The following is a 110977-nucleotide window of genomic DNA, read 5'->3' as shown; positions in this document are numbered from 1 at the left end:
AGACGGACGGCCCGGCAGACGAGGCGCCAAGGTCACTCCTTGCGGCCGAAGACGGCTCCGTCGCCCCCAGCACGCGCACCTCACGCTGCGGGAAGGGAATCTCGATTCCCGCCGCCTTGAAGCGACGATAGATTGCCCGGTTCAAATCGGACTGCACGCCGAGCTTGCCGTTGTGCGGATCGTTGATCCACACGCCGAGTTCGTACTCGATGCCGCTATCGGCAAAGAGCACCAGGAAGGCGGCAGGCGCAGGGTCTGTAAGTACGCGCGGGATGCCCTCGGCGCATGCCACCAGCAGGGCCAGTACCGTTTCCGGTTCGGCCGCGTATGAAGCCTGCACGCGCACCGCGACTCGCACGGTGCCGCGTTCGTTGTGGTTCTGCACCGCTTGGGCGACCATCAACTCGTTCGGCACCAGCGTGTCGCCATCACCGTTGCGCACGACGGTGTAGCGCGTGCGGATCTGCGTCACGATGCCAGTGAAGCTGCTCACCGTGATCTGGTCGCCAAGCTTGAGTGAGCGCTCCAGCAGGATGATGAAGCCCGAGACGTAGTTACTCGCGATCTTCTGCAAGCCGAAACCCAGGCCGACCCCAAGCGCACCTCCGAATACCGACAGGACCGTCAGGTCGATGCCCACCAGCGACAAGCTCAGCAGCAAGGACACCAGCAGCAGCGCCGCCTTGGCGACACGCGAAAGCACCACCTTCAGGTTGGCGTCCAATGCCGAAGCGCGCGTGATGCGGCTGTCCAGCCATGAGCCAAACCACATCGCGACGAGCACCGTGAGGAGAATCCACACCGCGCCCATCAGCATGGCTGCCAGGCTGACTTTCTGTTTACCACCCACGGCAAACCGGATGCTATCGAGGTAATCGATCACATCCCCGAGCACGCCGAGCACGTAGAGCACCATGCCGATCCACATCAGCGTGGTGAGGACGCGCTCCACCAGCACCAGCATCCCGTGCAACTCGCCGTTCGCAGAGAGCACGCGACGCAGCACGTAGAAGGCGAGGTACAGCATCGCCAGGCTGAACAGCGGCACCGCGGCCAACCGGAACACGCTGATCGGCATGGTGCCCACCAGCGCATAACGCGCGCCCAGCACCAGCAGCCAGCCGAACAGCGGGAACATCGCCCGCTCCAGGCTCGACCACGCGAAGCGCAGCGCAAAGGTGTCGTCGACATGGCGGGTACGCAAGCGCCGTACGATGGGCCGTGCAATCAGCCAGGCAGCCGCCAGCAAAGCCGCCAGTACACCGAGTTGCCAGATGAAGCGTGGGCCGCCGAGGTCGGAGACGATGTCGCCGATCATATGGCCCAATGCAATGTGGTTCAGGGGAAAGCCATTCATCGGAAACCGCGCCTATTGCGCGCGATAGGGCAGCGCATCGCCCGCGTGCTTTTGCCAGTTGGCGGCATAGCGCTGCGCAAGGTCGGGATCGCCTCGCACGATCAGCACGTTTTCAGCGTTGCCGCGCTGCGCGGTCTGCGTGAAGTTGAAGCTGCCGGTCACCAGCACCGGATGCGCGCCGCGCGGGTCGATCACGATGACCTTGTTGTGGGCGTTCTTGTACCGGACCTCCAGCAAGACCGGAATGCCCGCGTTGGCAATGTCGGGCACGCGACTGCCATTCGCGCGCATCATCTGCTCGCGGTCAGCCAGTACCCGCACGTCCACGCCGCGCTGGTGCGCCGACAACAACGCCCGCACGATCGCCTTGTTGGACAGCAGATACGCCTGCACCAGCACTTGCTCGCGCGCCTGATCGATGGCATCGGCCAGGAGGCCTTCGATATCGTCGTCGGGCGTAAAGGCAGCCTGGACCGTGCCCTTGGCGGGGAGCACCGGCGGCGTACCACGCGCCTGCGCGACGCCACCTGCGCCGCACGCCAGGACGACAGCCAGCAGCCAACCCCATTGGCGCGCCTTCATGCGCGGCGCTCCAGCACCGCCGCGAAGAAGCCATCGGTCTGATGCACGTGCGGGTAGAGCTCCAGATAGGCACCCATTTCCAACGGAATCTTCTGCGCGGCGAGCACCTCGCCGGCAGGCACGAGCACGAAGTCATCATGCGCGGCCAGGAACTGTTCGACCACCTGCTGGTTCTCGCGCGCGAGCACGCTGCAGGTTGCATAGACCAGACGGCCGCCCGGCTTCAGCAGGCGCGCAGCCGACGCCAGGATCGATTGCTGCTTGGCCGACATTTCTTCGATGGCCTGGGCGGATTGGCGCCACTTCAGGTCTGGATTGCGGCGCAGTGTGCCGAGCCCGCTGCAAGGCGCATCGACCAGCACGCGATCGATCTTGCCGGCCAGACGCTTGACCTTGGCATCGTGCTCGCTGTCGATCCGGCTCGGATGGACGTTGGACAAACCGCTGCGCGCCAGCCGGGGGCCAAGATTCGACAACCGCTTTTCCGACACGTCGAAGGCGTACAGACGCCCAGTCGAGCGCATTGCAGCGCCAATGGCCAGCGTTTTACCGCCAGCGCCCGCGCAGAAGTCGACCACCATCTCGCCACGCTTGGGCGCCAACAGCTGGCACAGCAACTGGCTGCCCTCATCCTGCACTTCGACCGTGCCATTGGTGAAGATGTCGAGCTTGTTCAGCGCCGGCTTGCCTGCCAGGCGGATGCCCACCGGCGACAGCGGTGCCGCAGCGCTCTCGATACCGGCTTCGGCCAGCGTGGCGAGCACCCCGTCGCGATCGCCCTTGAGGGTATTCACCCGCAGGTCCAGCGGTGCGGGAGCCAACCACGCCTGGGCCAGCGCTTCGGTGAAATCCGCGCCATGCTGCGCGACCAATGCGTCAAACAGCCAATCCGGCAGATTGGCGCGCACGCGCGGCGCCAGGGCTTCGCGGTCGCGCATTGCCCAACGATCCAGCCATTCCGCTTCAGCCGGACTCAGGAACGGGGCGATGGCGTCACGGCCAGCGGTCTGCAGCAGGCCGAGCAACACCAGGCGGCGGCGCGCCGGGCCGGTGCCGCTTTCGGCAAACTGGCCGAATTCCACCTTGCGACGCAATACCGCAAAGGCCGCTTCGGCAATGATGCCGCGCTCGCGATGGCCAAGCTCGTGATGCTCACGGAAGTACTGGCTGACGACCATGTCGGCCGGTGCAGCAAAGTGCAGCAGCCGCGCGAGCACCTTGTCCAAATGCTCCAGATGACTACCGTGCACACCGGTGCGTGGGCGAGGCGCACTGCCCTGCGGCCGCTTGCCCTGCGGCGCCCGATACCATCCTCCGCCGGAGGTGGGACGCTGTTTGCCTGTCGCGTTGCCACGCGGGCGCTGACGTTCCTGGCTCATGCTACCTCCGCGGCGTCCGCGCCAATCACGAGTTGCGAGACATCCGGCGACACCCGGACCACCCCCTGGTCAAGGCTCAAGCGCCCCTCCACAAACCAGCGCACGGCGCGCGGATAGATCACATGTTCCTGCGTCAGCAGCCGTGCGGCGAGCGTATCCGGTGTGTCGCTCTGACGGACCTCGATGGCTGCCTGCAGCACGATCGGGCCGTGGTCTAGCTCGGCGGTCACGAAATGGACCGTCGCACCGTGAACCTTCACGCCCACGGCAAGCGCCTGCTCGTGCGTGTGCAGGCCCGGAAAACAGGGCAACAGCGACGGATGGATGTTCAGCATGCGTCGCTCGTAGTGCTTCACGAAACCGGCAGTCAGGATGCGCATGAAGCCGGCAAGCACAACCAGATCGGGCGAGAAGCCGTCGATTGCTTGCGCCAGGGCCGCATCAAAGCTCTCGCGGTCCGGATAACCCTTGTGGTCCACGACCGCGGTGGCAATGCCATGCGAGGCCGCAAACCCGAGCCCCGCAGCATCCGGGCGATTGGAGATGACGGCAGCAATCCGGCCCGGCCAGCCTTCGGATTGGCATGCGCGAACGATGGCTTCCATATTGGAGCCCCGCCCGGAAATCAGAATGACGATGTTTTTCATCGCGGCATTTTATCAAGTGTGCCGCATTCCCCCCATGAAAATGCGGTGTGACGCCTGCATGGCCACGTGGCAGGGAGTTTTGGCATGAGCGTGGTATTTAGCCGACGCGTGATGGAAAAACCCTGCCGCGCCAGCAAAAACGGCGGGCCTAACGTTGGCGCGCCATGCCGCGCTCTGATAATCTCAACACCATAAATGTCCGCGCGCCCGGGGGTCGGGTGTGCTGCCAGCGATGGTTCGGCGCATACCCGCTTCGAATCGTCTCGCGCTGCAACATCGCGTGGACCATGACCGTGACGGCTGACCGGAGCCACAAGCCCGGAAGCCACCGCCCGCGCCGGGCCGGCACGCGTACAACAACAAGAGGGCAGTGCCCTCACCGGGGAATAAGAATGACGAGCTCGCTGCGTAGCCTGCTGGTGGTTGACGACCACCCTCTCGCCTTGTCTGGCACCACCACCTTTCTTGCACAAGCCCTGCCTGAAGTTCAGGTGCACGCAGCCATCGGTCGCCGCCAGGCGCTGGCACTGGTCGACGACGGCGTGCGCCCGGACGTCGTCCTGCTCGACGTCTGGCTGTCGGATTGCACGGGCTTCGACGCCATGCGCGAACTGCGCGGCAAGCTGCCTGAAGCGCGCTTTGCCTTCATGTCTGCCGAGAACACGCCGGAGATCGTCGCCAAGGCGCAGGCCCTGGGCGCCATCGGATTCATCGGCAAGCATGCCGACGCGCACGCGTTCTCCAAAGCCGTGGCGGGCATCTTCGGCGGCGACACGTCGTTTCCGACGGAAGACGATCTGGGCGGCGTCAACGGCAAGGGCGGCGCGTCGCACGGCATCCCCATCACGCCGGCTGAACTGGGCCTGACCCCGCGTCAGGGTTCGGTGCTGGCGTTACTGCTTGAAGGACTGCCGAACAAATCCATTGCGCGCCAATTGGGCCTGACGGAGAACACCGTCAAGGAACATGTCTCGGCGATCCTGCAGCGGCTGGGCGTGCGCACGCGCATCCAGATCATCTCGCGCATGGAGCGGTTCCGCCTGACGGGCGCCGCCTGATCCTTCCGGCGCCATCCGGCGCCGTCCCCTCACGTTCCTTTCAGTAGGCGATCTGCGGCTCGGCGGCGCGCCCGCGCAGCCAGCGCTTGAGCAGTACGCGCAGCATGTTCGGGTCCATCGGCTTGGCCAGCAGCAGGTAGCCCGCTTCTTCGGCGCGGGCCAGCGCCTCGGAATTGCGATCGCCGGTGAGCAGCACGGCATGCGCGTCCGGATGACTGACCTGCCAGCGCTCCAGCAACTGGAGGCCATCCTCCTTGCCAGGCAGACGCAGGTCGCAGAAGATGATCTGCGGCCGCAGCCCCCTTGCCAGCAGCTGTTCGGCGCCGGTGCCATCGGCAGCGCTGTGCACTTCGACGCCCCAGGCTTCGAGCAGGGCGTGCCATGCCTTGCGAATCTGCGGATCGTCATCGACCACCAGAACCACCCCCGAGAACCGAGGCTGGTCCAGCACCGCGCGCTTCTGCTCGGCGCGCGGCTGGGCGGCCAGGGGCGCCCTCACCTCTGCCGGCACCGGACGTAGTGCCATCCAGAACATCGAACCGCGTCCTGGGACCGAACGCACACCAAACGTGCCGCGCAGCAGCCGCACGCATTCCTTGTAGATCGATAGGCCCAGGCCGAGGCCCTGGCTGGGGTCTCGCTCGGGGTTCTCGACCTGGTAGTACGTCGAAAAGATGTCTTTCTGGTGCTCGGGCGCGATGCCGATACCGGTATCCCAGACCTCGATGCGCAGGTATTTCTGGCGTACGCGCAGCGCTACCATCACGCCGCCCCGCTCGGTGTAGCGCAGCGCGTTCTGCAGCAGGTTGAACAGCGCCCGGCGCAGCAGCACCGGCTCGGCCATCCCGAACACCGGCAGCGGAGGAATGCGCTGGGTGAGCGTCAGCCCCTTGGCACGGGCATCGGGCATGAACTGTTGGACCACCTCGGTGATGACCTCGCCGAGATCGACCGGCTCAAGCGTGGGCGAGGTCTTGCGGCTCTCCAGCTTGGACAGATCCAGCAGCGAGCGGAACAGCAGGTCGATGGTGGCTGCGCCCGAGGCAAGCTGCTCCACCAGGGGTGCCAGCGATTCGGACTGGTTGCGCGCTCGCAGCGCCTCCACCAGCAGCACCAGCGCGTGCACCGGCTGGCGCAGGTCATGACTGGCCGCAGCCAGAAAGCGCGATTTTTCCTCCGACGCCGACAGCGCCCGCTGCTTTTCGTCCTGATACCGGCGCGCGAGCTGGCGGCTTTCATTCTCCAACTGGATTTCACGCACCAGCGTGTTGTGGATGTTCACGGCATACCGTATCAAGAGGGCCGCGAAGAACAACAACACGCCACGCAGGTACAGCCCGTGCCCGGGGAAGGCCTGTTCGGCCAGCACGAAGTGGGGCACCAGGATGCCCGCCCCCAGAATCAGCAAGCTCGACGGCACCGGCGCCTGCGACAACACCGCTGCTGCCGCCACGCCCATGATGACGATCATCAACAAGCTGCTGAACTCGAGCGACGGCGACATGAAGTACAGCCCGGCCGAACAACCCCACGCCACCCCACCCACCGCCGACATGACATGCATGCCCGTCCACCACTTGCGGGTGTGCACGGCCAGCGTCATGCGGGTCAAGTCATAGCGATAGCCGAAATAGAAACGCAGGCCCGAAGCCGTCAGGCACAGCATGATCAACGACCAGCCCAGCAGCTCCGGCCGGTTTGGCGCACTCCAGAACGCGGCGACCGTCAGGGCGGGAAGCACGATCGAGGCAGCGATCCCCATGGGCGCACCGCGGTGGACGGCGGCAAGGAGCTTGGCGCGAGCGTCGAGCTCAAGGGGCGTGCGGCTGGCCAGCCCGAACTTGGCAAAGAAAAGGCGCAACGAGGCGTTCAAGGGCGTGCGAGGAAGAAAGCGGATGACGGATTGTGCCGTAAGCACGCCCCCAACGGGCACACCGACGGACGATTGTGCAACACCCGGACCATCCCGCCCCCCCGGCGCCGGAGATGGGGCAATCCCTTATATAATGTGCAATTTGCTGGTTTTGGGGGGGAGCACCTTGCCAATCCGGCACGAAAAGGCATTTCTCTTTTCCTCGACAACCGACATCTCTCGTGAAAGTCTTTCGCGGCCTGCCCAATGCCGATAGCCGCACGCCCTGTGCGCTGACCATCGGCAACTTCGACGGCGTGCACCGCGGCCACCAGTCTTTGCTGGCCCGCGCACGCGCGGCGGCCGACGCACGCGGGCTGCCGCTCACGGTGATGACCTTCGAGCCGCATCCGCGCGAATTCTTCCTGCCGGACCGCGCGCCCACCCGCATTGCACTGCTGCGCGACAAGCTGGAAAGCCTGCGCCGCCAGGGCGTCGACCGCGTGGTCGTGGAGCATTTCAACGCGCATTTCGCCGGGCAGACGCCCGACGAATTCGTGCGCAATGTTCTGGTCGATGGCCTGCACACGCGCTGGCTGCTGGTGGGCGATGATTTCCGCTTCGGCGCCAAGCGCGCTGGCGATTTCGCTTATCTGCAGGCCGCAGGTGCCCAGTTCGGCTTCGAAGTCGAGCAGATGGGTTCGGTGTCGGAGTCCGGCGTGCGCATCTCCAGCTCGGCGGTGCGAGAGGCACTGGGTGCCGGTGACCTCGAACACGCCCGCCGGCTGCTTGGACACGGCTACGCCATCAGCGGCCACGTCGTGCACGGGCAGAAGCTTGGCCGCTCGCTGGGCTTCCCGACGCTGAATTTGCGCATCTCGCATCGCAAGCCGGCAGTGGCCGGCATCTTTGTCGTGCAGGTGCACGGGCTGGCCGAAAAACCGCTGCCTGCCGTCGCCAGCATCGGCGTACGCCCGACGGTGGATGACTCCGGCCGCGTGCTGCTGGAAGTCCACATCTTCGATTACCACGCGAGCGTCTACGGCAAGCTGGTGCGTGTGGAATTCATGAAGAAGCTGCGCGACGAGGCTCGCTACGATTCGCTCGATGCCCTCAAGGACGCCATCGCGCAGGACTGCGTTCATGCACGACAGTTCTTCGGCCTGCCTGTTCCGCCGGCCGGCGAGTCGCCAACGCTTCGGCGCGACTTCGCCACCTCCGCCACCGACCGAATTCAGTAGGCGGCCGACCCGTTCGCCGCCCAGAAGCCACATGCTGCGCACGCGCGCCCTGTACTGTCAGCCGCGCCTGCACCGATCCGATTTGCCCGAATCTGCCTCACATCACACCATGTCCGATTCCAAGAAGCCCACGCCGGAGAAGAGCAAGTACCCGGTCAACCTGCTGGACACGCCCTTCCCCATGCGCGGCGATCTGCCCAAGCGCGAGCCGCTGTGGGTCAAGCAATGGCAGGACAAGCAGCTCTACAAGAAGATCCGCGCCGCACGCAAGGGCGCGAAGAAGTTCATCCTCCACGACGGCCCGCCGTATGCCAACGGCGATCTTCACATCGGCCACGCGGTCAACAAGATCCTCAAGGACATGGTGATCAAGGCGCGCGGCCTGACTGGCCTGGACGCCGTCTACGTGCCGGGCTGGGATTGCCACGGCATGCCGATCGAGATCCAGATCGAGAAGCAGTTCGGCAAGGGCCTGCCCGTCCAGGAAGTGCAAGAAAAGGCGCGTGCGTACGCCACGGGCCAGATCGCACGCCAGAAGGCGGATTTCGAGCGCCTGGGGGTGCTGGGCGACTGGGCCGATCCGTACCTCACCATGAACTTCCGCAATGAAGCGGATGAGGTGCGTGCGCTCGGCAAGATCCTGGAGAAGGGCTACGTCTTCCGCGGCCTGAAACCGGTCAACTGGTGCTTCGACTGCGGCTCGGCGCTGGCCGAAGCGGAAGTCGAATACGCGGATCGCACCGACCTGTCGATCGACGTCGGCTTCCCGTTTGCCGATATCGACGCACTGGCGAGCGCCTTCCACGTGGGCGCCGACGTGCTCAAGGCCAAGCCAGGCTGGATCGTGATCTGGACCACCACGCCGTGGACGATCCCCTCCAACCAGGCGCTGAACCTGCACCCGGAAATCGAATACGCGCTGGTCGACACGCCGCGCGGCCTGCTGATCGTCGCCAAGGAGCGCGTCGAGGCCTGCCTGCAAAGCTGGAAGCTCGAAGGCACGGTGCTGGCCACGTGCGAAGGCGCGGCGCTCTCGGGCGTGCGCTTCCACCATCCGCTCGCCAAGATGGACGCGGGCTACGATCGCACCTCGCCCGTCTACCTGGGCGACTACGTGACCATCGACACCGGTACCGGCATCGTCCACTCCGCACCGGCGTATGGCGTGGAAGACTTCCAGTCCTGCAAGTCGCACGGCATGCCCGACTCGGAAATCATCAACCCGGTGATGGGCAACGGCGTGTACGCATCGACGCTGCCGCTGTTCGGCGGCCAGATGATCTGGGACGCCAACCCGAAGATCGTCGAGGTGCTGCGCGAATCCGGCAACCTGTTCGACGCCCACAAGCACCCGCACAGCTACATGCACTGCTGGCGCCACAAGACGCCGATCATCTATCGCGCCACCTCGCAGTGGTTCGCGGGGATGGACGTGCAGCCCAACGACGGCAACGCCACGCTGCGCGAAACGGCACTCGCCGGCATCGACGCCACCGCGTTCTACCCGTCGTGGGGCAAGCAGCGCCTGCACAACATGATCGCCAACCGCCCGGACTGGACGCTGTCGCGCCAGCGCCAATGGGGCGTGCCGATGGCCTTCTTCGTGCACAAGGAAACCGGCGCGCTGCACCCGCGCACGCCTGAGCTGCTGGAGCAGGTCGCCCAGCGCATCGAAAAGAGCGGCATCGAAGCCTGGCAGACGCTGGACCCGCGCGAACTGCTCGGCGATGAGGCCGACATGTATGAGAAGAACCGCGACACGCTCGACGTGTGGTTCGACTCGGGCACCACGCACTGGCACGTCATCCGCGGCTCGCACGCGGCGGATCTGTACGACGCTTCGGCCGACCTGCCGGACGGCCGCCTGGCTGATCTGTATCTGGAAGGCTCTGACCAACACCGCGGCTGGTTCCACTCGTCGCTGCTGACGGCTTCGATGCTGTACGGCAAGCCGCCGTACAAGGGCCTGCTGACGCACGGCTTCACGGTGGACGGCGAAGGCCGCAAGATGTCCAAGTCGATCGGTAACACGATCGCGCCGCAGGAAATCGCCAACAAGATGGGCGCCGAGATCATCCGCCTGTGGGTGGCCTCGACCGATTACTCGGGCGAACTGGCCATCTCGGATGAGATCCTGAAGCGCGTGGTGGAAGGCTATCGCCGCATCCGCAACACGCTGCGCTTCCTGCTCGCCAACCTGACGGATTACGACCACGCCAAGCACGCGCTGCCGACCGAGCAATGGCTCGAAATCGACCGCTATGCCGTGGCGATGACGGATGCGCTGCAGAAGGAAGTCCTGTCGCACTACGACGTGTACGAATTCCACCCGGTAGTCGCCAAGCTGCAGACGTTCTGCTCGGAAGACCTGGGCGGCTTCTACCTCGACGTGCTGAAGGACCGCCTGTACACGACGGCGCCCGATTCAGTGGCGCGCCGCTCGGCGCAGAACGCGCTGTATCACGTCACCCAGGCCATGCTGCACTGGATGGCGCCGTTCCTGTCGTTCACGGCAGAAGAAGCGTGGCAAGTGTTTGCGCACGGCACGGAGCACACCGACACCATCTTCACCAGCACGTACTACAACGCTCCGGTACCGCAAGGCGCCAGCGCGCTGCTCGAGAAGTGGGCCGCCATCCGCAACGTGCGCGGCGAAGTGACCAGGCAACTGGAGGCGCTGCGCATCGACGGCAAGATCGGCTCGTCGCTGCAGGCGGAGGTGACGGTGTCGGCGGGTGAATCGGTGCATGACGCACTGGCCAGCCTCGGCGACGACCTGCGTTTTGTGCTGATCACGTCCGCAGCCAAGCTGGAGCGCGCGCCGGAAGGCGGCGATCTGCTCATCACCGTGGTGCCGTCCACGCACGCCAAGTGCGAGCGCTGCTGGCATTACCGTGCCGACGTCGGCCACGACGCGGCCCACCCGACCCTCTGCAAGCGCTGCACCGACAACCTGTTCGGCGCCGGTGAACAACGGAGCGCTGCCTGATGGCCACTCGCAACAACGGCAAGAGCAAGTCGATCGGATTGAAGAAGAACGGCGGCGGTCATGGCGTGGGCCCGTGGCTCGGCCTGGCCGTCATCTGGATCCTGCTGGACCAGTTGACCAAGGTCGCTATCCTCAAGGCCTTCACCTACGGCGAGTCGCGCCCGATCACCGGGTTCTTCAACCTGGTGCTCGCCTATAACAAGGGGGCGGCGTTTTCGTTCCTGGCGGCGGCGGGGGGCTGGCAGCGGTGGTTCTTCACGGGCCTGGGCGTAGCAGCTGCGCTGTTCATCGTGTGGCTGCTCAAACGGCACAGCGGGCAGAAGCTGTTCTGCTTTGCGCTGGCGCTCATTCTGGGCGGCGCGCTTGGCAACGTGATCGACCGCGTCATCTACGGTCACGTGGTGGACTTCCTCGACTTCTACCTGCACAACTACCACTGGCCTGCCTTCAACGTGGCGGACTGCGGCATCAGCATCGGCGCGGTACTGCTGATCGTCGACGAACTGCGGCGCGTGCGGCGGTGACACTGCAGTGCCGGAACTCCGGCAGTGGAATGGTGAAGCGGTGCTGTGCCTTGACGAGGCCGGCCCGCCCATCGCCAGCGAACAGAATGCGCTGGACCACCTGATCGGCGAGGCGCTAGGGCATGGGGCAGCGATGGTTGCGGTGCCCGTCAGCCGCCTTGATGCCGCGTTCTTCGCGCGGCGCACCGGCCTGGCCGGCCGCATCGCGCAGAAGATCACGAGCTACCGATTGAAACTCGCCGTGATCGGAGACATCTCGGTGCATCTCCACACCAGCAGCGCGCTACGCGACTGGGTGCGGGAATCCAACAAGCACGACACGATCCGCTTCGTGCCGTCACTGAACGACTTGGCCGCCGATGCGCGGCCCATGCCTGCTGAATGAGGCTCAGGCCCAGTAGCGCACGGCATACCACGCCCGTTTGACGTACTCGGCAAGAATCGACCCGGCTTCATAGATCGGCACCGACTTGGCCAGCGTGTCTCCCGGGAATACGCCGTGCGCACCCCAAGTGACTTCCGGCCACACCTTGCGGAACACCGCCAGTGCCCGGCCGGTGTGATACCAGCTCGTGACCAGTATTGCGCTGTTGACGTGCTGGACCGCCAGCGTCTCGCGCGTCATCCGCGCATTTTCCATCGTGCTGCCGGACACACATTCGTGGCCGATGCGCTCTGCCGGCACACCGGCCATCACAAGGCGGCGCTCGATCAGAAGGCAATCGCCCTGCCCGCTGACGAACACGCGAGGCGCTACGCCTGCGTGGTACAGCTCGGCGGCGCCGATCACGCGCTGGCCCGACTCACCGCCCAGCACAACAATCACGTCTGCGTGCGCGAGCTTCGGCTCGTCGCGCAGCCATGCCTTGGCCCCGCACACGAGCACAGCACCGACCACCGCCGCCGCGATGGCGCCACCACCCATCCAGGCGAGGAAATTACGGGCTGCCGAACGATCGAAAACCATATCGGGAATACGCTTTTGAGGAAAAAACCGGCGGCCGGACGCGCCGCGGGGCAAGCCGGTATCATCGCCACTGTTCAGCAGGAAGCCCGGGCACCGGGTTGTATCCTGCCCGCGCATATCGCGTCAATCGGATTCCCAAGCGGGTTGTTATGGAACTGCAAGGCAAACATTTCGTGCTCGGCCTGACGGGCGGCATCGCGTGCTACAAGTCCGCCGAGCTGGTGCGGCTGTTGACCAAGGCCGGGGCGACGGTGCAGGTGGTGATGACCGAGGCCGCCGCGCACTTCATCACCCCGGTGACGATGCAGGCGCTTTCCGGTCGTCCGGTCTTCACGTCGCAGTGGGACGGCCGCATCGGTAACAACATGCCGCACATCGACCTCTCGCGCGAGGCGGATGCCATCATCATCGCGCCAGCGTCCACCGACTTTCTTGCCAAGCTGGCACACGGCATGGCGGACGACCTGCTCTCCACGCTGTGCATCGCACGCGATTGCCCGCTGCTCGTGGCGCCCGCCATGAACCGCCAGATGTGGGCCGCGCCGGCCACGCAACGCAATGCCGCCCAGTTGCGCGCGGATGACGTCACCCTGCTCGGCCCCGATGCCGGCGACCAAGCCTGCGGCGAAGTCGGCGACGGCCGCATGCTGGAGCCGGCGGACATCGTCGAGCAGCTCATCGGCTTCTTCCAGCCCAAGCTGCTGCGCGGCCACCGCGTGCTGCTGACAGCCGGCCCGACCTTCGAGCCGATCGACCCGGTGCGCGGCATCACGAATCTCTCCAGCGGCAAGATGGGCTTTGCGCTGGCACGCGCCGCGTCGCAAGCCGGCGCAGAGGTCACGCTGGTCGCGGGGCCTTGCCACCAGGACACGCCTGCCGGCGTGCTGCGCATCGATGTGCAGACCGCGCAGCAAATGCACGACGCGGTCATGCGCGAACTGGACACCAGCAAGAACGACATCTTCATCGCCGTGGCCGCCGTGGCCGACTGGCGTGTCGCACAGGCCGCCGATCAGAAGCTGAAGAAGCAGAACGACACCGACGTGCCGACGCTCACGTTTACGCAGAACCCGGACATCCTCGCCGGTGTGGCGCGCCGGGCGAATGCGCCTTTCTGCGTCGGCTTTGCGGCCGAAACCGAACGGCTGGAAGAGTTCGGCGAGGCCAAGCGCCAGAAGAAGGGCATTCCGCTGCTGGTCGGCAATCTTGGTCAGCAGACCTTCGGCCGCGACGACAACGAAGTCGCGCTCTTCGATGCCAAGGGCATCACGCGGCTGCCGCGCGCCGACAAGCTGACGCTCGCACGCCAGATCGTCGCCGCCATCGCCGACCGCGTGCACGGAGCACGATCATGAGCGCCGCGCCGATCCGCCTGTCAGTCCTCGACCAGAGCCCCGTCATCTACGGCCACAGCGCACGCGATGCCATCGCCGCCACGGTCGACCTGGCGCAACTCGCGGATTCGCTCGGCTACACGCGCTACTGGTGCGCCGAGCACCACGGCCTGCGCGGCGTGAGCAACCCCGCACCGGAAGTGATGATTGCCCGTGTGGCGAGCGCCACGAAGCACCTGCGGGTGGGCTCCGGCGGCGTGATGCTGCCGTACTACAGCCCCTTCAAGCTGGCCGAGCAATTCCGCCTGCTGGAGGCCCTGTTCCCCAACCGCATCGACCTGGGTGTCGGCCGGGCACCCGGCGGCGACATGCGCACCGCGCAGGCCGTTGCCATGGGCGACTACAACCGCGGCGACATCTTCCCGCAGCAGGTGCAGGAACTGATCTGGCACCTGACAGGCACCCTGCCGCCGGACCACCCGGCAGCCGGCGTTCTGCTGCAACCCGAGATCGATACCAAACCCGAGCTGTGGATGCTCGGCTCCAGCGATTTTGGTGGGGCACTGGCCGCGCGCCTGGGCATCCGTTTCGCGTTCGCGCACTTCATCAACCCCCACGTCGGGCACATCGTCGCGCAGCAGTACCGCACGGACTTCGAGCCCGGCTACGATGCGCGCCCATATAGCGCCGCCGCCGTCTTCGTGATCGCGGCTGATACCGAAGCCGAAGCGCGCCGCTATGAAGCCGCCGTCGACCTGCGCCGCGTGCAGATGGCGCTTGGCGTAAACGGCCCGATCCCGACCGTCGAGCAAGGCGAAGCGCATGTCTACACCGAGCGCGACCAGGCCATCGTCATGCGCGAGCGGCCACGCAGCATCATCGGCACACCGGAATCCGTGGCCGAGCAGATGCATGCGCTCAAGGAACGCTTCGTCGCCGATGAACTGATCGTGCTGACCGTCGCACCCAGCTACAAGGCGCGCCTGCGCTCGTATGAGCTGCTGGCAGAGGCGTTTGCGCTACCATCTCCGGCTTCTGCAACCTCTTCGGCCTGCCCCGCATGAAACTCGACGTCAAGATCCTCGACGCCCGCCTGCACGAACAGCTCCCGCAGTACGCCACCACCGGCAGCGCCGGGCTGGACCTGCGCGCCTGCATCGACGCCCCGCTCACCATCGAGCCCGGCACCACGCATCTGGTCCCGACCGGCATGGCCATCCACCTGGCCGACTCGGGCTATGCCGCGCTGATCCTGCCGCGCTCTGGCATGGGCCACAAGCACGGTATCGTGCTCGGCAACCTGGTCGGCCTGATCGATTCGGACTACCAGGGCCAGCTCATGGTCAGCACATGGAACCGTGGCAGCACGGCGTTCGTGCTCAATCCGATGGAGCGCCTTGCGCAATTGGTGATCGTGCCGGTGGTGCAAGCCGAGCTGAACATCGTCGATGACTTTGCCGAAAGCGAGCGCGGCGCCGGTGGATTCGGCAGCACGGGGCGTCACTGACAACATCGCCCGCGCATAAGAAAAAGGCCCGGAATTTCCGGGCCTTTTTCTTTGCAGCAACAGACAGCCGTGTCAGGCTTCGGCTTCTTCCTGAGCGGGTGCCGGCGGCGCCTCGTTCTCGGAGAACTCCAGCTTTACCGCGTCGGCATCGTCCAGATCCACGATCACCTTGCCGCCGTTCACCAGCTTGCCGAACAGCAGCTCGTCGGCCAGCGCCTTGCGGATCAGATCCTGAATCAGGCGCTGCATCGGGCGCGCGCCCATCAGCGGGTCGAAGCCCTTCTTCGCCAGGAAGCGACGCAGCTTCTCGGTAAAGACGGCATCCACCTTCTTCTCGTGCAGTTGCTCTTCCAGCTGCATGAGGAACTTGTCAACCACGCGCATGATGATTTCCTCATCGAGCGAGCGGAAGCTGATGGTTGCATCCAGACGGTTGCGGAACTCCGGCGTGAACATGCGCTTGATGTCGGCCATCTCGTCGCCCTGTTCGCGCGCCGTGGTGAAACCGATCGTTGCCTTGTTCATCGTCTCGGCGCCCGCATTGGTCGTCATGATGATGATCACGTTGCGGAAATCCGCCTTGCGGCCGTTGTTGTCCGTCAGCGCGCCGTGGTCCATCACCTGCAGCAGGATATTGAAGATGTCCGGGTGCGCCTTTTCGATCTCGTCCAGCAGCAGCACGCAGTGCGGCTTCTTGGTCACCGCTTCCGTCAGCAGACCGCCCTGATCGAAGCCCACGTAGCCCGGGGGCGCGCCGATCAGCCGGCTCACCGCATGGCGCTCCATGTACTCCGACATGTCGAAGCGGATCAGCTCGATGCCCAGGATGAACGCGAGCTGCTTGGCAACTTCCGTCTTGCCCACGCCCGTCGGGCCGCTGAACAGGAACGAGCCGATCGGCTTGTCCGTCTTGCCCAGACCTGCACGCGACATCTTGATCGCCGAAGCCAGCGCATCGATGGCCGGATCTTGCCCGAACACGACCGACTTCAGGTCGCGCTCCAGCGTCTGCAGCTTGCTGCGATCATCCTGCGACACGCTTTGCGGCGGGACGCGGGCGATGCGCGAGACGATGTCCTCGATTTCGCCCTTGCCGATCGTCTTCTTCTGCTTCGACTTCGGCAGGATGCGTTGCGCCGCACCCGCTTCATCGATCACGTCGATCGCCTTGTCCGGCAAATGACGGTCGGTGATGAAGCGTGCCGACAATTCAGCCGCAGCCGTGAGCGCCGACGACGCGTACTTCACGCCGTGGTGCTCTTCGAAGCGCGACTTCAGGCCACGCAAAATCTGCACGGTCTGATCGACCGTCGGTTCGACCACGTCGATCTTCTGGAAGCGGCGGGACAGCGCTGCGTCCTTCTCGAAGATGCCTCGGTATTCCGTGAACGTCGTCGCGCCGATGCACTTGAGCGCGCCCGACGACAGCGCCGGCTTGAGCAGGTTGCTGGCGTCCAGCGTGCCGCCCGAAGCGGCGCCGGCGCCGATCAGCGTGTGGATTTCGTCGATGAACAGGATCGCGTTCGGATTGTCCTTGAGCGACTTCAGCACGCCCTTCAGGCGTTGCTCAAAGTCGCCGCGGTACTTGGTGCCGGCCAGCAGCGCGCCCATGTCGAGCGAATAGACGACGGACTTCGCGAGGATGTCCGGCACTTCGCCCTTGGTGATGCGCCATGCCAAACCTTCGGCAATGGCCGTCTTGCCGACACCGGCCTCGCCGACCAGCAGCGGATTGTTCTTGCGGCGGCGGCACAGCACCTGCACCACGCGCTCGACTTCCTGCTCGCGGCCGATCAGCGGATCGATCTTGCCGGCCTTGGCCAGCGCGTTCAGGTTCTGGGTGAACTGCTCCAGCGGGCTTTCCTTGCCGTCACCGGCTTCACCCTCGGGGTTGACGTCGCCGTGCTTGGCAGGTTCCGCCTGGTCCTTGCGGATACCGTGGCTGATGAAGTTGACGACGTCCAGCCGGGTCACGCCCTGTTGCTGGAGGTAGTACACCGCGTGCGAATCCTTCTCGCCGAAGATAGCGACCAGCACGTTCGCGCCCGTGACTTCCTTCTTGCCGTTGGATGTGGACTGCACGTGCATGATGGCGCGCTGGATCACGCGCTGGAAACCCAGCGTGGGCTGCGTGTCCACCTCGTCGGTGCCGGGCACCACCGGAGTGTTGTCGGCGATGAAGTTCTTCAGATGCGTGCGGAGGTCTTCGATGTTGGCGGCGCAGGCGCGCAGCACCTCCGCAGCCGTCGGGTTGTCCAGCAGCGCAAGCAGCAGATGCTCCACCGTAATGAATTCGTGGCGAGCCTGCCGGGCTTCGACAAACGCCATGTGCAGGCTGACTTCCAGTTCTTGCGCGATCATGCTTCCTCCATCACGCACTGCAGGGGGTGCCCCGCCTGCCGTGCATGGGTTGATACCAATTCGACTTTCGTCGCGGCGATATCCCGGGTGTAGATACCGCACACGCCCTTACCTTCCCGATGCACAGTCAGCATGATCTGTGTGGCTGTCTCCCGGTCTTTGCTGAAATATTGCTGAAGAATCATCACGACGAATTCCATCGGGGTGTAGTCGTCGTTGAGCAGCAGCACCTTGTACATCGCTGGCGGTTTGAGCGCTTGCTCTTTCCGCTCGAGGACGGTGCCTGCATCGTGTTGTGGAGTGGTCGCTTGCCGGATTGCCATGGTCTTATTCTAACCACTCCTTTCGAGTTCGCAATTTGGGGAAATAACCCCGAGTTCAAGGTCTGCAAACGGTTTGACCCAAGCAGCGCGTGTCCATCGAACGCGCCGTGATTTCTCGTTTCACCGCCTGGCCGCTGGTGGCGGAACGTGCGAGGGACGGGCCTGCGCTGCCAATCGTTTTCCTCACGTGGGGGCAATCTGCCGGTTTTCGAGCAAAACCTCTTCAAAAACTGACCGTTTTTCGCCACAAACCCACCTTCTGCAGCCTTGACAGTCTGTTACTTTCCTCGAACAATCGAATTCAACATGTGCGCCTTACTGCCCCGCAAACCGTTGGCAGCGAGCGTCATGAATGGTGAGCCGGGGAGGCCTCACACCAGTCGACAACAGATCGACAACCGCTTCAGGCTGTGGCGCCTGCCACAAGAAGACCGATCGCTTGCGGCGCGGTTCCACCCGCGCCATTCGTTGTGCCTCCGGGCCGGCGGCCGGGCGATGACGGCGCGGTACCGCTCTGCACTGGCCCGACAGGCATGCCCTCCCCGCTCAGATTTGTGTTTTCACGGAGGGGTTTTCATGGCAATCGGTACGGTCAAATGGTTTAACGACGCCAAGGGCTTCGGTTTCATCTCGCCGGATGAAGGCGGCGAAGAGCTGTTCGCGCATTTCTCGGCCATCCAGATGAGCGGCTTCAAGACGCTCAAGGAAGGGCAGCGCGTGCAGTTTGAGGTGACGCAAGGCCCGAAGGGCAAGCAAGCCACCAACATCCAGGCTGCCTGATCTGCGTCGAGCGGCATACTGCCTGCGGCAGCGGTGCCGATACGCAAAGAACCCGGCGATATGCCGGGTTTTTTGTTGCCTTGGCGGACAAGGGTGCGACATCACGCCGCGCGCAAGGGGTCATTTCGGCGGGTTGCGCACGACGATGTGGATGCTGTCCCGCTTCCGTCCCGCACAGGCGATCGAGACGGCCCTCCTCCTGCAGGGGAAAACCGCAGTCGTCGGCCGCTGGACCGGCGCACGCGCACTACACTGCAGCATTGGCAAGCGGTGTACGTGCTGGCCTGCAAGGATCCTAATGCTTGAAACCGCCGCGTTGGCCGCGGGCCTGTCCTGGACCAGCGGATTCCGCCTTTACCTCGCTGTGTTTGCCGCAGGCGCATTGGGCCGCGCAGGCTGGCTGCATCTGCCGCCCGGCCTCCAGATGCTGGAATCGTGGTGGGTGATCGGGCTGGCCGGCGTACTTGCCGTGGCCGAATTCCTGGCCGACAAGATTCCCGGCTTTGATTCCGTCTGGGACGGCGTCCAGACATTCATCCGCATCCCGGCTGGGGCAATCCTCGCGGCCGCCGCATTCGGACAACTCGACCCGCAATGGATGGTGGTGGCCGGCCTCCTAGGCGGCACCCTGGCTGGCACAGCGCATGCCACCAAGGCGGGCACGCGGGCGTTGCTCAACGCGTCTCCGGAGCCCTTCTCGAATTGGGCGGCATCGTTCAGCGAGGATGTTGCGGCGAGTGGGGGGCTGCTGCTGGCGTTCTTCGCGCCGGTTGCATTCCTGCTGGTGCTGGCACTGCTGCTGGCGATTGCCGCGTGGTTGCTGCCCAAGCTGTGGCGTGCCGTGCAACGCCTGCGCGATGCGTTGCGCGGACGCCCATCCGGTTCGTCCGCTTCCGGCACCCCCCGCCTCCCGCGCTGAAGCCTTACCGGAAGACGCGCAACAGGCCGAACACCACCAGGGCCAGCGCGCACGACCACCCTGAAAACAGCACCCGCCACATCCGATGGCGCGGAATGAACCCGACGCCACGCACCAACCCCGCGCTCATCGCCCAGAACAGCAGCGTGGCGAGGGTGTGATCGGCGTCGCCCGCGCGATTGGTCATGATGAACGGATAGACCGTGCCGACCGCCATGACGATCAACCCCGCAGCCAGGCTTGCCGCATGCATGCGCGGCTTGCCAGCTTCGCTCACGCGTGCGGTGTTCACTCGCGGTCCTCGGCGGCGCGTGCGTCGCTCACCTCACCCCACATCGCATTGAGCACGGCGAGCAGCACGGCAAAGCCAACGCCCAGGACCCAGCTGAAGTACCACATGGTCATTTCCTCCTGTCGTGGCTAGTACGCCGAATGCTCGTTGGCGCGAATGTGCTCGACCGTCACCTTGCCGCGCATCACGCGGTAACACCAGCTCGTGTAGACGACGATGATGGGCGTAAAGATGATCGCGGCCCAGAACATCAAGCCAAGCGTGAAATGGCTGGAGACACTGTCCCACGCCGTCAGGCTGGCGGCCGGTGTGCTCGATGATGGCAGCACGAACGGGAACATCGACGCGCCCGCCGTGGTGATGATGCCCGCCAGGCCCAACGCCGACAGCACGAATGCCAGCAGCGTCCGCCCGGCACGTGCCAGCGTGACCGCCAGCAACGGCCCCGCCACGCCCAGCAGCGGCAGCAACCACAGCAGCGGCTGCGTTTGGTAGTTGCGCCACCAGGCGTCGGCGGCGCGCGCCACCGTCTTGGCCATCGGATTGGAAACCCCCGCGTGGTCGATGGCCGAGGTGATGACGTACCCTTCGATGCCGCCCCATCGCAGCCACACCCCGGCGGCAATGAAAGCCAGCGCCGCAACCAGGGCAGCACCCGTGGCCGCGTTCGTGGCGCGCCGCTGAATGACGCCCTCGGTGCGATGGGCGAGGTAGATGCCGCCGTGCATGGTGATCATCGCGCTCGACACCACACCAGTCAGCAATGCAAACGGGTTCAGCAACTGCCAGAAGGTGCCGGTGTAGGTGACGACCATGAAGTTGTCGAACTGAAACGGCACGCCTTGGAGCAGGTTGCCGAACGCCACACCGAAAATCAGCGGCGGCACCGCGCCCCCGACGAAAAGCCCCACGTCCCAGGCGCGACGCCATGTTGGATTGTGAATCTTGCTGCGGTAATCAAACCCGACCGGCCGGAAAAACAGCGCCCACAGCACCGCAAGCATGGCCCAGTAAAACCCGCTGAACGCCGTCGCATACACCAGCGGCCACGCCGCGAAGATCGCGCCGCCACCCGTGATGAACCAGACCTGGTTTCCATCCCAGTGCGGGCCGATTGTATTGATGATCACGCGCCGCTCGTCGTCGGTCTTGCCGACAAAGGGCAGCAGCGTACCGACACCCATGTCATGCCCGTCCATGATGGCAAAACCGATCAGCAGCGTGCCGATGAGCAGCCACCAGATGACCTTGAGGGTGGGATAATCGAACATGGCGTGCTCCTCAAGCGTGGGCGGCTTCGAAGTCGTAGCGACCGGTACCGAGGCTGCCCGGGCCCTGGCGCGCGAACTTGATCATCAGGTACATCTCGACGATCAGCAGCAGCGTGTAGAAACCGATGAAGCCCGCGAGCGACCCGTACAGGCTCGTCACGCTCAATGTCGATACGCTCAGGTGCGTGGGCAGCACCCCGTAGATCGTCCACGGCTGGCGGCCGTATTCGGCCACGACCCAGCCCAGCTCGACAGCAATCCACGGGGCAGGCAGCATCCACAACGCCGAGCGCAGCAACCAGGCCGGCGCCTTGCGCTGCGGGCGCAGGGTGCTCCAGAACGACAGCCCGAACAGCGCCAGCATCAGAAAACCCAGACCGACCATGATGCGGAAGCCCCAGAACATCGGCCACACGCGAGGCACGGTATCGTCGACCGCCTTGTCGATGATCTCTGGCGTTGCCTGGCGCACGTCAGACACGTACTTCTTGAGTAGCAGCCCGAAACCCAAATCCTGCTGGTGTGCCTGGAGCGTCTGGCGCGCCACCGCGTCGTTCGGGTTTTGCCGCAGCGCCTCCAGCGCGGCAACGCCCTCGATGCCGCTCATGATGCGGCCGCGATTGCGCGTCTTGATTTCGTGGATACCCGGTATCTGCTTGGTGACCGAGCGTGTGCCGATCAGCCCCATCACCCAGGGGATCTCCACCGCCCAGTTGTTCTTCTGCTCGCGCTGATTGATCGACGCGATCACGTTGAAACTGGCTGGCGCGGGTTCGGTCTCCCACATGGCCTCGATGGCCGCCATCTTGGTTTGCTGCGCTTCGCCGACGGTGTAGCCGGATTCATCGCCCAGCACGATCACCGAGCAGACGCTGGCCAGCCCGAATGCGGCCGCCACGCGAAAGCTGCGCCGCGCAAACTCCACGTCGCGGCCACGCAATAGGTACCAGCTCGAGACCGACAGGACGAACATCGCGCCCGTCACGTAGCCCGCTGACACGGTGTGCACGAACTTCGCCTGCGCCACGGGATTGAAGACCACGGCCCAGAAGTCCGACATTTCCATGCGCATGGTCTGCCAGTTGAACTCGGCGCCCACCGGGTTCTGCATCCAGCCGTTGGCGATGAGAATCCACAGCGCCGACAGGTTGGTGCCGATCGCCATGAGCGTCGACACCAGCAGGTGCTGCGTTTTGGATAGGCGGTCCCACCCAAAGAAGAACAGGCCGATGAAGGTGGATTCCAGGAAGAAAGCCATCAGCCCTTCAATGGCCAGCGGCGCACCGAAGATGTCGCCGACGTAGTGCGAGTAATACGCCCAGTTGGTGCCGAACTGAAACTCAAGCGTGATGCCGGTCGTCACGCCCAGCGCAAAGTTGATGCCGAAGAGCTTGCCCCAGAAACGGGTCATGTCTTTCCAGATGACCTTGTTGGTCATCACGTAGACGCTCTCCATGATCACCAGCAGCCAGACCATCCCCAGCGTGAGGGGCACGAAGAGGAAGTGATACAGCGCCGTGGCTGCAAACTGCAGCCGGGAAAGATCGACGAGATGCTCGGAAATCACGGTTGTCCTCCCTGCGCTGCTGGCGGTGTCAAGATCAAACGATCAGCGGCCCGCTCGGCATCGACCGCCACCCGGGCGTCCCGTACGAACACCCACCACAGCGCGCCCAGCACTGCCACCTTGATGGTGACAATGACGAGCAGATGGCGGACGAGTCGGCGGTCGTTGGTGCTCACAGGGGTCGGGCGATCCAGAGTGCGGCCGGTGCCGTCGGCGTAGCTTCCTGCCGATGGCACAGAAAGTCACATTTCAAACAGTCTAGTCATGGTTGGGGTAACTGACAAACCCTTCCTGATCGGATGGGCAGCGACATAGGCGCGCAGTAACGACATTGCGTCGGGAAGCTTGCGGTGCGCCAAACGACCAATCTTCGTGGCACCGGGCCCGCCCAGGACACCCCGTTTCACCGATGGCCGGTGTCGGCGCAGAAAAAAACCCCGGCCAGCCGAAGCTGCCGGGGTTTTCCTTTGCATCACGGCCGAAGCCGCCAAGCACGTGCTTACATATTGTCGATCATCACCTGACCAAAGCCCGAGCACGACACTTGGGTCGCGCCCTCCAGCAGGCGGGCGAAGTCATACGTGACCTTCTTCGACAGAATCGACTTCTCGATCGACGAGATGATCAGGTCAGCGGCTTCCGTCCAGCCCATGTGACGCAGCATCATTTCGGCCGACAGGATTTCCGAACCCGGGTTCACGTAGTCCTTGCCCGCGTACTTCGGAGCCGTGCCGTGGGTGGCTTCGAACATGGCAACGGAGTCGCTCAGGTTCGCACCCGGGGCGATACCGATACCGCCGACTTGTGCAGCCAGGGCGTCGGAGATGTAGTCGCCGTTCAGGTTCAGCGTGGCCACCACCGAGTACTCGGCCGGACGCAGCAGGATCTGCTGCAGGAAGGCATCGGCAATTGCGTCCTTGACGATGATTTCCTTGCCCGTCTTCGGGTTCTTGAACTTGCACCACGGGCCGCCGTCGATCAGCTCGGCGCCGAATTCCTTCTGTGCCAGCGCGTAGGCCCAGTCACGGAAACCACCTTCCGTGAACTTCATGATGTTGCCCTTGTGCACGATCGTGACCGACGGCTTGTCGTTGTCGATCGCGTACTGGATGGCCTTGCGCACCAGGCGCTCCGTGCCTTCCTTCGAGACCGGCTTCACACCGATACCCGAGGTTTCCGGGAAGCGGATCTTCTTGACGCCGAACTCGTCCTGCAGAATCTTGATCAGCTTCTTGGCCTTGTCGCTCTGGGCTTCGAATTCGATACCGGCGTAGATGTCTTCCGAGTTCTCGCGGAAGATGACCATGTCGGTCTTCTCCGGCTCTTTGACCGGCGAGGGCACGCCCTTGAAGTAGCGCACCGGGCGCAGGCAGACGTACAGGTCCAGCTCCTGGCGCAGCGCCACGTTCAGCGAACGGATGCCGCCGCCCACCGGCGTCGTCAGCGGGCCCTTGATCGACACCACGTAGTCCTTCAGGACTTGCAGGGTTTCTTCCGGCAGCCACACGTCCGGGCCGTACACCTTGGTCGACTTCTCGCCCGCGTAGATTTCCATCCACGAGATCTTGCGCTTGCCGGCGTAGGCCTTGGCCACGGCTGCGTCCACCACCTTGATCATCACCGGGGTGATGTCGAAGCCGGTGCCGTCGCCCTCGATGTAAGGAATGATCGGGTTATCGGGGACGTTCAGGGAGAAGTCTTGGTTGACGGTGATCTTCTCTCCGGCCGGGACCTTGATGTGTTGGTACATGGACGACTCCAGTGCAGACCGCGGGTGAGCGGATGGACGATGGGGGTTGACAGCACAGCGCCCCGCCCCGGGATGGCCGGTGCGGCGCGCTGCAATGAATTGGCGATTCTAACGGCCCGCGATGACGCTCTCACGATGCACCGCACAAACCGTAACTCTTATATAAGACACAAGAGTGAATTCCGCATTATGCCGGAAAATTTCACCATCCGCCATAGTCCGAGCATGGCGAAAACGGCCGATTCGACCGCTGGCAGGCCCCTTGGCCAACCAGCATTCGACGTCAGCGTGAGCATTCGTCTGCGGCCCCTACCCCACCTTGCGGGCATCTTTCTTGCGCGGAGACCCGTCGAACACATCCCGCCTTCTGCCCGGCACGCGGCGCTTGCACCCGTTCAAAAATTTCCCCGTAACGTGTCAACGCGCCTGTAACCGCCTGCGTTATTGCAGATGACTCATTTAGCGGGTCGTTGGTTAACTCACTGATCTACAAAAGGATTCACCATGAAGAAGCTGATCGCTGCTCTGATCGCCGGCCTGTTCGCCACCGGTGTGTTCGCTCAAGCCTCCGCTCCGGCTGCCGACGCAGCTGCTGCTGCTCCGGCCGCTGAAAAGGCTGCCCCGAAGAAGGCCAAGAAGCACGCCAAGAAGCACAAGAAGGCTGCCAAGAAGGCAGAAGCTGCTGCTGACGCTTCGGCACCGGCTGCCAAGCAGTAAGCTGGTGACTGTCCGGGCCCACGCGGCTCGGCTGACGCAGAAAAAAGCAGATGCGCAGGCATCTGCTTTTTTTTTTCGTCCATACCTCGGTCAGCTCACGGATACCGGCGTCAACCGGCGGGACTGTCAAAATAGCGCCATCTGTCTTGAGTACCTTGCGCGTTCCCCACAATAACAAACAGGGATGGCGCAATGGAATTTCGATCGATGTTCGCTCCGGTGCGACGCACACGCACCGTGATCACGATGCTCTCTCTTGCCGCACTGGCTGCCGCTGCCGCGATTGCGGGCTGCGGTGGCTCATCGTCCGACCCAACCACGTGGACGGCCCAGCCAGCTGACGCAGCCACGGCGGATGCGAACATCCAGGCCGCCTGGGTAGAGATTGGCGACAGTAACCAGGCCATCGTGCGCGCCGTCACCAGCTATACGAACAGCGCGTCGCCCGTCGACAGCTCGGTTTGCCCGCTGCTGACGGTCGACGGCACCTCCACGCGCATGACGCTGCGTGTGGCTGCCGGCACTCCACCACAGCGCACCACGGCCAGCGCCGCCAGCGATTCGAAAGCCTCGTCCTTTCCTGTGAACGCCTGCGAAGCTACCGTGGCATCCACGGCCAAGGCCGCGTCGATCGGCTCGCGTGTGCTGCCGCTGCCCAAGGCCAACCCGCAGCGCGTGGTGATCCTGGCGGACACCGGCTGCCGCATGAAGAAGTCGAGCAACACGTTCCAGTCGTGCAATGACCCGCTGTCGTGGCCGTTTGCCAGCGCTGCCGCAACGGCCGCCAAGATGAACCCCGACCTCGTGCTGCATGTTGGCGACTATCACTACCGCGAAAACGCCTGCCCGCCCGACGTGGCCGGCTGCCAAGGCAGCCCGTGGGGCTACGGCTGGGATACGTGGCAGGCCGACCTGTTCCAGCCCGCCGCCCCGCTGATGGCCGCGGCCCCGTGGGTGCTGGTGCGCGGCAATCACGAGGAATGCGCGCGCGCCGGCCAGGGCTGGTATCGCTTCCTGGATCCGCGCCCGTATTCGGCCGACCGCTCGTGCGACAACCCGGCCAACGACACGGCTGCCAACGCGTCGGACCCGTACGCCGTCGCCCTGGGCAGCGATACGCAGGTCATCGTGTTCGATTCGGCCAAGGCTGGCACGACGGCATTGGCGACGACCGACCCGTGGTTCCAGACCTACCAGAAGCAGTTCAGCACGGTGGGCACGCTGGCCGCCAAGCCGGGCGTGATGTCGATCTTTACCAATCACCACCCAATCCTGGGCTTCGTGCCCATCGCAGGCAGCACGCCGCTGGGCGGCAATGCCGCGCTGCTGTCGGTCATGAACAGCCTGAACGCCACGGCGTATTACCCGCCGGGCGTGCAGGTCGCGCTCCACGGTCACGTGCATGACTTCCAGGCCATCAACTTCACCAGCAACCACCCGGCGACCATCGTTGCAGGCAACGCCGGCGATTCGCTGGACGTGGCCCTGCCCGATCCGTTCCCGGCCGTCAGCCCGGCTTCCGGCGTGACGGTTGGCAGCATCTCGCACAACAACTCGTTCGGCTTCATGGTGATGGACCGCCAGCCCGCGCCCGCCAAGGGCTGGCTGTTCAAGGCCTACACCGTGGCCGGCAAGCTACTGACGACCTGCACGCAGAACGGCACGAGCCTGGTGTGCGACAAGACAGGATTCGTCGCACCTTGAAGCGCCTGAGCACCGCGCTGTGGGTTGCCGCCGCACTCTTCTCGGGGGCGGCGGCGGCTGAATCGATCGGCATGACGCCCAGGCTGGACGCCGTGCCCCCGCCGGCCGAGTCGACCGCGTTCAAGCCGGACCCGAACCTCGTCGCGCTCGGTAAGCGGGTGTTTTTCGACCCGCGCCTGTCTGAGCCGCAAGGCACGTCGTGCGCGGCATGCCATGACCCGGGCCGCGCCTTCGCGCCCACGCTGAAGGGCGAGGCGCTGCGCATCGGTGTGCCGGCCGGCAGCCGCCACGGGCACGTGGCGGCACGCAACGCGCCGTCGCTGCTGTATCTGCGCTACATCCCGCATCGCTACTTCTTCCAGGACGACGACGCGAGCTTTCCGTCACCGTTTGGCGGCTTCTTTGCCGATGGCCGGGCAGATTCCATCCCCGAGCAGATCCGCGGCCCGTTGTTCAATCCGGATGAAATGGGCAACCATTCAGCGCGCGACCTGCAGCGCAAGGTGGCCGGCACCGACCTGGGCCAAGCGTTGGCGAAGCAGTTCGGCGCCGATGCGGTGCATGAGCCCGAACGCCTCGTCGGCACGTTGGGCAAGGCGCTGGAGGCGTATTTCCAGAGCGACGAGTTGGCGCCGTTCACCTCCCGCTTCGACGATTTCCTGCGCAAGCGCACGCCGCTTTCCGCCGCCGAGATGCGCGGCCTCGCCCTGTTCCGCAATCCGGACAAAGGCAACTGCGCGTCGTGCCATCTGATGGTGGAATCGTCGTCACGGCCGGAGCGATCGCTGTTTACGGATTTCGGCTACGACGCCATCGCCGTGCCGCGCAACCCGCTGCTGCCGGCCAACAAGGACCCGCGCCACTTTGACGTGGGGCTCTGCCAGACCGCCCGCACGCTGAAGTGGCCGGAGCCCGACCAATGGTGCGGCTACTTCCGCACGGCGGGCCTGCGCAACGTGGCGGTGCGCCAGACGTTCATGCACAACGGTGTTTTCCGTACCCTGCGCGACACGGTGGCGTTTTATGCCACGCGCTCGACCGACCCCGCGCAGTGGTACCCCGGCGGCAAGCGTTTCAACGACGTGCCCGCCAGATACCAGGGCCACATCAACGTGAATGCCGTGCCGATGAACCGCCGCGCCGGCACCACGCCTGCGCTGACGGAAGACGAGATCGACGACATCGTGGCGTTCCTGCGCACGCTCACCGATGCGCGTTATGTGGCGCTGATGCCCGATCCTGCGGCGGACAAGGCGCGCTCTGTGCATGCGCCCAAGGTCGCGGCCAAGACCGTCGCCGTGAAAGACGACGCGGCAAACACACGGTAACAACTTCCTACCGCGTCTGGCCGCTGTCTGATTGACGGCGGCTGGCCGAGTGCCGATCATGGAGCGTTCTGTTCTTCACCCGTTCGCACCATGACCACCCTGCCCCGCTTTCTTGCCGCCCTGAGCCTGTCCCTCGCCGCTGGTGCCTCGTTCGCCCAGACGCCGACCGGCCCGAATGTGGGCCTTCCCGTGGCTGACCTGACGATCGGCATGTACAAGGTCCACGCTGAAGTGGCGGCCACCGAGCAAACCCGCGAAACCGGCCTCATGTTCCGCAAATCGATGCCCGACACGGCGGGCATGCTGTTCGTGTTCGATGAAATCGCGGGGCACTGCTTCTGGATGAAGAACACCGATCTGCCACTGTCGATCGCGTTCATCACGCAGGACGGCACCATCTCGGACATTGCGGAGATGAAACCGCAGACCGAAGACAACCACTGCCCCACGCGCGCCGGTCGGTACGCGCTCGAAATGAACAAGGGCTGGTTTGCTCGCAAGGGCATCAAGCCCGGCATGAGGGTCGGCGGGCTGCCGCAGTAAACGCGCACGCCAGCCGCGCGCGGACGGCTGCGCGGTGTGCAGCGCGTCCGCGCGCTTCGACGGCTTCCGGCACCTGCTGCAAACCGGACTCAGGGCCGGCCGCTGCTGGCCTCGTTGCAATCGCGATACACCGTGTTGCGGTTGGCAGGCAGGGTCGCATCGGTGAGGAAGCCTGCCGGGCCCTTTGTCCACCACACATACGGACCTGAGGCATAGCGCGCCCCCGACGCCGCTATCACGTTGGCGAACACAAGCGTCTTGCCGTCGAGCACCATGGACGCCAACGGCGTATCCCCCACCGTCATGTATTTCACCGAGAGGCTTTTTCCGCCCTCGCAGGTGTAGCGCACGTCGTGCGGGTCGCGGATCGGCAGCGCCGTATAGGCGCGCGCCTGATCGATGGCCTTGTTCAGGCCCGCCTTGGCGAAGTCGAGCGCGGTGTTCAGATCGTCAGACGACATCCCCGGTACGGGGGATTGCTGCGCCACCGCCACGCCACTGAAGACGCCCGAGACCAGGGCGGTTCCCATCATCACGGCCATTGCAGAACGACGCATCGGTCAGTCTCCCAGAACGATAAGCAGAGGCCGGTTAGACGCACGCACGGCCGAAAAGTTAGTCCGCTTCCTCCTCCGCTGCGGCGGCGCCGAGGGCAAATGCCGCGGGCTCCAGGCGCTGCGGCAATGCATCGGACAACGCACGCGCGGCCTCGGCAAAACACGCCACGAGGCTGTCGGCCAACGAGGACGGCGCGTGATGCTCCGCACGCATGGCCCGCACGTCAAAGGTCTGCGCAGGCTCCAGCGCAAACAGCGCAATGCGGTCCATGCTGCCGGTGGCCGCCGTGAACTGGTCGAGCATGGTCACGCCCAGCGACTCTTCGACCAGCGAGCGCGCCAGTGAATACGTCTGCACCTCCAGCGTCGATTGCGGCGCCAGCCCGCCGCGTGCCAGCGTCTGCCCGACGAGCGAGCCGAGCGAAATCTGGTCTTCGAGACCGATGAAAGGCTTTTCCGCAACCAGCCTGTGCAGCGCACGGCCATCCGTCTGATCGTTCACCCACGCGCGCGGCGCAGCCAGCAGGATGCGCCCCTGCGCGACGGGCGTGGTCCTGATGGCGGGGCGTACCGGCGGCGCAAAGGCGAAGCCGACGTCAATATCCTGGGAGAGCAGCCCCTGGACGATCTCGGCGGTATGGTGGGTGAAGACCCGCACCAGCGTATCGGGATGGCGTTCCGAGAACCGCCGCACGGCGGGCGCCAGAATGCTCGGCGCCAGGCTGGGCGTCGCCGCCACACGCAAGCGCCCCGCGCCCTTGTGCCGCAAATTGGCCGATACGCGCCGCACGCGCTCGACCTCCTGGTAGAGGCGCTCCACTTCCGCGAACAGCTCGAATGCCTCGGCGGTCGGCTGCAGACGCCCCTTGGTGCGATCGAACAGCCGGAAGCCAAGCTGCAGCTCGGTGTGCTGCACCACGCGCGTCACCACGGGCTGCGAGACGTTCAGCATGCGCGCCGCCTCGCTGACGGTCCCGACCAGCATCACGGCGCGGAAGACTTCGATCTGGCGCAGACGCATGGTCGCCGGCCCTCACAATCCGAATAGGAAAGCGCCGATTGTGACATCCGGCGCGGCGCTTCGGCAAAGGCCTCAGGACTTGGCCGGCGCAGGTGCCGACGTCACGCCCTCGGCCTCCAGCGCGTCCAGGAAGACGCGCACCTTGCGTGGCACCAGCTTGCGTGCCGGCATCAGCGCGTAGACGCGCAACGCAGTCAGTTCGAAATCTGGCAGCACGCGTACGAGCCGGCCCGTGGCGACTTCCGCATCGCCCACCGAGCGCGCCATGCGCGCCACGCCCAGGCCGCGCACGGCGGCCCGTGCGCGCATCTCCGCATTGAGCGTCTGCAGGCGCGGCTGGATGGGGATTTCAATGGGCTCCGCTGTGGGCTCGCCGACCGGCCGAAAGGCCCAGCTCGCATCGTCCGGGCCAGAGAGGCAAGGCCAGCCGGCCAGGTCCGCCGGGGTCTTCAGCGGCGCGCGCGCTGCGAGCAACGATGGCGCGGCATACAAACCGCGCGGGATCAGCACGACGCGGCGCGCCACCAGCGACGAATCGGGCAGGACCTGATCAACCATGACAAAGACGATGTCGTAACCGCTGGCGAGCAGGTCAGGCTGCTCCCATGAGATATGCACCTGGATCTGCAGGTGCGGATAGCGCTCGAGCGTACGGCACACGGGCTCGGTCAGGTGCTGGGCGCCGACTTCGTATGGCGCGGCAATCCGCAGCGTGCCGGCCACGGCTTCGCTGGCGGCGGTGGTATCCGCGTGGACTTCGCGCAGGCGCTCGAACAGTGGGGCGATGTCGTCGTAAAAATGCGAGCCCGCCTCGGTCAGCCGCAACTGGCGCGTGGTGCGGGTCATGAGCCGCACGCCCAGCGATGCCTCCAGCCGCGACACGGCGGCACTGGCCGTCGATTTCGGGATACCCAGCGCGTCTGCGGCGGCGGTGAAGCTGCCGGCTTCCACCACGCGGCAGAAGGTTTCCCAGTCGTTCCACTCCATTGTTCGCATGACTGGACAGTGTTCCTAGAGTTGGCCGTTTATCCGGCTGGCGGGCAAGTTTATGCTCCGGCCCATGTCGCTGCAAATCCTCCGGCCCGCTTCCCTGCGGGCGTTCCCGCATTTCTCGTCCGCCCGTGTCCATGCCTTCGGACTGGCAATGGGCCTGTCCACCGGACTCGATTTTGTCTCGTCCCAGATGATGGCGGTAGCTGGCCAGCATATCCAGGGTGGGGTGCACGCGAGCCCCGAGGCGTATCTGTATGCCGTGACCGCCTATGCCGTCGCGGCAGTGGTGGCCAACCTGGCCATCGGCCGCATTGCTGCCCACGTCGGCTACCGGACGTTTTCGCTGGTCGGCATTGTGCTGTTTGCGATCGGCTGCGTGGTGTGTGCGCAATCGAACAGCATCGGTGAACTGGTCATCGGGCGGACTATCCAGGGCCTGGGCGCGGGCGGGCTGTTCTCGGCCTCGCGCATCCTGGTCCAGCTCACCGCTGAACCCGATGAGCGCATTCCACCGATGCTGATGTTCAGCGTCGGCCTGTTCGGCTTGACGACCATCGCCCCCTGGATCTGCGCAGAAGTGCTCGAATACAGCGAGTGGCGCGTGATCTTCTGGCTCGAGCTGTTGCTCGCAGCGGTGGCGTGGACGGCGATGTTCTTCCTGCCGCCCGAGCATCATCAGCCCCGCACACGTGCCGCGCGCCGTCCGCACGAGGCCCCGCCCGAAGACAGCGCATGGGATTGGATCGGGGTGGGCGCCATGGCCATCGGCGCGCTGTCGTTCCTGATGGGCTTGTCAGAGCTGCGCTACAACCGGCTGACGGCATCGCCGGCGATTCCGCTGCTGCTGCTCGGTGGCGCGGCGTCGCTGCTGCTGGCCGTGCATCGTCTGCGCACGCACCCCGACCCCTGGCTCGACCTCTCGCGCCTGAACGGTCGCCGCTACCTGTGGGGTATCGGCTTCTATGCGGTCTATTACCTGATGAGCGGCTATTGGTCGTACCTGTTTCCGGCCGTGTCACAAGGCGGGCTGGGCTTCACGTTCCGCACGACCACGCTGTTCCTGATGATCAGCGGCGCAGTGTCGACGGTGGTGGCGGTGGTCATGACGACCTGGCTGCCGCTCTTCTTCCGCAAACGCCGCTTCATCGCCATCGGCTTTGCCGTGTATGCCGCCGCCGCGCTCATTCTGGCGACAAGCCTGATGCCCGGCGCACCGGACTACGCCTTCTTTCCCGTCTCGATCCTGGAGGGCATCACGCCCGGAGCGGTGATGATCCAGGTGGCGATGATGACCTACCTGGACCTCGACCGAGAGGACTTCGCCCACGGCTACCAGATGAAGAACATCGCCCGACAGTTCGCCACGGCGGTGGGCACCGGGCTGGCAGCCGTGTCACTCCAGACACAGCAGGTGGAATCGCGCTCGCTGATCGTCGCGCATGTGACGCGCTTCACGGCGGATCTGCAGGCGGTGAATCCGCTGACGCCACAGCGGCTGGCAATCCTGTCGGCGGAAATCGACCGGCAGGCGACGCTGCTCGCCGGCATGCAGCTCTTCAGCTGGTTTGCGGTGGCATGCGGGATATTTGCCGTGCTGGTGCTGGTGCAGCGGTCGTTGCGTTGATCACGCGACCTACGACTTCTGCAATGCATACCGCCCCGGCCCCGTCACGGCCAGCAGAAGCAACCCGCCCATGATGCTCAGGTTCTTGTAGAACTGGACCATGTTGGCCGTCTGCATGGCGCCTTCCACGTTCCAGAACGTGTGGGCGATGAGCGCGGTGCCCAGCACGAACAGCGCCATCAGCAGCGCCAGCGGACGCGTCCAGAAGCCAATCAGCAGCGCGATCCCCACCCCAAACTCCATGACGACCGCGATGGCGGCGGCGACCATCGGCATCGGCGCGCCGACCGTCCCCATGTAGCCGACGGTGCCCTGGAAGCCCGTCAGCTTTCCCCAGCCGGAAATCAGGAACAACAGCATCATCAGCACGCGCCCGAGCAGGATCAGCTCGTCGCGCCAGCGTTCAATGAATCCGTCCATTACAGCCTCCGGAAGCGAGCCTTGGTGCTTCAAGTCTAGGCGCTGGGCTTGCGGAATGTGGTTTCGAGCGCATCGAGTACGGCTTGGATCACTCCGTGCCGCACGTGCTCTTTCCGCTCGATCATGCCGACGGTGCGCTCCGGCGTCTGCGGTGGCATGGGCAGCACGCGCAAGGCCGGATCGCTTTCCCAACTGGCGCGGCGCAGGCGCGGCACGAGCGTCACGCCCACCTGCTGACGCACCAGTTCGACAATCGCCTCGATCGAATTCACCTCGATGAACTCGTTGACGGCCATGTGTGTCTTGCGCAAGGCGCGGTCGATCAGGGCGCCGGTGCGGACGGCGCGATCGAAGCGCAGGAACGGGTGGGTGCGCAAGACTTCTTCGGCACGACCGCGTGTGTGGCGGCCGGCGACGACAACCAGCGGCTCGGCATAGAGCGGATGCCACGCCAGATTGGCGGGCAGGCGTTCCAGATGCTCCACCACCAGTGCACCGTCCAGCTCGCCCGCCTCCACCTGATCGGCCAGTTCGCCCGATTTCCCGGTGACGAGCTTCACATCGAGCCCCTTGTGCACCTGTTTGAGCCCCGCCACCGCATGCGCCAGGGAGCCCATGACCGACACCACCGCCCCGATTGCTACCGCACCGGCCAGCTCGGTCTGCGGCTCGTCGCCGATGCGCATGGCGTCGTACAGGGCCAGCAGGTGCTCTGCCTGCGGCAACAGGGCGCGGCCATGGGCGTTGAGGGTGACGGTGCGGCCCGACCGATCAAACAGGTCGCGGCGCAACTCCGCCTCGAGGGCGCGCATCTGCAGGCTCACTGCGGCCTGCGTCAGTGCCACGCGCTCTGCGGCGGCCGCAAATGACCCATGACGCGCGACGGCGACGAAGGTCCGGAGGAAACGAACTGTGCTCATGGCCAGTGCCGATGCAATCTCAAGTTTTTCTTAAGCAGAATCCAATGAATTTTAACTTTATTAAATTCTGTGCACCGCAAATAATCGATCGTCAATCTCACTTCACCTGAGCACCATGTCCCACCGTTTCGACTGGCACAACCCGTATCCCACGGTTCGCATTCCCCTGTTTGCGCGCAACGTTGTCTCCACCTCGCACCCGCTGGCCGCGCAGGCCGGATTGCGCATGCTGCTGGCAGGCGGCAGCGCCGTGGATGCGGCCATCGCGGCGGCAGCCATGCTGACCGTGGTCGAGCCCGTCTCGTGCGGTCTGGGCAGCGATGCCTTCGCTATCTTGTGGGACGGCGAGGAACTGCACGGGTTGAACGCTTCCGGCACCGCGCCACAGGCTTGGAGCCTCGACTACTTCCGCAAGAAATATGGCGAAGACGCCAACGGCAACCCGAAGCGCCCCACGCGCGGCTGGGATGCGGTGACGGTACCCGGCGCCGTCTCCGCCTGGGCCGCGCTGCACGCGCGCTTCGGCAAGCTGCCGTTTGCCGATGTGCTGGAACCCGCCGCCGAGATTGCCGAGCGTGGCCACACCGTCGCGCCCATCGTCGCGCACAAGTGGGCCGCAGCAATCCCCGAGCTGCACAATCAGCCCGGCTACGCGCGAGCCTTCATGCCGCACGGGCGCGCACCGGAGGTCGGCGAGAAATTCGTCTTTGGAGAGGCTGCGGCCACGCTGCGCCGCCTCGGCCAGACCAACGGCCGCGATTTCTACGAAGGTGAACTCGCTGAACGCATCGCCGCGTACTCGCGCGAGTGCGGTGGCAGCATGAGCGCACAAGACCTGCGCGACTACCGGCCCGAGTGGGTCAAGCCCATCACCAAGCGCTACCGCGGCTACGACGTGCACGAGATCCCGCCGAACGGCCAGGGCATCGCTGCGCTCATCGCCCTGGGCATTCTCGACCGCTTCGACCTCGGCGCCCTGCCCGTCGACTCGGCCGATTCGCAGCATCTGCAGATTGAAGCGATGAAGCTGGCGTTTGCCGATCTCTACAAATACGTGGCCGACCCGCGCTCGATGGAGGTCACGCCCGAGCAGATGCTCGACGACGCGTACCTCGATGCACGCGCCAAGCTCATCGACATGGGCCGCGCGCAGGTGCCCACCTTCGGCATGCCGCGCGCCGGCGGCACGGTGTACCTGACCGCCGCGGACGAGAACGGCATGATGGTGTCGTTCATCCAGTCGAACTACATGGGCTTCGGCTCAGGCGTGGTCGTGCCGGGCACGGGCATCAGCCTGCAGAACCGCGGCTTCGGTTTTTCGATGGACGCGCGGTCGGCCAACGTGGTGGAAGGCGGCAAGCGGCCGTTCCACACGATCATCCCGGCGTTCCTGACCAAGGACGGCAAGCCGCAGATGAGCTTCGGCGTGATGGGCGGCGACATGCAACCGCAAGGCCATCTGCAGACGCTGGTGCGCATGCTCGATTACAAGCAACAGCCGCAGGCCGCGTGCGACGCACCACGCTGGAAGGTCAACCGCGATTTCACCCTCGACGTGGAAGCGACCATGAACGCCGCCACCGTTGCCGCGCTGGAAGCGCGCGGACACAAGCTGGAATCGGTGGCCGACCCGTACATGGATTTCGGCTCCGGTCAGTTCATCTGGCGTCTGTCGGATGACGCAGACCACGGCTATGTCGCCGCCAGCGACAGCCGCCGCGACGGCCACGCGGTGGGCTTCTAAGCCCTCCCCTCAGGCGCGTTGCCCCGTCAGCCGGACCAGCAACGCGCAACAGTCCCCATCAAAGCGAATCCGGCCAGCACCAAAGGAACCCCACCATGACCGCTCCGCTCGCGGCAAGTGCTGACGCGCCCGCACGTTCCACACTTGCACCTGCCCACGCACGCCGCATCGTCATCTCGTCGTCGATCGGCAATGCGCTGGAGTGGTACGACTTTCTGGTCTACGGCTTCTTCGCGTCCATCATCGGAAAACTGTTCTTTCCTGCCGACGACGAATGGGTGTCGCTGCTGTTTGCGGTGGGCAGCTTTGGCGTGTCGTTCATCACGCGGCCGGTGGGCGCGATCGTGCTGGGCATCTATGCGGACCGCAAGGGGCGCAAGGCGGCGCTGACGCTGTCCATCTTGTTGATGATCGTCGGCACGTTGGCAATTGCCGTGATGCCGAGCTACCGTCAGATCGGCCTTGTCGCGCCTGTGGCCATCCTGCTTGCGCGCCTGGTGCAGGGCTTTGCAGTGGGCGGCGAGTTCGGCAGCGCGACAGCGTTCATGGTCGAACACAGCACGCGCGGGCGCGGCTATTACGCCAGTTGGCAGTTCGCCAGCCAGGGCCTGGCGGCGATCCTTGCCTCGGGCTTCGGAGCACTGCTGACGGCGTCGCTCACGACGGCCGATCTGGAAAGCTGGGGCTGGCGCCTGCCGTTCGTCTTCGGGCTGCTGGTCGGGCCCGTCGGCTTCTACATCCGCCGACACCTGGATGAGACGCCCGAATTTGTCGCCGAACAGAAGAAAACGACGGCCGGTCCTCAGGCAACGTTCGCATCTCAGTGGACCAACCTGTTGCTGGCGGTGGGCGTGGTGGCGCAGTCGACCGTATCGGTCTACGTGCTGCAGCTCTACATGCCGACATATGCCGTGAAGCAGCTGCATCTGCCGGCAGCCCAATCGTTCGCGGTCGTGGTCCTGAACGGCGGGCTGCAGTTTCTGCTCTCCCCGGTGATGGGCGCGCTGTCGGATCGCATCGGCCGCATTCGCATCATGCTGACCACCTCCGTGCTGATGATGCTATTGATCTACCCGATGTTTGCCGTGCTGCGCACCCATCCGACCATCGGCGCGCTGCTGGTGCTGCAGGCCGTGTCGGGCATCTTCAAGGCGGCGTATTCGGGCCCGATGCCCGCGCTGATGTCGGAGATCTTTCCGACGCGCGTGCGCTCGACGGGGCTGTCTCTCGGCTACAGCCTGGGCGTGACGCTGTTCGGCGGGTTCGCGCCGCTCATCGTCACGTGGCTGATCCACGCGACGGGCGATACGCTGGCCCCGAGCTATTACGTGCTGACCGCAGCCGCGGTAAGCGGACTCTCGCTGGGCCTGATTGCGCTGCGCCGGCGCAAGCCTGCGCGCGCCGCCTGAGCGTGCAGAAGACCACGCTCGTCGCAGCGGTTCAGGCACCCTTGTACCAGGCCGCATTCCACGGTGCGCCCTGACCCTTCAGATGACGTGCGCCCCGATGATGGCGGCGCGTACCGCGGGACGTCCGGCCATGGCTCTCGAAGCCAGGCGCTGACTCGTCGATCGTCTCGGTCTCCGCCACCGTGCGAGCGCGGGCGGGCATCTGTGAATAGATGCGCTGCTCCATGCGATCTCGCGCCGCCGCGACGCGTTCGGGCGAGGCCGCCTGCGCGGACGGCTCGAGCTGCGCCATGGGTGCCGCAGGCCGCGACGGGACGGCACTGGCTGGTACCGCCGCCACCGCGACGCTCACGGCCTCGCCCGCCTGCGCAGTCGCCGGGGCACGGCCAGCCAGGCTTTTCACCCATGGCGCGTGATACATCCCGACGTAGGCGGCGCCCATCACCGCGATAAGGGCCGCCGCCACGTTAGTGAACGCCCCACCGACCATGGCCCCCCACGCGCGCGCCCACCAGGGCCTGCACTCGGCTGCGCGCGGCTCCGCCTCCACGTCGGACACCCGGGTCGGATCGACGTGCATGGCAGCGAGGGGAGGAGGCGCCTCCGCGGCGTTCGGCGGTGGGGCCGTCATCGAAGCAGGCAAACGCATGGTGAACACTCGGGATCGTTATTCGGAAATCGCCGCATGACACGCGCGTGACAGCGGGGCATCGGGATCGGCAGCTTTGGCTAGCAACTTTCCTGCCGGGCATTGTGCGACGCCACAAACTTCCGCAATCCGTTGCCAGCGGGGTTTTCGGATCGCGCCGCAGACGATTCCGACGGCGCCGTGGGTGCCGGCTTGCCTTCCGGACAGGTAGACTTTGCAAAGTTTACCGGGTGTGACGCCGGTGCCAGTGCATCAAGGGAGAAACACGTGCGTTGGGATGACATGCGCGAGAGCAGTAACGTGGAGGACGAACGCGAGTCCTCGGGTGGCGGTGGCTTCGGTGGCGGAGGCATGCGGCTTGGCATCGGCGGGATTGCCATCGTGGCAGTCGTCGGCCTGCTGATGGGCAAGAATCCCCTGGAAATCCTCGGCATGGTGATGCAGGCGTCGCAGAACGCGCCGGTGCAGTCCGCGCCACACAGCCCGGCCCGACCGACCGGCGAGACTGACAATGAGCGTAGCAAATCGCTCGTCACGCACGTGCTGGGCGACACGGAAGACACGTGGTCGCAGCTCTTCAAACAGGCCGGGCGCGCGTATCAGCCACCCAAGCTGGTGCTGTTCCGCCGGGGCATCCGCTCAGGCTGCGGTGACGCCACGTCCGCTGTCGGGCCGTTCTACTGTCCGGCCGATACCAACGTGTATCTGGATCTCAGCTTCTTCGATGAGCTGCGACGCCGCTTCGGCGCGCCGGGCGACTTTGCCGCGGCGTATGTGGTCGCGCATGAGGTCGGGCACCACGTGCAGAACCTGCTGGGGGTCTCGGAGAAGGTCAGCCGCGCTCAGGCCGGCAAGCCCGAACGCGTGGTCAATGCGCTGTCCGTCAAACTGGAGCTGCAGGCCGATTGCCTGGCGGGCGTGTGGGGCCACTTTGCGCAGCAACGCGGCCTGCTCGAGCGCGGCGATCTTGAACAGGCGCTCACTGCCGCCCACGCCATCGGGGACGACACGCTGCAGCGCAATGCCGGCCGCAGCGTCACGCCGGACGCCTTCACGCACGGCACGTCGGAGCAGCGTATGCACTGGTTCCGCCAGGGTTTTGATGGCGGAGACCTCCGCCAGTGCGACACGTTCCGCGCCGGAGCAGACGCCTAGCCCCGCCCTTCTCCTCAGCGACCGCCGCTGCAGTCCAGCAAGGCGCCGGTCACATAAGACGCCGCATCGGAAAGCAGCCACACGATGGATTCGGCCACTTCCTCGGGCGTGCCCGGCCGGCCCATGGGCGTGCCGGCGCCCAGACGCTGAGCGCGGTCGGGTTGGCCGCCCGACGCGTGGATGTCGGTCTCGATCAGGCCCGGGCGCACGGCATTCACGCGCACGCCATCGCGGGCCAGTTCGCGAGCCAGGCCAATCGTCATGGTGTCCATCGCGCCCTTGGAGGCCGCGTAGTCCACATACTCGTGCGGCGAGCCCAGCCGCGATGCTGCCGATGACACGTTGACCAGCGAACCACCGACTCCACCGCGCGAGGTGCACAGGCGTCGCGCCGCTTCGCGCGCCACCAGAAAGGCACCCAGCACATTGGTCTCGAACATCGTGCGCAGGCGGTGTGTGGTCATGTCGGCCACGTCCTGTGCCTCGGCCACGATGCCGGCGTTGTTGACCACGCCGTGCAGGGTCCCAAAACGCCCCGCGGCCGCGTCGAACAGCGCAATCACATCTTCATCGCTCGACACGTTGCCCTGCACCGCCAGCGCGCGGCCGCCAGCCCGTTCGACAAGTTCCATGGTCTCTTCTGCCGCTTGCCGGTTACCGCGATATTGCAGCGCGACGGACCAGCCGCGTTGCGCGCACAGCACCGCCGTGGCGCGGCCGATACCCCGGCTGCCGCCGGTGATGACGATGGTCTTGGACATGCCGGTCTCCCGATGTGTTGTTGTGCCTGCATTGTGCCGATACGCCCCGGTTCTGACACCGAGGGAGATGTCCGAATGCGGCGAACGCGCGCCGCCCGACGAGACTAGACTAGCCGTCAAATCTCCGGCTCACCACCATGCAACTCGATCACGACGCCTGCTATCACGCCGTACGATCGCGCGACCGGCGCTTTGATGGCTGGTTCTTCGTCGGCGTGACGTCCACCGGCGTCTATTGCCGGCCGATCTGCGCAGTGCGCACACCGCGACAGCAGAACTGCCGCTTCTTCTCGACAGCCGCGTCGGCGGAACGCGCCGGCTTTCGCCCCTGCCTGCGTTGCCGGCCGGAACTGGCGCCGGGGCACAGTCTGGCCGAGATGTCGTCGAACCTGGCGCGCGCGGCTGCCCGCATGATTGACGAAGGCTTTCTGCAAGAGCATGACCTGGCCGAACTGGCCACTGCCGTCGGCGTGACAGACCGCCATCTGCGCCGCATCTTCCGCGCCGAGTTCGACGTCTCTCCGGTCGAATATGCCCAGACGCAGCGGCTTCTGCTGGCCAAGCACCTGTTGACGGACACGGCAATGCCGGTCAGCGACATTGCGTTTGCAGCCGGCTTCGGCAGCGTGCGCCGCCTGAACAGCGGGTTTGCCGAGCACTACGGCTTTGCGCCGACACGCCTGCGTGCCCGCAGTGGCGGTGCGCGCACCGGCGATGGTCCCACACTCATGCTCGGCTATCGGCCGCCCTTCGCGTGGCATGCGCTGCTGGATTTCTTGCGTGCCCGTGCTGTCGACGGCGTGGAAGTGGTCGACGCAGACAGCTACGCACGCACGATCAGCGTCGACTATGCCGGCGCGCGCCACACCGGCTGGCTGCATGCGCGCAACGTGCCGCGACGCCACGCGGTGGCCCTCACGCTGTCCCCCAGCCTGCTGCATGCGATGCCTCCCGTGCTGGCCCGCGCGCGACGCCTGTTCGATCTGGACTGCCGGCCTGATCTGGTGGATGCCCACCTCGGTGCGCTCGCCGCTGACATGCCGGGGCTGCGCGTACCGGGCGCCGTGGACGGCTTTGAGATCGCGGTGCGCGCCATCGCCGGGCAGGTGATCTCGCTCGCGCATGCACGGCGCATCCTGGCTCGCCTGACGGCCGCATTTGGCACGCCGGTGCCGCAATCGCGCGATGGGTTGTCGATGACGTTCCCTTCCGCTGCCACGCTGGCGGTGGTCGATCCGCAGATGCTGTGCGCGCAGACGGGGCTGCAGGCCAGCCGCGCCGTCACCGTCGTGGAGCTTGCACGTACCCTGGATGGCGGCAACCTGCGCCTGGAGCCCCTGGAGCCGATTGCGCCAACGCTTGAGGCACTGCAAGCGTTGCCCGGTATCGGCGAATGGACCGCTCAATATGTCGCCATGCGCGCGCTGGCCTGGCCCAATGCATTTCCGCTGGGCGATTACGTGTTGCGCAAGCGCTTGGCCGCAGGCGATGGCGCGCTGCCCACGAGACGCGCAATGGTCGAGCGCGCTGAACGCTGGGCGCCGTGGCGCGCCTATGCCGCCATGCACCTCTGGCACCGCGACGGCCCCCTCTCCGCCACCGTTCCGTGCTAACCGCCATGTATCGCCACACGTTCGTCTGCCCCCTGGGCAAGCTGCTGCTGATCGCCACCGATACCCACCTGACCGGCGCGTTCTTCAGCGGCCAAAAGACCACGCCCCTGCATGCCGCGACCATGCCACCGGGCCCGAGCGAACCGATCATCCGCGAAGCACAAGCGCAGTTCGAGGCGTACTTCGCCGGCAGGCTGCATGAGTTCAGTCTGCCGATGGCGCCCGCCGGCACGCCCTTCCAGCGGGATGTCTGGCGCCTGTTGTGCAGCATTGCCTTCGGTGAATGCACCACCTATGGCCAGATCACCGCACGCCTGGGCCTCACGCGTGAGCATGCGCGCGCGGTGGGCACAGCCATCGGCCGTAACCCGATCTCGATTGCCATCCCGTGTCACCGCGTGGTCGGCGCCGATGGCACGCTCACCGGCTACGCCGGCGGCTTGTCGCGCAAAGCCGCGCTGCTGCGGCTCGAAGGCCATCCCGCGCAGGTGGGCATACGCCTGCCGGTGGTCGGTGATGCCCGCCAGCATCCGCTCGACCTGGCCCCGGCATGAAAGCCGTGGAGCGCGGACAATGACGCCCGCATCCCGCCTGCGGCGGGCCAGACCTCACACCACCCTATAGAGACCGCTCCATGCGCCGCTCCGATGTCTTGGAACTCCTGACGCTCGCCGCCTTGTGGGGCGGCTCCTTCCTGTTCATGCGTGTGGCCGCTCCGCAGTTTGGGCCGGTGGCGCTGATCGCGCTGCGCGTAGCCATCGCATCGTGCTTCCTGGTGCCCGTGCTGACCTGGCGCCGGGGACTGAGCGGGCTGCGTGCGCATTGGCCCCACCTGCTGGCGGTCGGTGTGCTGAACTCGGCCATTCCGTTCTGCCTGTTCGCCTATGCAGAGCTCACACTCACCGCGGGCTTTACGTCGGTGCTCAATGCGGCAGCACCCCTGTTTGCGGCGATCGTGGCGTTTGCGTGGCTCGGCGAGCGGATGTCGTCGCTGCGCGTGCTGGGGCTGGCGATCGGCTTCGTCGGCGTGATCGTGCTGGTGGGCGGTTCATCGGCCATCGATGCCAGGCAAGGGGGAATGGCGGTGGCCGCGGCGCTGTCGGCTACCGTGCTATACGGCCTGGCCAGCAGCTATACCAAGCGCTTCCTGACCGGCGTGCCGCCGCTTGCCGTGGCGGCCGGCAGCCAGCTGGCGGCCGCCGCTGTGCTGGCGCCGCTGGCGTTCTGGCTGTGGCCCGCCCAAACGCCTACCGGCGGTGTGTGGCTGCACGTGATCGGTCTGGGCATCGCATGCACGGGCGTCGCATACATCCTGTTCTTCCGTCTGGTTGCACACGTGGGACCGACGCGCGCGGTGTCGGTGACGTTTCTGATCCCGGTGTTCGGCGTGCTGTGGGGCATCCTGTTCCTGGGTGAACAGTTGACGCTCAACATGGTGTTCGGCTGCGCGGTGATCCTGCTCGGCACGTCGCTGTCCACCGGTGTGCTGGCGCCGGGCAAGAAAGCGCGTACAAAGCCGGACGGTACGATCGACGAGAAGGATTCGATGCTGCGCTCCGGCCGCTGAAGCGTCGCGCCAAACCACCGGGTTGAATGGCGCGCTTCGATGCGGTCACGAACTTGTCGAAAAGGCGGTGTATTTTTTTTTCGCTTTTCATTATCGATGCACTGTGTTCTGCCATTCGTGCAATGCATCAAGTTTCTAAAAGAAAGCCATCTGGCCTAGCGTTGTAATAAATACGTCGTCGTGCGCGGCCATGGCAATTTCTTCCATAGCCCTGGCCGCACCCTGCCACCAGCTTTAAAGTTGGTGAAAGCCTGAAAGAAACATCGAGGACATCGCCCTTCAAGCAGGCGATCTTAACGATCCGATAATCCGATTTCAGAAACTTGCAGCATTGAAATCGGCGCTTTTCAATGGTTCATCAAATTTTCTTTGTTATGCTCGGACCTCGGTCGATGAGGGGCGTGCAAGGGAATCTCCGCAGGGTATCTGCGTATCGTTGATTTCCGATTGCTGGCGGATCCTCCGCAGCGCGGCCGACCAAGCACGCTCCATCAAATACGCTGGAATTGCGCATGCTGGACGTCTATCTGAACAAGCATCTGATCGGTCGAATCTCGGGCGGCCGCCACGGTTGGGCGTTCAGTTACGACGCTCGGTGGCAGACGGCCTCCCAGGGCTTTGACCTGAGTCCGCACTTGCCCCGCGCTGACGGCACCGTCGCCGACACGGCGCAGACGCACCCGGTGCGGCATTTCTTCGAGTATCTGCTGCCCGAACCGGCACGTGATGCACCCAAGACCGCGGCGGCGGCGCTCGAGCATCTCGCCCAGGCGGCCCCCGATCTGGATGGTCCGCTGACGCTGGTTCCCGCCGGCGTCAAACCCAGCAACGGTCGCGCGGACGGCCTCTCTGAACGCGATGTCGTGCTGCAATTCCGGCAAAGCGTCGGACGGCCGAACCCGCCCACACCGCTGCAGGTGGCCGAACCCCGCGCTCGCTACGGCACAACCCATGCAGCGTCCAAACCCGAAGCGATCCACCTGCCCTTCCTCGCATCCAACGGTCTGCCGGTGTCGATGTGGCTGGGCCGTTTTGCCGCGCCGGCCAACGCTGCACAATCCAGTCATTTCGTGCGGTTGGACCTGGGTGAAGGCGCCCACCTTCCCTATGCCACCATCAACCATTGCTGGGCCACCCTGCTTGGTCGGAGCATTGGGCTGGAAACACCATTCCTCGGTCTGCGGCAGTTTCCGGAGACCGCTGCCGTCGTCCAGCGGCTGGATCGCACGCTGCGCTGCAAGAGTGATGACACGGCACTCGTGCAGGCACGCTATGTGGTCTCTGCCGTCCAGCTGCTCGGGCTCTCGCCGGGGCACCGTTTCCTGCCCATCACGGTTGAGCAGGTCGCTCAATGCGCACGCCTGTGCGCCGACCCGACGGCTGCCACGGCATCGCTCTTTCGCTGGATGGTCTTCTGCCTGCTGATCGGCGGGCGCAATGCATCGGCGGGCACCCTGCATTTCCACATCGGGCCAGACGGTATCCGTCTGGCCGCACACGATCACCTGTTCTGCGCCGCGGTCTACGCGAAGGAGTGGGACACCGATGCCCTTTCGACCGACGCCCAAGCCCGGTACGACGCCATTGACCAGGAGGCCTTGCTCGCGCTGGCCGACCATCTCGGCTACGACGCAGCGCAGGCCCGCCGCGAACTGCTGCGCCTGATCAGCATGCTGGCGCCGCAATCGTCCTTCGTGGCGACGCATCTGTCACAGGCGTTGGGACATTCGCCTACGCGCGCGGCAGAAATCGACTTTCTCGCGCGCATCCACCGTCATGTGTCGGAGACGGCGCGGCGGTTGGGTGGCAAAGCCGCGGAGATCTGAAACCGATCGCGATCGCCTAGCGCACGCCAAGGCTGACGGTGCCATAGCGGGCGTAGCCGTACGCCGCGAGCGTGTCCATGGCTTCGGCTTCCGCCCGGGCGAACGCCAAAGCCAAGGGGTCGGGGCTTCCTCCACCGAAGGCGAATGCCTGGTAGGCCGCAAACGCCTCGCGTGGCGATACCGCGCTGCGCTCAAGCACCCGCTGCGCGGCTTCCAGAGCCGCGCGAACCGTCGCATCCGCAGGCGGGGCATCGCGAAACGAGAGCTGAAGACACATCGCCGGCGTCATTCGAGTTGCGATTCCAGGGAGCGGCAGACCCATCCCAGTCTAGGCAAGCCCCCAGCCGGTGCCAACTCCTGCGAAGGCCTGTCGGGCCCTTGGCATGACATCCGGATACGGTCGGCGCCGGGGCATGACTGGCGACGGGTCTATCCGGGCTGCCCCGGGGTGTATGGCAGCGCACGCCACTGCATAATCAAAACGCTTGATCAAGCAACAATATGGCCAAAAAAGCCCGCAACGCAAGGAGACCCCATGCCCGCTCGCCCCACCCGCTTCCAGCACGCCGCGCTCGCCTGGCTGCTCGCAGGCATCGCCGTTCCGGCACTCGCACAGACATCGCTCCCTGGCGACGCGTCGGCAGGCGCCTCCGCGACTGCCGCCAGCAGCATTGACGTGGCCCAGGTCAAGCCAGCTGTGGATGCAGCGGTCAATGCCGAATACGGCCAGCTCGATGCACTCTACAAGGACATCCACGCCCACCCGGAGCTCGCCTTTCAGGAAACGCGTACCGCCGCCAAGCTGGCCGCTGAAATGCGCAAGATCGGCTTTGAGGTGACGGAACATGTGGGCAAGACCGGCGTGGTGGCCGTGTATCGCAATGGCGCCGGCCCGACGATCCTGGTGCGCACCGAACTCGACGCGCTGCCGATGGAAGAAAAGACCGGCCTGCCCTACGCAAGCCACGTCCGCACGAAATGGAGAGGCGAAGACGTCGGCGTGGCGCACAGCTGCGGACATGACGTGCACATGGCGTCCTGGGTGGGCACCGCAAAAACGCTCGTCGCGCTCAAGGACCGTTGGCACGGCACGCTGTTGTTCGTAGCGCAGCCCGCCGAGGAAACCGTGTCTGGCGCGCAAAGCATGATCGACGACGAGTTCTTCAAACGCTTTCCCAAACCCGACTATGCGTTCGCCCTGCACACCGGCCCAGGGCCGTATGGCGCGATCGTCTTCAACAGCGGCCCGATCACGTCCAACTCCGACGGGCTGGAAATCACCTTCAAGGGCCGCGGCGGCCACGGCTCCGCGCCAGACAAGACGATCGACCCGGTGATGATGGCGGCGCGCTTCGTGGTCGATCTGCAGAGCGTGATCAGCCGCGAGAAGGATCCGCAGGAATTCGGCGTGGTCAGCATTGGAGCCATCCAGGGCGGTAGCGCAGAAAACATCATTCCCGACAGCGTGCTGCTGCGCGGCACGATCCGCTCGTACAAGCCGGCAGTGCGCCAGAAGATGCTCAACGGCATTCGCCGCACGGCCAAAGCGGTGACGGACATGTCGGGCGCACCGGAGGCCGACATCAAGATCACCGAGGGCGGCAAAGCCGTCAACAACGATCCCACCGTCGTGGCACGCACCGAGGCGGTGTTCAAGACCGCCTTCGGCAATGACCGCGTACTGCGGGTGCCGCCCATTACCGCCAGCGAAGATTTCTCCGCGTTTGTTGACGCGGGCATCCCTTCGATGTTCTTCTTCATCGGCGCGAATGATCCGCAGGCGTACTTTGCTTCGCTCAAGCCGGGTGCCAAGCCGCTGCCGATCAATCACTCGCCGCTGTTTGCGCCGGTGCCCGAGCCGACCATCAAGACGGGCGTCACAGCGATGTCGCTGGCAGTGCTCAACGCGCTCCAGTGGAATACGGCTTCGGGCCAGTAAGCTCACCGACGGGGGCGCGGTACCACGGCAGCCGCGCCCGATTGCTTCTTCTTTCAGATGGGGAGTCGTTTCATGTTCAATCGCATCGTCCGCGCGAGTGTCTTCGCGCTATGCGCCTGCCTTGCCGCGCCCGCGCTGGCGCAGGCCACCAACCGCCTCGACGAAATCATCGCCCGAGGCACCTTGCGTGTCGGCACCACCGGCGACTACAAGCCCTTCAGCTACAAGAACCCCGGCGACGGTCGCTTCATCGGCCTCGATGTGGAAATGGGCGAACGCCTGGCCAAGGCGCTGGGCGTGAAACTCGAAGTGGTGCCGACCACCTGGTCCACACTGATGCAGGACTTTGCAGCGGATCGATATGACATCGCCATGAGCGGCATATCCGTGACGCTCGAGCGCCAGAAGAAGGCGTTTTATTCGATCCCGTATCAGCGCGATGGCAAGACGCCGATCACGCGCTGCGAGAACCAGGCCAAATTCCAGACCTTGGCGCAGATCGATCAGCCCAACGTGCGCGCGGTCGTCAACCCTGGCGGCACCAACGAGAAGTTCGCACGAGCACATCTGAAGCAGGCACAGATCCGCGTGTACCCGGACAACGTGACCATCTTCAATGAAATCGTTGCCGGCCGCGCCGACCTGATGATGACCGACGCGGTTGAAACGCGGCTCCAGCAGAAGCTGCACCCGGAACTGTGCGCCGTGCACCCGGACGCTCCGTTCGACTTCTCGGAGAAAGCCTATCTGCTGCCGCGCGACGTGGTGTTCAAGAACTTCGTCGACCAGTGGCTGCGGCAGACCATCGAGAGCGGCGAATTTGGCAAGCGCTTCGACGCCTGGCTGGCGTATCCGTGGAATACACCCGCCAAATAAGCGAAAGCTTCAATGGAGGTCGGCGCGCTGTCCGTGCTGCAAGGCCAGGGCGTCACGCAGCAGCGCGTCCGTCATGTCCCGACCCAGCAGTTCTGGGTCGAAGCGCGCCGAAAAGCGCGTCGAGCACGATTCCACCTGCAACACCACTTGGCCAGGCGGCAGCAGTTCGATGTCGACATGGACGTCCTCGTCGTCTTCGGTGAAGGCGTGCAGAAGCGTCAGCGCACGGTAGCCGTCCGCACGCTCCACGGCGGCTTCGGTCCATGCCGGCGCCAGCAAGGCGCAGTTGACCAGCGTCTCCGGCTCGTCCGGACGATACAGATGCAGGCCCATCATGGTCGACGCGGCATCGGCCACGCTTGACCACTCTTCGGCCTGGATCAAATCGCCCAGAAGTCGGATGTCGTCGACGGCGGCATCCGTCTGCACATACGCGGCACCCAGGAAGAACGCGGTCTCATCACGAAACCCGCCGGCAGCCGTGTTGCGCCACAGCCGATGGCCACCCTTGCTGCCCAGGGCCACCTGCGACAGCACCTTCGCGGCGCGTGCGCCGTCGGCGCCCGACCACTGGTCCACCGCACCATGCGAGAACAGGCGATCGGCCATCACCAGCCCCACGCCGTCCGGCAATACACGCGACTCAAGCCATTTCGCCAGCACGTGCACGCCGCCAAAGGGCATCTCTGGCCGGCCTACCGCATGTGCGCGCACGCGGCCGTTTTCCGGTACGTGGAATGGCATGGCGAACAGCCTCGCCTGGTAGGCAACGCCGTCGACGTCGAAACGGGCGATGGAAGCGGTGGTGATGGGCATGATGGCCTTCCTTCTTGCTGCACGGCCGGGCAGAAAACAGCGCCCGTTCCTGCATCAACGACCATCTGCGCTGAAGGTTTAGGGGCAAAACGCCCCATCCTGGGGAGCGGAATCGCCTCGCCTGTAACGCAATGCAACAATTCGGCGCGTGCCGGAGCGGAATCTTTTGCCAGGCACAACGTCAGACTTCCGCATTAAGGGTTATCCCGTATCTCACATTAATGTTTCAAATCAATGACTTATGTGCAGATTCGGGGGCTTGAGGGGTCACAATTGTTCTTATTTTTTGAACAAACAGTTTAACGGAACCACTTTTTTACCCTCCAAGCAACGACTAAGCTTATGCCATCGCGTTACCGCACTGCAGCGAATACGCCCCGGCAGTAACGTTCACCCCCCGACTGTGGAGTCCATGATGAAAACCAAGAACCTGATTCTCGCCTCGCTGATCGCTGTTGCCGCCGTTCCCGCTTTTGCCGCCGGCGTGCAGGGCAAGGACCCGTACACCAACGGCCAGGCCGTGACCAAGGCTGACCCGTACACCGACGGCGCCCGCAAGGCAGACATCTACACGGACGGCGCACTGCGCAAGACCGATGCGTACACCGATGGCCAACTGCGCAAGGCCGATCCGTACACGGACGGCGCCCTGGTGGGCAAGGCCGATCCGTTCACCGACGGCCAATAAGCATCGTCGGGCGCGCGCTGCGCGTCCACCGAACACCAATCTCTCCCTCCCCGTTTGCCGGGCGCTCCAGTCGCCACCGGCATCGGTTTCCCGAGGCGGTCCTTCAAGGCCGCCTGTTTTTTTGCCTATCGCGGGCGGAGCCTCCACGCCTCCTCGCCCCCCATGTGTCCGGGCTTTCCCTGCTCAAGGCCCCGTGCAGCCGTCCGATATGTTGGAAGGCAACCATCGGCACAGCGGCGCTATTTTGCGCAAACACTCCGCTGCGGCCGCCATCTGGACTGGGGGATGTAGATATCAACATGCGCAAGCGCATTGCCATTGAACACCTGCGGGTAGGCATGTATCTGGACGAATTTGTCGGCTCGTGGCTGGACCACCCGTTCTGGCGGGCCCGCTTTCGTGTCGAAGATACCGGCCAGTTGCAGCGCCTGCGTGCCAGCGGCATCCGCGAGGTGTGGATCGATACCGCGCGAGGAACAGATGTGCCCTGCACACCGGCGGTACCATCGCCCCCCGGGCCCTTGGCGGCGCCGCCAGGCACGGCGGAAACCGCCATCACGCCGCGCCCGATCAGCTACGCAGACGAGATGCGCCGCGCCGCGCGCCTCATCAGCAAGGCGGAGGTCGCCGTGCAAGCCCTATTTGCCGATGCACGCATGGGCCGCACCATCGAAGCGCGCGACGCGCTACCGCTGGTCGAGGCGATTTCCGGCTCGGTGGACCGCCACCCGAGCGCGCTGGTGAGCCTGGCGCGCCTGAAAACGAAAGACCGCTATACCTTCCTGCACTCGGTGGCTGTATGTGCGCTGATGGTGGCGCTGGGCCGCCAGCTCGGCCTGTCCGATGACGAAGTGCGGGATGCCGCCCTGGCGGGCCTCCTGCACGACATTGGCAAGATTGCCATTCCGCCCCAGGTGCTCAACAAACCCGGCGCACTCACGGCCGACGAGTTCCGCAGCGTGATCGCCCACCCGCAAGCGGGGCACGACATCCTGGCCGGCGACAGCAGCATGCGCGACATTGCCCTCGACGTGTGCCTGCACCACCACGAGCGCATGGACGGAACAGGTTATCCGCACAAACTCGCTGGCGAGGGCATCTCGCTCTTCGCACGCATGGGCGCGATCTGCGATGTGTATGACGCCATTACCTCCGACCGTCCTTACAAGAAAGCCTGGGAAGCCTCCTACGCCATCCAGCGCATGGTCGAATGGCGCGGCCACCATTTCGACCCGATGGTCTTCAACGCGTTTGTCAGGAGCGTAGGCATCTATCCGGTCGGCACGCTCGTGCGATTGCGCTCTGGCCGGCTGGCCGTGGTCATGCAGCACGTGCCAGGGGCATTGCTCACGCCCACGGTCAAGGTATTCTTCTCGATAACGTCGGGTACGCGGATTGCACCCGAACTGATCGACCTGGCGCAGACCGGCGACCAGATCGTCTCGCGCGAAGAGCCCCGGGACTGGGGCCTGACCGACCTCAACGAACTTTGGATACACGGCGACTGATCGGCAGTCTTTTCTTGCGGCGCATGCTGAAATGGCTTGCGCTGGGCTGGCTGACGTGCTGTGCATGGGCATGCGCCGACCAACCGCTGCGCATCGGCTCCAAGCGTTTCACGGAATCCTACGTGCTGGCCGAAATCCTCACGCAGACCGCCGCCACGCGGGGCGCCGCAGAGCACGTTCCCGGCCTGGGCAACACTGCCATCGTCTTCGCAGCGCTCCAGAGCGGCAGCATCGACGCCTACCCCGATTACCTCGGCACCATCGCCGCTGACATCCTGCATCTGCCCGTCCGGCAAGCCGCCAACCCCGACCAGGCGACCCTGTTGGCCGACGTCAACCGCGCGCTCGCGCCGCTTGGCCTGGCCGCCGGCGTACCGCTGGGGTTTGAAGACACGTACGCGCTCGCCATGCGCGAAGCCGACGCCAGGCGCGAACAGATCCGCACGCTCGCCGATCTTGCCTCGCACCCAGCCCTGCGCCTTGGCCTGTCCCATGAATTCGTCGGCCGCGCCGACGGCTGGCCTGCGATTGCAGGCCGCTACGGGTTGCCACAGCATCCGACTGGCCTGGACCATGGTGTCGCCTATGACGCGCTGCGCGCCAGGCAGGTCGACGTGATCGACATCTACTCCACCGATGCCAGAATCCGCCGCGAACACCTGCGTGTGCTGGACGACCCTGCACATGTCTTTCCGCGCTACGACGCCGTGGTGCTTTACCGCGCCGACGTGATGCGGCGGCACCCGGCGCAGTGGCAAGCGATCATCGCGCTCGCAGGGCGCATTCATCCCGATGACATGGTGGCGATGAACGCGGCCGTGGAACTGGAAGGCCGTTCGTTTGGGCAGGTTGCGGGCGCGTTTCTGGCAGCGCGGGGCAACACGCCGGTTGCCACACCGACCCGCGCGTTCCTCACGCAATTGACCGACGGCCTGTGGCGCCTGACGCAACGGCATCTCACCCTGGTTGCCATTTCGACCGGCGTTGCCGTGCTGCTTGGTGTGCCGCTTGGGCTGGTGGCAGCGCGGCGGCCGATCAAGCAGCCGATCCTCGCGCTGGTGGGCGTGCTTCAGACGATTCCGTCGCTGGCGCTGCTGGCAATGCTCATCCCGATCGTCGGATCGATCGGCGTGGTGCCTGCATTGATCGCGCTGTCCCTGTATGCGCTGTTGCCCATCGTGCGCAACACCATCGTCGGCTTGGAGCAAGTGCCCGATGGCTTGCGCGACGCCGCGTTGGCGCTCGGTTTCACGCCCTCGCAACGTACGCGCGTGGTGGATCTGCCCCTGGCGCTGCCGATGATTCTGGCGGGCATCAAAACGGCCGCCGTCATCAGCGTGGGCACGGCCACGATCGCCGCGTTCATTGGCGCGGGCGGCTACGGTGAGCGCATCGCGACCGGACTCGCACTCAACGACAGCACGACGCTGCTGGCAGGCGCCCTGCCTGCGGCTGTGCTGGCGCTGCTGGTGCAAGGTGGATTCGAAGTCGTCGAGTGGCGGCTGCGCCGGCGCACCGGCACCTCGCTCCGCTAGCAAGCGCCAAGGCGCTGCATCCATTACCATGCGCGGTGATCGCAGCTGCGCAACGTCCTCCCCTATGACCACACTCTCCACTTCCACCGCCCTGCTGATTGCGGCGGCCGGCGTCTATGCCGGCGCGCAGAACGCCCTCGCGGGCGGCGGCTCGTTCATTACGTTTCCGGCGCTGTTGCTGGCGGGGCTCAACCCGCTGGCGGCCAACATGACCTCGACGATCGCGCTGTTCCCGAGCCAGATCACCTCGTCGATCGCGGGGCGCAAGCTGGCCGGCGGCGTAGATGCGGGCGAGCGTCATCTCTCGCTGAAGCACCTCATCGTCATCAGTCTCGTGGGGGGGGTGCTTGGGGCACTGTTGCTGCTGGCAACACCGCCTTCGTTCTTTGCCAAGCTGGTGCCGTACCTGGTGCTGTTTGCAACGAGCGTGTTTGCGTGGGGCAGCTTCCGACGCAAGCCGCTGCATGCCGCCGCAGGCATGTCGACCACGACACTGGCGACGATCCAGTTTGCGATTGCGATCTATGGTGGCTACTTCGGCGGGGGCATCGGGTTCTTGATGCTCGCGGCCCTCACGGTGGCAGGCCAGCAGGTGCGCATGGCAGGCGCGACCAAGAACGTACTCGCCATGACGATGAATGCGTCGGCCGTGGCGGTATTTGCGTTCTCGCCGCAAGTGAACTGGGCCGCCGTGGTGGCATTGGGCATCGGCGGCATCGCGGGCGGTGTTGCGGGGGCCTGGCTGCTGCACAGGCTGCCGGAGAAGGTGTTGCGCGGCTTCGTCGTGCTCGTCGGCATCATCCTGACGGTCTGGCTCTTCGTGCGTGCCTGAGGGCGGCGGATTGACGGCGTTTGTCCGACAGCCGGTTCAGTCAAACCCGGCTGCCTGCAGGCTTGCGGCTTCCCTATTGTGACGTTCTGGACTCACCCCCGATGGCACGCCACATGCGTGTCGTGAGGTCCGCCCCCGTTCACAACAAGGAGAACGAGCATGCAAGCACGCAACGTGACGAGTCTGGCTGCAGCCATTGCCGTAGCCATGTGCGCGTGGCTCAGCGCGGCGCCCGCGCTGGCCCAGCAGAAGGATCACAGCGCCGTCACTGGCGTCGACAGCACGATGGAGGGCCCGCGCACCCAGATGCAGCGTGAGGCCGATGCCGCCGCCAACCCCGGCTATCACAACGATGCCATGTCGGGCGCGCAGCCCAAGGCAAAGCCGGGCACCCTCAAGCAGAAAGTCCACCGGGCCCACGTGAAGACCGACAGGTGGGTTGACCAGCACGTCACGCACCGCAAGGGCAAGGTCAGCGCGGAATCTTCATCGGACCGCGCATTCTGGGCACGACGCGCGAACCAGTGCGACGCGCTGGTTGGCGAAGCCCAGCGCGTCTGCCGTGAGCGCCGCTCCGAGGCCGCCGGCAGCCTGCAATAACGACGCGCGAGTCCACGAAAAAAAGCCGACGCAACTGCGTCGGCTTTTTGTTGACCTGCTGGCAATTCAGACGAGGCCGGTGCCGTAAAACACGGCAATCACAAAGAACACAGCGAGGGTCTTGATGATCGTCACGCAGAACACATCGCGATAGGCTTCGCGGTGCGTGAGGCCCGTCACCGCCAGCAGCGTGATAACCGCGCCATTGTGCGGCAGCGTATCCATGCCGCCCGAGGCCATGGCAGCCACGCGGTGCAGCACCTCCATCGGGATCCCCGTGGCCTGGGCAGCTTGCACGAACTGCTCAGCCATCGCAGCCAGCGCGATGCTCATGCCGCCCGACGCGGACCCGGTGATGCCCGCGAGCGTGCTCACCGTCACCGCTTCATTGACGAGCGGGTTCGGGATGGCGCGCAGGCCCTCGGCCAGCACCAGGAAGCCCGGCAACGCGGCGATCACGCCGCCAAAACCGTATTCCGATGCGGTGTTCATGGCGGCGAGAAGCGCGCCCGACACAGCTGATTTGCTGCCTTCAGCAAACCGATCCTTGACAGCACGGAACCCGAACACGATCACCACGATGATGCCGATCAGCAGTGCCGCCTCGACCGCCCAGATCGCCGTCAGCTTGTCGGCTTCCACCGTCAGCGGCTTGGGCAGCCCGGGCAGCGCAACGGTGACAACCTTGCCGTACCACGTCGGAATCCAGCGCGTGAACAGCAGGTTCATGACGCCCACCAGCACCAGCGGCAGCAACGCGACCAATGGGTGCGCGAGCTTGCCACCAACGGCAGTGTCCGGCTCGTTCAGCAGCCGGGTGAGGCCGTGGTCATAGCCATGACCGTTGCGCGCAGCTGCGCGGCGGCGCCATTCCAGATACGACATGCCGACCACGATGATGAACAGCGCGCCAATCGTGCCCAGCTTTGGCGCGGCCCACGATGTGGTGTGGAAGAACGTGGTCGGGATGATGTTCTGGATCTGCGGCGTGCCGGGCAGCGAATCCATCGTGAACGAAAACGCGCCCAGCGCGATGGTGCCCGGGATCAGGCGCTTGGGGATATTGCCCTGGCGGAACATCTCCGCGGCAAACGGATACACCGCAAACACCACCACGAACAGCGACACGCCTCCATACGTCAGCAGCGCGCACACCAGCACGATGGAGAGCATCGCCCGCTTGGCCCCCACCACCCGGATGACCGAAGCGACGATCGAGCGGGAAAAGCCCGACAGCTCGATCACCTTGCCGAACACGGCACCAAGCAGGAACACAGGGAAATACAGTTTGACGAAGCCGACCATCTTCTCCATGAAGATGCCGGCAAACACCGGCGCCACGGCGGACGGATCGGTCAGGAGCACCGCGCCCAGGGCGGCCAGAGGTGCAAACAGGATGACGCTGTAACCGCGGTACGCGGCAAACATCAGGAACGCCAGCGCAGCCAGCACGATGATGACGGACATCGACAATCTCCTCGCATGCTCTTCTTTTAAGAGCGACGGATTGTATGTCGCGCTGCAACAGATTCCCGTTACGCAATCACGCGTATTGAACTGGCGGCGGAATTCGCGTTCGGCCGGGCTGTACGGGCCTCTTCGTCACGTAGACGATGACGATCAATGACGGCGACCCCCACCACCGTGGGCCCAGCCGCCATGCCCCCAACCCCGGCCTCCCCAGCCTCGGCCTCCCCAGCCGCGATGGCACCCCCAGCATCCGCCACCGCCGATCCAGACACTGCCGAAGATTGGCGTGGGATACACGGCGGGCCCGTAGTAGTAATACGGATCGTACGGATAGGCCGGGTACGTCGCCACCGGTGCCACGGCCACAGGGGCAATGGGGTTCCCGTAGGCATCATAGTACGGTGCCACTACACAGCCGCTGAGCATGGCGGCAGCGCATGCGGCCACTGCCCTGGGCAGGATTGCGGCGATGCGGCCGCCGCGCCGCGGTGTCGGGTTCATGGTGCGCTCCATTCGGTGCATGTACCTTCAGCTTGGACAGCGCGAGGCCCATTCGATTCCAGGACGGTGCCTGCCGGCTCACATGCGGGTGCCCTGTCAATTGTTGCCGCATCACTTACCATGACCGCTTCGCCGGATGCGCAGGGGGAGAAATCGCGGCCGGCGATACCCACCAAACATTGGAGGACTCATCCATGCAAGCCACGGCAGCGCCCGCCCAGGGCGATCGTGCAGCGTCTGCGGCCATCTCCGCCGTCACCCGACGCAAGGCCATCATTGCCGCCACCATCGGCAACGGCCTTGAGTGGTTCGACTTCACGGTCTACAGCTTCTTTGCGGTCATCATCGCGAAGCTGTTCTTTCCCACCGGCAACGACCTCACTTCGTTCTTGCTCACGGTGGCGACCTTTGGCGTGGGGTTCTTCATGCGGCCGGTCGGGGCTGTCGTGCTCGGCGTCTACGCAGACCGCGCGGGACGCAAGGCGTCGCTCACGCTCACGATCATGATGATGGCGCTGGGCACAGCACTCATCGGGCTGGCGCCGACGTACGCCCAGATCGGCATCGGCGCGCCGATCCTGATCGTGATCGCCCGGCTGATCCAGGGCTTCTCGGCGGGCGGCGAAGTGGGCGGCGCCACGGCGTTCCTGATCGAATACGCGCCGGATGAGAAGCGCGGCTATTTTGCAAGCTGGCAACAGGCGAGCCAGGGCATCTCGTTCATCCTCGGGGCGGCGATGGGCGCCATCGTGACGAACGGGCTGTCGCCGGAACAGATCGACGCCTGGGGCTGGCGCATTCCGTTCCTGTTCGGCCTGCTGATCGGGCCGGTCGGCATGTACATCCGCTCTCACCTGCACGAGCCGCCCGCATTCGAAGCGCAGAAGGCGAAGGCAGCGCAGGAACCGCGTCTTGCGCCGCTGTCGCAGGTGCTGCGCGATCACCCGCGCGAGGTGCTGGGCGGCCTGGGCGTGACGATCCTGTGGACAGTCTGCACCTACACGCTGGTGTTCTACATGCCGACATACGCCAAGCAGCAGCTCGGCCTGCCGCTGGGCGCGACGTTCCAATCGACGGCACTGTGCGGCGCGATCATCTTCGTACTGTGCCCGGTCATGGGCACCCTGTCGGATCGCATTGGCCGCAAGCGCATGCTGGGCACGGTGGCGCTCATCATCGCGGCGTCGGCCTATCCGCTCTTCCACTGGCTGAACGCGAGCCCGACCGTGCAGACGTTGCTGCAGGTACAGGTCATCCTTGGCGTGCTGCTGGCGGCGTTCACGGGCCCCGCGCCGGCGGTGCTGGCCGAGCAGTTTCCGACGGCGGTGCGCTCCACGGGGCTGTCGATTTCGTACAACCTGGCGGTGACGATCTTCGGCGGCTTCGCCCCGCTGATCGTGACGTGGCTGATCGCCAGCACGGGCAGCAAGCTGGCGCCGTCGTACTACGTGATGGTGGCCGGCGTCATCAGCGTATTTGCGCTTGCGTTGATGCACGATCGCACCGGCAAGCCGATCGAGACGTAATCGGCTGAAACCCGCCCGATCCGCTGCGGCCGGTGGCTCAACCCACCGGCCGCTTGTCATTGGCCGCCGGCCACGCAGCGCTTTCCAACTCGCGCATGCCACGCACATCCGCTCGCGCGGTCATGACCCGTGCAGCCGTCACCGATTCCGCCAGGTCCCGGCGTCACGCGTACGGCACCAGCCAGCCGATGGCGCAACCGGTTCTACGCGACCTGTTTGCCGGGCCGGAATGCCCTGCGGCCGCCCGACAGCCACGGCGGCTGTGCGATCGCGACTGACGAAAGGCGATCGAAATCGACCACGCACGCGCACAATCGACGCGGCAGCGCGTGCCTGGCTGTCAAGGCCTCAGGGCGCCGCACCCGGGCGGCCACGCCGCCTGCCGAGCCCCGCACCACGACGCAGCGCCCCTGCGCGCGCCCTACCCATCCGCTCGCGCGCCGAAACCACCACGGTGAGCCCGCGCGATCCGCCGTCGGCAGGGCCTCCGACCTCAAAGCCTTGTGCGACCGCCGTTTGCGCACTCGACATGATGTTCTGCCTGAAGTTTGCGTTGCCTCAACACACCGTGCGCGGAAGGCAGGCGAACCGGTTGACCGGGATGCCGCCTGCGCGTTTTCGGTGCGCCGGCGGCTCGCCGAAATGCAAACAAACCCTGTCGATATCAGGTTTTTCCCGGATGCCTGCCCGCAAACGTAGACAGGACAAGTGTCGGCTGCAAGCAACGGCCCGCAAAGCCTTGCAGTTAGGGGATGTGCAACCCATCACAACGGTGATATAAAACGGGTCGCAGTACAACGCTGTCCAACAAACCTGAAGTGGGGAACTGACATGACGACCAAATCCGAACTCGTAGCCGCCATTGCGAAAGACGCTGAACTGAGCAACGCCGCCGCCGAGCGCGCGCTGAACTCCGCGCTGGAAAACATCAAGAAGACCGTCGCCAAGGGCGGCACCATCACGCTGGTTGGCTTCGGTTCGTTCTCGTCGGGCAAGCGTGCTGCACGCACCGGCCGCAACCCGCGCACCGGCGAAGCCATCAAGATCCCGGCAACCAAGACCGTGAAGTTCACGGCTGGCAAGGGCTTCAAGGACGCCGTGAACAAGAAGAAGTAAGCGTCTTCTGCCGCGTCCGGCCTGCGTGCCGGGCCGGTAGCGTTGCAAGGGACCCTAAGGGGTCCCTTTTCTTTTGGCAGACCGCAACCTCAGCCGAGCGGCCACAGGCCAACGAGGTAGCCCATCGAGCCGACACGCGCGACAAGCGTGTGAGGATCGTCGGTTGCGTCGAGCAACACGGCTGCGCCTCGCGGCACATCAAGGGCGTCAATCGACAGCGCACCGTCTGCGCAATACACCCGCCATCGCATGCCCGGCTGCGCACGTGGCAACGGCCAGCTCTCGCCCGCGGCCAGCGCGACCGCTTCAGCGCGATGCGTCCACGCGTCGCGCCGCGTCATCACGTTGAAATCGGAGAGCGGCGCGTCGAGCGTGGCATGCATCTCCACCTCCCCCGCAAAGCGCGCGGCCGGCTCGCCCGGGGCGAGGGTCACGGCATCGCGTCGGCACGATGCATCGTCAACCGGCCGCCCGCGATCACGGCCAGCGCACGGTCGATGCCGTCAAAGCGTGAGAAAGGCCGGCGGCATCCACCTGTGCCGTGCTCACGCGCCAGTCGAAATCTTCGAGCGTGGCACCGGTGGGGGCGATGGCGATTTCGGTCGTCACGCCGCCGCCGTTCTTCCACGGCATGCGGCGCATTGCGTCAGCGGGGATCAGCTTCATGAGCGGCGCAGCAGGTGATACGCCAGACGCGCAGCCACCCGCGCTGTGCGGTTGTCCTGGCCGTATTCGGGATGGGTTTCGGCGAGGTCCGCCACACACACCTTGCCTGTCACGCCGACGTGCTGCACGAGCACCTCGAGGACGAGCAACGTGATGCCGTAGGCCGCAGGCGCCGACACGCCGGCGCCACGGCAGCGACGAGCATGTCCATATCGCAACGCAGGCACCCCCGACAGGTGCATCGACTGCGCGGGCCGCACGATCTGAAACAGGCGCGTGACATCGCCACGCTCGCCGGTGCCGTGGCGGCCTTGCCTTGCCAGACGGCGGCATCGAACGTGATTGCCATGCACTTGCCCGAGCCGCTGGGGCCGATCACAACCACCATCTGCGAGGCGTCGACCTCGAAGTCGATACCGTTGGGGACGGTGTGATCGCCATACGGTTTGGTCAGGCCGCGAATCTCGATCATCGGTACGTCCGCGCCGGCGGCGGATTGCTGTGCTGGGGTGGGCTCGGTCATCGCGATCTCAGTCAGGTGATGTCGCGACGGAGCATGCGACGATTTTCTCGGGGCATCAACGATGCATGCCCATGGCACGAGAAAATCGCGCAAATTCGGTATTCCCTCCTAGGACACCTCCTTCACATCGCGGCGCTCGACACCGAGGCGGGTTTCCAGCAACGCGACCACCGCGTGCGCCGAGGCCTCGCTGCGGCAAGTCGTCAGTGCCGTATACAGGGGGGCTGCCAGGCCGTTGAGGAAGTCGTCCGGCGCCTCGGGCCCCTCGGCGAGATAACGCTGCAGCGCCGAGAACGCGCCCGCCTGGCTCAGCCGCCAATCCGCAATCGACGTCTGCCGGACATGACCCACGGCAACGTGCGCGGCGGGCGCCGGTGCAGGCCCGGCCAGCACCTTCGGCTGCGCCTTGACCGGGGCGCGTGTCCGGACGTAGCCGTCGGCAAGCAGCCGACCGAGATCGCTTTCGTCCGGACCGGCGTTGCTCAACTGCGCGAGGATCTCCGCGGCTGATCGTTCACCGTTGATCAGCAGCAGGATTGCGCGCTGCCGGTGCGTGACCTGCCCGCTGCGCCTCTGCAGTTCCTGCGCGCCGCGCTCGGTGCGCGACAGGATGTGGCTCATGTCCATCGTCTCCCTCTCCCGTGTTCCTGTATGACCGTCGGATGCAGGGGCAGTCTAGAAAATCCGGGCGCGGTGGAGGCTGTTCCGGCTGCAGGAAGGGATCGATATCGACTATCACGTGCGTGGCATTGCGTTTGCGGACATCTCCGACATCGGCGCGCATCATCAAATGTGGATTGATACCGGATCGATTCGTTGGATCTTTATCGCCTCCGGCTGGAAATCTACAGTGGAGCGCATCGCAACCCACGGAGCTCTCATGTCGATCCGAACCACCGCTGTCCGCCCTGCCCTGCTTGCCGCTGTCGCGCTGACCCTGCTCGCCGCACTGCCCGCCTTTGCAGCTTCCGCCGATGCGGACCTCATCCGTGCCGACCACGTTGCGGCGCCAGATACGCCACAGGCCGCCGCTGCCGTGCTCGCTGCCCGCCGCTACGCCACCTTCTGGCATACCGGCGATGCGCGATACGCCAGCGCCGCGCTCTCGCCAGCGTTTGCCGATCGCACGCTGCCGGCCGGCCGCGCGCAGGGTACGCAAGGCCCCCTCGATGCCTCGAAGGCGTTTCGTGCGGCCGTGCCCGACATGCGCGTGCAGATCGAAGACATGGTTGTCGCGGGAGATCGCGTGGCCGTCCACCTGCGCTTTCGCGGACACTTCACCGGACAATTCGGCGCTACGCACGGGCAGAACCAGCCGATCGATTTTCAGGCGTTTGATCTGTACCGCGTTGCCGACGGCAAGATCGCCGAGAACTGGCACCTGGAAGACAACCAGACGCTGCTCCGGCAGATGGGCATGCTGCCTTGATCGAAGCGGGCCGCTGACCTGCGCCGCGCACCCCATTGGCCTGGTGGGCTTCCCCGCAACGACGAAGTACCGATGGCACAACATGCTGGACAGCATGCGCGCATAAAAAAACCTCCGCAGCGCGGAGGTTTCTTCTGGGTGCGAAGGCTTCGCTCAGGCGAAATTCTTGGCAACGAAATCCCAGTTGACCAGGTTCCAGAACGCCTCGACGTACTTCGGACGGGCGTTGCGGTAGTCGATGTAGTAGGCGTGTTCCCACACGTCGCAGGTCAGCAGCGGCTTGGCGTCGGTGGTCAGCGGCGTGGCGGCGTTCGAGGTCGACACCAGATCCAGCGAGCCGTCGGCCTTCTTCACCAGCCAGGCCCAGCCCGAACCGAAGGTGCCGATGGCCGTCTTGGTGAACTCTTCCTTGAACTTGTCGAAGCTGCCCCACTTGGCGTTGATGGCGTCAGCCAGCGCGCCGGTCGGTGCGCCGCCGCCTTGCGGCTTCAGGCCGTTCCAGTAGAAGGTGTGGTTCCACACCTGTGCGGCGTTGTTGAACACACCGCCCGACGACTTCTTGACGATGTCTTCGAGGCTCAGGTTCTCGAACTCGGTGCCCTTGATCAGGTTGTTCAGGTTCGTGACGTAGGTCTGGTGGTGCTTGCCGTAGTGGAACTCCAGCGTTTCCTTGGAGATGTGCGGCGCCAGGGCGTCTTGGGCGTACGGCAGCGGGGGGAGCGTGTGTTCCATTGTTCTTGCCTTCTGTGGGTTACAGGTTGGGAGCGACGATTGTAGGAGACTTGTAAAACCGGCGCAAACCACCCGCTAAATAGTCGGAATACCCGCGAAACAGATGCGGAAACGCACGTATCTCGGTCATGTCCACATGCGCCGGTCACATGTCGAGCTTGGGTTGCGCCTGGGCGATTTCGATGTCGACCGCGCCTTGCGCCAACCTGGCCTCGATGCGCGCGCGGGCATGCAGCGCATGCGGGTCGCGAATGGCGTGGCCGTCCGCGTCGAGCAGCACCGCATAGCCGCGCTCGAGGGTACGCTGCGGGGCCAGCAGTTCCAGCCCGTTGTGCTGGCGCGCAAGGCGCTCCTGGGCACGCGCCAGTCTGTCACGCATCGCGCGTGCCAGCGCGGCCTCCGCTCGCTGCACGGCAGCGCGCTCGCGGGCTGGATCAGGGCGCGCCGCGCTCAGCCGCATTGCAAGCAAGCGCTGCACGTGCTCGGCGCGTTGCACGCGGCCGGCCAGGGCAAACCGCAGACGGCCTTCCAGATTGGAGAGTTGCGAGCGGCGCTCGCGCATTTGCGCCTGCGGGCTGCGGAGGCGGCGCGCAAGCCAGTCCACCGTTTGCGCGCGCCGATCGAGCTGCCGGCGAAATTGCGCCGACAGTGCATCCCAGTCGCGCGCCACATCGCGCAGCATGCGGGCGCGGTCGGGACTGACCAGCTCGGCAGCCCCGGTCGGCGTGGGCGCGCGCACGTCGGCCACGAAGTCAACGATGGTCACATCCGTCTCGTGCCCGACACCGGCCACGATGGGGATCGACAAGGCTGCCACCGCACGCGCCACCGGCTCTTCATTGAAGGCCCACAGGTCTTCGATGCTGCCGCCACCCCGGCATAGAATCACGACATCGACCTCTGCCCGGGCATTGACCGTCCCCAGCATCGCGGCGATGCGCTCGGCGGCCCCGGCGCCCTGCACTGGTACCGGATAGACCACTACCGGCACATGCGGTGCGCGCCGGCGCAGCGTGGTCAGCACGTCGCGCAGCGCAGCAGCCTGCAGCGAGGTCACCACGCCGATGGCACGCGGGTGCCGTGGCAGGGGCCGCTTGCGATCGGCCTCGAACAAGCCTTCCGCCTCCAGCGCGGCCTTCAGCCGGAGGAACGCCTCATACAGGTTGCCCAAGCCGGCGCGGCGGATGGCCTCGACACTCAGTTGCAGCTCGCCGCGCGCCTCGTACAACGTGACCAGCGCACGCACCTCGACAGCTTCGCCCTCCCGCGGGGTGAAATCGGCGTACTGGTTGCGACCCTTGAACATCACGCAGCGGATCTGCGCGCCCGCATCCTTGAGCGAGAAATACCAGTGGCCGCTGGCCGCACGCGTGAAGTTGGAAATCTCGCCGCGCACCCATCCGAGCGGAAAGTTCCGCTCCAGCAGCCCGGCAATCCTCCGGTTGACCTCGGTGACGGTCAACACATCCTGTCCGCCCCGAAGGGAACCAGAAGGGGCAGGCGCGGGCATGCCCGACGGCGCCGGGGCGGCGGCTGGAGCATCCATCCAGAACGGTTTGCGGGACGTAGGGGGCGAGGTCATAAGTGGTGAATGGGGCGTAAATCCATGAGGCCCCTGGGCAACTTCTACCTTGATTGAGGGAGACAAGCAGAACCGGAATGGCGACCTGTCCACAGCATAACGCCCTTGTCAAGCTTGACAGGGTAGGCGTGACGCGCTCTCGGCGTGTTGATGCAACCCTTTGATTCCTTTAAAGAAACAGCCTTTGTCAAAATTTCAGCAGCGCAAGTAATTTCGTTCTGCGTCAAGCATTTAGCGCAGGCACCCCAAGGATGTTCACAAAGTTATCCACAGCAGCGCTGGAAAACCGCGAAGTGACGCCTGGGCAGTGGATAAATCAGCCCGGGAGCAAGCCTGTCGGCAGGGCTCCTGTCCGCATGCGGACCGAGAACGTAGTCTGCTTATTTTTTCAGCAGCAGACGGAACATCCTTTGAAATCAAACAGTTAAGGTGCTTGTCCGGGCAATGTCCACAATCCGTCCACAAGACTGTCCCGATCGGATGTGGATTATGGCCCCGGGCGCCGGCTCCTTCCTCCTTTTTCGCAGGATCGGGGCGCGCAAGGCCGGCTGCCCATTTTTTAAGCTAACCAGCAGACCTCTTTTCAAATCATGGACTTAGCTTCGTTGTTAGGGCAATGTCCACACGCCGTCCACAAGACTGTCCCGTCAGCGTGTGGATTACGGCCCCAAAGCGGCCATCCATCTCGGGAACTGCGCGCAACGTACTGCCCGAGCCCGGGTTGCCTCATTTTTAAGCACGGGTGAGAACCTCCTGTTGAATCAGAGGCTTAGCTTGCTTGTCCGGGCAATGTCCACAACCCGTCCACAAGACTGTCCCGCCCCCCTGTGGATTGCGTGGGCGGCATCTTCCATGACACTGCGCCGAGCATCGCGCCTGCACGTTGCCACGGCGCGCCATCGTGTTGCCGTGGCAGGTCCGACGCGCTAGAGTGCTGCCTGTTTTTGCCGCAACTGACCGCGTTCGGGGACGCGGACGGCGACAACGGCGACCGGGCGTGCGCCCATCGCGCCTCCTTCCACAACGACAAAACGGGTTGTCCAGTGTTCTCCATCATTCAAGCCGCCGGCTGGCCGATCTGGCCGCTGTTGATTGCCTCGGTGCTCGCGCTCGCGCTCATCATCGAACGCTTCGTCGCGCTGCAGCGCAACAAGATCATTCCGCCCAAGGTGTATGACGAGGCGCTGGCCGTCGCGCATCAGCGCCGTGCCACGCCAGAAGTGGTGAACACGCTGGAACAGGGCTCGCCGCTGGGCCGGCTGCTGGCTGCCGCGCTGCGCCACGTGGTGCTGCATCCGAACACCACGCGCGATGCCGCCAAGGAAGTGGTGGAAGAAGCCGGCCAGAATGTTGCCCACCGCCTGGAGCGTTATCTGAACGCGCTCGGCACAATCGCCTCGGTGGCGCCTCTGATGGGCCTGTTCGGCACGGTGGTCGGCATGATCGAGATCTTCGGCAGCCAGACCGCCGCGGGCACGAACCCGCAGGCGCTGGCGCACGGCATCTCTGTCGCGCTGTACAACACCGCGCTGGGCCTGGTGGTGGCCATCCCGACGCTGATCTTCTGGCGCTACTTCCGTGGCGTGGTGGATAACTACGTGGTCGAGCTGGAGCATCTGTCCACCACGTACCTTGACGCGATCCTGCCGCCGCGGCGCGGCTGATCCGGGCAACGCCCTACTGGAAACAGCCATGCGCTTCCGCCCGCGCCGTGCCCGCGAAGAGCCGGAGATCAACCTGATCCCGCTGATCGACGTGCTGCTCGTGATCCTCATTTTTCTGATGATCACGACCACGTATTCCCGCTACACCGAACTCAAGGTCAACCTGCCTACCGCCGAGGCTGAAAAAGCCACCGAGCGCCCGGGCCAGATCGTTGTGTCCGTCACTGCCAACGGCGTCTACTCGGTCGACAAGCAAGTGCTCGACACCCGCGATGTCACCAGCCTCGCCGACGCGCTGCGCAGTGCCGCAGGCAAGGGCGGAGGCCCCGAGCCGATCGTCGTCATCAACGCCGATGCGCAAGCCGCGCACCAGGCCGTGGTCAACGTGATGGAAGCCGCGCGCGTGGCCGGCCTGTCGCACCTGACGTTCGCCACGCAAACCGGCAACGCCCGCTAACTGCCCTCTCGCTGACACCTGATCGCATGCCCGTCGCCCAACACCGCCTCGCCAGCTTCGTCACCCGCCAATGGCAGCAACGCGGCTGGTTTGCGTGGGTGATGTGGCCGCTGTCGTGGCTGTTTGGCGGGGTGAGCGCACTGCGCCGGCTGCTGTTCCGCTGGGGATGGCTGCGCTCGGTCCGCCTGCCGATGCCGGTGGTGGTCATCGGCAACGTCACGGTGGGCGGGGCAGGCAAGACGCCCGCCGTGATCGCGCTGGCTTCGGCGCTGGCTGATGCAGGTCTGCGCCCCGGCATCGTCTCGCGCGGTTACGGCGTTGAACTCAAGCACCCGCGCCCGGTGCGCGAACACTCCCGCGCGGAAGACGTCGGCGACGAACCGCTGCTCATCGCTCGCGCCACCGATCTCCCTGTCTGGGTGTTCCCCGATCGCGTGCTGTGCGCGCAGACGCTGCTGGCCTCGCACCCGGGCTGCAACGTGATCGTCTGCGATGACGGCCTGCAGCATTACCGCCTGCGCCGCGACATCGAGATCGTCGTGTTCGACGCGCGCATGGGCGGCAACGGCTTCCTGCTGCCCGCAGGCCCGCTGCGCGAGCCGATGACGCGCAGGCGCGATGCCACGCTCATCAACGACCCGAACTTCCGCGCCACGCCCGACCGCCCGAACGTCTTCGGCATGCGCCTCGAACTGCAGGACGCGTACAACCTGGCCGACCCCGCGCTGCGCCGCCCGCTCGCCCAGTTCGCCCGCATCGAGGGCGAACACCTGCTGGCCGCCGCCGGCATCGGCAACCCCGAGCGCTTTTTCGGCTCGCTGCGCGCGGCGGGCCTCAAGCCGAGCACACTGCCGCTGCCCGATCACTACGATTTCGCCGACAGCCCCTTCACCGACAGCCACGCCGAGGTCATCCTGATCACCGAAAAGGATGCCGTAAAATGCGGCCATATCGACGACCCGCGCATCTGGGTGGTGCCGACCACACCGGTGGTCGACCCGGCGCTGGTCGAACAGGTCTGCCAGCGCGTACGCACCCTGGCCGATCGCGCAACGCTCAAGGCAAGCGCACAATAACGCCACCCCATCCGCTGTACCGGCGCGCCGCCCTACCGTTTGGGCGGCCGCCACGGAGCCTCTACCGCCATGGACAATCGCCTGCTGGAAATCCTCGTCTGCCCGTTGTGCAAGGGCACGCTGCAACACGACCGCGCCAACAACGAACTGATCTGCCACGTCGACAAGCTGGCCTACCCGATCCGCGATGGCATCCCGGTCATGCTGGCCGATGAAGCGCGCCAGACTGTGGAAGGCACGCCGGTCGATCCGGCCTGATACGAAGGTCGCCGCCATGTCGCACGCGCCGTTCATCGCTGTCATTCCCGCGCGGCTGGCCTCCACGCGCCTGCCGAACAAGCCGCTGGCCGACATCGACGGCAAGCCGATGGTGGTGCGCGTGGCCGAGCGCGCGCACCAGTCGTCCGCCGCGCGCGTGGTGGTCGCCACCGATGCCGCCTCGGTGGCCGACGCATGCATGCAGCATCACGTGGAAGCCGTGCTCACGCGCGCCGACCACGCCTCTGGCACCGACCGTCTCGCCGAAGTGGCAGCCGTGTTCGGATTGCCGGATGACGCCATCGTCGTCAACGTGCAAGGCGATGAGCCGCTGATTGCCCCGACGTTGATCGACAACGTGGCTGCGCACCTGCGCGACCACCCCGACTGCGCCATCGCCACCGCGGCCCACGCGATCCACGATCCGGCTGACGTGTTCAACCCGAACGTCGTCAAGGTCGTTCTGGATGCGATGGACCGCGCCCTGCTGTTTTCCCGCGCGCCGCTGCCCTGGGCGCGCGACACCTGGACGCCTGCCGTACTGGCGCAACCCGCCGCCGATCGTCCGCTGCCGGCCATGCCGGTGCTGCGTCACATTGGCATCTACGCCTACCGCGCCGGCTTCCTGCGCCGCTTCCCGCAACTGGCTGCCGCACCGCTGGAGCAGACCGAGCAGCTCGAGCAGTTGCGTGCCATGTGGCACGGCGAACGCATCGCGGTGTTGACCACCAATGATGCCCCCGCCGCTGGCGTCGACACCCCCGAAGACCTCGCTCGCGTGCGTGCCGCGTGGAGCGAATTGCTGGCCCAGGACGGACCCTGAGCGGCGGATTTCTCTGAAGTTTGCGCCCCGTCCCGCCTAAACCCCCGCGCTGGCATGGCATAATCGCAAGGACGACAAGCCGCATGATGGCGCCCACGCAGGCGCGGCAGCGGCGACAGGGAGACAGATCGAGCCATGGGTGCCGCCGTCCGGCGGATGCCTGATTCCCAGAGTCCGGTAAGGCTGGCGTCAATTTCGCCCGCTAGGCTGCCTGTTTGCGTCGATTGCGTCGCCAGACGTGTTGGGAATCGGCCCACCCGAAGTGATGGTGCAGGGTTCGGACGGATTCCCAACGCGCTACAAGCTCTTCTGGCGCGACAAGATTCGAAAACTTGAGGAACTCGTCACCATGCGGTTGATTCTGTTGGGCGCGCCCGGCGCCGGCAAAGGTACGCAAGCCAAATTCATCTGCGAAAAGTTCGGCATTCCGCAGATCTCCACCGGCGACATGCTGCGCGCGGCCGTCAAGGCAGGTACCCCGCTGGGTATCGAAGCGAAGAAGGTGATGGATGCCGGCGGCCTGGTGTCGGATGACATCATCATCGGCCTCGTGAAAGACCGCCTGCAGCAACCTGACTGCAAGAACGGCTACCTGTTCGACGGCTTCCCGCGCACCATTCCGCAAGCGGAAGCCATGAAAGATGCCGCCGTGGCAATCGACTACGTGCTGGAAATCGACGTACCGTTCGACGCCATCATCGAGCGCATGAGCGGGCGCCGCGTGCACGTGGCATCGGGCCGCACGTACCACATCAAGTACAACCCGCCCAAGACCGAAGGCGTGGACGACGAAACCGGCGAAGCGCTGATCCAGCGCGACGACGACAAGGAAGAGACCGTGCGCAAGCGCCTGGACGTGTATGAAAACCAGACGCGTCCGCTGGTCGACTACTACTCGCAGTGGGCGGCGAATGGCAATGGCGCCGCGAAGGTCGCGCCGCCGAAATACCGCAAGATCAGCGGCGTGGGTAACGTCGACGAGATTACCGCCCGCGTATTCGGTGCGCTGCAGGACTGAGCGCACCCCGTCATACCCGCTAGGAAAACGGCGCCTCGATCATGAGGCGCCTTTTTTTTGCCCGATCGCCGGCCGCTTCGCGCTAACATATGACGTTGACGTAAACGTCAAGTAACTCGCAAACCACAACCAAGGAGACACGGCATGGAGATTCGCGATCAGGTATTCATCGTCACGGGCGGCGCGTCGGGGCTGGGCGCAGGCACTGCGCGCACGCTGGCCGAAGCCGGCGGCAAGGTGGTGATTGCCGACCTGAACGAGACCGCCGGCGCGGCGCTCGCGCTGGAACTGGGCGGGCGCTTCGTGCGCTGCGACGTCGCCTCGGAGGCCGACGGCCAGGCGGTGGTGGAGACCGCCACGTCCCTGGGCACGCTGCGTGGGCTGGTGAACTGCGCGGGCATCGCCACGGCGTCCCGCACGGTGGGCAAGACGGGGCCGCATCCGCTGGACCAGTTCGCACGGGTGATCAACATCAACCTGGTCGGCACGTTCAACATGATCCGACTGGCCGCGACGGCCATGGCTGGAAATACGCCCAACGCGGGGGGCGAGCGCGGGGTGATCATCAACACGGCGTCCGTGGCGGCGTTTGACGGGCAGATCGGCCAGGCGGCCTACGCAGCATCCAAGGGCGGCGTGGTGGCGATGACGCTGGCGATTGCACGCGACCTGTCGCGCGACGGCATCCGCGTGATGACGATTGCGCCGGGCATCTTCGAAACGCCGATGCTGCTGGGCATGCCGCAGGAAGTGCAGGACGCGCTGGGCAAGATGGTGCCGTTCCCACCGCGTCTCGGTAAGCCGGCGGAGTATGCGCAGCTCGCGCGCGCGATCATCGAGAACCCGATGCTCAATGGCGAAACGATCCGCCTGGATGGCGCCATCCGCATGCAACCGAAGTGATTCTCAGCGTGCTCAGGCGGCCGGCAGCGCCATCCGGCGAATCATCTGCCACGCCGCCTCGGCCGCCGGCGAGAGCGAGCGATCATGCCGGCGCGCCAGCACGATCGCCCGCGTTTCCTTTGGCGTGAGCGGCACCGACACCAGCGGCGACGACGACGGCAGCGGCAAGGAAAGCGAGGGCACCACGCCCGCACCGATGCCCGCCTCGACCATGCCGAACACGGCAGCGGTGTGGCCCATCTCCTGCGCCACGTCGGGTTGCACACCGTGGCGCAGGAAGATGCGATCGATCAGCGGGCGACTGCCCGAGGCGTGATCGAGCAGCACGACCGGCGCACGATGCAGGTCTTTCCAGCGCACGGTGCTGCGCTGGGCGAACGGGTGATCATGCCGGCAGACCAGGCAGAATGGATCGGTCAGCAGCGGTTCGGTCCAGAGGCCCTCCGTGTCGAGCGGCTCCACCACCACGCCGAAATCCGCTCCACCCGTGCGGATCAGCTGCAGCGTGTCGACCTGCACGGAGTCGCGCACGATCATGCGGATATCGGGGTAGCGGACGGCGCACTCGGCCACATACACAGGCATCAGACGCGTTGACACGGTCGGACTGGATGCCACGACCAGCCGCCCCCGCCGCTGCTCCCCCACTTGGCGCGCCTGCTGCAGGGTGTCGTCGAGATCGGCAATGAGTCGATCCAGTGCTGTCGCCAGCGAGCGGCCCACCTCGGTCAGTACGACCTCACGCGTGGTCCGGTCGAGCAGCTTCAGACCAAGCTCCCCCTCCAGCTCCGAAATCGAGCGGCTGACCGCCGGCTGCGTCAAGCCGATCGTGTCGCCCGCGCGACTGAAGCTGTGCGCACGCGCCACCGCGAGGAAGACGCGCAACTGGCGCAGGGTCACATTCATGCCATCACCGTATGAATTGATTCGATCAATGCATTTGTATTCTAGATGGGGATGTTGTGCAATAACGCTTTTCCTGCATTTCCCGGGCGCCATGAGAGCGCATGCATATGAAGATTCCGCTGCTTTCCCGCATTGACGGGTTCATTCAGGCCATGTTGGTCATGGTTGCGCTGGCCTTGCTTTTCCCCTCGCTGGGCGCGAGCGACGGGCCGCTGCATCTGGACGTCGTCACCATCATCGGGGTGTCGCTGGTGTTCTTCCTGCACGGCGCGGCGCTCTCGCGCGAGAAGATCGTTGAAGGAGCGCGCAACTGGCGTCTGCACCTGTTCGTGCAGAGCTGTACGTTCCTCCTCTTTCCGCTGATCGGGGCCGTGATCCTGTTTGCGTGCAAGCCGTTCATTCCGGCTGAGCTGCTGCTTGGCGTGTTTTACCTGTGCGCGCTGCCATCCACGGTATCGTCATCGGTGGCGATGACGGCCATGGCCAAGGGCAACGTGCCGGCGGCCATCTTCAACGCGACCATCTCGGGCCTGATCGGCATGATCGCCACGCCGCTGCTGATGAGCTTTGTGATTCAAGCTTCGGGAGCAGAGCTTTCGGTTGGCAAGGCGCTATTGGGCGTGGCCGAGCAACTGCTGTTGCCGTTCGTGCTCGGGCAGTTGCTGCGGCCGGTTCTGGGAGGCTTCATCAACAAGTACAAGGCCGTCATCAGCAAGGTCGACCGCGCGGTGATCCTGCTGATCGTCTTCAACTCTTTTGCGGATTCGACGCACGCCGGCGTGTGGTCGAAATATCCGTGGGAGACGATCGTTGCTGTGGCCATCATGAGCGGTGCCCTGCTGTTCGTCGTACTGGGGGCGACGACGTGGCTCTCTCGGCGCGTCGGTTTTGGCCTCGCGGATGAGATTACGGCGGTGTTCTGCGGGTCGAAGAAAAGCCTGGCCAACGGCATACCGATGGCAAAGATCCTGTTCGCGGGCAATCCGGCGCTGGGCCTGATCGTATTGCCGACGATGATCTACCACCAGTTGCAGTTGATCGTGTGCTCGGCGCTGGCACGCAGGTACGCGGATCGCGTCGCGCATGCGGAATCAGGCGTCCGCACACAGGTCCGCCGCCCGGCCTGATCAGCGCAGGGCGATCAGCCCCGCCGTCTCCGGCCAATGGTAGGTACGCACCCAGGCGTATCCGCCATCGGCTGTCTCAAGCCAGTCGCGGCTGACCGGCACACCTCGCAAGGCTTCGTAGAAGCCGATTGCGTCGATGTTTGCCTCGTACACCAGCAGATGAAGATGCATGACGCCGTGGGCTGCGGCCCAACGTGCCGCCTCGCCCATCAGGCGCTTGCCGACACCATGACCACGTGACGCTGGCAGCAGGTGCAGGTTGTCAACGAGCGCGCCCCAGGGCGTGTCGTCATGCAGCAGCAAGCAGAGAAACCCCACGGTGCGGGCATCCAGGTCGGCACACCAGACCCGCTGGCCCTCAGCCGGCGCCGTCATGCGCGCCCGCCACTTCGCTTGCATGTCCGCTAAAGCAGGCCCATCGAGATACGCATCGGACAGGATGCCACGCCCGCGGTAAGCGTTCCGCCAGCTCCGGGCGTGGATGTCAGCGATGGTGTCGGCATCCGCCGTAACGCCCTCGCGAAGGACGAACACGGTCATCAGACGCCTGGATTGCGCGACAGCGGCGGATTCTTGGCAAAGTACGCGCGAATGCCCCGCAGAATGGCATCGGCAAGTTGATTCTGGTGGCCCAGATCGTTGAGCTTGGCCTCTTCTTCCGGGTTGCTGATGAAGGCCGTCTCCACCAGGATCGACGGAATGTCCGGCGCCTTGAGGACTGCAAACCCGGCCTGCTCCACCTGGCCCTTGTGCAGCCGGTTGATACCGCCAATCTGCTCCAGCACGGCCTTGCCGACCTTCATGCTGTCCGTGATCTGCGCCGTGGTCGACAGGTCGAGCAGCACGCGCGTGACCTGGGCATCCTTCGAGCTCAGATTCGCGCCGCCGATCATGTCGGCGGCGTTTTCCTTGTTGGCCAGCCATTTGGCCTGCGCGCTGGACGCACCGCGATCCGACAGCACAAACACCGATGCGCCGCGCGCCTCCGGCGAAAGAAACGCATCGGCATGGATGGACACGAACAGGTCGGCCTGCACGCGGCGCGCCTTCTGCACGCGCACGCCCAACGGAACGAAGTAGTCGGAATCACGCGTCATCATGGCGCGCATATTGGGTTGGGCGTCGATCTTGGCCTTCAGCATGCGGGCGATCGAGAGTACGACGTCCTTTTCGTGCGTACCCGCGCCCCCCGTGGCGCCCGGGTCCTCGCCGCCATGGCCGGGATCGATGGCGACGGTGAGCAGCCGCCGCATGCGCGGACCGTTCGACGGCATACGCGGTGCGAGTTCGGGTACGTTGTCCAGTGGCGGCGTCATCGGCGCGTTGGCGAGCGTCGACGGTGGAAGCGTCGGTGCAGCGGGCGAGGTCTTGCGCGGCGGCGTGCGGTTGGCAAGCGTTGGACGCGACTCACTCGGATGCGGTGAGGCGGGCGCCGTGGCACCGCTGCCGTCGCGCCGGACCAACGCGGCAATCGGATCGTCGTCTTCGGCGGGCGACGGCATCGGCGCGCCGCCGGAGGCCGCAAAACGCTGCTGCTTACCTTCGGTGGCCTGCACGAGCTGCATCAGCGGGTCGGGCGGGTTGGTCGGATACAGGTCGAACACCAGCCGGTTGCGATAGCCTGCAATCGGCAACAGCGTAAAGACCTGCGGGTTGACGCTTTCCTTCAGGTCGAACACGAGGCGCACCACGCTCGGCCGATTCTGGCCCACGCGTACCTGGCGAATGTAGGGGTCGTTCGGCGTGATCTTGGCGACCAGCTCGCGCAGCGTCGGGTTTAGGTCGAGGCCGTCGATATCGACCAGCAGACGGTCGGGGTCGGCGATGAGCTGGTGGGTGGCCCTGAGCGCGACGTCGGATTCGATCGTCACGCGCGTGTAGTCTTCCGCCGGCCATACCCGCACCGCGACGATGTTGGCACCCCGTGCGATCTGTGTGCCGGCCAGGCTGAGGACGAGGGTGCCCGCGCCGGCTTTCGCCATGCGCGCAAGCCATTGCCGGCGGGCCTGGCTAGGCAGGTGGGAATCATCCGGTTGATCGGTCGGCAGATGCTTGATCAGCATGAGAGCAAGGTAGGCAGCGACTGCAGGAGTTGAAGGCCGATTTGCGTGCGCGCGATCAGGCGCGCCACGCGCGGTGCATGTTCAACGCCGTCATCGTAGGTTTCGTGCACAACATCGACGGCCAGGGCGATATGCAGGTCAGGCGTGCCGAGCAGCGCCTGGGCCTTTTCCGGCCATTCGACCAGACAGAGGGCGGGCTCGGCAAAACAGTCACGAAAGCCCGCGTCGGTCCATTCTTCCGGGTCGGCAAAGCGGTACAGGTCAAAGTGATAGACCTTTCGCATGCCGGTGGTTCCCGCGATGTCGTAAGGTTCGACCAACGTGTAAGTCGGGCTGCGCACGCGACCGGTATGACCGAAGCCGCGCAAGATGGCCCGCGAGAGTGTTGTCTTGCCCGCGCCGAGATCGCCCGAGAGCTGCACCTGCACGGGCTGTGGATCGAGCGCCAGCACGGCCTGCGCGAGCGCCATACCCAGGGCCGATGTCGCGGCCTCGTCGGCGAGCGAGATCGTGCGTTCCGCAAGCGGAGGGGTTGGGCCAGAGGGCGCGTGGGCAGAGAGCACGGTGGGCATTGCGTACAATTTGGGCATGTCCGCCACCCCCACGTCATCGATCGAAACGAACCACGACGCGCGCTTACCCGTCGGCGAGGCCGGCGTGGCCGCACTGGTCGCGCAGATTCGCTCCTGGGGCGCCGAACTCGGGTTCGATGCCATCCGCATCGCCGACATCGACCTGTCGCACGCTGAAGAAGGGCTCCAGACGTGGCTTGCGCAGGGGTTTCACGGTGACATGGATTATATGGCGAACCACGGCATGCTCCGCGCTCGTCCGGCCGAACTTGTTGCCGGAACGGTACGCGCCATCGTGGCGCGGATGCCGTATCTGCCACTTCAGGCCGAGAGGCAGGCGGCCGGCGACGACTGGCGAAGCATCGAATGGGACCGCCTGCGTCGTCCGGAAGCGGCAGCCATCTCGCTCTACGCCCGTGGCCGCGACTACCACAAGGTGCTTCGGCAGCGCCTGCAAAGGCTCGCCGAGAAGATTGCCGGCGTGGTCGGTCCGTACGGCTTTCGCGTCTTTACGGATTCCGCGCCGGTACTGGAAGTCGCGCTTGCGAGCAACGGCGGCCTGGGCTGGCGTGGCAAACACACATTGCTGCTCGATCGCGATGCGGGTTCGATGTTCTTCCTCGGTGAAATCCTGATCGACTTGCCGCTGCCGGTGGACCCGCCTGTGGAGGCCCACTGCGGCAACTGCACCCGCTGCATCGACGTGTGCCCCACGCAGGCCATCGTCGCGCCTTACGTGGTGGACGCGCGCCGCTGCATCTCATATCTGACCATTGAACACAAAGGCAGCATCCCCATCGAGCTGCGCCCGGCAATGGGCAACCACGTCTACGGCTGCGACGACTGCCAGCTCATCTGCCCGTGGAACAAATTTGCCGTGTCAGCGACCCTGTCAGACTTTGACGTACGCAATGGCTTGGATGCAGCTGCCCTGGTCGACCTGTTCAATTGGACGGAGAATGAATTCAACCAGCGGCTTGAGGGCAGCCCGATCCGCCGGATCGGACATGAACGATGGCTGCGCAACCTCGCGGTGGCGCTGGGCAATGCCCTGCGGGGTCCGCTGCCCGAAACTGCGCGCGCACGCCTGGTGGCGGCGCTGCGCGCCCGCGCGGCAGACGCTTCGGAACTTGTCAGAGAACACGTGGCTTGGGCACTGGACGCCTGACGCCAAAACGGTGATCCGTCACTTTAATCCTGGCGCGGAATATCCCACTGCCATTGTTTTAAAAACAAGACAATTCCGCGATTAGCGTAAACCGGGAATACCTCGGTTAACACGTGTCGAAGTGAACGCCAATACCACGCGGTACGTGATTACCTGCACATCAGGGCAGACACTAATTGTTTAAAAATCAAACATCGACAAAATGAGAGGCTCGTCAAAAATCCTTCACGTCGATGTTCTCCGCTCTTGCTGACCTCCACCGCGCGCTGCGTTTCTGGACACGTGCCCGTTCGTCCGGCCGCCTGCCCGTCGTGCGGCGCGCGTGGCGTAACAGCGTGATGGGAGCGCTGCTGTGCGCGGCCTGTGCTGCGCCGGCATGGGCAGCGGTGAGCGTCGAGGGTGTGCCCTTTGACGAGGCCGCGCGCGTGGCTGGCCACGAGCTGCTGCTCAACGGCACCGGCTTGCGTTCGGTGTTCGTCATCAAGGGCTATGTGGCTGGGCTGTACCTGCCGGAGCGCGCCAAGAATGCAGCGGTCATCCTCGGCATGAAGGGGCCGAAGCGGCTGCAGATTCACCCGCTGCGCGAAGTGGGCGCCGACACCTTCATCCACGCGCTCAACGATGGCATCCACCGCAACCAGACGGAAATTCAGGTGCAGAAGCTGGCGGATCGGCTCACGCAACTGGAAGACGCCATGCGGCAGATCGGCGCCACCAAGCGCGGCGACACCATCAACTTCGACTACACGCCGGAGGCTGGCACCACCATCTCCATCAATGGCGTAGCCCGCACCAAGGCCATTCCCGGCGAAGATTTCTACCAGGCCGTGCTGCGCATCTTCATTGGTGACTACCCGGTCGACCGGGAACTGAAAAGCGGATTGCTCGGAACCTGACAGTCCGCTTTCCCGGGCACCTCGGTTTCTGCCCGATCCGGCTTGGCCATTGTGTTATTCAGCAGTTTCAACACAAGAGCGCCAAGGAGGATGACGATGAACAAGGCACGCCTGGCTTCCAGCCTGATTGCCACCGTTGCAACGCTGCTGTGCGGCCCGGCACTGGCCGGAAACTACCCTACCAAACCGCTCAGGCTGATCATTCCGTTCCCGCCCGGTGGCACGACCGACATCATCGGGCGCGGCGTGGCTGACCAGCTCGCCAGGGTACTCGGCCAGCCAGTGGTGGTGGAGAACAAGGGCGGGGCCGGCGGCTCGATCGGCGCGGACGCCATCGCCAAGGCCGCGCCAGACGGCTACACGATCGGCATCGCGACCGTGTCCACACATGCCGTCAACCCGGCGTGCAACCCGAAGCTTTCATACGATCCGCTCAAGGATTTCAAACCCATCACCAATCTGGCGATCGTGGCCAACGTGATCGCCGTCAACCCGACTTTCCCGGCCAGGAACTACAAGGAGTTCGTTGCCGCGTTGACCGCCAACCCTGGCAAGTATTCGTTCGCCACATCGGGCACCTGCGGTATCGGCCACATGCTCGGCGAGGCATTCAAGGTGTTGACCAAGACGCAGATGGTGCATGTGCCCTACCGTGGCGCGGGCCCGGCACTCAACGATGTGCTGGCAAACCAGGTGCCGATCATGATCGACAACCTGCCGTCATCCATGCAGTTCATCAAGGGCGGCAAGCTGCGTCCGATCGTGGTGGCGTGGAACCGACGCATCGACAGCCTGCCCGACGTCCCGACCTTTGCCGAGGTCGGGCTGAAGGACGCCAATGACCCGGCCTGGTATGGCCTTGTCGCCCCGGCCGGGACACCGGACGACATCATCCGCAAGTTGAACGAAGCGTCGGTGAAGGCACTGAAGGACCCGGGCCTCGTCGATCGCTTCCGCGGTGCGGGCGCCGAGCCCATCGGCAACACACCGCAGCAATACGCGGCCGAGATCAAGCGTGAATTCGACAAGATGCGCGCACTCGTCAAGCAGCAGCACATCAAGCTGGAGCCGTAACGCCGCCCTCCGGGGGCCTGTGCTAGATTCGCTGGATCGTCGCAGCTTCATCGCGTCCTCCTCGTTTCCAGCGCCGGCTCCCGTCATGTCATCCCCCTTCGATGCCGTTCTCGAAGCGCCCTTCGGCAAGTTGGGCGTGCGCGTGGCCGACGGCGCCGTCCGCGAGCTCGTCTACCTGCCGGAAAGCACGCCCGCCGTCGACTCGGACGACGCACTGATCCGCAGGCTGGCCCATCAGCTCGATGCGTACTACGCCGACCCGGATGCACCGTTCGATGTACCGCTCGCACCCGTCGGCACCGCGTTCCAGCATCGCGTGTGGCGTGCCATCTGCGCCGTGCCGCGCGGCCGCACGACCACCTATGGCGCCATAGCCAAAGCAATCGGCAGCGTGCCCCGCGCCGTGGGCCAGGCATGTGGCGACAACGGGCTGCCGATCGTCATCCCGTGTCACCGCGTGGTCAGCGCGTCGGGCATCGGCGGATTCGCGCACCACGTCGACGGATACCTGCTGAACATCAAGCACTGGCTGCTGCGCCACGAAGGCGTGATGCTGATATGAAACAAGCCGCACCGAAGGCGCCGGACGCGCCTGCCCTCCCGCCGCGCAGCGCGGATGCCATCCAGCGTTTCTGCGATGCGCTGTGGCTGGAAGACGGCCTCGCACGCAACACGCTCGACGCTTACCGGCGCGACCTGACGCTCTATGGGCACTGGCTGGCCGCGCGCGGCAAGTCCATCGCCGAATCCGAAGACGGCGACCTGGCCGACTACTTCGCCGCGCGCCATGCCGAAAGCCGCGCGTCTTCTGCCAACCGGCGTCGCACGGTATTCAAGCGCTTCTTCCAGTGGGCGTTGCGCGAGCACGTGGTGAGCACCGATCCGTCGCGCCTGCTGCCGACGGCCAAGCAGCCGCCGCGCTTTCCGAAGACGTTGTCCGAAACGCAAGTCGAGGCGCTCATCCACGCGCCGGATGTCGACACGCCGCTGGGCCTGCGCGACCGCGCGATGATCGAACTGATGTATGCCAGCGGGCTGCGCGTGTCGGAAATCGTCGCGTTGAAGACGGTGGAGGTCGGCCTGAACGAAGGCGTGGTGCGCGTGATCGGCGGCAAGGGCGGCAAGGACCGGCTGGTGCCTTTCGGCGCCGAGGCCGGCGACTGGCTGCGACGCTACCTTCGCGACAGCCGCACGGCGCTGCTGGGCGCGCGCACGGCCGATGCGCTGTTCGTCACGGCGCGCGGCGAAGGCATGACACGCCAGGCGTTCTGGCACCTGATCAAGCGCTATGCGTTGCGGGCCGATGTGCGCGCCCCGCTCTCGCCGCATACGCTGCGGCACGCGTTTGCCACGCACCTGCTCAACCACGGCGCAGACTTGCGCGTGGTGCAGATGCTGCTCGGCCACGCGGATATTTCCACCACGCAGATCTACACCCACGTCGCGCGCGAGCGGCTGCGCACGCTGCACGCCCAGCATCATCCGCGCGGATAGCGATCGTTCCTCCCTGCCCCGCATGAGCAAGTCCAAGCACGTTTCCGAGACGCCCGCCACGCAGTTCCTGAAGACCCATGGCGTCGCCTTTACCGAACACACCTACGACTATGTCGACAAGGGTGGCACGACCGAATCTTCGCGCCAGCTTGGCGTGGATGAGCACGCCGTCGTCAAGACGCTGGTCATGGAAGACGAGCACGCCAAGCCGCTGATCGTGCTGATGCACGGCGATTGCTCGGTCTCGACCAAGAACCTGGCGCGGCAGACCGGCCGCAAGAGTGTGCAGCCGTGCAAGCCCGAAGTGGCGCAGCGGCACAGCGGCTACCTCGTCGGCGGCACGTCGCCGTTCGGCGTGCGCAAGGCCTTGCCGATCTACGTGGAAGCCTCGGTGCTGGAACTCGAGCGCATCTACATCAACGGCGGGCGCCGGGGTTTTCTGGTCGGCATCGCACCTGGCGTGTTGACGGCCGTGCTCAACGCGCAGCCCGTCAATTGTGCAAACCCCGATTGAAACGGCCGCCACGCTTGGGCACCCTACGCGCACGCTACAATCCCGCAGCCTGATTTTTCAAAGTCGCTATGTCCCCTGTCGTCGCAACCGTCCTTTTCGCCTTGGCCGCCTATCTGATCGGCTCGATCTCGTTTGCCGTGGTCGTCAGCCGCGCGATGGGGCTGGCAGATCCACGCACCTACGGCTCGGGCAACCCCGGCGCCACCAACGTGCTGCGCTCGGGCAACAAGAAGGCGGCCATCCTCACGCTGCTGGGCGACGCAGCCAAGGGCTGGCTGGCGGTGTGGCTCGCCCTACTGCTTTCGCCGCGCTTTGGCGTGGACGAGACCGGCATCGCGCTGGTGGTGATCGCCGTGTTCCTGGGCCACCTGTATCCGGTGTTCCACCGCTTTGCGGGCGGCAAGGGCGTGGCCACGGCGGCGGGCATCCTGCTGGCGTTGAACGTGTGGCTTGGGCTGGCCACGCTGGCCACCTGGATCATCATCGCCGTGTTCTTCCGCTATTCGTCGCTCGCGGCGCTGGTGTCGGCGGTGTTTGCGCCGTTCTTCTACGTGCTGATGAACGGCTTCGACTGGATTGCCGGGGCGGTTGCGCTGATGGCGGTGCTGCTGATCGCGCGGCACCGCGCCAATATCGCCAAGCTGCTGGCCGGCAAGGAAAGCCGCATCGGCGAGAAGAAGAAAGCCGCCTAATTGCGCAGCTCGGCGCGCACCGAATGCGCGCGCCGATGTGCACCCGGCGGCCGGCCCGTGTGCCGCCGGATCAACCGCCGGAAGGCCGACATGTCCTGATAGCCGCACTGCTCGGCAATCGTCGTCAGGCTCAGCGTGCTGACTTCCAGCAGGTGGCACGCGCGCTCCACGCGCAGCCGGTGCAGCAATTGCAGCGGCGACATCCCGACCGTCTTCGTGAAATGCCGCAGCAACGTGCGTTCACTGGTTGACGCAGCGGCAGCGAGTTTCCCCAGATCAAACGGTTCGTGCAGATGCTGCTGCAGGTAGCGCCGCGCACGCAGCACGACGCTGTCGCGCGTAGCCGGTTTGCTACGCAGCCAGATGCCGATTGCCTCTGCGCGTGAAGGATGGTCGAGCGCCGTGTTGGCCAGGGTGCGTGCCAGCCGCGCATCGGAGAGGCGCGCCACCACCCGGTGCAAGAGTGCCACGCCATGCTCCATCGCGCGTGCGGTGATGACGTTGCCGCTGCTGACGATGGCCTGGGTCGGCGCGGCTCTCAGGTGCGGGAAGTTGCCTTGCATCCAGCCGGCAATGAGCCACGTCACGGTCAACCGCTGGCCGCGCGGGAGCACCTCACCCAGCATCGCCACGCCGGTGAAGGAGGATGCCACCAGCCGTCCGGCCTCCAGGTAGCGGCGGATCGTCGCGCGCTCCTGCTCCAACAGGGCCAGGCGCTGCTCCAGCGTGCTGATATGGTCGAAATGCAGCGGCGGAACGATCAGCGCGTCGCCGAGTTCGGCAGGGCTTTCTGGCAACGCATCACAGCGGCAGGCGAGCGTTTCCGCCGCCGCCTGCCACCTCGCAGGATCCCGCGCGACGAGCCGCCAGCCGAATACCGCCGCGTTGGCGGCGTCGGCAGGGTCAGCGCGCTTGCCCACCTGCATGGAAGCCAGCGCATTGGCCACGCCAAGCGTGTCCGCAGCGGTTGCCAGCGAGGAGAAAGCAGCGTCTGTGAAAGTGAGCAAGTCGATGCCGGGCATGCCGCAGTATAGGTATAAACCGGGCCGGACATGGCGGTATTGGCTCCAACTCTGGCGGGAATACCCCTTTTCGTTCAGACCTGTCCGATTGACGATGCGTCGGTGGCTGCGCATGCACGTAGCCGCCCATAACAACATCGAGATCAGGAGACAACGCATGACGCCGAGATTCGCATTGCGCAGCACCTTCGCGCTCGCCGCACTCGCGGCCCTGGCCGGCTGTGCAGGCACCACTGGCGGCAACTGGGCCACACCGTCTGATACGGGCCTGTCGGCCGACATCCGCCGCACCGCCTTCGGCATTCCGCACATCCGCGCCAACGACTACGCCAGCCTGGGTTTTGGGATGGCCTACGCCTATGCACAGGACAATGTCTGCCTGCTGGCCGACCAGGTCGTCACCGTCAACGGCGAGCGTTCGAAGATCTTCGGTGCGGACGGCACCGTGACCGTATCGTTCAAGCCGATTCCCAACACGCAGTCCGACGCCTTCTTCAAAGGCATCTCCGATGAAGCCGGGCTGCGCGCAGGGTATGCGCAGATGTCGCCCGAGGCGCGCGAACTGCTGCGCGGATACATCGCCGGCTACAACCGCTATCTCAAGGACACGCCGCCGGCCAACTATCCGTCTGCCTGCCGCAACGCCAACTGGGTCCGTCCGCTCACGCTGTCCGACATGATGCTCATGGGTGAGGAAAAGGCGATCCAGGCCAGCGCTGGCGCCATGCTGGCCAGCATCGTCGCGGCCCGGCCACCGGGCGGCGCGGCCGTGTCGAGCCTCGCGACCCCGCCGACCGCCGTGGATACCGCCGCGCTCGACCGCGACCTGCAACTGCGCGACATGCCCATCGGCTCCAATGGCTGGGCCTTCGGCAAGTCCGTTACCGACAACGGCCGCGGCGTGCTGCTCGGCAACCCGCACTTTCCGTGGACGGGCACCAACCGCTTCTACCAGGTCCACCTGACCGTGCCGGGCAAGCTCGACGTGATGGGCGCCTCAATCGCGGCCTTCCCGGTGGTCAGCATCGGCTTCAACAAGGACGTGGCATGGACGCACACCGTCTCCACCGGTCGTCGCTTCACGCTGTTCGAGCTGAAACTGGCCGAGGGCGACCCGACCACATACCTGATCGACGGCACCCCCCACAAGATGACCACCCGCACGGTCGCCTTTGACGTGAAGCTGCCCGATGGCCGCATCGAGCGCCGCACCCACACGTTCTACGACACGGTGTACGGCCCCGTGCTGTCGATGCCTGCGGGCGGCATGCCGTGGACCACGCAGAAGGCCTACACGCTGCGCGACGCCAATCGCAACAACACGCGCTCGATCGACACGTGGCTGCACATTGCGCAGGCGAGGGACGTGGCGGGCATCCGCCAGGCGATCGGCAACCTCGGCATCCCCTGGGTCAACACGATCGCCACCGACCGCAACGGCCGCGCGCTGTTTGCGGACGTTTCGACCACGCCTGATGTCTCGGCGGAGATGCTCAGGCGCTGCGCGCCGTCGCCGCTTGCCGACAAGCTCTTCAAGGGCGTCGGGCTGGTACTGCTCGACGGCTCGCGCAGCACGTGCAACTGGCAGGTCGACCCGGCTTCGCCGGTGCCGGGGCTGGTGGCTCCGGCGCACATGCCCGTGCTGGAGCGCGACGACTTTGTCGCCAACAGCAACGACAGCTCGTGGCTGACCAACCCGGCGCAGAAGCTGACTGGCTTCTCGCCGGTCATGGGTGCAACGGAGGTGCCGCAACGCCTGCGCACACGCATCGGCCTCATCGAGATCGGCCGCCGGCTGGCCGGCAGCGACGGCCTGTCCGGCAATCGGATCAACCTGCCGAACCTGCAAGCGATGCTCTTCCGCGATGCCAATCTGGCCGGCCACCTTGTCGGCGACGATCTGCTTGCTGCCTGCAAGCGCTCGCTCAACCTCGATGCGGAGACGCGCGACGGGTGCGCAGCCCTCTCGCTGTGGAACCGCACCAGCGATGCAGACGCCCGCGCCGCGCACCTGTTCCGCGAGTTCTGGATGCGCGCCAAGGACATCCCACACGTCTATGCTGTCGACTTCAACGCCGCTGACCCGATCTACACGCCACGTGGCCTGCGCATGAACGATGCGGCGGTCCGCAGCGCCGTGTTCAAGGCGCTGAAGGATGCGGTCCACGCCGTGCGCGCCGCAGGCTTCGCGCTCGATGCACCGCTTGGCACGGTCCAGGCAGCGCGCGCGCCGGGCGGCCCCATTCCCCTGCATGGCGGCGAGGAATACGAGGGCGTGCTGAACAAGCTGCAGAGCCTGCCGATCGGGCCGAAGGGCTTGGCCGTGTACTACGGCTCCAGCTACATCCAGACTGTCACGTTCGATGATCAGGGCCCGGTGGCAGACGCCATCCTCACATACGGCGAATCGAGCGATCCGGCTTCGCCGCACGCGTTCGATCAGATGCGCATGTTCTCGTCCAAGCACTGGAACCGGCTGCCGTTCTCGGAGGCTGCCATCGCCGCGGACCCGGCATTGAAGGTGACCAGGCTGTCGCAGTAACCCCATCCTCGAATGCAAACGCCCCGCTTGTGCGGGGCGTTTTGCTTGCATGACCGGCTGCGCGATCAGTCGCGGAAGTTGTTGAAATCCAGCGGTGCCTCCGACACGTCCTTGCGGAGCATGGCGATCACGCTTTGCAGGTCATCGCGCTTGGCGCCGGTCACGCGCACGGCGTCGCCCTGGATGCTGGCCTGGACCTTGATCTTGCTGTCCTTGATCTGCTTGACGATCTTCTTGGCCAGATCGCCGGAGACCCCCTTCTTGATCTTGACGACCTGCTTCATCTTGTCGCCGCTGATCTTCTGCTTGTCCTGATAGTCGAGGAAGCGCACGTCGACGTTGCGCTTGGCAAGCTTGTTCACCAGCACGTCGTTGACCTGACTGATCTTGAAATCGTCATCGGCGAACAGGGTCAGCTCCTGCTCCTTCTGCTCGACGCGGGCGTCGGAGCCCTTGAAGTCGAAACGCGTCGAAATTTCCTTGTTGGCCTGGTCCACGGCGTTCTTCAGTTCCACCATGTTGGCTTCGCATACCACGTCAAACGACGGCATCGTGTTCTCCTTGCAGACTTGTTCGGTTCCTGCGGCGGCAGCCAGCGGGCGCCATCCTCGCCACGGCTCTTATAATTCAGGCTTTTCCAGCCTCACCTGCGCCATGGCGTCGCTCGACACGCATTATCCCCTAGGCCGGCACAACACGTTCCGTTTCGAGGCCGCAGCCCGCTACGCCACACATGTGCGCACGCCCGAAGACATCCCGGCCGCGCTGGACGATCCGCGTGTGCGCGGTCTGCCGGTGCTGGTGCTGGGTGGGGGCAGCAACGTCGTGCTCACGCGCGACTTCGACGGCCTCGTCCTGCTGATGGAGATCCCCGGCGTCACCGTCGCCCAGGCAACGGTTGATGGCCGCGCCGTGAATCTCGTGACTGCGGGCGGGGGCGAATCCTGGCATGGGCTGGTGTCGCAGACTGTCGCCCAAGGTTTGCCTGGGCTCGAAAACCTCGCGCTGATTCCCGGTACGGTAGGCGCCGCGCCCATCCAGAACATCGGCGCGTACGGCATCGAGATCAAAGACCGCTTCCACTCGCTGCGCGCCTACGATCGGCACGCGGGCGAGTTCGTCGCGCTCCGCGCAGCCGACTGCGCCTTCGGCTACCGCGACAGCATCTTCAAGCGCGCCGGCGCAGACCGCTACATCATCACCGAGGTGACGTTCGCCCTGCCGGCCGACTGGCAGCCCGAGACGCACTACGCCGAACTGGCGCGCGAGCTCACCGCGCAGCACATCGCCAAGCCGACGGCACAGGACATCTTCGATGCGGTGGTGACGATCCGCCGCCGCAAGCTGCCCGACCCGGCGGACATCGGCAACGCCGGCAGCTTCTTCAAGAACCCGATCGTCGATGCGGCCACCCGCGAGGCGCTGGCCGGGCGCTTCCCGAACCTGGTGGGCTACGCGCAGCCGGACGGCACTTACAAGCTGGCTGCGGGCTGGCTGATCGACCAGTGTGGTTTCAAGGGCCGGCAGAGCGGCGCGGTCGGCGTGTATGAGAAGCAGGCGCTGGTGCTCGTGAACCGTGGTGGGGGCAGCGCCGTGGAGTTGATGACGCTGGCACGCGAAATCCAGGACAGCGTCTATGCGCGCTTTGGCGTGCGCATCGAACCCGAGCCCGTCGTCATCTGATCGCGTTCAGATTTCCTGCCCGCGCAGGTATTCGTTCTGGATATCGACGGTGCCCCGCTTGCCGACATCGTCGAAATGCTGGCGCAGCCACGCCTTCCCTTCATGTCGGCCGCGCTCCTTGAGCATGGTCAGGAAGCTCCAGTCCGTCACCAGCTTGGTCGATGACGACAGATCGCCCAGCGGCTTGTCCGCACGGATGGCGTGCAGGTAGATGTACTTTAGGCGGTCGCGATACTCCGGCCTGAGCCAGTCTTCGGCAATCAGCTTCTGCACGAACGCGATCGCGCGCATCTCGCGCAGTAACGAGGCATTGAACGTGATCTCGTTGAGCCGCTCCATCACCTCGTGCGGCTGGTCGGGCACCTCCTTGCGCACGATCGGATTCACGTGGACAAGCAGGATGTCCTGCGTCTTCGTCTCATAGAAGAACGGGAACAGCACAGGGTTGCCCATGTAGCCGCCGTCCCAGTAATGCCGATGTCCGATTTCGATGGCGGGGTACAGATAAGGCAAGCAGGCCGAAGCCAGCACGGTTTCGGCGTCGATTTCCGGCGTGTTGAATACGCGCACATTGCCGGTATTGACGTCGGTGGCCGCCAGAAAGAGCTTGGTGCCGGCGCAGGCGCGCAGGCGCTCGAAATCGACCTGGCTGACCAGCAGATCGCGCAGCGGGTTGTAATGTGCGCCCTGTGCTGTGGCGCTCATCCAGTTGTCCCACAAGCGCATCCAGTCGGTGACGGGCCAACTGTCGGGAAACAGCGGCTTGCCCGAGAACAGCGCCCTGGCGCTCTCGCCCATGGCCGAGAGCGGCGATCCGGCCGTCGAGACCGCGAGCCAGAACGCGTGCAGCTTTTCGCGCGCCCGCTCTCTGCCGCCCGAGGATCCACCTTCCAGCAGGCCGTCGAGCATCACGACGGCGTTCATCGACCCCGCACTCGTGCCGGTGATGCCCTCGAACGACAATCGGCCGTCTTCCAGCAGGGCATCGAGCACACCCCAGGTGAATGCCCCGTGCGCGCCGCCGCCCTGCAGCGCGAGGTTGATGTGTTTGCCGTGCGGCTTCTGCATGGTTCCCCCTTGGGAGCGTGCGCCGTGGGGGCGCGCTTCGAATCACCCAAGGATACCGGTAGATCATGGCGTATATGGCCTAAAATGGCAGGTTTGATCCTCGACCACGCCTTTTTCCGCGTTCCCTTTCATGACCACCGAAACCATCGACGGCGTCAGCCTCACCACCAAGGCCAATGTGTACTTTGACGGAAAGTGCGTCAGCCACAGCTTTACCCTGCCCGACGGCACCAGGAAGTCCGTGGGCGTGGTGCTGCCGGCCACGCTGACCTTCGGCACGGCCGCCGCCGAAATCATGGAATGCGTGGGCGGTTCGTGCGAATACAAGCTCGACGGCAGCGACGAGTGGAAGACGTCCGCCGCCGGCGAAAGCTTTCAGGTTCCGGCCAACTCGAAGTTCGACATTCGGGTGACCGAGGCCTACCACTACATCTGCCACTACGCCTGAACCTGTCCACGATCCTACTGCGCGGCTCGATCTTGACCTTGTGATGCTCGCCGTACCCATGTACGGCTGCGCTTCTCAGGCCAACCTCGAACCGCTCGCTACGGATTCTGAACAGGTTCAAAGAACTGAAAGACTGAAGAGACACACCATGGAAACCATCCTGCAACACGTTCCCGTCGGCCAGAAGGTCGGCATTGCCTTCTCGGGCGGTCTCGATACCAGCGCGGCGCTGCGCTGGATGAAGAACAAGGGCGCGCTGCCCTACGCCTATACCGCCAACCTGGGCCAGCCCGACGAGGAAGACTACGATGCCATCCCGCGCAAGGCCATGGAGTACGGTGCAGAGAAGGCCCGCCTGATCGAGTGCCGCCCGCAACTGGCCAATGAAGGGATTGCCGCCATCCAGGCCGGCGCCTTCCACATCAGCACCGGCGGCATCACGTATTTCAACACCACGCCGCTGGGCCGCGCCGTGACCGGCACCATGCTGGTCGCCGCGATGAAGGAAGACGACGTCAACATCTGGGGCGACGGCTCGACCTTCAAGGGCAACGACATCGAGCGCTTCTACCGCTACGGCCTGCTGACCAACCCGGCCCTGAAGATCTACAAGCCGTGGCTGGACCAGGCCTTCATCGATGAGCTGGGCGGCCGCGCCGAAATGTCGGCCTTCATGACGAAGGAAGGTTTCGGCTACAAGATGAGCGCCGAAAAGGCGTACTCGACGGACAGCAACATGCTGGGCGCCACGCACGAGGCCAAGGATCTGGAGCACCTGAACAGCGGCATCCGCATCGTCAACCCGATCATGGGCGTGGCATTCTGGAAGCCCGAAGTCGAGGTCAAGGCGGAAGAAGTGTCGGTCACCTTCGACGAAGGCCGTCCGGTCGCCGTCAACGGCCGCGAAATCGCCGACCCGGTGGAGATGTTCCTGGAGCTGAATCGCATCGGCGGCCGCCACGGCCTGGGCATGAGCGACCAGATCGAAAACCGCATCATCGAAGCCAAGAGCCGCGGCATCTACGAAGCCCCGGGCATGGCGCTGCTACACATCGCCTACGAACGCCTGGTGACCGGCATCCACAACGAAGACACCATCGAGCAATACCGCATCAACGGCCTGCGCCTGGGCCGTCTGCTGTACCAGGGCCGCTGGTTCGATCCGCAAGCGATCATGCTGCGCGAAACCGCCCAGCGCTGGGTAGCCCGCGCCGTGACCGGCACCGTGACGCTGGAGCTGCGCCGCGGCAACGACTACTCGATCCTGAACACCGAATCTCCGAACCTGACCTACGCACCTGAGCGCCTGTCGATGGAGAAGGTCGAAGACGCACCGTTCAGCCCCGCCGACCGCATCGGCCAACTGACCATGCGCAACCTGGACCTGATGGACACGCGCGACAAGCTGTCGATCTACTCGAAGGCTGGCCTGCTGTCGCTGGGTACCGCCAATGCACTGCCTCAGCTCGACGGCGGCAAGAAGTAACTACCTGCCGCGTCAAAGCAAAAAGGCCGCTCCGACGCAATCGGAGCGGCCTTTTTCTATGGCGTCAGACTCGGGCTCAGTAGCGCCCGCAGAGCAGGTATTCCATCAGCGCCTTCTGCACGTGCAGGCGGTTTTCCGCCTCGTCCCACACCACGCTCTGCTTGCCATCGATGACGGCTGCCTCGACCTCCTCGCCGCGGTGCGCGGGCAGGCAGTGCATGAACAGCGCATCGGGTTGCGCGCGCTGCATCATCGCCTCGGTGACCATCCAGTCGCCGAAGGCTTTCTTGCGCGCTTCGTTCTCGGCTTCGTAGCCCATGCTGGTCCACACGTCTGTGGTCACTAGGTGGGCGCCTTCACAGGCCTGCAGCGGGCTTTCGAACACGTGCACGAACGGACGGCTGGAATCGGCCACCATGGCCGGATCGAGCTGGTAGCCCTTTGGTGCAGAAAAATGGAAGCGGAAGCCGAGAATCTCAGCCGCCTGGATCCACGTGTAGGCCATATTGTTGGCATCGCCCACCCACGTGACGGTCTTGCCCTTGATGGGGCCCCGCTGCTCGATGAAGGTGAAAATGTCGGCCAACACCTGGCACGGGTGATATTCGTTGGTCAGCCCGTTGATGACCGGTACGCGAGAATGCGCGGCAAACCGTTCGATGATCTCCTGCCCGAAGGTGCGGATCATGATGATGTCGGTCATGCGGGAGATGACCTGCGCCGCGTCTTCGATTGGCTCACCGCGCCCCAGTTGGGAATCGCGCGTGTTCAGGAAGACCGCGTGGCCGCCGAGCTGGTGAATGCCGGCTTCGAACGACAGGCGCGTACGCGTGGAATTCTTCTCGAAGATCATGGCCAGCGTGCGGTCGTGCAGCGGGTGCCACGTCTCGTAGTTCTTGAACTTGGCCTTGAGGATCGCGGAACGGTCCAGCAGGTATTCGTACTCTTCCAGCGAAAAGTCCTTGAACTGCAGGTAGTGCTTGATCGAGCTTGGTGGGTTCATAAAACAACGAAGGCGGCCTGCAGATGACGCGCCGGAAACTCTCGTGGCACGCCGCCCTAGCCGCCCTGTCTGGTGAAGATTCAAATCATCATACGGGATCGCCGCTGGTTTGGCGAGCCTCGCCCGGCACAGCCCGGCCTGCCACAAAGGCACCGGTGAAAGGCCGATGAAAGTCTTATATAAGATATAATACTGGCTGCCTCGGATGCCTCGACGACCCACGAACCGACGCGACAAGTTGGTCCAGCAGGTTAGCGAGTCCACAACCGGGCAAGCGCATCATCCGCACCACAAGTGCACCCCGTTCGAACGTTGCGGCACCCGCGCGGTCGAAGTCGTTTGAAAATCTCCACAGCCCCACGCAGTCCATGGCAGCCAACCCTCGCCAATTCTTCATTCAGGGCGTCACCCGCGACGGAAAGACCTTCCGCCCGAGCGACTGGGCCGATCGGCTGTGCGGCGTGATGGCGCAGTTCCGACCCGCCGGTGATACCGGAGACCCCCGTTTTACGTACTCGCCTTATGTGCGCCCCGTCATGTCGGGCGGCGTCAAAAGCGTCTTCGTCGACGAGCGTCTGCGCGAGATTGAACCCAAGGCACTGGATTTCGTGCTGAACTTCGCGCACGATAACAATCTGCAACTGGTTGAAGCCTGCATCCTGCCGGAAACCGGCGCACCGGCGAAAAGCTGACCCCCGCCGCCAGGCAGTCACGCCGCCGACTGCGCGTACACAAAACAAAAAAGCCTGTCCGAAGACAGGCTTTTTTGTTGTCGGTGCATGGCATTGACTGCCACACCATGCCGGCCAGGCCGGCATCACCGGAGCTCAGGCACCCATTGCCTTGATGGCAGCGGACAGACGCGACTTGGCGCGTGCAGCCTTGTTCTTGTGAACGATCTTCTTGTCAGCGATGCTGTCGATCGTGCTCTGAGCGGTCTTGAATGCAGCGGCGGCTGCGGCCTTGTCGCCACCAGCCACGGCCTTGCGGACGGTCTTGATCGCGGTGCGCAGACGCGAGCGCAGTGCCGAGTTGTGGGCGTTCAGTACGACGGCCTGGCGTGCGCGCTTGCGTGCTTGTGCGGTGTTTGCCATGGAAAATATCCTGAAGAAAACTGTTGCAAGCGCCCCGGGAGACACGGAAGGCCGAAGCGCGCGAATGCGTGGGAAACGACAATTATACGCAGATTCTCTTGGCGGATGCAAACCGTGTTGCGAAATCGTCTGCGTGACGCCGCATTGCGGCTTTGGCTGCACTTTAGGCAGGCGGCAAGCCGATCCCTATAATACGGCCCCAATTGCGCCGGCCCGCGCGAACCCCGCAGGGCGCCACCGGTCAGAACGCCATCGCCGCAAAGCCCAACGGCGGCGCACAACCTCGCATCCATTTTGAACCTCCTCAGAACCCTTGCCACGATCAGCGGCCTGACGATGCTCTCGCGCATCACCGGGCTGATCCGCGAAACGCTGATCGCCCGCGCGTTCGGCGCTTCGGTCTACACCGACGCCTTCAACGTCGCCTTCCGCATCCCCAACCTGCTGCGTCGGCTGTCGGCCGAGGGCGCGTTCTCGCAGGCGTTCGTGCCCATCCTGGGCGAGTTCAAGAACCGACAGGGCGAGCACGAAACGCGCGCCCTGGTCGACTCGGTGGCCACCGTGATGACGTGGTTCCTGGTGATCATCTCGGCGCTGGGTGTGATTGGCGCACCGCTGATCGTCACTGCCGTTGCCACCGGCTTCAAGACGCACGAGCAGCAGGCTTACGTCTCGGCGGTCTTCATGACGCGTGTGATGTTTCCGTATATCGGGCTGGTGTCACTGGTGGCGTTGGCTTCGGGCATCCTGAATACGTGGCGCGAGTTCGCTGTGCCCGCCTTCACGCCGGTCCTGCTGAACCTCTCGTTCATCGTGGCGGCACTGTTCGTGGCGCCATTCCTGGAAACACCGATCTATGCGCAGGCCTATGCGGTGATGGTGGGCGGCATTCTGCAGCTGGCGATCCAGGTTCCGTCCCTACGGCGCGTCGGGATGCTACCGCGCGTGTCGTTCAACGTGCGCGCGGCGTGGCACCACCCGGGCGTGCGGCGCGTGCTCAAGCAGATGCTGCCAGCCACGCTCTCGGTATCGGTAGCCCAGATCAGCTTGATCATCAATACGAACATCGCCTCGCGCCTGCCGACGGGCAGCGTGTCGTGGCTGAACTATGCGGACCGGCTGATGGAATTCCCGACCGCACTGCTGGGCGTGGCGCTCGGGACGATCCTCCTGCCGAGCCTGTCAAAGGCGAGTGCGGACGATAATCGCGAAGAGTATTCCTCGCTCCTGGATTGGGGCTTGCGGCTCACGGTGCTGCTGGCGGTACCGTCGGCGGTGGGGTTGTTCGTGTTTGGCGCGCCGCTCACGGCCACGCTGTTCCACTACGGAAAGTTCACGGGTATTGACGTCGAGATGACGCGCCAGGCACTGGTTTCGTATGGCGTGGGGCTGCTCGGGTTAATCGTCATCAAGATCCTGGCACCGGGCTTCTATGCACGGCAGGACATTCGCACACCGGTGAAGATCGCGCTGGTGGTGCTGGTCGCGACGCAGCTCTCCAACTACTTCTTCGTGCCCGTGTTCGGACACGCCGGACTGGCGCTGTCCATCAGCTTCGGCGCGACAATCAATGCGGCACTGCTGTTCTTCGGCTTGCGCCGCCGCGGCTACTACCATCCACTGCCGGGCTGGGGGTTGTTCGTTGCCCAGGTCATCTCGGCCGTGCTGCTGCTGGCTGGCGTGCTGCTGTGGTTTGCGCATAACTTCGACTGGGTGGCGCTGGGGACCAGGCCACTGGTGCGCATCGCGCTGCTGGGCGCCTGCCTGGTCCTGTGTGCGGTGGTCTATTTCGGTACACTGTGGATGACTGGGTTGAAGTTCTCCACGTTCCGAAAGAAGGCCATCTGATGACCACCAAAGTCCTCGATTACTTTTCGGCCCTCGTCGCGGACGACGACAGCATTCCCCTCACCGAGACTGCGCTGTCCATCGCGCAGGACGCATACCCGGACCTCGACCTGCAAGCAGAGCTGGCCGCCATCGACGTCCTGGTGGCACGGATCAAGAACCGCATCGCAGAAGGCACGCCGGCCATCCAGCGCTTGCGCCTGCTCAACCAGTTCTTCTATCGGGAACTGGGCTTCGGGCCCAATGCCAACGATTACTACGACCCCGAGAATTCCTATCTGAACGCCGTGCTGCAAAGCCGGCGCGGGATTCCGATCTCGCTGGCGGTGCTCCTGATGGAAATCGGCCAGCAGATCGGGCTGCCGCTCAAGGGCGTGTCGTTTCCGAACCACTTCCTGGTGCGCATGAGCATCCCGGCAGGCGAGGTCGTGCTGGATCCGCTGACCGGACAGACGCTGTCGAAGGAAGAACTGCAGGACATGCTCGACCCTTACCTGGAAAGGGAAGGCATCGAAGACCCGAACACCGTGCCGCTCGGGGTGTTCCTGCAGGTGGCCACGCACCGGGAGATCATCGCGCGCATGCTGCGCAACCTGAAGGCGATCTACCTGCAGGAGTCACGCTGGCAGCGCCTGCTGGCGGTGCAGCAGCGACTGGTGATCCTGCTGCCGGATTCGATCGAGGAAGTGCGCGACCGGGGGTTGGCCTACGCCAACCTCGAATGCTTCCGCCCGGCCCTGGCGGACCTGGAAGCCTATGTAGACGCACGACCCGACGCAGCCGACACACCCAAGCTCAAGGAGCGCATGCCGACGCTGCGCGCCATGAGCAAGAACCTGAACTGAGACGCTCGCTTATTTCGGCGCGACCGTGCGGCGCCGGAGCAACTTCCACAGCCCGCCGAGCGCGAGCGGCACAATCGCCGCGCCAAGGCCGATCAGCACGATCGTGTTCAGGTGATCCCGGATGACCGGCACGTTGCCGAACGCCTCGCCAGACAACACCAGGATCGCCACCCACAGCACCGCGCCGATCATGTTGAAGAGCTGGAACTTGGCGAACGTCATCTTCGACACACCCGCCACGAACGGCGCGAACGTGCGCACCACCGGAATGAAGCGCGCCATCACCAGCGTCTTGCCGCCGTGGCGTTCATAGAATGCGTGCGTCTTGAGCAGCGCTTTGTGGTCCAGGAAGCGTATGTGACCGTCGAACACCTTGGGACCGATCCACGCACCCACGAAGTAGTTCATGGTGTTGCCCGTCACCGCCGCAATCACGAGCAGCACGATCAGCAGCCAGGCGTCCATCTGGCCCGTCGCGCACATGGCGCCGGCAATGAAGAGCAGCGTGTCACCGGGCAGGAATGGCAGCACCACCAAGCCGGTTTCGGCAAACACGATGGCGAAGAGCAGCACATACACCCACGCGCCGTACTGCTGAATGAGCAGGCCCAGCGATTTGTCGACATGCAGGACGATGTCGAGCAGTTGCGTCACGATATCCAAACCAACCCCCGATTGAGCAGCGGCAAATGATACCGGATGTCAATTGGATGGCCCCCGGTACGTGTCGGCCCTGCGTCGGTGCGACGCACGGAAGCTGACATTTATAATGCCGCGATGACTTCCGCCACCGCCTCCCGCCGCCCCATCCGCCCGCTTCCGGACCAGCTGATCAGCCAGATCGCGGCCGGAGAAGTGGTCGAACGGCCAGCGTCCGTGGTCAAGGAGCTGCTGGAAAACGCCCTGGACGCCGGTGCCACGCAACTCCAGATCAAGCTGGAAGAAGGTGGCGTGCGCCGCATTGCCATTACCGACAACGGCGGCGGCATTCCGGCCGACGAACTGCCCGTCGCGCTGATGCGCCATGCGACCAGCAAGATCGGCTCGCTGGAAGAGCTGGAATCCGTAGCGACGCTGGGTTTTCGTGGCGAGGCGCTGGCCTCGATTGCGTCGGTGGCCGAACTGACGCTCACTTCGCGCACCGTGCACGACGCCCATGCCACGCAGATCATCGCCCAAAGCGGCCGCACGCAGCCTGCGTCCGGGGGCGTCGGCACCACTGTCGACGTGCAGCATCTGTACTTCAATACGCCGGCGCGCCGGAAATTCCTGAAGACCGAACAGACCGAGCTGGGCCATTGCCTGGAGGTCATTCGACGCACGGCACTTGCGCGCCCGGACGTCGCCATCTCCGTGCATCACAACGGCAAGCCGCTGGAGCACTGGAACGCCACCGCGGCGGATTCACGCACCGCGGCCGTGCTCGGCAGCGAGTTCGCCCGCGCGCGCCTGCCCTTCGAGGAACACGCCGGCGAGCTGCGCATCTTCGGCTTTGCCGGCCTGCCCACCGCCTCGCGCGGCCGGGCCGACCACCAGTTCTTCTACGTCAACGGCCGCTTCGTACGCGACCGGCTGCTCACGCACGCCGTGCGCAGCGCTTACGAGGATGTACTCCACGGCGATCGCTTTCCCGCCTACGTGCTGTGTCTCGAGCTGCCGCCCGAAGCCGTGGACGTGAACGTGCATCCGTCCAAGATCGAAGTGCGGTTCCGCGACAGCCGCGCCGTGCACCAGTTCGTCTACCACGCCGTGCAGCGCGCGCTGGCGCGGCATGCGGGCGAACAGGGCGACAGCCTGCGCACCGACATCGCCGAGGCGCCGGAGGTGGCGGCCCCGCCCTCGCCGGCCGACAACACCGCGCGCTGGATCAATCAGATGGCTGCGCGCCAGACGTCGCTCGGCATTGCGCAACCGCGTGGCGAATACCTGTCGATGATGCGCGGCGACACCACGCCGCTCGCATCGTCGCGCCCCGCCTGGATGGCCGACGTGCCGAGCGCGGCGACGCTGTTCGACGGTGGCACGGCGACCCTCGAAGCGCCGGGCACCGAAGCAGCATCCGGCGCCGTTTCACCGGCCGACGACGATGCCCATCCGCTCGGCTTTGCCGTCGCGCAGTTGCACGGCATCTACGTGCTGGCGCAGAACGCACGCGGCATGGTGCTGGTCGACATGCACGCCGCGCACGAGCGCATCCTGTACGAACAGCTCAAGGCAGCGCTCGAAGCCAGGCGCGTTGAAGTCCAGCCGCTGCTGATTCCGGTCACGTTTGCCGCGAGCGCAGTGGAAATCGGCACCGCTGAAGAATTCCGCGACACGCTCACGCTGCTGGGCTTCGACATCTCGGCCGTATCGCCCACCACGCTGGCCGTGCGCGCCGTACCGACGCTGCTGCAGAAGGCCGATGCGCAAGCCCTCGCACGGGACGTGCTGCGCGATCTCCAGTCCTATGGCGGCTCGCGTGTGCTGGCCGAGCGCCAGAACGAACTGCTCGCCACGCTGGCCTGTCATTCCGCCGTGCGTGCCAACCGCCGGCTGAACCTGGACGAAATGAACGCGTTGCTGCGCCAGATGGAAGCCACGGAACGCGCCGATCAATGCAACCACGGCCGCCCGACGTGGATCCAGCTCACGGTGGCCGATCTGGACCGCCTGTTCCTGCGCGGCCAGTAATTCAGTCACGCCGATGATCGTGTCTTCACAAACTGCGCCGCGTGCCGTCTGCCTGCTCGGCCCCACTGCGTCGGGCAAGACCGCGGCTGCGTTGAAGCTCGCCGAGCGCTGGCCGGTCGAGATCATCAGCATGGATTCGGCGCTGGTCTACCGCGGCATGGATATCGGCACCGCGAAGCCCAGCACTGAGGAGCGAGCCATCGCCCCGCACCATCTGATCGACATCATCGATCCGCTCGGGGCGTATTCCGCGGCGCAGTTCACCAACGATGCACAGGCGCTGATCGACGCCATCCGCGCGCGCGGCAAGTTGCCGCTGATCGTCGGCGGCACGATGCTGTATTACAAGGCGCTCACGCAAGGGCTCTCGGATCTGCCCGGCGCGGATCCGGCCATCCGCGCCGAGATCGACGCTGAAGCCGCGCGCGATGGCTGGCCCGCGATGCACGCAAGACTCGCACGGGTTGACCCCGTCACGGCCGCGCGGCTGCACACCACCGACGCGCAGCGCATCCAGCGCGCGCTCGAGCTGTATCGACTGACCGGCCAACCGATGTCTGCGCTGCTTGCGCGCGAAGCCGGCGCGCATGCGTTCCAGCAGCATGAAGCCGCTGCGCCGTATCTGACGATCGCACTCGAGCCCTCCGACCGCCTCGTGCTGCATGCGCGCATCGCGCAGCGGTTCGACGCGATGCTCGCCGGCGGCTTGCTCGACGAGGTGCAGGCGCTGCGCGCGCGTGGCGATCTGTCGCCCGCGCTGCCCTCGATCCGCTGCGTCGGCTACCGGCAGGCGTGGGCCTATCTCGACGGCGAGATCGACATGACCGCGTTGCGCGAACAGGGCATCGCCGCGACGCGCCAGCTCTGCAAGCGCCAGATCACGTGGCTGCGCAGCACGCCCGAGCGGCATGTCGTCGATTGCCTCGCGCCGGATTACGTCGAACAGGTCGCGCGCCTCGTCCAAACCTCTCTGGAATCCCCGTCCCAATGACAACCGTCGATACCGCCGCTACGTTCACGCTGCGTCCGGCCGCGCCGGACGACTGCGCTTCGCTCGTGCGCCTCATTACAGCGCTGGCCGAGTATGAAAAGCTCACGCATCTCGTGCAGACCACGCCTGAAGCGCTTGCCACGATGTTGTTCGGGCCGCGGCCATATGGCGAGGCGGTGCTCGCCGAAGTGGAGGGTCAGGCGGTGGGCTTTGCGCTGTTCTTTCACAATTTCTCGACCTTCCTGTGCAAGCCGGGCCTGTATCTGGAGGACCTCTTTGTCGATCCGGCGTATCGAGGCTTGGGCATCGGTAAGGCGCTGCTGATCCACCTGGCGCGGCTGGCGCAGGAACGCGGCTGCGGCCGCTTCGAATGGAGCGTGCTCGACTGGAACGCACCGTCCATCGCCTTCTACGAAGCCATGGGCGCCGACGTGCTGCCCGAGTGGCGCATCTGCCGTGCCACGGGCGAGGCCCTCGACAAGATGGCCGCCATCTCCATGCCCGCAGGCATGGCCGCGCACGGCTGAATTCGACCGCAAGCTCCGGAGTGCCGCGCGTGTTCCGGCAGGCGTAGGCTTGGCATATCGCATCTCCACCCCACGGACGCATATGCCGCCCTCCACGGCCACCGCGCGGGCAAGCGCAGGCCACCCGCCCAACCTCGATGGCATCGATTGGCATGCCTTGGAAGACACCCTCAATGACGTGGGCAGCGCCGTGCTCCCTGGGCTCCTCACGCGCGACGCCTGCGGCGCATTGGCCGCGCGCTATGCGCATGACGGTCTGTACCGCTCGCGCGTGGTCATGGAACGCCACGGTTTTGGCCGCGGCGAATATCGTTACTTTGCTTACCCGTTGCCCGGCTTGATTGCGGCGTTGCGCGCAGCGCTATACCCGCGCCTGGCTGTCATCGCCAACCGCTGGAACGATGCGTTGGCGATCGACGCACGCTTTCCGCCCGCGCACGCCGACTTCCTGCGCCGCTGCCACGATGCCGGCCAGGTGCGGCCCACGCCGCTCATCCTGCGTTACGGCCCGGGCGACTACAACTGCCTGCATCAGGACCTCTACGGCGAACACGTCTTTCCGCTGCAGGTGGCGATCCTGTTGTCCGAACCGGGCGTCGACTTTACCGGCGGCGAGTTCGTCATGACCGAGCAACGCCCGCGCATGCAGTCACGGCCCGAAGTCGTCCCGCTGCGACAGGGCGACGCGGTGATCTTTGCCGTACACCATCGCCCCGTGCAGGGCACACGGGGCGTGTACCGCGTCACCATGCGCCACGGCGTGAGCCGCGTGCGTTCCGGTCAGCGGCATACTATCGGCATCATCTTCCATGACGCGTTGTAGCCAATTCACCATGACCTCCGGCGATCTGTTTGCCGACCACCCCCCCGCCAACGATGTGCGCGTTGCCGTGGCGCCGGCCACCCTCGTCCTGCGCGGCTTTGCGCTGGCCGAGGCGCCTGCGCTGGTCGCTGCCGTGGAAAACGTGACGCAGCAGGCACCGTTTCGCCACATGGTCACGCCGGGCGGTTTCGAGATGTCGGTGGCGCTCACCAACTGTGGCCAGCTCGGCTGGACGTCCGACCGCCGTGGCTACCGCTATGCCACGCACGATCCGCTCACCGGCAACCCATGGCCGCCGCTGCCTGACCTCTTTCTTGATCTGGCAAGCCGCGCGGCCGCCGAAACAGGCTTTCCGGGCTTCGTACCCGACGCCTGCCTCATCAACCGTTACGTGCCCGGCGCACGCATGTCCTTGCATCAGGACCGCGACGAGCAGGACTTCGGCGCGCCGATCGTCTCCGTCTCGCTGGGCATGCCGGCAACATTCCTGTTCGGCGGGCACCAACGCGCCGACAAACCCCAACGCATTCCGCTCTTCCACGGCGACGTGGTGGTCTGGGGCGGCCCCGACCGCCTGCGCTACCACGGTGTGGCACCGCTCAAGGACGCTCCGCATCCGCTCCTGGGCAGCCGGCGCATCAACCTGACGTTCCGCAAGGCCGGCTGACATGACCGCCATTGCCGCCGCATCGTCCGGGCGCATCTACCGGCAAGCTGCCGATTTCCTGTCCACGCTCGACGATGACTGGGCACGCCACATCGCCGCCACCGGCCCGTGCGGCCATCAGCCCAAGCCGGCGCGCGAACCCTATGAGGCGCTCGTACGGGCCATTGCCTACCAGCAGTTGCATGCCAAGGCAGGGGACGCCACTCTGGGCCGCTTGCTGGCGCTCTACCCCGGCTCGGGCTTTCCCACGCCCGAGCAACTGCTCACCGCGGATGAAGCAGCCTTGCGCGGGTGCGGCTTCTCGGCACGCAAGCTGGCGGCTATTCGCGGCATCGCGCAGGCGACGCTCGACGGTATCGTTCCCAATCGCGACGACGCCCTCTCCATGCCGGATGAGGCGCTCATCGATCGACTGGTGAGCCTGCGCGGCGTCGGCCGCTGGACGGTCGAGATGCTGCTGATCTACTCGCTGGCGCGCACCGACGTCCTGCCGGGCGACGATTTTGGCGTGCGCGACGGCTACCGCCGGCTGAAGCGGCTTGCCGCCGCGCCACCGCGCAAGCAGATCTTGGAGATCAGCCAGGCATGGCGGCCGTACCGCACCATTGCCACCTGGTACTTGTGGCGCGTGCCCGCCGCTCAGGCGGCATCCCAGATCCCGTAGCGGTGTGCCGCAGCGGCGCAACACCGCCGGGACGTCCACTGCGGATGCCGTGCTTCCCCCGATGCTGGCCCCCGCAAACCCAGGGGGCCCTCCCTTCCACGGGATCGGAAATAGCGCCGGAATTTGACCGCAAGACCCGGAGTGCTGCCACCGTCGTGCGCCGCTACAGTACAGGCATCGATTTTCATTGCCACCTGCCATGCAAACGCCCGCCAAGATCGCCCACACCGCCACTGTCGAACACGATCCGCGCTGGGCTCGCGTGCTGGCGCGGGACCCCTCCGCAGACGGCCAATTCGTCTATGCCGTCAGGACCACCGGCGTGTATTGCCAGCCAAGCAGCACGTCACGCCTGCCGCGCCCGGAAAACGTCGAGTTCTTCGACACCGCCGCCGAGGCCGAAGCCGCCGGGTATCGCCCCAGCCGGCGCGCACGCCCCGACCAGACCGCCGCGCGCGCGCAGCAAGCCGCACTGGTTGCGGCCGCATGCCGCCGCATCGAGACCGCCGACACACAGCCCACGCTCGACGCCTTGGCGCAAGACGCCGGCTTGAGCGCCTACCACTTTCACCGCCTGTTCAAGAGCGTGACAGGCCTGACACCCAAGGGCTACGCCGCTGCGCACCGCGCCCGCAGGCTGCGGGCACGGCTGGAGCGCGGCAGCTCCGTCACCGAGGCCATTTACGATGCCGGCTTCAATGCAAGCAGCCGCTTCTATGAGGCGTCTGACAGCGTGCTCGGGATGACCGCCAGCCGCTACCGCGCGGGGGGCGCGCAGACCACGATCCGCTTTGCGGTCGGTGAATGTTCGCTTGGGTCCATCCTGGTGGCGCAAAGCGACCGCGGCATCTGCGCGATCCTGATGGGCGACGATCCGGACGCGCTCGCACGCGACTTGCAAGACACCTTCCCCAAGGCCGACCTGATCGGCGGCGATGCGGGATTTGAACAATTGGTCGCGCGCGTCGTGGGGCTGATTGAAGCGCCCTCCCTGGGCCTGGACTTGCCCTTGGACGTGCGCGGCACGGCGTTTCAGGAGCGCGTCTGGCAGGCACTGCGGGAAGTGCCTCCCGGCAGCACGACCAGCTACGCTGAAATTGCGGCCCGCATCGGCGCGCCCAGGGCGATCCGGGCAGTGGCTCAAGCCTGCGCGGCCAACCATATCGCCGTGGCCATCCCGTGCCATCGCGTGATCCGGCGCGACGGCAGCACCTCGGGCTATCGCTGGGGCGTGGAGCGCAAGCGCGCGCTGCTGGAACGGGAAGCGCAATCCTGAGGCGGTCGGTGCATGACAGGGGTAAAGTCGCGGTTTTCTGACCGAAACGATATGCAGCGCATCATGACCCGCCCCCTGCTCCTTGCCATGCTGACCGCCTTTGCGCTGGCGGCCTGCGGCCGCTCGACCGAGACACCCAAGCCCACCAGCACGCCCGTGCCCGCCTCTTCGCCGGCAGCCAGCGCCGCAAGCCTGCCTGCCCCGGCCGGCGCGAGCACACCCGCCCTCAGTGAGGCAGAACAGGACAAGGCGATCGATTTGGCGCGCGCTGCGCTCCAGAAGTCCGGGCTGACCAGCCTGTCACCCGACTGCCTCTCGTTTCTGGCCACGCCGGAAGACGCGGCGCACGTCAGCGTCGATGTGCTGGAAAACCACACGCCCGCCTGTGGTGGCGACCCGAACACGGCACCGCGTGTGGTGACACTGTTGATCGACAAGAACACCGGAGCGGTGCAGAGAGACGACCCCGCGACGGGTGAGTATGTGCCGCTGAAGTAAGCCGCCCGCACTCGTCAGCCATAAAAAAACCGCCGAGTGCATCGGCGGTTTTCTGTTGCTTGGAGCGTCGCTTCAGACGACGATCGTCTGTGCTTCGCCCGCCTGGCGAGCGCGGATCTCGCCGAGCTGGTAGACCGTTTCACCCGCGGCCTGCAGGTGGGCCATCGCCGCCGGGGCATCGGCCGCCGACACGATCACGACCATGCCGATACCGCAGTTGAACACGCGGTGCATCTCGGCATCGGCCACGTTGCCGGCCTTCTGCAGCCACTGGAACAGCGGCGGCAGCGTCCAGGCGTCCTTGTGCAGCACGGCGGTCAGGTTGTCTTGCAGCACGCGCGGCACGTTTTCGGTCAAGCCGCCGCCGGTGATGTGGGCCATGCCCTTGACGGTCAGCTTCTCCATCAGCGCCAGCAGCGGCTTCACGTAGATGCGCGTCGGCGCCATGATGGCGTCCTGCAGGCGCTGGCCGTGGAAGTCGGCGTTCAGATCCGGGCGCGACACCTCGATGATCTTGCGCACCAGCGAGTAGCCGTTCGAATGCGCACCCGACGAGGCCAGGCCCAGCACCACGTCGCCCTCGGCAATGGTCGTGCCGTCGATGATCTTGCGCTTTTCGACCGCGCCGACGGCAAAGCCGGCCAGGTCGTATTCGCCGTCCGGGTACATGCTCGGCATTTCAGCGGTTTCGCCGCCGATCAGCGCGCAGCCGGCCAGCTCGCAACCCTGGGCGATGCCCTTGACGACGGTGGCAGCGGTGTCGACGTCGAGCTTGCCGCAGGCGAAGTAATCCAGGAAGAACAGCGGCTCGGCGCCCTGCACGAGGATGTCGTTCACGCTCATGGCAACCAGATCCTGGCCCACCGTGTCGTGGCGGTTCAGCGCAAAGGCCAGCTTGAGCTTGGTGCCCACGCCGTCCGTGCCGGACACCAGCACGGGCTCCTGATACTTCTTGGACAGCTCGAACAGCGCGCCGAAGCCGCCGATGCCGCCCAGCACGCCTTCGCGCATGGTGCGCTTGGCAAACGGCTTGATGCGGTCGACAAGGGCGTCACCCGCCTCGATATCGACGCCCGCGTCGCGGTAGGACAGGCCGCTGGATGCGGATACGGCGGATGCGGATGGGGTTTCGGAAGCGCTCATACAGTCGTCAGAATGAAAAATATGCGGTGGCGCGCGGCGGAGACGCCACAAAGGCTGGACCCGCCGGTCCAGTAAAATCGCGATTTTACCGGATGCGGCCTCCCCGATGGCCGCTTTTCAGGTTGACCAATGCGCCACAGGAACCCACACCGCCCATGAACGCGCCCATGCTGACGCAGGAAACCAAGCGCACGCTGGCTTGGCTTGCCGTGGCGGTCCTCTTCCTGGCGCTGCTCAAGCTGCTGGCGCCCACGCTGACGCCCTTCGTGTTCGCGTTCATCCTGTCGTACATCCTGCATCCGGGCGTCCACTGGCTGCAACGCCACCGCGTGCCGCGTGTTTTCAGCGTGTTCCTGATGATCGTGGTGCTGAGCATCGTCGGCGTGGCGCTGACGCTGCTGGTGCTGGCCGTGCTGCAGAAAGAGATCCCGGCGATCCGCGAGCAGTTGCCCGGCATGCTGGCCAAGGTCAACGCGGTGCTCTCACCCCGGCTGGCAGAACTGGGCGTGCATGTGCGATTCGACTTCCCCGGCCTGCGCCGCCTGCTGTCGGATCAGCTCGCGGCAAGCCCGGACGACGTGATGGCCACGACGCTGAACTACCTGCGCGTGTCGGGCTCGGCCGCCGCACAGGTGCTGGGGATGGTCTTCCTCGTGCCGATCGTGATGTTCTACCTGCTGATGGACTGGAACATGCTCATGCGGCGCCTGGAGACTGCCGTGCCGCGTCGCTGGCTGGCCAAGACGCGCGAGCTGGCGGCCGAGACCGACGCCCTGCTGTCCCAGTATCTGCGCGGGCAGATCATCGTGATGCTGGTGCTGGCCGTGTACTACTCTGCCGGCCTGGCCCTGGCCGGCTTTGACGTGGCACTGCCGGTTGGCATCTTCACGGGGCTGGCGGTATTCATCCCGTACATCGGCTTTGGCGTGGGGCTGACGCTGGCTGTCCTGTCAGCCTTGCTGCAGTTCGGCAACCTGTATGGGCTGCTGGCCGTAGCGGTGGTGTATGGCATCGGCCAGTTTCTCGAAAGCTTCTATCTGACGCCCCGCCTGGTGGGCGAGCGCATCGGCCTGCATCCGCTGGCCGTCATCCTCGCCTTGCTGGCTTTTGGCCAATTGTTCGGATTTTTCGGTATCCTCCTTGCCCTGCCGATCAGTGCGGTCCTGCTGGTTGGCCTGCGGCAGATCCGCCAGCTTTATCTGAACAGCAAGCTGTACCGCGACTGAGATTGATCGACCCGCCGACCGGCGCCTCACGTTTCATGGCCACACCCGAACAGCTCCCGCTCGAACTCGGCGCGACACCCGCCCCGACCTTCGACAACTTCGTCGCCACCGGCAACGAAGAAGCGGTGCTGCGCCTGCGCGCCCTGATCCCGCAGGTGGTGGACGGCACGGCCACCGACCGCCTCGTCTATCTCTGGGGCGAATCCGGCAGCGGCCGCAGCCACTTGCTGCAGGCCATCTGCGCCCAGGCCGAGGCCGGAGGCTACGAAGCCCGCACGCTGGAGCCCGACGCCCCGCCCGAAGCCTTCGAGTTTGATCCCGCCATCACGGTCTGGACCATCGATGACGCCGAGCGCCTGGACGAATGGGCCCAGATCGCTGTCTTCAACCTGGTCAATGAAGTGCGCGCGCATCCCCACATGGCCCTCATCATTGCCGGAGCAGCGGCGCCGATGTCGATGCCGCTGCGGGAAGACCTGCGCACCCGGCTCGGCTGGGGCCTCGTCTACTGGTTGCGTCCGCTGTCCGACGCCGACAAGGCGGAAGCGCTGCGCCAGGCCGCCCGCGAGCGCGGCATGCAGCTCTCGGCGGATGTCCCCCAGTGGCTTGTCACGCACTCCTACCGCGACATGCCAAGCCTGATGGCGCTGCTGGACGCGCTGGACACCTATTCGCTCGCCCGCAAACGCGCTGTCACGCTGCCGCTCGTGCGCGAGATGCTCGCGCGGATCAAGTGAATCGGGGGCCGGCACGGTTGGCGACGTCACCTTCGGGTAAAATCGCGCCCCATGAATCTGGCCCTCTTTGACCTCGATCACACCCTGATCCCCACCGACAGCGACCACGAGTGGGGGCGTTTCCTTATCCGCCTCGGCGTGGTGGACGAAGCCGAGTACCAGCGCAAGAACGATCAGTTCTATGCCGACTACAAGGCCGGCACGCTGGACATCCACGCTTTCCTGCGCTTTGCGCTGGCGCCGCTCGCCGCCCACTCCCGAAATACCCTGGCCCAGTGGCACGCTGAGTTCATGCAGGACGTGATCCGCCCGAAGATCACCCCGCAGGCCCAGGCGCTCGTCTACAAGCATCTGGACGCCGGCGACCTCTGCTGCGTGGTCACTGCCACCAACAGCTTCGTCACCCGCCCCATCGCAGAAGCCTTTGGCATCGAACACCTCATCGCCACCGAGCCCGCCACGGCAGACGGCACGCCCCTGGGCCCCTTCACCGGGGACGTGGCCGGCACGCCGAGCTTCCGCGAAGGCAAGGTCGCACGCGTGCATGAATGGCTGGCCGATATGGGCCGCGGCTGGAGCGACTTCGAGCACAGCACTTTCTACAGCGATTCGGCCAACGATGTGCCGTTGCTGGAAGAAGTGACCGACCCCGTCGCCACCAACCCCGACGATACGCTGCGCAACCTCGCGGCCGCGCGCCACTGGCGCATCATGGATCTCTTCTAAGCAGGGCGCGGTGTGATCAAGAAACTCATCAATCGTCTGCTGGGCAAGACCAGTGCCGAGCCGGCCGCTCTGGCCGAACCAGGAACACCTGCGGCCAAGAAGACCCGCACGCCCAAGACGCCCAAGCCGCGCGTCAAGTCTGCCGACGGCGTACCGCGCGAGGCGCGGGTGTGGAGCGTCGAAGAGCATGGCATCGATCCCAAGCTGCTGTCCCGCAATGCGGTCAAGGTCACGTCGACGCTGCAGGAAGCCGGCTACGACGCCTTCATCGTGGGCGGTGCGGTGCGGGATCTGCTGCTGGGCATCAAGCCGAAGGACTTCGATGTCGCGACCAACGCCACGCCCGACCAGGTGCAGGCGCTGTTCCGGCGCTCACGCATCATCGGACGCCGGTTCCAGATCGTGCACGTCACGTTCTACGGCGGACGAGATCAGGAAATCATCGAAGTCTCAACCTTCCGCGCGCTCGTCGATGCCGTGGATGCCGAGCAGGTGCCCGCCGGCAAGCGCGTCAAGCGCACCGAACTGGACCATCACACGCACGCCGTCGACGCCAGCGGCCGCGTGCTGCGCGACAACGTCTGGGGCACGCAGGCTGAAGATGCCACCCGCCGCGACTTCACGGTCAACGCGATGTACTACAACCCTGCCGACCAGACCGTCCACGACTACCATCGCGGCATGGAAGACATGCGCGGCCGCACGCTGCGCATGATCGGCGACCCGCATACCCGTTACCGCGAAGATCCGGTGCGCATGCTGCGCGTGGTGCGTTTCGCGGCCAAGACCGGCTTCGACATCGACCCCGCCACGCGCGCACCGATCGCCGAACTGGGGCCGCTGATCCACAACGTGCCGGCCGCCCGCCTGTTCGACGAGATGCTCAAGCTGCTGATGTCCGGCCACGCCTGGGCCTCGTTGCAGGAACTGCGCAAGGCGGGGCTGCACAGCGGCCTGCTGCCCTTGCTGGATGTGGCCATCGAGCAGCCGATGGGCCAGCGCTTCGTCCAGCTCGCGCTCGACAACACCGATGATCGCGTCAAGGCCGGCAAGCCGGTTTCGCCAGGGTTCCTGTTTGCTTCGCTGCTGTGGCACCACGTCGTCGAGCATTGGAGCCGCCGCCGCGCCGCCGGCGAGCCCCTCATCCCCGCGCTGCACACGGCCATGGATGAAGTGCTTGACCGTCAGACCGAGCAGCTCGCCATTCAGCGGCGCTTCACGGCGGACATGAAAGAGATCTGGAGCATGCAGCCGCGCTTTGAAAAGCGCAGTGGCCGCATGCCCTACCGCTTGCTCGAATCGCCGCGCTTCCGTGCCGGCTACGACTTCCTCGTCCTGCGCTGCGCATCGGGCGAATTGCCACAGGAACTCGCCGACTGGTGGACGGCTTTCCAGAACGCCGACGGCGAAACGCGTGAAGCGCTCATGATCCAGGCCAAGCATGCGCCAGCCGCGACGGGACATACCGCCACGACGGCCGCGGGCAAGCGCCGGCGCCGCCGACGCGGACCGGCAAAATCGGATACAGTCGGGAACGTTAGTCCGGAAGGTTCGGAGGAAACGTGAAGACAGTGGCGTACATCGGTATCGGCGCCAACCTGGGCGATGCCCGCCAGGCAGTGAAGGACGCCGTGGTCTGCCTCGCCCAGCGGATAGGTATCACGGTCACGGCTAAGTCGAGCCTGTACCGCAGCGCCCCGGTGGAATCCAGCGGCGACGACTACATCAACGCCGTGGTGCAGATCGACACGCACTTCACGGCTGACCAGCTGCTCCGCATCTGTCATCACATCGAAGACCAGTTCGGCCGCGAGCGCCCATTTCACAACGCGCCGCGCACGCTGGACCTGGACCTGCTCCTCTACGGCGACCACGTCCTGACCTCGCCTGAGTTGACCGTGCCGCACCCGCGTGTGGGCCAGCGCGCCTTCACGCTACTGCCGCTGCACGAACTGGCGCCCGACCTCGTGATTCCGGGCATCGGCGCCGTCGCCGAACTGCTGCCGGGCGTGGCTGACCAGCGCATCGAAAAGATCACGATGTGCCAGTGCATGCGTGCCAGGCAGTCGACCGCCTGAGAACGCGTCCATGATCCTGCCGCGCGACCTGATCTTGGCGCTGCGAAGCTTGCCGCACGCGTGTCAGGCCACGCTTCGCTCGACAACCGTCTGCCGCTCGCCGTGGGCGCGAAACGCGCTCAGCCACCCACACCCCGCAAGGCTTCCTGCCGATGGCACTTGATCACCTGCGCCGCATCGTCGTTGAAGGGCCTATCGGCGTGGGGAAGACCGCGCTGGCCCAGCGCCTGGCTGACCACTTGCGTGCGGCCACGTTTTTCGAGACACCTGCGAATAACACCTTCCTGCCGCGGTTCTACGAAGATCCAGCGCGCTATGCGCTGCCGGTGCAGTTGCGCTTTCTGCTGCAACGCGCGGAGCGCCTTAAAGCATGGCACAAGGCCACGCTAGCCGGCGAGCGTCTCGTTGCCGACAGTTTCCTGCCGCGCGACCGCCTGTTCGCCCAGCTCACGCTGCCGGCCGATGAACTCGCGCTGTACGATGCCATGGCCCACGCGCTGGCGCTCCCCCAGCAGCGCATCGACTTGGTCATCTGCCTGCAAGCCCGCGCCGAAGACCTCCTGCCGCGCATTACCAAACGCGCCGTGTCGTACGAAACGGGCATCGACGCCGAATATCTCGAACGTATCTGCGCTGCATACGGCGAGCTGTTTCTGTATTACGATGCCGCACCGACGCTGATTGTCGACACTGCGGCCTTCGACCCCGCAGGCAACGACGACGATTTCCGCACCTTGCTCGCCCGCATCGACGCGATGCGCGGGCCCAAGGAATTCATCAAGCTGGCAACGCGATAGCGGGTCCGCCACATGGGTGGCGTGGGCCGAGCCATTGCGGCGCCCAATTCCATTCCAGTCCAGTCCATGAGCTATCTCCAGGAATCGAACCGCAAGGCTGTCACGGTGACTGCGCTGCAGGCCATGCGCGCCGCCGGCGAACGCATCGCCATGCTGACCGCCTATGACGCCAGCTTCGCCGCCCTGATGGACCGCAACGGCGCGGACGTGCTGCTCGTCGGGGATTCGCTCGGCAACGTGATGCAGGGTCAGAAGACCACGCTGCCAGTCACACTCGAACACATCGTCTATCACACGGAATGCGTGTCACGCGGCATCGACAAGGCGCTGCTCGTCTCCGACCTGCCGTTTGGCACCTACGGCACGCCCGAGCAAGCGTTCCACAGCGCCGTGCGTGTCATGCAGGCCGGCGCGCAGATGGTCAAGCTCGAAGGCGGCGTGTGGTTGGCGCCGACCATCAGGTTCCTTGTTGAACGCAGCATCCCCGTGTGCGCGCATATCGGGCTGACCCCCCAATCGGTGCATGCCTTCGGCGGCTTCAAGGTGCAGGGCCGCGGCGATGAAGCGGCCGCGCAGCTCAAGGCTGACGCGCTGGCCGTGCAGGACGCGGGCGCGCAACTCGTCGTGATGGAAGCGATTCCCGCCACGCTGGCCGGTGAGGTGACGCGCCTGGTGGCCATTCCCACCATCGGCATCGGCGCCGGCCTGGAGTGCTCCGGCCAGGTGCTCGTCATGCACGACATGCTCGGCGTGTTTCCCGGCCACCGGCCCAAATTCGTACGCAATTTCATGGACGGTCAGACTACCATCGACGGTGCCGTGGCCGCATACGTGGCCGCTGTCAAGGACGGCACGTTTCCGGGCCCGGAACACATCTTCGCCTGAGTCGCACCGGCATGGAAATCTGGTCGGCCACCGTCGACGCGTTCGCCCTGCTTGCCAGCGGCGATGCTGCGTTATGGCTGATTGTCTGGACGTCGCTGAAGGTCGCCATGGCGGGGCTGCTGCTGGCGACGCCGCCGGGGCTGCTCACCGCTTACGCCATCGCCATGCACCGCTTTGCGGGGCGCCGCGCGCTGGTCGTGCTGGCCCAGGCTTCGCTGTCGTTTCCCACTGTGCTGATCGGGCTGCTGCTCTACCTGCTGCTCTCGCGCCAGGGACCGCTGGGCGGCTTCGGGCTGCTGTTCACGCAGGGCGGAATGATCCTCGGGCAGGCGGCCCTGGGCCTGCCGGTCATCGTCGCCTTCGCATTGACGACACTGGAGCGTGCCGACCCTCGCCTGGCTGAAACGGCGCGCGTGCTCGGAGCCGGGCGCATTCGACTCCTGCTGACGGTCTTTCGTGAATTGCGATTCGGTTTGATGGCGGCCGTGGTCGCAGGCTTTGGCCGTGTCATCGCAGAAGTCGGCTCCGCGCTCATGGTGGGCGGCAACATCGAGGGCGTCACCCGCACGATGACCACGGCCATCGCGCTGGAGACGAGCAAGGGAGAGTTTGCCGAGGGCATTGCGCTGGGCATCGTCTTGGTGGTGCTGGCGCTGCTCGTCAACCTTGTGCTGGCGTGGCTGCAAGGCGCTGGCAGCTATCGCGGGGAAAGCACATGAGCGCCGCCCCGCAGCCGATGATGGTGTTTGAGGGCCTGCATTGCCGCCATGGCGCGCGCCTGTTGTTCGAGATCCCGCGCCTGGCGCTATCGCCCGGACATGCGATCGTCATCACCGGTGCCAACGGCGTTGGCAAGACAACGCTACTGAGGATGCTGGCGGGGCTTGCACCGGCCGGCGCAGCGACCGTCGACCTTGGCCGTGGGCGACAACCGCTGTCGCCCTACCCCGCCGAGCTGTGTGCGCGGCTCACCTATGTGCATCAGCACCCGTATCTGTTTCGCACGTCTGTGCGTGCCAATCTGGCCTATGGGCTGACCACGGGACCGCACCGGGTGGCGCATGCGCAGTTGATCGAACGCGTGGAAGACGCGCTGCGCTGGGCCGGCCTGGCGCACGTGGTCGACGTGCCGCCCGAACGCCTGTCGGGCGGCGAGACGCAGCGCCTCGCGCTGGCCCGTGCCCGTGCGCTGCACACCGACGTGCTCCTGCTGGATGAACCCACGTCGAACCTGGACGGCGCGGCGCGCGAGCAGGTCATTGCGCTGGTCGGCGAACTGGCGGCGGAAGGCCGTGCCCTGCTGATGGTGTGCCACGACCGCGAGCTGATCAACCTGCCCGGTGTCGCGCGCTGGAAGCTAGAAAACGTCGACGGCCAGGGGCGGCTCGAAATGCGCGGGCACCACACCGCGTAGCGCGTTGCATACGGCGAGGGCCTCGGCGCGGGCAACGTCGGCGCGGGTCAGCGAACGCTCACGCAGCGGCCCTCCCAGCCACGGTGTGGCATCGTCCAGCAAGACCGAACGCATCACGCCGGGCAAGATGCCTGCCGACAGCGGCGGCGTCCACCATGCGCCATCGAGCCTGACCAGCACGGTACTGCGCCCGCCCTCTGCCAGGGTGCCGTCTGCATTGAAGAACACCGCATCAAAGGCGCCCTCGCGCTCGGCGGCCTGCCAGGCGGCGTCATAACCCGCGCGCAGCGTGGTCTTGTGCGCAGGCAGGCTGTGCGCCGCCTGGCGCGATTGCGAAGCGACGAGCAGGCGCGCCGGCCTGTCCCACGTGGCATGCAGGGGCGCGAGCGAGGCTGCCGTCACGCTGACCGCGCCGCCGGCAGCCAGTGTCAGGCGCATGCGGTATTCCCCCAGGCCAGCCAACGAAGTGCACGCGCGCGCCACTGCGCCCGCCAGGGCGGTGCGATCAAACGGAAACC

The 110977-nt window shown here is 65.3% G+C and carries 113 protein-coding genes and 2 pseudogenes (2 of these 115 cut by a window edge); 72 read left to right on the top strand and 43 right to left on the bottom strand.

Translation table 11 applies throughout. The annotated features are described in order from the left end of the window. The 4 genes in view from R2N03_RS01595 to purN are tightly spaced (at most 12 nt apart) and all read right to left on the bottom strand, a layout consistent with a single transcriptional unit that may run on beyond the window. On the bottom strand, positions 1–1357 hold the 5' portion of the coding sequence (locus tag R2N03_RS01595; RefSeq protein WP_316654420.1) for a mechanosensitive ion channel family protein. It extends 8 nt beyond the left edge of the window; the window shows 1357 of its 1365 coding nt (coding positions 1–1357); its start codon is at positions 1355–1357; its stop codon lies beyond the left edge, outside the window. Positions 1358–1369: 12 nt separating this feature from the next. Next, positions 1370–1939, bottom strand: coding sequence for a phospholipase D family nuclease (locus tag R2N03_RS01590; protein WP_316654418.1), 570 nt, complete (start codon positions 1937–1939; stop codon positions 1370–1372). Continuing rightward, entirely contained in the window at positions 1936–3318 is a 1383-nt protein-coding gene (locus R2N03_RS01585) for an RsmB/NOP family class I SAM-dependent RNA methyltransferase (RefSeq protein ID WP_316654416.1), read from the bottom strand. Before R2N03_RS01585 ends, R2N03_RS01590 begins: the two co-directional genes overlap by 4 nt. Continuing rightward, positions 3315–3965 (bottom strand): phosphoribosylglycinamide formyltransferase, encoded by a 651-nt coding sequence (gene purN, locus R2N03_RS01580; RefSeq protein ID WP_316654414.1) that lies wholly within the window; start codon positions 3963–3965, stop codon positions 3315–3317. Before purN ends, R2N03_RS01585 begins: the two co-directional genes overlap by 4 nt. A gap of 392 nt (positions 3966–4357) precedes the next feature. Between purN and R2N03_RS01575 the strand changes: the two genes are divergently transcribed. After that, positions 4358–5023, top strand: a complete 666-nt coding sequence (locus R2N03_RS01575) for a response regulator transcription factor (RefSeq protein ID WP_316654412.1) — start codon at positions 4358–4360, stop codon at positions 5021–5023. 40 nt (positions 5024–5063) lie between these two features. Here R2N03_RS01575 and R2N03_RS01570 read toward each other — a convergent pair whose 3' ends face one another. Continuing rightward, complete coding sequence (locus tag R2N03_RS01570) at positions 5064–6896, bottom strand: ATP-binding response regulator (protein ID WP_316654410.1); 1833 nt, start codon at positions 6894–6896, stop codon at positions 5064–5066. A 221-nt stretch (positions 6897–7117) separates the two neighbouring features. Between R2N03_RS01570 and R2N03_RS01565 the strand changes: the two genes are divergently transcribed. The 4 genes from R2N03_RS01565 (at position 7118) to R2N03_RS01550 (ending at position 12014) form a co-directional block, all read left to right on the top strand. Further along, positions 7118–8116, top strand: coding sequence for a bifunctional riboflavin kinase/FAD synthetase (locus tag R2N03_RS01565; protein ID WP_316654408.1), 999 nt, complete (start codon positions 7118–7120; stop codon positions 8114–8116). A gap of 109 nt (positions 8117–8225) precedes the next feature. Further along, the gene (gene ileS, locus R2N03_RS01560) at positions 8226–11105 is read left to right on the top strand and encodes an isoleucine--tRNA ligase (protein ID WP_316654405.1); all 2880 of its coding nucleotides are present in this window, start codon (positions 8226–8228) and stop codon (positions 11103–11105) included. Then, a complete protein-coding gene (lspA, locus tag R2N03_RS01555; protein ID WP_316654403.1) occupies positions 11105–11629 on the top strand; it encodes a signal peptidase II in 525 nt (174 codons plus the stop codon). Before ileS ends, lspA begins: the two co-directional genes overlap by 1 nt. Before the next feature lie 7 nt (positions 11630–11636). Beyond that, entirely contained in the window at positions 11637–12014 is a 378-nt protein-coding gene (locus R2N03_RS01550; RefSeq protein WP_316654400.1) for a DUF4180 domain-containing protein, read from the top strand. A 3-nt stretch (positions 12015–12017) separates the two neighbouring features. Here the strand turns inward: R2N03_RS01550 and R2N03_RS01545 are convergent, their stop codons facing one another. Next, the gene (locus tag R2N03_RS01545; protein WP_316654398.1) at positions 12018–12596 is read right to left on the bottom strand and encodes a YdcF family protein; all 579 of its coding nucleotides are present in this window, start codon (positions 12594–12596) and stop codon (positions 12018–12020) included. A 149-nt stretch (positions 12597–12745) separates the two neighbouring features. Here R2N03_RS01545 and coaBC point away from each other — a divergent pair, with 149 nt between their 5' ends. The 3 genes from coaBC to dut are packed head-to-tail and all read left to right on the top strand — an operon-like array spanning position 12746 to position 15437. After that, a complete protein-coding gene (coaBC, locus tag R2N03_RS01540) occupies positions 12746–13951 on the top strand; it encodes a bifunctional phosphopantothenoylcysteine decarboxylase/phosphopantothenate--cysteine ligase CoaBC (RefSeq protein ID WP_316654394.1) in 1206 nt (401 codons plus the stop codon). Beyond that, positions 13948–14994: an LLM class flavin-dependent oxidoreductase gene (locus tag R2N03_RS01535; protein ID WP_316654392.1), complete on the top strand. Its 1047-nt coding sequence runs from the start codon at positions 13948–13950 to the stop codon at positions 14992–14994. The genes coaBC and R2N03_RS01535 overlap by 4 nt, the downstream gene beginning before the upstream one ends. Further along, positions 14991–15437 (top strand): dUTP diphosphatase, encoded by a 447-nt coding sequence (gene dut / locus R2N03_RS01530; RefSeq protein WP_252690845.1) that lies wholly within the window; start codon positions 14991–14993, stop codon positions 15435–15437. Before R2N03_RS01535 ends, dut begins: the two co-directional genes overlap by 4 nt. Positions 15438–15509: 72 nt before the next feature. Here dut and clpA read toward each other — a convergent pair whose 3' ends face one another. Both clpA and clpS read right to left on the bottom strand, forming a co-directional pair. Continuing rightward, the gene (clpA, locus tag R2N03_RS01525; RefSeq protein ID WP_316654388.1) at positions 15510–17798 is read right to left on the bottom strand and encodes an ATP-dependent Clp protease ATP-binding subunit ClpA; all 2289 of its coding nucleotides are present in this window, start codon (positions 17796–17798) and stop codon (positions 15510–15512) included. After that, a complete protein-coding gene (gene clpS, locus R2N03_RS01520; RefSeq protein WP_003261876.1) occupies positions 17795–18121 on the bottom strand; it encodes an ATP-dependent Clp protease adapter ClpS in 327 nt (108 codons plus the stop codon). The genes clpA and clpS overlap by 4 nt, the downstream gene beginning before the upstream one ends. An 89-nt stretch (positions 18122–18210) precedes the next feature. Here clpS and R2N03_RS01515 point away from each other — a divergent pair, with 89 nt between their 5' ends. The 3 genes from R2N03_RS01515 to R2N03_RS01505 all read left to right on the top strand — a co-directional run bounded on the left by R2N03_RS01515 (position 18211) and on the right by R2N03_RS01505 (position 19820). After that, positions 18211–18480, top strand: coding sequence for a hypothetical protein (locus R2N03_RS01515; protein ID WP_316654362.1), 270 nt, complete (start codon positions 18211–18213; stop codon positions 18478–18480). A gap of 217 nt (positions 18481–18697) precedes the next feature. Next, positions 18698–18901: a cold-shock protein gene (locus R2N03_RS01510; protein ID WP_252682531.1), complete on the top strand. Its 204-nt coding sequence runs from the start codon at positions 18698–18700 to the stop codon at positions 18899–18901. A 298-nt stretch (positions 18902–19199) separates the two neighbouring features. After that, on the top strand, positions 19200–19820 hold the full coding sequence (locus R2N03_RS01505) for a DUF4126 domain-containing protein (protein ID WP_316654355.1): 621 nt from the start codon (positions 19200–19202) through the stop codon (positions 19818–19820). Positions 19821–19824: 4 nt separating this feature from the next. Here R2N03_RS01505 and R2N03_RS01500 read toward each other — a convergent pair whose 3' ends face one another. The 6 genes from R2N03_RS01500 to icd all read right to left on the bottom strand — a co-directional run bounded on the left by R2N03_RS01500 (position 19825) and on the right by icd (position 24700). Continuing rightward, positions 19825–20112: a cyd operon YbgE family protein gene (locus R2N03_RS01500; RefSeq protein ID WP_316654352.1), complete on the bottom strand. Its 288-nt coding sequence runs from the start codon at positions 20110–20112 to the stop codon at positions 19825–19827. Continuing rightward, the gene (gene cydX / locus R2N03_RS01495) at positions 20109–20219 is read right to left on the bottom strand and encodes a cytochrome bd-I oxidase subunit CydX (RefSeq protein ID WP_316654350.1); all 111 of its coding nucleotides are present in this window, start codon (positions 20217–20219) and stop codon (positions 20109–20111) included. Before cydX ends, R2N03_RS01500 begins: the two co-directional genes overlap by 4 nt. Before the next feature lie 21 nt (positions 20220–20240). Next, entirely contained in the window at positions 20241–21383 is a 1143-nt protein-coding gene (gene cydB / locus R2N03_RS01490) for a cytochrome d ubiquinol oxidase subunit II (protein WP_316654348.1), read from the bottom strand. A gap of 10 nt (positions 21384–21393) precedes the next feature. Further along, entirely contained in the window at positions 21394–22950 is a 1557-nt protein-coding gene (locus tag R2N03_RS01485; RefSeq protein WP_316654346.1) for a cytochrome ubiquinol oxidase subunit I, read from the bottom strand. After that, positions 22947–23126 carry a cytochrome oxidase putative small subunit CydP gene (gene cydP / locus R2N03_RS01480; RefSeq protein ID WP_316654343.1) on the bottom strand — a complete coding sequence of 60 codons (180 nt, stop codon included), beginning with the start codon at positions 23124–23126 and terminating at the stop codon, positions 22947–22949. The genes R2N03_RS01485 and cydP overlap by 4 nt, the downstream gene beginning before the upstream one ends. Before the next feature lie 323 nt (positions 23127–23449). Then, the gene (icd, locus tag R2N03_RS01475; protein ID WP_316654341.1) at positions 23450–24700 is read right to left on the bottom strand and encodes an NADP-dependent isocitrate dehydrogenase; all 1251 of its coding nucleotides are present in this window, start codon (positions 24698–24700) and stop codon (positions 23450–23452) included. Between the two features lie 504 nt (positions 24701–25204). On the opposite strand from icd, the gene R2N03_RS01470 reads away from it, so the two are divergent. The 4 genes from R2N03_RS01470 (at position 25205) to R2N03_RS01455 (ending at position 28992) form a co-directional block, all read left to right on the top strand. After that, on the top strand, positions 25205–25417 hold the full coding sequence (locus R2N03_RS01470) for a hypothetical protein (RefSeq protein ID WP_316654339.1): 213 nt from the start codon (positions 25205–25207) through the stop codon (positions 25415–25417). Between the two features lie 192 nt (positions 25418–25609). After that, entirely contained in the window at positions 25610–27121 is a 1512-nt protein-coding gene (locus tag R2N03_RS01465) for a metallophosphoesterase (RefSeq protein ID WP_316654337.1), read from the top strand. Then, positions 27118–28449: a cytochrome-c peroxidase gene (locus tag R2N03_RS01460; RefSeq protein WP_316654334.1), complete on the top strand. Its 1332-nt coding sequence runs from the start codon at positions 27118–27120 to the stop codon at positions 28447–28449. Before R2N03_RS01465 ends, R2N03_RS01460 begins: the two co-directional genes overlap by 4 nt. Before the next feature lie 90 nt (positions 28450–28539). Then, the gene (locus tag R2N03_RS01455) at positions 28540–28992 is read left to right on the top strand and encodes a DUF192 domain-containing protein (RefSeq protein ID WP_316654332.1); all 453 of its coding nucleotides are present in this window, start codon (positions 28540–28542) and stop codon (positions 28990–28992) included. Positions 28993–29081: 89 nt separating this feature from the next. Here the strand turns inward: R2N03_RS01455 and R2N03_RS01450 are convergent, their stop codons facing one another. The 3 genes from R2N03_RS01450 to R2N03_RS01440 form a co-directional block, all read right to left on the bottom strand. Next, the gene (locus tag R2N03_RS01450; RefSeq protein WP_316654328.1) at positions 29082–29549 is read right to left on the bottom strand and encodes an MliC family protein; all 468 of its coding nucleotides are present in this window, start codon (positions 29547–29549) and stop codon (positions 29082–29084) included. Between the two features lie 58 nt (positions 29550–29607). Further along, positions 29608–30570 carry a LysR family transcriptional regulator gene (locus R2N03_RS01445; protein ID WP_316654325.1) on the bottom strand — a complete coding sequence of 321 codons (963 nt, stop codon included), beginning with the start codon at positions 30568–30570 and terminating at the stop codon, positions 29608–29610. A gap of 72 nt (positions 30571–30642) precedes the next feature. Continuing rightward, positions 30643–31557, bottom strand: coding sequence for a LysR family transcriptional regulator (locus tag R2N03_RS01440; protein ID WP_316656482.1), 915 nt, complete (start codon positions 31555–31557; stop codon positions 30643–30645). Between the two features lie 73 nt (positions 31558–31630). Here R2N03_RS01440 and R2N03_RS01435 point away from each other — a divergent pair, with 73 nt between their 5' ends. Continuing rightward, positions 31631–33187 (top strand): MFS transporter, encoded by a 1557-nt coding sequence (locus R2N03_RS01435; RefSeq protein ID WP_316654322.1) that lies wholly within the window; start codon positions 31631–31633, stop codon positions 33185–33187. A 9-nt stretch (positions 33188–33196) separates the two neighbouring features. Here the strand turns inward: R2N03_RS01435 and R2N03_RS01430 are convergent, their stop codons facing one another. Then, positions 33197–33607, bottom strand: coding sequence for a DoxX family protein (locus tag R2N03_RS01430; protein ID WP_316654320.1), 411 nt, complete (start codon positions 33605–33607; stop codon positions 33197–33199). 35 nt (positions 33608–33642) lie between these two features. Further along, complete coding sequence (locus R2N03_RS01425; RefSeq protein WP_316654318.1) at positions 33643–34527, bottom strand: LysR family transcriptional regulator; 885 nt, start codon at positions 34525–34527, stop codon at positions 33643–33645. A 115-nt stretch (positions 34528–34642) separates the two neighbouring features. On the opposite strand from R2N03_RS01425, the gene R2N03_RS01420 reads away from it, so the two are divergent. After that, the gene (locus R2N03_RS01420) at positions 34643–36271 is read left to right on the top strand and encodes a gamma-glutamyltransferase family protein (protein ID WP_316654316.1); all 1629 of its coding nucleotides are present in this window, start codon (positions 34643–34645) and stop codon (positions 36269–36271) included. Between the two features lie 95 nt (positions 36272–36366). Next, positions 36367–37680 (top strand): MFS transporter, encoded by a 1314-nt coding sequence (locus R2N03_RS01415; protein ID WP_316654314.1) that lies wholly within the window; start codon positions 36367–36369, stop codon positions 37678–37680. Positions 37681–37711: 31 nt separating this feature from the next. On the opposite strand, the gene R2N03_RS01410 is transcribed toward R2N03_RS01415, so the two are convergent. Next, positions 37712–38146, bottom strand: coding sequence for a hypothetical protein (locus R2N03_RS01410; RefSeq protein ID WP_316654311.1), 435 nt, complete (start codon positions 38144–38146; stop codon positions 37712–37714). Between the two features lie 450 nt (positions 38147–38596). Between R2N03_RS01410 and ypfJ the strand changes: the two genes are divergently transcribed. Continuing rightward, positions 38597–39484 carry a KPN_02809 family neutral zinc metallopeptidase gene (ypfJ, locus tag R2N03_RS01405; protein ID WP_316654308.1) on the top strand — a complete coding sequence of 296 codons (888 nt, stop codon included), beginning with the start codon at positions 38597–38599 and terminating at the stop codon, positions 39482–39484. 14 nt (positions 39485–39498) lie between these two features. On the opposite strand, the gene R2N03_RS01400 is transcribed toward ypfJ, so the two are convergent. Further along, positions 39499–40245 carry an SDR family oxidoreductase gene (locus tag R2N03_RS01400; RefSeq protein WP_316654306.1) on the bottom strand — a complete coding sequence of 249 codons (747 nt, stop codon included), beginning with the start codon at positions 40243–40245 and terminating at the stop codon, positions 39499–39501. Positions 40246–40382: 137 nt separating this feature from the next. On the opposite strand from R2N03_RS01400, the gene R2N03_RS01395 reads away from it, so the two are divergent. The 4 genes from R2N03_RS01395 (at position 40383) to R2N03_RS01380 (ending at position 45251) form a co-directional block, all read left to right on the top strand. Then, the gene (locus tag R2N03_RS01395; protein WP_316654304.1) at positions 40383–41858 is read left to right on the top strand and encodes a DNA-3-methyladenine glycosylase 2 family protein; all 1476 of its coding nucleotides are present in this window, start codon (positions 40383–40385) and stop codon (positions 41856–41858) included. A 5-nt stretch (positions 41859–41863) separates the two neighbouring features. After that, the gene (locus R2N03_RS01390; RefSeq protein ID WP_316654302.1) at positions 41864–42412 is read left to right on the top strand and encodes a methylated-DNA--[protein]-cysteine S-methyltransferase; all 549 of its coding nucleotides are present in this window, start codon (positions 41864–41866) and stop codon (positions 42410–42412) included. 80 nt (positions 42413–42492) lie between these two features. Continuing rightward, positions 42493–43425: a DMT family transporter gene (locus tag R2N03_RS01385; RefSeq protein WP_316654300.1), complete on the top strand. Its 933-nt coding sequence runs from the start codon at positions 42493–42495 to the stop codon at positions 43423–43425. Positions 43426–43937: 512 nt separating this feature from the next. After that, on the top strand, positions 43938–45251 hold the full coding sequence (locus R2N03_RS01380) for a HipA N-terminal domain-containing protein (RefSeq protein WP_316654297.1): 1314 nt from the start codon (positions 43938–43940) through the stop codon (positions 45249–45251). Between the two features lie 16 nt (positions 45252–45267). On the opposite strand, the gene R2N03_RS01375 is transcribed toward R2N03_RS01380, so the two are convergent. Continuing rightward, on the bottom strand, positions 45268–45540 hold the full coding sequence (locus tag R2N03_RS01375; protein ID WP_316654295.1) for a hypothetical protein: 273 nt from the start codon (positions 45538–45540) through the stop codon (positions 45268–45270). Between the two features lie 246 nt (positions 45541–45786). Here R2N03_RS01375 and R2N03_RS01370 point away from each other — a divergent pair, with 246 nt between their 5' ends. Both R2N03_RS01370 and R2N03_RS01365 read left to right on the top strand, forming a co-directional pair. Next, positions 45787–47190 carry a M20 family metallopeptidase gene (locus tag R2N03_RS01370; RefSeq protein ID WP_316654292.1) on the top strand — a complete coding sequence of 468 codons (1404 nt, stop codon included), beginning with the start codon at positions 45787–45789 and terminating at the stop codon, positions 47188–47190. 72 nt (positions 47191–47262) lie between these two features. After that, on the top strand, positions 47263–48066 hold the full coding sequence (locus tag R2N03_RS01365) for a transporter substrate-binding domain-containing protein (RefSeq protein ID WP_316654290.1): 804 nt from the start codon (positions 47263–47265) through the stop codon (positions 48064–48066). A gap of 9 nt (positions 48067–48075) precedes the next feature. Here R2N03_RS01365 and R2N03_RS01360 read toward each other — a convergent pair whose 3' ends face one another. Then, entirely contained in the window at positions 48076–48882 is an 807-nt protein-coding gene (locus R2N03_RS01360) for a hypothetical protein (RefSeq protein ID WP_316654288.1), read from the bottom strand. A gap of 415 nt (positions 48883–49297) precedes the next feature. Between R2N03_RS01360 and R2N03_RS01355 the strand changes: the two genes are divergently transcribed. The 5 genes from R2N03_RS01355 to R2N03_RS01335 all read left to right on the top strand — a co-directional run bounded on the left by R2N03_RS01355 (position 49298) and on the right by R2N03_RS01335 (position 54045). Continuing rightward, on the top strand, positions 49298–49570 hold the full coding sequence (locus R2N03_RS01355; protein WP_316656480.1) for a hypothetical protein: 273 nt from the start codon (positions 49298–49300) through the stop codon (positions 49568–49570). A 299-nt stretch (positions 49571–49869) separates the two neighbouring features. Further along, entirely contained in the window at positions 49870–51078 is a 1209-nt protein-coding gene (locus R2N03_RS01350) for a cyclic di-GMP phosphodiesterase (protein ID WP_316654287.1), read from the top strand. Further along, positions 51060–52613, top strand: coding sequence for an ABC transporter permease/substrate-binding protein (locus R2N03_RS01345; protein ID WP_316654285.1), 1554 nt, complete (start codon positions 51060–51062; stop codon positions 52611–52613). Before R2N03_RS01350 ends, R2N03_RS01345 begins: the two co-directional genes overlap by 19 nt. A 64-nt stretch (positions 52614–52677) precedes the next feature. Beyond that, complete coding sequence (locus R2N03_RS01340) at positions 52678–53445, top strand: sulfite exporter TauE/SafE family protein (RefSeq protein WP_316654283.1); 768 nt, start codon at positions 52678–52680, stop codon at positions 53443–53445. Positions 53446–53604: 159 nt separating this feature from the next. After that, on the top strand, positions 53605–54045 hold the full coding sequence (locus tag R2N03_RS01335) for a hypothetical protein (protein ID WP_316654280.1): 441 nt from the start codon (positions 53605–53607) through the stop codon (positions 54043–54045). Positions 54046–54111: 66 nt separating this feature from the next. Here the strand turns inward: R2N03_RS01335 and R2N03_RS01330 are convergent, their stop codons facing one another. Beyond that, complete coding sequence (locus tag R2N03_RS01330) at positions 54112–55512, bottom strand: GntP family permease (RefSeq protein ID WP_316654278.1); 1401 nt, start codon at positions 55510–55512, stop codon at positions 54112–54114. Between the two features lie 153 nt (positions 55513–55665). After that, complete coding sequence (locus R2N03_RS01325; RefSeq protein ID WP_316654275.1) at positions 55666–56016, bottom strand: hypothetical protein; 351 nt, start codon at positions 56014–56016, stop codon at positions 55666–55668. A gap of 194 nt (positions 56017–56210) precedes the next feature. Between R2N03_RS01325 and R2N03_RS01320 the strand changes: the two genes are divergently transcribed. Both R2N03_RS01320 and R2N03_RS01315 read left to right on the top strand, forming a co-directional pair. After that, entirely contained in the window at positions 56211–57542 is a 1332-nt protein-coding gene (locus R2N03_RS01320) for an MFS transporter (protein WP_316654274.1), read from the top strand. 831 nt (positions 57543–58373) lie between these two features. After that, positions 58374–58658: an HU family DNA-binding protein gene (locus tag R2N03_RS01315; protein WP_003272088.1), complete on the top strand. Its 285-nt coding sequence runs from the start codon at positions 58374–58376 to the stop codon at positions 58656–58658. Positions 58659–58747: 89 nt separating this feature from the next. On the opposite strand, the pseudogene R2N03_RS01310 reads toward R2N03_RS01315, so the two are convergent. From R2N03_RS01310 to R2N03_RS01295, 4 genes and pseudogenes are all read right to left on the bottom strand, one after another. Continuing rightward, a pseudogene (locus tag R2N03_RS01310) lies at positions 58748–59324 on the bottom strand (HutD/Ves family protein). Then, entirely contained in the window at positions 59321–59503 is a 183-nt protein-coding gene (locus R2N03_RS01305) for an arginase family protein (RefSeq protein WP_316654194.1), read from the bottom strand. Before R2N03_RS01305 ends, R2N03_RS01310 begins: the two are co-directional and overlap by 4 nt. Positions 59504–59676: 173 nt before the next feature. Further along, positions 59677–59796 (bottom strand): annotated as a pseudogene (locus tag R2N03_RS01300) (amino acid ABC transporter ATP-binding protein); the annotation flags it as partial. 159 nt (positions 59797–59955) lie between these two features. Further along, positions 59956–60468, bottom strand: coding sequence for a hypothetical protein (locus tag R2N03_RS01295; protein WP_316654192.1), 513 nt, complete (start codon positions 60466–60468; stop codon positions 59956–59958). Between the two features lie 259 nt (positions 60469–60727). Here R2N03_RS01295 and R2N03_RS01290 point away from each other — a divergent pair, with 259 nt between their 5' ends. After that, positions 60728–61276: an ester cyclase gene (locus R2N03_RS01290; protein ID WP_316654190.1), complete on the top strand. Its 549-nt coding sequence runs from the start codon at positions 60728–60730 to the stop codon at positions 61274–61276. Positions 61277–61429: 153 nt separating this feature from the next. On the opposite strand, the gene sodB is transcribed toward R2N03_RS01290, so the two are convergent. After that, positions 61430–62008 (bottom strand): superoxide dismutase [Fe], encoded by a 579-nt coding sequence (gene sodB, locus R2N03_RS01285; protein ID WP_009241368.1) that lies wholly within the window; start codon positions 62006–62008, stop codon positions 61430–61432. A gap of 145 nt (positions 62009–62153) precedes the next feature. Beyond that, the gene (xseA, locus tag R2N03_RS01280; protein WP_428984354.1) at positions 62154–63518 is read right to left on the bottom strand and encodes an exodeoxyribonuclease VII large subunit; all 1365 of its coding nucleotides are present in this window, start codon (positions 63516–63518) and stop codon (positions 62154–62156) included. A 1115-nt stretch (positions 63519–64633) separates the two neighbouring features. On the opposite strand from xseA, the gene R2N03_RS01275 reads away from it, so the two are divergent. The 7 genes from R2N03_RS01275 to R2N03_RS01245 all read left to right on the top strand — a co-directional run bounded on the left by R2N03_RS01275 (position 64634) and on the right by R2N03_RS01245 (position 69789). Continuing rightward, a complete protein-coding gene (locus R2N03_RS01275; RefSeq protein WP_316654184.1) occupies positions 64634–65254 on the top strand; it encodes a MotA/TolQ/ExbB proton channel family protein in 621 nt (206 codons plus the stop codon). Between the two features lie 28 nt (positions 65255–65282). Then, positions 65283–65711, top strand: coding sequence for an ExbD/TolR family protein (locus tag R2N03_RS01270; protein ID WP_316654182.1), 429 nt, complete (start codon positions 65283–65285; stop codon positions 65709–65711). A gap of 26 nt (positions 65712–65737) precedes the next feature. Further along, entirely contained in the window at positions 65738–66787 is a 1050-nt protein-coding gene (gene lpxK / locus R2N03_RS01265) for a tetraacyldisaccharide 4'-kinase (RefSeq protein ID WP_316654180.1), read from the top strand. Between the two features lie 69 nt (positions 66788–66856). Continuing rightward, complete coding sequence (locus tag R2N03_RS01260; RefSeq protein ID WP_004631803.1) at positions 66857–67045, top strand: Trm112 family protein; 189 nt, start codon at positions 66857–66859, stop codon at positions 67043–67045. Between the two features lie 16 nt (positions 67046–67061). Beyond that, entirely contained in the window at positions 67062–67868 is an 807-nt protein-coding gene (gene kdsB / locus R2N03_RS01255) for a 3-deoxy-manno-octulosonate cytidylyltransferase (RefSeq protein WP_316654143.1), read from the top strand. 349 nt (positions 67869–68217) lie between these two features. Beyond that, complete coding sequence (gene adk, locus R2N03_RS01250; RefSeq protein ID WP_024974894.1) at positions 68218–68886, top strand: adenylate kinase; 669 nt, start codon at positions 68218–68220, stop codon at positions 68884–68886. Positions 68887–69030: 144 nt separating this feature from the next. Next, the gene (locus R2N03_RS01245; RefSeq protein ID WP_316654140.1) at positions 69031–69789 is read left to right on the top strand and encodes a 3-hydroxyacyl-CoA dehydrogenase; all 759 of its coding nucleotides are present in this window, start codon (positions 69031–69033) and stop codon (positions 69787–69789) included. Between the two features lie 12 nt (positions 69790–69801). Here R2N03_RS01245 and R2N03_RS01240 read toward each other — a convergent pair whose 3' ends face one another. Then, positions 69802–70695, bottom strand: a complete 894-nt coding sequence (locus R2N03_RS01240) for a LysR family transcriptional regulator (RefSeq protein WP_316654138.1) — start codon at positions 70693–70695, stop codon at positions 69802–69804. A 107-nt stretch (positions 70696–70802) separates the two neighbouring features. Between R2N03_RS01240 and R2N03_RS01235 the strand changes: the two genes are divergently transcribed. Next, entirely contained in the window at positions 70803–71822 is a 1020-nt protein-coding gene (locus R2N03_RS01235; protein WP_316656475.1) for a bile acid:sodium symporter family protein, read from the top strand. On the opposite strand, the gene R2N03_RS01230 is transcribed toward R2N03_RS01235, so the two are convergent. Genes R2N03_RS01230 through tsaE form a run of 3 tightly spaced genes read right to left on the bottom strand, consistent with a single transcriptional unit; the run spans position 71823 to position 74457 of the window. Then, positions 71823–72362 carry a GNAT family N-acetyltransferase gene (locus R2N03_RS01230; RefSeq protein WP_316654135.1) on the bottom strand — a complete coding sequence of 180 codons (540 nt, stop codon included), beginning with the start codon at positions 72360–72362 and terminating at the stop codon, positions 71823–71825. Then, entirely contained in the window at positions 72362–73885 is a 1524-nt protein-coding gene (locus R2N03_RS01225; RefSeq protein ID WP_316654133.1) for an N-acetylmuramoyl-L-alanine amidase, read from the bottom strand. The genes R2N03_RS01230 and R2N03_RS01225 overlap by 1 nt, the downstream gene beginning before the upstream one ends. Further along, a complete protein-coding gene (gene tsaE / locus R2N03_RS01220) occupies positions 73879–74457 on the bottom strand; it encodes a tRNA (adenosine(37)-N6)-threonylcarbamoyltransferase complex ATPase subunit type 1 TsaE (RefSeq protein ID WP_316656473.1) in 579 nt (192 codons plus the stop codon). Before tsaE ends, R2N03_RS01225 begins: the two co-directional genes overlap by 7 nt. Before the next feature lie 16 nt (positions 74458–74473). Between tsaE and queG the strand changes: the two genes are divergently transcribed. The 7 genes from queG to plsY all read left to right on the top strand — a co-directional run bounded on the left by queG (position 74474) and on the right by plsY (position 80295). Further along, on the top strand, positions 74474–75625 hold the full coding sequence (queG, locus tag R2N03_RS01215; RefSeq protein ID WP_316654130.1) for a tRNA epoxyqueuosine(34) reductase QueG: 1152 nt from the start codon (positions 74474–74476) through the stop codon (positions 75623–75625). A gap of 233 nt (positions 75626–75858) precedes the next feature. Further along, the gene (locus tag R2N03_RS01210; RefSeq protein WP_316654128.1) at positions 75859–76521 is read left to right on the top strand and encodes a chalcone isomerase family protein; all 663 of its coding nucleotides are present in this window, start codon (positions 75859–75861) and stop codon (positions 76519–76521) included. Positions 76522–76617: 96 nt separating this feature from the next. Continuing rightward, entirely contained in the window at positions 76618–77595 is a 978-nt protein-coding gene (locus tag R2N03_RS01205) for a tripartite tricarboxylate transporter substrate binding protein BugE (RefSeq protein WP_316654126.1), read from the top strand. An 85-nt stretch (positions 77596–77680) separates the two neighbouring features. After that, positions 77681–78157 carry a methylated-DNA--[protein]-cysteine S-methyltransferase gene (locus R2N03_RS01200; RefSeq protein ID WP_316654124.1) on the top strand — a complete coding sequence of 159 codons (477 nt, stop codon included), beginning with the start codon at positions 77681–77683 and terminating at the stop codon, positions 78155–78157. Further along, a complete protein-coding gene (xerD, locus tag R2N03_RS01195) occupies positions 78154–79089 on the top strand; it encodes a site-specific tyrosine recombinase XerD (RefSeq protein ID WP_316654122.1) in 936 nt (311 codons plus the stop codon). Before R2N03_RS01200 ends, xerD begins: the two co-directional genes overlap by 4 nt. A gap of 22 nt (positions 79090–79111) precedes the next feature. Continuing rightward, positions 79112–79603, top strand: coding sequence for a Cys-tRNA(Pro) deacylase (gene ybaK / locus R2N03_RS01190; RefSeq protein ID WP_316654120.1), 492 nt, complete (start codon positions 79112–79114; stop codon positions 79601–79603). A 68-nt stretch (positions 79604–79671) separates the two neighbouring features. Beyond that, positions 79672–80295 (top strand): glycerol-3-phosphate 1-O-acyltransferase PlsY, encoded by a 624-nt coding sequence (gene plsY, locus R2N03_RS01185; RefSeq protein ID WP_316654118.1) that lies wholly within the window; start codon positions 79672–79674, stop codon positions 80293–80295. Here plsY and R2N03_RS01180 read toward each other — a convergent pair. Continuing rightward, entirely contained in the window at positions 80292–81431 is a 1140-nt protein-coding gene (locus tag R2N03_RS01180; RefSeq protein WP_316654115.1) for a GlxA family transcriptional regulator, read from the bottom strand. The genes plsY and R2N03_RS01180 overlap by 4 nt on opposite strands. A 43-nt stretch (positions 81432–81474) precedes the next feature. Here R2N03_RS01180 and R2N03_RS01175 point away from each other — a divergent pair, with 43 nt between their 5' ends. Beyond that, positions 81475–83859 carry an acylase gene (locus tag R2N03_RS01175; RefSeq protein ID WP_316654112.1) on the top strand — a complete coding sequence of 795 codons (2385 nt, stop codon included), beginning with the start codon at positions 81475–81477 and terminating at the stop codon, positions 83857–83859. A gap of 65 nt (positions 83860–83924) precedes the next feature. Here the strand turns inward: R2N03_RS01175 and R2N03_RS01170 are convergent, their stop codons facing one another. After that, on the bottom strand, positions 83925–84410 hold the full coding sequence (locus R2N03_RS01170) for a YajQ family cyclic di-GMP-binding protein (protein ID WP_316654110.1): 486 nt from the start codon (positions 84408–84410) through the stop codon (positions 83925–83927). Positions 84411–84513: 103 nt separating this feature from the next. Between R2N03_RS01170 and murB the strand changes: the two genes are divergently transcribed. After that, on the top strand, positions 84514–85542 hold the full coding sequence (gene murB, locus R2N03_RS01165; protein WP_316654108.1) for a UDP-N-acetylmuramate dehydrogenase: 1029 nt from the start codon (positions 84514–84516) through the stop codon (positions 85540–85542). A 6-nt stretch (positions 85543–85548) separates the two neighbouring features. On the opposite strand, the gene R2N03_RS01160 is transcribed toward murB, so the two are convergent. Then, a complete protein-coding gene (locus R2N03_RS01160) occupies positions 85549–86610 on the bottom strand; it encodes a patatin-like phospholipase family protein (protein WP_316654107.1) in 1062 nt (353 codons plus the stop codon). 130 nt (positions 86611–86740) lie between these two features. Here R2N03_RS01160 and ppnP point away from each other — a divergent pair, with 130 nt between their 5' ends. Both ppnP and argG read left to right on the top strand, forming a co-directional pair. Further along, entirely contained in the window at positions 86741–87058 is a 318-nt protein-coding gene (gene ppnP / locus R2N03_RS01155) for a pyrimidine/purine nucleoside phosphorylase (RefSeq protein WP_316654105.1), read from the top strand. 148 nt (positions 87059–87206) lie between these two features. Further along, complete coding sequence (gene argG / locus R2N03_RS01150; protein ID WP_024974876.1) at positions 87207–88544, top strand: argininosuccinate synthase; 1338 nt, start codon at positions 87207–87209, stop codon at positions 88542–88544. A gap of 76 nt (positions 88545–88620) precedes the next feature. Here the strand turns inward: argG and argF are convergent, their stop codons facing one another. After that, on the bottom strand, positions 88621–89547 hold the full coding sequence (argF, locus tag R2N03_RS01145) for an ornithine carbamoyltransferase (protein WP_316654095.1): 927 nt from the start codon (positions 89545–89547) through the stop codon (positions 88621–88623). A gap of 368 nt (positions 89548–89915) precedes the next feature. Here argF and R2N03_RS01140 point away from each other — a divergent pair, with 368 nt between their 5' ends. After that, positions 89916–90239, top strand: a complete 324-nt coding sequence (locus R2N03_RS01140) for a DUF3579 domain-containing protein (RefSeq protein WP_316654091.1) — start codon at positions 89916–89918, stop codon at positions 90237–90239. Positions 90240–90374: 135 nt separating this feature from the next. On the opposite strand, the gene rpsT is transcribed toward R2N03_RS01140, so the two are convergent. Continuing rightward, a complete protein-coding gene (gene rpsT, locus R2N03_RS01135; protein WP_316654089.1) occupies positions 90375–90641 on the bottom strand; it encodes a 30S ribosomal protein S20 in 267 nt (88 codons plus the stop codon). Positions 90642–90935: 294 nt separating this feature from the next. On the opposite strand from rpsT, the gene murJ reads away from it, so the two are divergent. After that, entirely contained in the window at positions 90936–92489 is a 1554-nt protein-coding gene (gene murJ, locus R2N03_RS01130; protein ID WP_316654087.1) for a murein biosynthesis integral membrane protein MurJ, read from the top strand. After that, positions 92489–93334, top strand: coding sequence for a SirB1 family protein (locus R2N03_RS01125; protein WP_316654086.1), 846 nt, complete (start codon positions 92489–92491; stop codon positions 93332–93334). The genes murJ and R2N03_RS01125 overlap by 1 nt, the downstream gene beginning before the upstream one ends. Before the next feature lie 9 nt (positions 93335–93343). Here R2N03_RS01125 and R2N03_RS01120 read toward each other — a convergent pair whose 3' ends face one another. Then, on the bottom strand, positions 93344–93997 hold the full coding sequence (locus R2N03_RS01120; protein WP_316654084.1) for a VTT domain-containing protein: 654 nt from the start codon (positions 93995–93997) through the stop codon (positions 93344–93346). A 114-nt stretch (positions 93998–94111) separates the two neighbouring features. Between R2N03_RS01120 and mutL the strand changes: the two genes are divergently transcribed. The 8 genes from mutL (at position 94112) to R2N03_RS01080 (ending at position 101453) form a co-directional block, all read left to right on the top strand. Beyond that, complete coding sequence (gene mutL, locus R2N03_RS01115) at positions 94112–96007, top strand: DNA mismatch repair endonuclease MutL (protein WP_316654082.1); 1896 nt, start codon at positions 94112–94114, stop codon at positions 96005–96007. Positions 96008–96020: 13 nt separating this feature from the next. Continuing rightward, positions 96021–96998 (top strand): tRNA (adenosine(37)-N6)-dimethylallyltransferase MiaA, encoded by a 978-nt coding sequence (gene miaA / locus R2N03_RS01110; protein WP_316654080.1) that lies wholly within the window; start codon positions 96021–96023, stop codon positions 96996–96998. Continuing rightward, positions 96995–97525 (top strand): GNAT family N-acetyltransferase, encoded by a 531-nt coding sequence (locus tag R2N03_RS01105; protein WP_316654078.1) that lies wholly within the window; start codon positions 96995–96997, stop codon positions 97523–97525. Before miaA ends, R2N03_RS01105 begins: the two co-directional genes overlap by 4 nt. Positions 97526–97607: 82 nt before the next feature. Beyond that, a complete protein-coding gene (locus tag R2N03_RS01100) occupies positions 97608–98348 on the top strand; it encodes a 2OG-Fe(II) oxygenase (protein WP_316654076.1) in 741 nt (246 codons plus the stop codon). A 10-nt stretch (positions 98349–98358) separates the two neighbouring features. Further along, complete coding sequence (alkB, locus tag R2N03_RS01095; protein WP_316654073.1) at positions 98359–99015, top strand: DNA oxidative demethylase AlkB; 657 nt, start codon at positions 98359–98361, stop codon at positions 99013–99015. Between the two features lies 1 nt (position 99016). Beyond that, positions 99017–99679, top strand: a complete 663-nt coding sequence (locus R2N03_RS01090; RefSeq protein WP_316654070.1) for a DNA-3-methyladenine glycosylase family protein — start codon at positions 99017–99019, stop codon at positions 99677–99679. Positions 99680–99878: 199 nt separating this feature from the next. Continuing rightward, the gene (gene ada, locus R2N03_RS01085) at positions 99879–100955 is read left to right on the top strand and encodes a bifunctional DNA-binding transcriptional regulator/O6-methylguanine-DNA methyltransferase Ada (RefSeq protein WP_316654068.1); all 1077 of its coding nucleotides are present in this window, start codon (positions 99879–99881) and stop codon (positions 100953–100955) included. Positions 100956–101018: 63 nt separating this feature from the next. After that, positions 101019–101453 carry a hypothetical protein gene (locus tag R2N03_RS01080; RefSeq protein ID WP_316654066.1) on the top strand — a complete coding sequence of 145 codons (435 nt, stop codon included), beginning with the start codon at positions 101019–101021 and terminating at the stop codon, positions 101451–101453. A gap of 72 nt (positions 101454–101525) precedes the next feature. Here R2N03_RS01080 and purM read toward each other — a convergent pair whose 3' ends face one another. Next, complete coding sequence (gene purM, locus R2N03_RS01075; RefSeq protein ID WP_316654064.1) at positions 101526–102596, bottom strand: phosphoribosylformylglycinamidine cyclo-ligase; 1071 nt, start codon at positions 102594–102596, stop codon at positions 101526–101528. Between the two features lie 155 nt (positions 102597–102751). Between purM and R2N03_RS01070 the strand changes: the two genes are divergently transcribed. The 9 genes from R2N03_RS01070 (at position 102752) to R2N03_RS01030 (ending at position 110459) form a co-directional block, all read left to right on the top strand. Next, positions 102752–103822, top strand: coding sequence for an AI-2E family transporter (locus R2N03_RS01070; protein WP_316654060.1), 1071 nt, complete (start codon positions 102752–102754; stop codon positions 103820–103822). Positions 103823–103857: 35 nt separating this feature from the next. Continuing rightward, entirely contained in the window at positions 103858–104559 is a 702-nt protein-coding gene (hda, locus tag R2N03_RS01065; protein ID WP_316654058.1) for a DnaA regulatory inactivator Hda, read from the top strand. Positions 104560–104610: 51 nt separating this feature from the next. Next, positions 104611–105285, top strand: coding sequence for a histidinol-phosphatase (locus R2N03_RS01060; RefSeq protein ID WP_316654057.1), 675 nt, complete (start codon positions 104611–104613; stop codon positions 105283–105285). Positions 105286–105297: 12 nt separating this feature from the next. Next, a complete protein-coding gene (gene pcnB / locus R2N03_RS01055; RefSeq protein ID WP_316654055.1) occupies positions 105298–106851 on the top strand; it encodes a polynucleotide adenylyltransferase PcnB in 1554 nt (517 codons plus the stop codon). Next, positions 106848–107363 carry a 2-amino-4-hydroxy-6-hydroxymethyldihydropteridine diphosphokinase gene (gene folK / locus R2N03_RS01050; protein ID WP_316654053.1) on the top strand — a complete coding sequence of 172 codons (516 nt, stop codon included), beginning with the start codon at positions 106848–106850 and terminating at the stop codon, positions 107361–107363. Before pcnB ends, folK begins: the two co-directional genes overlap by 4 nt. A gap of 152 nt (positions 107364–107515) precedes the next feature. Next, positions 107516–108160 carry a deoxynucleoside kinase gene (locus R2N03_RS01045; protein WP_316654051.1) on the top strand — a complete coding sequence of 215 codons (645 nt, stop codon included), beginning with the start codon at positions 107516–107518 and terminating at the stop codon, positions 108158–108160. 66 nt (positions 108161–108226) lie between these two features. Continuing rightward, positions 108227–109045, top strand: coding sequence for a 3-methyl-2-oxobutanoate hydroxymethyltransferase (gene panB / locus R2N03_RS01040; protein WP_316654050.1), 819 nt, complete (start codon positions 108227–108229; stop codon positions 109043–109045). A gap of 11 nt (positions 109046–109056) precedes the next feature. Continuing rightward, positions 109057–109764, top strand: coding sequence for an ABC transporter permease (locus R2N03_RS01035; RefSeq protein ID WP_316654048.1), 708 nt, complete (start codon positions 109057–109059; stop codon positions 109762–109764). Continuing rightward, positions 109761–110459 carry an ATP-binding cassette domain-containing protein gene (locus R2N03_RS01030; RefSeq protein WP_316654046.1) on the top strand — a complete coding sequence of 233 codons (699 nt, stop codon included), beginning with the start codon at positions 109761–109763 and terminating at the stop codon, positions 110457–110459. Before R2N03_RS01035 ends, R2N03_RS01030 begins: the two co-directional genes overlap by 4 nt. On the opposite strand, the gene R2N03_RS01025 is transcribed toward R2N03_RS01030, so the two are convergent. Continuing rightward, positions 110403–110977, bottom strand: partial view of a bifunctional chorismate-binding protein/class IV aminotransferase gene (locus tag R2N03_RS01025; RefSeq protein ID WP_316654044.1) — the 3' end only. It continues 1315 nt past the right edge of the window; the window shows 575 of its 1890 coding nt (coding positions 1316–1890); the start codon falls outside the window, past its right edge — the gene reads right to left on this strand; its stop codon occupies positions 110403–110405. The two genes, R2N03_RS01030 and R2N03_RS01025, sit on opposite strands and share 57 nt — an antisense overlap.

The sequence above is a fragment of the Ralstonia condita genome (assembly GCF_958405655.1).
In the GTDB taxonomy this organism is placed as follows: domain Bacteria; phylum Pseudomonadota; class Gammaproteobacteria; order Burkholderiales; family Burkholderiaceae; genus Ralstonia; species Ralstonia condita.
The sequence above is the reverse complement of the archived record's forward strand: the minus strand, read 5'-3'. Positions and strand labels throughout refer to the sequence as shown.

What these genes read in the sequence shown, in the direction of transcription:
- R2N03_RS01180 (WP_316654115.1), bottom strand. Translation starts at nt 81,431, where the DNA reads ATGCGCAGCCACCGACGCATCGTCAATCGGACAGGTCTGAACGAAAAG.
- R2N03_RS01375 (WP_316654295.1), bottom strand. Translation starts at nt 45,540, where the DNA reads ATGACGCCGGCGATGTGTCTTCAGCTCTCGTTTCGCGATGCCCCGCCT.
- R2N03_RS01355 (WP_316656480.1), top strand. Translation starts at nt 49,298, where the DNA reads ATGAAAACCAAGAACCTGATTCTCGCCTCGCTGATCGCTGTTGCCGCC.
- R2N03_RS01445 (WP_316654325.1), bottom strand. Translation starts at nt 30,570, where the DNA reads ATGCGTCTGCGCCAGATCGAAGTCTTCCGCGCCGTGATGCTGGTCGGG.
- R2N03_RS01230 (WP_316654135.1), bottom strand. Translation starts at nt 72,362, where the DNA reads ATGACCGTGTTCGTCCTTCGCGAGGGCGTTACGGCGGATGCCGACACC.
- clpA (WP_316654388.1), bottom strand. Translation starts at nt 17,798, where the DNA reads ATGATCGCGCAAGAACTGGAAGTCAGCCTGCACATGGCGTTTGTCGAA.
- panB (WP_316654050.1), top strand. Translation starts at nt 108,227, where the DNA reads ATGAGCTATCTCCAGGAATCGAACCGCAAGGCTGTCACGGTGACTGCG.
- ppnP (WP_316654105.1), top strand. Translation starts at nt 86,741, where the DNA reads ATGACCACCGAAACCATCGACGGCGTCAGCCTCACCACCAAGGCCAAT.
- R2N03_RS01045 (WP_316654051.1), top strand. Translation starts at nt 107,516, where the DNA reads ATGGCACTTGATCACCTGCGCCGCATCGTCGTTGAAGGGCCTATCGGC.
- R2N03_RS01440 (WP_316656482.1), bottom strand. Translation starts at nt 31,557, where the DNA reads ATGGAGTGGAACGACTGGGAAACCTTCTGCCGCGTGGTGGAAGCCGGC.
- R2N03_RS01170 (WP_316654110.1), bottom strand. Translation starts at nt 84,410, where the DNA reads ATGCCGTCGTTTGACGTGGTATGCGAAGCCAACATGGTGGAACTGAAG.
- kdsB (WP_316654143.1), top strand. Translation starts at nt 67,062, where the DNA reads ATGTCGCACGCGCCGTTCATCGCTGTCATTCCCGCGCGGCTGGCCTCC.
- R2N03_RS01350 (WP_316654287.1), top strand. Translation starts at nt 49,870, where the DNA reads ATGCGCAAGCGCATTGCCATTGAACACCTGCGGGTAGGCATGTATCTG.
- R2N03_RS01240 (WP_316654138.1), bottom strand. Translation starts at nt 70,695, where the DNA reads ATGAATGTGACCCTGCGCCAGTTGCGCGTCTTCCTCGCGGTGGCGCGT.
- R2N03_RS01420 (WP_316654316.1), top strand. Translation starts at nt 34,643, where the DNA reads ATGTCCCACCGTTTCGACTGGCACAACCCGTATCCCACGGTTCGCATT.
- R2N03_RS01470 (WP_316654339.1), top strand. Translation starts at nt 25,205, where the DNA reads ATGAAGAAGCTGATCGCTGCTCTGATCGCCGGCCTGTTCGCCACCGGT.
- R2N03_RS01100 (WP_316654076.1), top strand. Translation starts at nt 97,608, where the DNA reads ATGCCGCCCTCCACGGCCACCGCGCGGGCAAGCGCAGGCCACCCGCCC.
- R2N03_RS01505 (WP_316654355.1), top strand. Translation starts at nt 19,200, where the DNA reads ATGCTTGAAACCGCCGCGTTGGCCGCGGGCCTGTCCTGGACCAGCGGA.
- R2N03_RS01200 (WP_316654124.1), top strand. Translation starts at nt 77,681, where the DNA reads ATGTCATCCCCCTTCGATGCCGTTCTCGAAGCGCCCTTCGGCAAGTTG.
- R2N03_RS01340 (WP_316654283.1), top strand. Translation starts at nt 52,678, where the DNA reads ATGACCACACTCTCCACTTCCACCGCCCTGCTGATTGCGGCGGCCGGC.
- mutL (WP_316654082.1), top strand. Translation starts at nt 94,112, where the DNA reads ATGACTTCCGCCACCGCCTCCCGCCGCCCCATCCGCCCGCTTCCGGAC.
- R2N03_RS01545 (WP_316654398.1), bottom strand. Translation starts at nt 12,596, where the DNA reads ATGGTTTTCGATCGTTCGGCAGCCCGTAATTTCCTCGCCTGGATGGGT.
- R2N03_RS01175 (WP_316654112.1), top strand. Translation starts at nt 81,475, where the DNA reads ATGACGCCGAGATTCGCATTGCGCAGCACCTTCGCGCTCGCCGCACTC.
- R2N03_RS01105 (WP_316654078.1), top strand. Translation starts at nt 96,995, where the DNA reads ATGACAACCGTCGATACCGCCGCTACGTTCACGCTGCGTCCGGCCGCG.
- R2N03_RS01400 (WP_316654306.1), bottom strand. Translation starts at nt 40,245, where the DNA reads ATGTCCAAGACCATCGTCATCACCGGCGGCAGCCGGGGTATCGGCCGC.
- R2N03_RS01585 (WP_316654416.1), bottom strand. Translation starts at nt 3,318, where the DNA reads ATGAGCCAGGAACGTCAGCGCCCGCGTGGCAACGCGACAGGCAAACAG.
- R2N03_RS01360 (WP_316654288.1), bottom strand. Translation starts at nt 48,882, where the DNA reads ATGCCCATCACCACCGCTTCCATCGCCCGTTTCGACGTCGACGGCGTT.
- R2N03_RS01465 (WP_316654337.1), top strand. Translation starts at nt 25,610, where the DNA reads ATGGAATTTCGATCGATGTTCGCTCCGGTGCGACGCACACGCACCGTG.
- R2N03_RS01370 (WP_316654292.1), top strand. Translation starts at nt 45,787, where the DNA reads ATGCCCGCTCGCCCCACCCGCTTCCAGCACGCCGCGCTCGCCTGGCTG.
- R2N03_RS01320 (WP_316654274.1), top strand. Translation starts at nt 56,211, where the DNA reads ATGCAAGCCACGGCAGCGCCCGCCCAGGGCGATCGTGCAGCGTCTGCG.
- R2N03_RS01070 (WP_316654060.1), top strand. Translation starts at nt 102,752, where the DNA reads ATGAACGCGCCCATGCTGACGCAGGAAACCAAGCGCACGCTGGCTTGG.
- R2N03_RS01325 (WP_316654275.1), bottom strand. Translation starts at nt 56,016, where the DNA reads ATGAACCCGACACCGCGGCGCGGCGGCCGCATCGCCGCAATCCTGCCC.
- R2N03_RS01430 (WP_316654320.1), bottom strand. Translation starts at nt 33,607, where the DNA reads ATGGACGGATTCATTGAACGCTGGCGCGACGAGCTGATCCTGCTCGGG.
- R2N03_RS01450 (WP_316654328.1), bottom strand. Translation starts at nt 29,549, where the DNA reads ATGCGTCGTTCTGCAATGGCCGTGATGATGGGAACCGCCCTGGTCTCG.
- dut (WP_252690845.1), top strand. Translation starts at nt 14,991, where the DNA reads ATGAAACTCGACGTCAAGATCCTCGACGCCCGCCTGCACGAACAGCTC.
- miaA (WP_316654080.1), top strand. Translation starts at nt 96,021, where the DNA reads ATGATCGTGTCTTCACAAACTGCGCCGCGTGCCGTCTGCCTGCTCGGC.
- R2N03_RS01140 (WP_316654091.1), top strand. Translation starts at nt 89,916, where the DNA reads ATGGCAGCCAACCCTCGCCAATTCTTCATTCAGGGCGTCACCCGCGAC.
- R2N03_RS01210 (WP_316654128.1), top strand. Translation starts at nt 75,859, where the DNA reads ATGTTCTCCGCTCTTGCTGACCTCCACCGCGCGCTGCGTTTCTGGACA.
- xerD (WP_316654122.1), top strand. Translation starts at nt 78,154, where the DNA reads ATGAAACAAGCCGCACCGAAGGCGCCGGACGCGCCTGCCCTCCCGCCG.
- R2N03_RS01315 (WP_003272088.1), top strand. Translation starts at nt 58,374, where the DNA reads ATGACGACCAAATCCGAACTCGTAGCCGCCATTGCGAAAGACGCTGAA.
- ada (WP_316654068.1), top strand. Translation starts at nt 99,879, where the DNA reads ATGCAAACGCCCGCCAAGATCGCCCACACCGCCACTGTCGAACACGAT.
- R2N03_RS01035 (WP_316654048.1), top strand. Translation starts at nt 109,057, where the DNA reads ATGGAAATCTGGTCGGCCACCGTCGACGCGTTCGCCCTGCTTGCCAGC.
- R2N03_RS01235 (WP_316656475.1), top strand. Translation starts at nt 70,803, where the DNA reads ATGAAGATTCCGCTGCTTTCCCGCATTGACGGGTTCATTCAGGCCATG.
- R2N03_RS01205 (WP_316654126.1), top strand. Translation starts at nt 76,618, where the DNA reads ATGAACAAGGCACGCCTGGCTTCCAGCCTGATTGCCACCGTTGCAACG.
- icd (WP_316654341.1), bottom strand. Translation starts at nt 24,700, where the DNA reads ATGTACCAACACATCAAGGTCCCGGCCGGAGAGAAGATCACCGTCAAC.
- ileS (WP_316654405.1), top strand. Translation starts at nt 8,226, where the DNA reads ATGTCCGATTCCAAGAAGCCCACGCCGGAGAAGAGCAAGTACCCGGTC.
- xseA (WP_428984354.1), bottom strand. Translation starts at nt 63,518, where the DNA reads ATGCCCGCGCCTGCCCCTTCTGGTTCCCTTCGGGGCGGACAGGATGTG.
- tsaE (WP_316656473.1), bottom strand. Translation starts at nt 74,457, where the DNA reads ATGCCCACCGTGCTCTCTGCCCACGCGCCCTCTGGCCCAACCCCTCCG.
- hda (WP_316654058.1), top strand. Translation starts at nt 103,858, where the DNA reads ATGGCCACACCCGAACAGCTCCCGCTCGAACTCGGCGCGACACCCGCC.
- coaBC (WP_316654394.1), top strand. Translation starts at nt 12,746, where the DNA reads ATGGAACTGCAAGGCAAACATTTCGTGCTCGGCCTGACGGGCGGCATC.
- plsY (WP_316654118.1), top strand. Translation starts at nt 79,672, where the DNA reads ATGTCCCCTGTCGTCGCAACCGTCCTTTTCGCCTTGGCCGCCTATCTG.
- R2N03_RS01245 (WP_316654140.1), top strand. Translation starts at nt 69,031, where the DNA reads ATGGAGATTCGCGATCAGGTATTCATCGTCACGGGCGGCGCGTCGGGG.
- R2N03_RS01160 (WP_316654107.1), bottom strand. Translation starts at nt 86,610, where the DNA reads ATGCAGAAGCCGCACGGCAAACACATCAACCTCGCGCTGCAGGGCGGC.
- R2N03_RS01395 (WP_316654304.1), top strand. Translation starts at nt 40,383, where the DNA reads ATGCAACTCGATCACGACGCCTGCTATCACGCCGTACGATCGCGCGAC.
- R2N03_RS01225 (WP_316654133.1), bottom strand. Translation starts at nt 73,885, where the DNA reads ATGCTGATCAAGCATCTGCCGACCGATCAACCGGATGATTCCCACCTG.
- R2N03_RS01425 (WP_316654318.1), bottom strand. Translation starts at nt 34,527, where the DNA reads ATGAGCACAGTTCGTTTCCTCCGGACCTTCGTCGCCGTCGCGCGTCAT.
- R2N03_RS01455 (WP_316654332.1), top strand. Translation starts at nt 28,540, where the DNA reads ATGACCACCCTGCCCCGCTTTCTTGCCGCCCTGAGCCTGTCCCTCGCC.
- R2N03_RS01330 (WP_316654278.1), bottom strand. Translation starts at nt 55,512, where the DNA reads ATGTCCGTCATCATCGTGCTGGCTGCGCTGGCGTTCCTGATGTTTGCC.
- cydB (WP_316654348.1), bottom strand. Translation starts at nt 21,383, where the DNA reads ATGTTCGATTATCCCACCCTCAAGGTCATCTGGTGGCTGCTCATCGGC.
- R2N03_RS01270 (WP_316654182.1), top strand. Translation starts at nt 65,283, where the DNA reads ATGCGCTTCCGCCCGCGCCGTGCCCGCGAAGAGCCGGAGATCAACCTG.
- cydX (WP_316654350.1), bottom strand. Translation starts at nt 20,219, where the DNA reads ATGTGGTACTTCAGCTGGGTCCTGGGCGTTGGCTTTGCCGTGCTGCTC.
- R2N03_RS01365 (WP_316654290.1), top strand. Translation starts at nt 47,263, where the DNA reads ATGTTCAATCGCATCGTCCGCGCGAGTGTCTTCGCGCTATGCGCCTGC.
- rpsT (WP_316654089.1), bottom strand. Translation starts at nt 90,641, where the DNA reads ATGGCAAACACCGCACAAGCACGCAAGCGCGCACGCCAGGCCGTCGTA.
- lspA (WP_316654403.1), top strand. Translation starts at nt 11,105, where the DNA reads ATGGCCACTCGCAACAACGGCAAGAGCAAGTCGATCGGATTGAAGAAG.
- adk (WP_024974894.1), top strand. Translation starts at nt 68,218, where the DNA reads ATGCGGTTGATTCTGTTGGGCGCGCCCGGCGCCGGCAAAGGTACGCAA.
- murB (WP_316654108.1), top strand. Translation starts at nt 84,514, where the DNA reads ATGGCGTCGCTCGACACGCATTATCCCCTAGGCCGGCACAACACGTTC.
- R2N03_RS01335 (WP_316654280.1), top strand. Translation starts at nt 53,605, where the DNA reads ATGCAAGCACGCAACGTGACGAGTCTGGCTGCAGCCATTGCCGTAGCC.
- R2N03_RS01030 (WP_316654046.1), top strand. Translation starts at nt 109,761, where the DNA reads ATGAGCGCCGCCCCGCAGCCGATGATGGTGTTTGAGGGCCTGCATTGC.
- R2N03_RS01535 (WP_316654392.1), top strand. Translation starts at nt 13,948, where the DNA reads ATGAGCGCCGCGCCGATCCGCCTGTCAGTCCTCGACCAGAGCCCCGTC.
- sodB (WP_009241368.1), bottom strand. Translation starts at nt 62,008, where the DNA reads ATGGAACACACGCTCCCCCCGCTGCCGTACGCCCAAGACGCCCTGGCG.
- R2N03_RS01125 (WP_316654086.1), top strand. Translation starts at nt 92,489, where the DNA reads ATGACCACCAAAGTCCTCGATTACTTTTCGGCCCTCGTCGCGGACGAC.
- lpxK (WP_316654180.1), top strand. Translation starts at nt 65,738, where the DNA reads ATGCCCGTCGCCCAACACCGCCTCGCCAGCTTCGTCACCCGCCAATGG.
- R2N03_RS01435 (WP_316654322.1), top strand. Translation starts at nt 31,631, where the DNA reads ATGTCGCTGCAAATCCTCCGGCCCGCTTCCCTGCGGGCGTTCCCGCAT.
- R2N03_RS01415 (WP_316654314.1), top strand. Translation starts at nt 36,367, where the DNA reads ATGACCGCTCCGCTCGCGGCAAGTGCTGACGCGCCCGCACGTTCCACA.
- queG (WP_316654130.1), top strand. Translation starts at nt 74,474, where the DNA reads ATGTCCGCCACCCCCACGTCATCGATCGAAACGAACCACGACGCGCGC.
- R2N03_RS01590 (WP_316654418.1), bottom strand. Translation starts at nt 1,939, where the DNA reads ATGAAGGCGCGCCAATGGGGTTGGCTGCTGGCTGTCGTCCTGGCGTGC.
- argG (WP_024974876.1), top strand. Translation starts at nt 87,207, where the DNA reads ATGGAAACCATCCTGCAACACGTTCCCGTCGGCCAGAAGGTCGGCATT.
- R2N03_RS01575 (WP_316654412.1), top strand. Translation starts at nt 4,358, where the DNA reads ATGACGAGCTCGCTGCGTAGCCTGCTGGTGGTTGACGACCACCCTCTC.
- ybaK (WP_316654120.1), top strand. Translation starts at nt 79,112, where the DNA reads ATGAGCAAGTCCAAGCACGTTTCCGAGACGCCCGCCACGCAGTTCCTG.
- alkB (WP_316654073.1), top strand. Translation starts at nt 98,359, where the DNA reads ATGACCTCCGGCGATCTGTTTGCCGACCACCCCCCCGCCAACGATGTG.
- R2N03_RS01295 (WP_316654192.1), bottom strand. Translation starts at nt 60,468, where the DNA reads ATGAGCCACATCCTGTCGCGCACCGAGCGCGGCGCGCAGGAACTGCAG.
- R2N03_RS01080 (WP_316654066.1), top strand. Translation starts at nt 101,019, where the DNA reads ATGACCCGCCCCCTGCTCCTTGCCATGCTGACCGCCTTTGCGCTGGCG.
- purM (WP_316654064.1), bottom strand. Translation starts at nt 102,596, where the DNA reads ATGAGCGCTTCCGAAACCCCATCCGCATCCGCCGTATCCGCATCCAGC.
- R2N03_RS01380 (WP_316654297.1), top strand. Translation starts at nt 43,938, where the DNA reads ATGCTGGACGTCTATCTGAACAAGCATCTGATCGGTCGAATCTCGGGC.
- purN (WP_316654414.1), bottom strand. Translation starts at nt 3,965, where the DNA reads ATGAAAAACATCGTCATTCTGATTTCCGGGCGGGGCTCCAATATGGAA.
- R2N03_RS01090 (WP_316654070.1), top strand. Translation starts at nt 99,017, where the DNA reads ATGACCGCCATTGCCGCCGCATCGTCCGGGCGCATCTACCGGCAAGCT.
- R2N03_RS01385 (WP_316654300.1), top strand. Translation starts at nt 42,493, where the DNA reads ATGCGCCGCTCCGATGTCTTGGAACTCCTGACGCTCGCCGCCTTGTGG.
- R2N03_RS01290 (WP_316654190.1), top strand. Translation starts at nt 60,728, where the DNA reads ATGTCGATCCGAACCACCGCTGTCCGCCCTGCCCTGCTTGCCGCTGTC.
- R2N03_RS01390 (WP_316654302.1), top strand. Translation starts at nt 41,864, where the DNA reads ATGTATCGCCACACGTTCGTCTGCCCCCTGGGCAAGCTGCTGCTGATC.
- R2N03_RS01060 (WP_316654057.1), top strand. Translation starts at nt 104,611, where the DNA reads ATGAATCTGGCCCTCTTTGACCTCGATCACACCCTGATCCCCACCGAC.
- argF (WP_316654095.1), bottom strand. Translation starts at nt 89,547, where the DNA reads ATGAACCCACCAAGCTCGATCAAGCACTACCTGCAGTTCAAGGACTTT.
- R2N03_RS01260 (WP_004631803.1), top strand. Translation starts at nt 66,857, where the DNA reads ATGGACAATCGCCTGCTGGAAATCCTCGTCTGCCCGTTGTGCAAGGGC.
- R2N03_RS01510 (WP_252682531.1), top strand. Translation starts at nt 18,698, where the DNA reads ATGGCAATCGGTACGGTCAAATGGTTTAACGACGCCAAGGGCTTCGGT.
- clpS (WP_003261876.1), bottom strand. Translation starts at nt 18,121, where the DNA reads ATGGCAATCCGGCAAGCGACCACTCCACAACACGATGCAGGCACCGTC.